Source organism: Lysobacter sp. MMG2, from assembly GCF_016735495.2.
Classification (GTDB): Bacteria; Pseudomonadota; Gammaproteobacteria; order Xanthomonadales; family Xanthomonadaceae; genus Lysobacter_J.
In genome coordinates, this window is sequence record NZ_JAERQY020000001.1 from 690,520 (window position 1) to 803,730 (window position 113,211).

Consider the following 113,211-nt stretch of genomic DNA (forward strand, 5'->3'; position numbering starts at 1 on the left):
CGTGCGCGTGTCATAGCGCAGCGGGCGCACCAACGCCATCGCCGACTGCACGTCCTCGCGCGTGAACAGCGGCAGCGCCTGCGGTTCGCCGTCGTGGCGGTAGCGGTTGTGACGCTCCGCCTCGCCCTCCGAAATGGACGCGGCGTCCATCAGCATCACCGGCATGAGGTCGGCGGTCGCCTCCTGCGCGAAGATCGGTCCGCGAAAACCGCGCGCGACCAGCAGCGGCACGCGGCCGATGTGGTCGATATGCGCGTGGCTGATGACCAGCGCATCGATGGCCGCCGGTTCGAACGGAAACGGCTCGGTATTGCGGCGCTCGGCCTCGGGACTTCCCTGGATCATCCCGCAGTCGAGCAGCACGCGCCGTCCGGCCGCCTCGACTTCATGCAGCGAGCCGGTGACTTCACCGGCTGCCCCGTGAAAATGCACACGCATGTTTCGCCTCGTCGCGTTGTAACCGCGACCAAGCTACCACGGCGTACGGCATGCCTCAGGACGCAGGCGGCACGATGCGTTCTTCGCGCACGACCGTCCCGTCGGCGCGGACATCGCGATAGACCACGCTCTCCGCGGGCCAACCATAGTCGCGCGGATCACGCGGGTATTCCCTCCAGGCCGCAAGCAGATCGACGTTCTGCTTCTCGATCGCCTCCAGGCTGCGCGCGATGCGGCGCAACAAGCCCTTGATGCCGAACACCGCGAACGGCACCAGGATCCACAGGATCGACAGGATCAGGCCGAAGGCGAAGATGCAGAACCACAGGAAGGTGTTGGCGTTGTAGGCCGCGTTGGCGACGGTGCTGTCCATCGTGCGCTCCGTGGTGTGGGACGTGACGGTGGAAGTCTTGGTGAGCGCGCGTGATTCCAACGTGCAATCCGGCGTGAGATGTGCGTGACGAAGGATGGCGCGATGGCGACGGTTCAGCCTCCGCATCAACGAAGGCATGCACGCGCGCGGCGCGCCTCATTCGATGGCGTCGAGCGCCTGGCGGATTTCGTCCGCGTGCGAAGGACGCACGATGCGCGCGACCTCTTCGCCATCGCGGAGCACGATCAGCGTCGGCCACAACTTCACCCGGTACGAACGCCCGAGCGGACGACCGGGACCGTCTTCGACCTTGACGTGGCGAACGTCGTCGCGCGGCGCGAGCACCGCCTCGATGAACGGCTGCGCGCCGGTGCAGTAGCCGCACCAGTTCGTGCCGAATTCCAGCACCGACACGCCGGCCCAGGCATCGACCTGCGCGCGTGCGGGTTCGTCGTCGGTGTAGGTGCGCACGTAGCTCATCGGGCGCAAGCAGACGCGATGGTGCGTTACTTCGCCGTGACGCTCGCGCCGTCCTGCGCGAGCGGGCGCGCGTAGTGCACCAGGCTCAACAGCAGCTTGCCGGGCTCCTCCCACGGGATCATGTGCGAGGCGTTCTCGAACCACACGCCCTGCTTGTATGGCGCCCTGACCTGCTTCAGCCATGCATCGGTGGGCTCGGAAGGCGTGGTGTAGTCGTGGCGTCCCATGAACATCAGCACGGGAATCGGAAAGTCGCGCACGCCGGACATGTCGACCTTCAGGAATTCCGGCAGGATGCGCCCCAGCGTGAACACGTTCCCGCCGTCCACCGCGCAGCGTTCGGCGTCGGTGTACTCCGGCGAGAGCAACGGCGCGCGATAGAAGTAAGTGGATTCGTCACGGTACGCGGTGAGGCCGCCGTAGTACTGCGCCCACTTGCGTGCGGCGATGATGCGCTCGCGCGTGATCGGCTGGTCGCCCGGATACGGCGCGATGGCCTCCATCTCGCGCACCGCCTCGGCGTTGCCCTTGGCCTTCGCGGTGGCCATGGCGTAGTCGAAGCTGATGCGTTCGTTCTCGCGCACGTTGATGACCTGGCCCACGCCGATGTAGGCATGGAACAGATCCGGCCGCTTCAGCGCCGCCTGCATGGAGATGATCGTGCCCCAGCTGTGCCCCATCAGGATGAGCTTGCGCTTGCCGTAACGCTTGCGTACGTCCTGCGCCATCGCGATCACGTCGTCGACGAAGTTGGGAATGTGGATGGTGTCGGCGACCCGGGCCTCGTCGTTGGCAACGAAGGTCCTGCCCGCGCCGCGCTGGTCGTACGTCACCATCGTGAAGTACTCCTCCAGCGGGCGCTGGAACTGCCACAGCGTCGGCGTCAGTGGCGAGGCCGGGCCGCCGTGCACGAACAGGATGATCGGGTTGGCGCGGTCCTGGCCGCGCACGTTCACCCATTGCTCCACGCCGTTGAGGGCGACCTTGTACGACTCCTGCACGCCGTTGGGCGCGACGATGCGGCCCAGGTCGGCCACGATCTTGCGCGCCGGCTCGTAGGCGGCGGTGTCGCGGCAGGTCTGTGCGTGCACGCTCGTGGCGGCGCTCGCAGCAATCAGCACGGCAATCAGGAATCCCTTCACGTTCCAACCCCGGTGTCCGAAGAACGCCGGAGCTTAGGCAGCCGTCCTCACGGCGACAAGTGACGGTCGTCCCGCGACGCGAAGTTCACCGGGCCGGAATGCGGAATCGCGACAGCGTCCAGCGCGTCACGTCCTCTTCCCATTCGTCGCCCTTCATCGGCGTGATCGGCAGCGCGAGATTGGCCACGATCATCCACTCGCCCTGCACCGCCGTGGCGGCCGGGAACAGCAACCCGCGCGGCGCGCCGTCGTGCAGCCCCTGGAACGAGCCGGCGCGCACGCGCACGCGGCCGTTTTCGTCCAGCGCCACCACGGTGTCGGTCTGGTTGGAAGCCACCCACAGCAGGCCATCGTGGAAGATCAGGCCGTCGGCGCCGTAGACGCTCTCGGCCAGGACGCTGACGGGGCCCGACGGCATGTCCATGCGCAGCACGCGACCATCGCCGGCATTGTTGATGTACATGCGCGACTCGTCCGTATTGAACGCCAGGCCGTTGGCGCCGAACGGCAGCGCGCCGGTCGTGCCCAGCAGCGGATCGCGCGAGATCGCCACGACCGTGCACGGCGCGCAGGTCGTGGCCTTCTCGATGCGATAGATCGCACCCTGGAAGGAATCGGAGACGTACAGGTTGCCCGCGCGATCGAACACCATGCCGTTGATCGCCGGAAAGCCCTTGGCGCCGAAGGTGATGGCGTCGCGACTGCCGTCGGGGTTGTCGATCTGGCGCGCGCTCGGTTCCGGCGGCGTGAGCGCCTTGAACGACAACACGTCCTGGATCGGCGTATCCGCATCGAAGCGCACGGGAAGTCGCTGGAGTTTCGAAGCGCCGAAGTTCAGTACGTAGACGTGGCCGTCGCGGACCTCCACGCCGGTGAGAGGCGTGGCGCCGAACGCGCGGCTCGCCAGCAGCCGGCCTTGCGCGGAGTAACGCAGCAGACGGTTGTTGCGCGCGCTTTCGGGCTCGCGCGCATCGAAGGTGCTGACGAAGATCTCGCCGGTGGCCGGATCGACGGCGAGGCCTTCGGGCTGGCGCACGCCGTCGGGCAGATCGATGAAGTGCTCCACCGGCACGAGGACGGGCCCGGTGTCGGCCGCGCCGGCCAGGCCTGCCCACGCAAGCAGCCAGGGCAGCATCCACAGACCGTGGCGGCGGATCGGGTTCGAAGCGTGCATGCGGAGCCTCCGGCGGAACCTGCGATTGGGCCGATGGTGGGCCGGTCGAGGGTGGCGGGATTGGACGGCCGTGCGGGCCACGGGCTTTGCAGGATCGGCCGTCCCGGGCGGGAGTGTCCCGCCGCTGTACGAACAAACCCCAAGGCCCCCGTCATCGTGACCTTCGACACCCTCGGCTCGGGACAATCGGGTCTAATGTCGCCCGGTGCCCCGGTCCGGGGCCTGTCCCAACTCACCAATGCCTGCCGGCTGGAGCCCTCCGTGAGCCTCAAGAAACCGCAAGTCCTCGTTCTGTCCCTGGCTGTCGTCGCCGCGCTGACCGCGTGCGGCAAGAAGGAAGAGGCCGCCGCACCGGCCGCCGATGCCGCCAAACCTGCGCAGCCGGCCGCCTACACGCTCGACGAGGGCAAGCTCCCCGGCGTGAACCGCTTCGCCGCGTCCGACCTGGACACCACCAAGAACGCCTGCGATGACTTCGGTGGCTACGTCAACGGCAAGTGGCTCGCCGCCAACGCCATCCCGGGCGACCGCACCTCGTGGGGCGCGTTCGAGATGCTCGATGAGCGCTCCACCGCCGTGCAGCGCCAGCTGGCCGAGCAGGCCGGCGCCGACACCAACGCCAAGGGCGTGGAAAAGATCGTCGGCGACTTCTGGGCCACCGGCATGGACGCGGCCAAGATCAACCAGCAGGGCATCGCTCCGCTGAAGCCGCAGCTCGACGCCATCGCCGCGCTCGACAGCCAGGAAAAGATCGCCGACTACCTGCGCACCAGCGCGGCGAAGGGCGAGAACGTGCTGTTCGGCTTCGGTCCGGAAGCGGATTTCAAGGATTCCCGGAACAACATCGCCTACGCCTCGCAGGGCGGCCTGGGCCTGCCGGACAAGCCGTACTACTTCGACGCCGACAAGAAGGACAAGCTGGCCGCCTACGAGCAGCACGTCGCCAAGGTGCTCGAACTCAGCGGCATTCCCACCGCCGACGCCGCCAAGCAGGCCAAGGACGTGATCGCGTTCGAGACGCGCCTGGCGCGCGCCTCGCTCGACAAGAAGACGCTGCAGCGCGACGTCTCGCTGTACTACAACCCGATCAGCCCGGCCGACGCCGACAAGCTGGCGCCGAACTTCCCGTGGACGAAGTTCTTCGAATCGCAGGGCGTCGCCACGCCGGCGATGTTCTCCCTCGCCATGCCGGCCTTCCACCAGGAGGTCAGCAAGATGCTCGCCGACGTACCGGCCGAGCAGTGGCAGTCGTACCTGCGCTTCCACACCGTCGACTCGGCTTCGCCGTACCTGTCGGATGCGTTCGTCGAAGAGAACTTCAACTTCTACAACAAGACCCTGCGCGGTCAGAAGGAACTGAAGGAACGCGGCAAGCGCGTGCTCGACGTGATCGAGAGCGAGGCCGGCGAAGCGCTGGGCCAGATGTACGTGAAGGTGGCCTTCCCGCCGGAGTCGAAGGCGCGCATGGAGGAGCTGGTGAAGAACCTCTCCGAGTCGCTGAAGACGCGCATCGAGCACCTGGCGTGGATGGGCGACGACACCAAGAAGAAGGCGATGGAGAAGTGGGCCGCCTTCACCCCCAAGATCGGCTACCCGGACAAGTGGCGCGACTGGACGGGCCTGGACACCACCCGCGACAGCTACATCGGCAACGTGCTGGCCGCCAACGAGTTCAACTACAAGTGGGAACTGGGCAAGATCGGCAAGCCGGTCGATCGCACCGAATGGGGCATGCCGCCGCAGATGGTGAACGCCTACTACAACCCGCTGCAGAACGAGATCGTCTTCCCGGCCGCGATCCTGCAGCCGCCGTTCTTCGATCCGAACGCGGATGACGCGGCCAACTACGGCGGCATCGGCGCGGTGATCGGCCACGAGATGACGCACGGCTACGACGACCAGGGCAGCCGTTTCGGTGCCAGCGGCAACTTCGAGAACTGGTGGACCGACGCCGATTCCAAGGGCTTCTCCGGCCGCACCGAAAAGCTCGTGCAGCAGTTCGACACCTACCGCACCGACGCGGGCGGCAAGGTCGACGGCAAGCTGACGCTGGGCGAGAACATCGCCGACCTCGGTGGCCTGGCCACGGCCTACGACGCCATGAAGAAGGCGACCGAAGGCAAGCCGGACCCGATGACCGACGGCCTGACGCGCGACCAGCGCTTCTTCCTCAACTGGGGCACCGTGTGGCGCCGCAACTTCACCCCGGAAGAGCTGAAGCTGCGCCTGGCCACCGACGAGCACGCTCCCGCCACGTTCCGCGCGATCGGCGCGCCGTCGAACCTGCCGGCGTTCGCCGCGGCGTTCTCGTGCAAGCCGGGTCAGCCGATGGTGCGCGAGGCCGACAAGCAGGTCGTGATCTGGTAATCGTGTAAGCCAAAGCGCAAGACACGGCCGCACTCGTCGTCGGCCGCGCGAAGGCCCGGGCTCCCCGGGCCTTCTTTTTTCCGAAGCTGCGATGGCCGCCGCGCGCGCTTCCTTCGCCCCTTCGGCGACCGCAGGGAGAAGGGAAAGGCCGGTGAATGCGGCGATGTCGCGTGAACGGCCCGCCTCACACGTCCATTGCTAGACTCCGGCCACCTTGCCCTCCCCCGGTACGGAGCCGCCATGAACCTTCGTCCGCTCGTCTGCGCTCTGGCCGTCTGCCTGATCGCCATCCCCCACGCCGAGGCCCAGAAGAAGCGCGCCACCAAGCCCAAGGCGCCGGCCGCGGCGACCGCCTGCAGCGACTTCTACGCCAACGCCAATGCCGACTGGCTGCGCAGCAACACGACGCCGCCCGCGTCGGGCTCGGTGTCGGCGCTGGAGCAACTCGCCGCGCGAGCACGCCAGCAGCAGCTGGACCTGCTCGACGCCGCATCGAAATCGCCGCAGAACAACGTGCAGAAGCTGCTGGGCGATTTCTGGGCGAGCGGCCTGGACGAAGCAGCGGTGGAACGCGATGGTGCACAGCCGATCGCGCCGCTGCTCGCGCGCATCGACGCGATCAAGAGCGCCAAGGACATTCCGCCCGCGATCGCCGCGCTGCACCAGGTGGGCATCCCGGTGGTGTTCAACTTCGGCGCCGATGTCGACCTGGACGATCTGAACCGCCACATCGGTTACTTCGCACAGGGCGGGCTCGGCCTTCCCGATCCGGCGTACTACACGCGCAACGACGCCGACACGCAGGCGCTGATGGGGCGCTATCGCAATTACGTCGAACAGATCCTCGCACTCACCGGCACGCCGCAGGCGCAGATCAAGACCGATGCGCAGGCGGTGCTGGATCTGGAGACGCGCATCGCGAGCGCATCGAAGTCCTTGGTCGACCTGCGCGACCCGCGGCGGAACTTCGCGCCGGTCGACACCAAGTCGCTGGCAAAGCAATACAAGCGCCTGCAACTGGGCGATTTCCTCAAGGTCCAGGGCGTGACCGACGACCGCGTGTCGATGGCGAACCCGCAACTGTTCTCGCAACTGGACAACCTCGTCGGCAGTCTCAAGCCGGCGCAATGGAAGGCGTACCTGCGCTGGCGCGTCGGCGATGCGATGGCGCCGTACCTGGCCAAGCCGTTCCGCGATGCGGACTTCGAATTCCGCGGCCGTGTGCTGCGCGGACTCGCTGCCCCGCCGACACGACCGCAGCAGGTGCTCGACGCGATCACGCTCGCCGCCGGCCCGATGGTGGGCCGCGAGTACGCCGCGCGTTACTACTCTCCGGCCACCGACAAGCGCGCCGAAGACATCGCCGCGCAGATCCGTAACGCGCTCGGCCAGGCACTGGATCGCGACACGCGCTTCAGCCCCGCCACGAAGGCCGAAGCCAAGGCGAAACTCGACAAGCTGAAGATCGAAGTCGGTACGCCCAATCGCGATCTGGACTACACCGTGCAGCCGATGGGTCGCGGCAGTTTCGGCAGCAACATGCTGATCGCCTCGACCTGGCGCCATCGCGAGGAAATGAAGCGCATCGGTCGCGGCAACGCCGACCGTCGCTGGGACGTGTTGCCGCAGGATCCTTCGCTGGCCTACGACATCACGCAGAACCGCTTGATCGTGACCGCCGCGATGCTGCAACCGCCGGTGTTCGACACCTCCAAGGACGCGGCGTGGCTGTATGGCTCCTACGGCGCGCTGGTCGGGCACGAGCTCAGCCACGGTTTCGACAACCGCGGACGTTACGTCGATGCGAAGCAGGAACTGCGCGACTGGTGGACGCCGACCGAAACCTCGGCGTGGGACGCGTTGAGCAAGCGCGTCGCCGCGCAGTACTCGGGCTTCGACTATCCGGACCTGAAGGGCACGCGCGTCAACGGCACGCAGACGGCGGACGAGAACATCGCCGATCTGATCGGCGTGGAACTCGCATCCTCGGCCCACCGCGCGGCCGAGCCTTCGGCAGCGAAGACCGCGCAACAGTCGCTCTACAAGGGCTGGGCCTCGTTGTGGCCGCAGCGGATGACGGCGGAGGTCGCGCAGCAGCGCGCCGCCACGAGCGTGCATGCCCCCGGGCAATGGCGCACGAATGGACCATTGCGCAACGAAGCGCCGTTCGGAGAGGCGTTCGCGTGCAAGGCCGGCACGCCGATGCAGCTGGCTGCGGACCAGCAGATAAGAGTGTTTCCGTAATCCGCCTTCGCTTCAGTCCAGTACTCGAAGCGACGGCGCGCGTTCTTGGACCTCAGCGCACCACGCGCATGCGCGGCGGTCCACCCTTGCGCCGGAACGGCGGCTGCCCGCGCCAGTAGCGGATCAGCAGCCAGCCGAACAGCATGCCGCCCAGGTGGGCGAAATGCGCCACGCCCGGCATCGCGTTGGTGATGCCCAGCAGCAGCTCGATCGCGCCGTAGACGATGACCAGCGTGCGCGCCTTCATCGGGATCGGCGGAATCAGCAGCATCACGCGCTGGTTCGGGAAGAGCATGCCGTACGCCAGCAGCAGTCCAAAGATGCCGCCGGAGGCGCCGACGGTCGGATACGCGGCGCCGCCCTGCGACACCATCCAGACACCGACTCCAAGCTGGCACAGCGCCGCGCCGACGATGCAGACCAGGTAATACGTCAGGTAGCGGCGATCGCCCCACACGTGCTCCAGCGGCGCGCCGAACATCGCCAGCGCCAGCATGTTGAACAGCAGGTGGGCGAAACCGCCGTGCATGAAGCCGTAGGTGATCAGCTGCCACGGCATGAACTCGACGCCGTACAGCTCGGCATCGTTGTGCGGCGGCCACAGCATGAACTGCGCGAGCGCGACGTCGCCGATGGCGAGCTGCAGCACGAACACCAGTCCGTTGGCGATCAGCAGGGCCTTGGTGACGGGGGGAAGGTTGGAAAACATCACGACTCCTCGGGTGCGCTACATGGTAGCCGGCGCGAAGCCGCGCGGGTGCGTGTGGACGATCGTGCGCTGCCGGACGCTCCGGCCTTCGGCCAGCGGGTCAGCGCCCGGCCTGGCGACGCCTGGGAGCGGCCTTCGCGGCCGGCCTGGCGGGCTTTTCCGCCGCGCTGCGCCGCGCAGCCGCACGGGGCGCGGGCGTGGGCATGCCCCACATTTGTTCGTCGAGCGTCGCCGCGGCGCGTTGGCCCTTCACGCGGCCGCCCTCGATGCGCACGCCTTCGGCGCGCAGGCGCTGGCTCTGCTCGCGGAATCCGCGCGAACCTTCGGGAAACGCGATGCGCCCGTCCGAACGCAGCACCCGATGCCACGGCAGGCCCGGATCCTCGTTCTGCCCAAGCAGCCTCGCCACGAGCCGCGCTCGGCCCGGCAATCCGGCGCGCCGCGCGACCTCGCCGTAGCCGGCAACCTCGCCTGCGGGGATCGCGCGGATCGCGGCGAGAATACGTCGATGCGATTCGTCGGCAGGCGACTTGCTCATCGCGGTAGCATAACGGCTTCCCCCGGAAGGAGCCGCCCGTGCGCAACTTCGACTCGATCCGCCGCCACCTCCAGGCCGCGAAATTCCGCCTGACCGATCATGACGTGGACGTCGTGTGCATCGAGCTCTCACTCGAGCACGGCACGCGCCACCAGGCGATCTTCCTCTCCGAACTGGACGACGATGACGGTCGTCCCTACCTGCGCGTCAGCACCGCGGTCGCGCCGATCACCGGCCTGGACGCGAAGAAGGCGCTGATCTTCAACTGGCAGAGCCGCGTGGGCTACCTCGCCATCGGCGACCTCGATGGCGTGCCGCATCTGCAACTGTGCGAGAACCGCCCCTACGACGGCCTGGATGCGTCGGAGATCGATCGGCTGGTGCTGGAGATCGGCGGCCTGGGTGATCGCATGGAGCGGATGCTGTCGGCGGGTGGCGATCTGTTCTGATTCTTCGGGATTCGGGATTCGGGATTCGGGATTCGGGATTCGGGATTCGGGATTCGGGATTCGGGATTCGGGATTCGCAGGATCATGCAAACAAGAAGCCCGCCGATGGCGGGCTTTTGCTTTTACGAATCTCCAATCTCGAATCCCGGCGTCTCACGCCCAGCCGAACATCCGGAACATCTCAAAGCACAGATACGCGATGCCGCCGGCGGCGGGAATCGTCAGGATCCACGCCCAGATCATCTTCTCCACCACGGTCCACTTGATGGCGTTGAAGCGCTTGGCCGTGCCCACGCCCATGATCGCGGACGAAATATTGTGCGTGGTCGAGACCGGAATACCCAACGTGGACGCCGCCATGATCACCGAGGCCGCGCTGGTTTCCGCGGCGAAGCCGTTGATCGGATGCAGCTTCACCAGCTTGTGGCCGAGCGTCTTGATGATGCGCCAGCCGCCCGCGGCGGTGCCGGCGGCCATCACGATGGCGCACGTCAGCTTGATCCACAGGTCGATGTCGTTGTGTTCCAGCGCGTTCTTCGAGGGATGCAGGAATGCCAGCCACGACGGCAGGTTGTCCAGCGTGCCCGCCGACTGCGCCCCCACCAGCGCCAGCGCGATGATGCCCATGGTCTTCTGCGCATCGTTCATGCCGTGCGCGAAGCCCATGCCGGCGGCGGAGGCGAGCTGCGCTTTGCCGAAGAACGCGTTTACCCAACGCGGACGCGCCATGCGCGCGAGGAAGCCGCCGCTACGCGCCATGAACGAAATGATCGCGAACAGCAGTCCCATCACCAGGAAGCCGGCGGCGAAGCCCAGCAGCGGCGAGGACACCATCGGCACGATGACCTTCCACAGCACGCCGGCGCTCTTGTACCAGGGGTCGGCCGGATGCGACCAGATCACCGAGTGCCAGTTGTTGCTCGCCGCGGCCACCGCCGCGCCGCACAGACCGCCGATCAGCGCGTGCGAGGACGAGGACGGCAGGCCCTTCCACCACGTGATCAGGTTCCACACGATCGCGCCCAGCAGCGCGCACAGGATCAGCTGCGAAGTGACTTCGACCACGCCCGTGTCGAGCAGGCCGGAGGCGATCGTCTTGGCGACGGCCGTGCCCCACAGCGCACCGAGCAGGTTGGTGATCGCCGCCAGTGCCACCGCCTGCATCGGCGAGAGCACCTTGGTCGCGACGACGGTCGCGATGGAGTTGGCGGTGTCGTGGAAGCCGTTGATGTACTCGAACGCGAGCGCCGCGAACACCACGACCAGGACCAGGGTCAGCATCGGCCCGGCCCCTTACGAGTTCTTCAACACGATTTCGTAGGCGACCACGCCGGCTTCGCGGCAGCGGTCGATGGCCTTCTCCAGGATCTCGAAGAACTCCTTGAGCAGGAACATCTGCAGGTTGTCCAGGCGGCCGGAATAGATGTCGCGGTACAGCTCGAGCATCAGGCGGTCGGCTTCGTTCTCCAGGGAGCGCAGCTGGTCGTTGAGCGCCTTCATCGGCTCCAGCTTGAGGTGGCGCAGCTGCTGCACCATCTGCACGACCACGGCCGAGGCCTGCTCGAGCATCGCCGCGCGCGGCGCGAAGTCGATGTGCTCCAGGTGGCGCGTGGCGAGCGAATAGCGGTCGGCGAACTTCTCGACCTGCTTGGGAATCTTGTACAGCGCCGAGGCCAGGGCTTCGATGTCCTCGCGCTCGATCGGGGTGATGAAGCTGTTGACCAGCTCCTGGCTGATCTTGTCGGAGGCGTCGCGTTCGCGCTGGCGGGCCAGCTTGAAGGCGTCCAGCGCGGGCTGGCGATCGGCGGCCTTGAGCATCGCGTGGAGGGCCTTGGTGCTGTCGTGGGCGGCGACGGCGGCCTCCTCCAGCAGCGTATAGAACTGGTTGCCTTGGCCGAAGATCGTTTGCAGGGAGAACATGCTGAGGGGGCCTCGTGATGCCGGAACGCCCGGCTCGGTGGGGACTGCGGGGCGAATTATGACGGTTTGGCGTCAAAGGCGCGCGCCCATGCGGCGGTTGAAATTGGCGGGCCTGCTACCATCCCTTGGCTTTCCCCCTCCTTGCCCCCTTCAGATCTGATGGACGACGACCCAGAACGGCCGCCCAGCGCCGCCACGCCCCCTCACGGCGCGTGCACTCCAGCCTGCCATCCTGAGGTACGGACCGCATGCTGGAACTCCTGATCGTCATTGCCCTGATCGTCCTCAACGCCTTCTTCGCGATGTCGGAGATGGCGCTGATGACCTCGCGCAAGATCAAGCTCAAGCAGATGTCCGAGACGAGCCGCGGCGCCCAGGTGGCGCTGGAGCTGGCTGAGCACCCCGACAATCTGCTGTCCACCGTGCAGGTGGGCATCACCTCCATCGGCATCCTCACCGGCACCTTCGGCGGCGAGTCCATCGGCCTGGCCATCGCCGGCTGGGTGCAGGGCGTGTGGCCCAATGCCGCCCAGTACGCCCGCCCGATCGGCCTGGGCACGGCGGTCACGCTGATCACGGCCGCCTCGGTGATCTTCGGCGAGCTGATCCCCAAGCGCCTGGCCCTCACCGCGTCCGAGCGCATCGCCTGCGCGGTCGCGATCCCGTTGTACTGGCTGTCGCGCATCGCGCGCCCCGCCGTCGCGGGCCTGGGCGCGATCAACCGTTTTTTCCTGCGCATGTTCGGCGTGAAGGACGACGCACGCAGCGAGATCAGCGAAGAGGAAATCCGCCTGCTGGTGAGCGAAAGCCACGAGCAGGGCGTGATCGACAACGACGAGCGCAAGATGATGAACCGCGTGCTCGGCCTGGGCGACCGCACCGCCGAAAGCCTGATGACGCCGCGCACGCGCATCGCCTGGCTGGACGCGTCCGTCGACTTCGCGCAGAACCTGGAGTCGATGCGGCAGACGCCGTTCTCGCGCTATCCGGTGTACCGCCACAACGACAGTGAAGTGCTGGGCATCCTGGAAGTGAAGTCGCTGCTGGACCGCCTCGACGAGAAGGCGCCGGACCTGTTCAAGGAGCTGCGCGAGCCGTTGTTCGTCTCCGAGTCCACGCACGCGATGAAGCTGCTGGAGATCTTCCGCGAGGAACAGCAATCGCTCGCGCTCGTGGTGGACGAATACGGCGACATCAGCGGCGTGGTCACCATCGCCGACCTGATGGACGCCGTGGTCGGCCGCGTGCATTCCGTCGGCGTGCCCGGCGGCGAGGCCGAGGACGATAACAACGCGCCGGTGGTGGAACGTCCGGATGGCTCGTTCCTGCTCGACGGCTCGCTGCCGGTGGAAGACCTGCGCGAGCTGATCGGCGGCGGTCGCCTGCCCGACGAGGACGAGCACGACTTCCACACCGCGGCGGGCATGGTGATCGCGCATTTCGGCCGAATTCCCTATGTCGGCGAGCATTTCGACTGGGCGCAGTGGCGTATCGAAGTCGTGGACCTGGACGGCCCGCGCATCGACAAGCTGCTGCTTTCCCGACGCCCCGAACCGGAGCCGGTGACGGATGACACCTCCGGCTGACCGCGATCGCCACGAATACCGCGAGGCGGGTACGCGGGCGTTGCTGGACGTGTTCGCCGCGGGTGATCCCAACGAGCAGCTGCGCATGGGCGACGTGCTGCACGGCCTGGGCGACCGTTCGTTCGGCATGCTGCTGTTCGTCTCGACGATCCCGGCGTTCATTCCGATTCCCGGCGTCGGCGGCGCGGTCAGCGGGCCGCTGGTGATCCTGATCGGACTGCAGTTGCTGATCGGCCTGCGCCAGCCGTGGTTGCCGAAGTTCCTCGCGCGACGCGGCCCGCACCGTCATGCGATGGCGCGATTCCGCGATCTGCTGGCGCCGTGGCTGACGCGGCTGGAGAAGGTCGTGAAGCCGCGCCTGCCGGTGCTGCTCGACCACCGCCTCGCCGATTTCTTCACCGGCCTGCTGCTGTTGCTGCTGGGCCTGCTGCTGTCGCTGCCGATTCCCTTCACGAACTATCTGTTCGGTGCATTGCTGCTGCTGTTCGCACTCGCATTGCTGGAGCGCGACGGCTGGCTGCTGTGCGCGGCGTGGGGTGCGGGCGTCGTGGCGATCACGGTGTTCGGCGTGCTGTCAGGAAGCCTGGCCGCGGTCGCCGCGCGTTGGATCGACATGCTGTTCTGACTTCAGTGCCCTCTCCGCCCACCGGAGAGGGGTTGGAGTGAAAGCAAGCCAGCCACGCTGACAGCCAACCCTCATCCGCCTGCCGGCACCTTCTCCCGCAAGCGGGAGAGGGGCTTCATCTGGGTGGTTGTCGTAGCGGCCTCGAACTTCTCATCCAACAAAAAGGCCCCGCAATGCGGGGGCCTTTCGTTCTTTCGATCGACGCTTCGCTTACGCGAACGGATCCTGCAGCACCATGGTCGCGTCGCGGTCGGGGCCGGTGCTGACGATGGCGATCGGGCAGCCGGCCAGTTCCTCCAGCGCGCGCAGGTAGGCGCGGGCGGCGGGCGGCAGCTTGTCCCACTCGGTGACGCCGTGCGTGTTCTCTTCCCAGCCCGGGAACTCCAGGTACACCGGCGTGCACTCTTCCCAGCCGGCGGCGTCGAGCGGCGCGTATTCGGTGCGCTTGCCGCGGTATTCGTACGCGATGCAGATCTTCAGCTTCTCCATGCCGTCGAGCACGTCGAGCTTGGTGATGCACAGGCCGGTGATGCCGTTGACGGCCACGGCACGACGCAGCGCGACGATGTCCATCCAGCCGCAGCGACGCGGACGGCCGGTGGTGGCGCCGTACTCGGCGCCGCGGTCGCGCAGGCCCTGGCCGACTTCGTCGTCCAGTTCGGTCGGGAACGGACCGCCGCCGACGCGCGTGGCGTAGGCCTTGGCGATGCCCAGCACGTAATCGACCGCGTCCGCGCCCACGCCGGTGCCGGCGTACGCGCCGCCGACGGTGGTGTTGCTTGATGTGACGTACGGGTAAGTGCCGTGGTCGATGTCGAGCAGCGAGCCCTGCGCGCCTTCGAACAGCACCTTCTTGCCCTGCTTGCGCAGGTCATGAAGGATGCCGGCGACGTCGGACTTCATCGGCTCGACGTATTCACCGAAGGCCAGCGCTTCGTCCAGCGTCTGCTGGAAGTCGACCGCGTCCACGCCCAGGTACTTGGTCAGGACGAAGTTGTGATAGTCCATCGTTGCGCGCAGCTTCTCGGCGAGCTGCTGCGGGTAATGCAGGTCGGCCACGCGGATGCCGCGACGCGCGACCTTGTCTTCGTACGCCGGGCCGATGCCGCGACCGGTGGTGCCGATGGCCTTGCCGCCGGCGGCCTTCTCGCGGGCCTGATCCAGCGCGATGTGGTACGGCATGATCAGCGGCGTGGCCGGGCTGATCTTCAGGCGCGAACGCACTTCCACGCCGTTGGATTCGAGTTCGGCGATTTCCTTCTGCAGCGCCGCCGGCGACAGCACGACACCGTTGCCGATCAGGCACAGCGCGCCTTCGCGCAGGATGCCGGAGGGAATCAGGTGAAGGACGGTCTTCTTGCCGCCGATGACGAGGGTGTGGCCGGCGTTGTGGCCGCCCTGGAAACGCACCACCGCCCCGATGTCCTGCGTGAGCAGATCGACGATCTTGCCCTTGCCTTCATCGCCCCACTGGGCACCGAGAACGACGACTGACTGACCCATTTCGAAGCTCCTGACTCGAGATCGCTGACTAGCTGCATTGATGGCCGCGGGGGCGGGGCTGCCGCGGGGCTCGCACATGAAGCCCCCGCAAACAGCAAGAAAGCCGGCGGGGCGCTGGGCCCCGTCCGGCTTTTGTGCATTATCCGGGTTTTGGGTAGGCGGGACCACCCCGGCGGGCGGTCTCCCGTTCAACTTCGTGCGATTCCGACCGATCCGGTCAGGCCGTGGCGCGTGAAGGCCTCAGGAACGGATCCACCACAGCGACAGCAGGCCCAGCCCGACCACGATCGCGCCCACCACCCGCAGGTGGCGGTCCGGCATGGCGTGGAGCTGTTCGGCGGCCCGTTTCCAGCCGCGCGGGGCGACGAACAGGAACAGCCCTTCCAGCACCGCCACCAGGCACAGGGCCGAGACCAGTTCGAGCATGTGGGCCGGTCAGCGGTCCGAACGCAGGTACTGCAGGAACGGGTCGTCGCGGTCGAGCACGACCACGCCGTCGCCATCCGCGAACGCCTTGCGGTACGCCTCCAGGCTGCGCTGGAACGCGTAGAAACTCGGGTCCTTGTTCGCGGCCTGCGCATACAGGCGGGTCGCCTCGGCATCGCCCTCGCCGCGCAGCTTCTGCGCGTCGCGCTCGGCCTCGGCCACGATCACCTGCTTGTCGCGATCGGCCTGGGCACGGATGGCCTGTGCCTGCTCCACACCCTCGGCGCGCAGCTGGCTGGCCACCTGCAGGCGCTGGCTGCGCATCTGGTTGTAAACCGAGCCGACCACGTTGCTGTCCTGCGGCAGCTCGATGCGCTTGATGCGGATATCGACGATCTTCACGCCCAGCGTCTGGGCGCCTTGGTTGATGGCGTCGAGCTGGCGACCGATCACCGAAGTGCGGTCGCCCGACACCACCTGCTGCAGCGTGCGCGAGTTGATCTCGTTGCGCAGCGAGTCGCGGATGATCGGCGCCAGGCGCTCGACTGCGGTGGTCTCATCGCCGCCGGTGGCGCGGTAGAAAGCGCGCAGGTCATGGATGCGGCCCAACGCGAAGAAGTCGACGCTGACGTTCTGCTTGTCGGCGGTGAGGTAACGCTCCGGTTCGGCATCGAGCACTTGCAGTCGACGGTCGAACACGCGCGAGGTTTCCACCAGCGGCCACTTGAAGTGCAGGCCCGGACCGATGTCGGTACGCACCACGCGACCGAGGTTCAGCACGATCGCGCTGTGGCCTTCGCCGACCACGAACACCGAGCCGAGCAATGCGAACAGGGCCGCGACGACGGCGGCGATCCACAGGGAGAATTTCATCGCGTCACCTCCTCGCGTCCGGTCGGCCGGGGCGAGCGTGCGGGGCGTCCCGTGTCAGCGGGCTCGGGGGTGATGGTCGGCGTCAGCAGGTCCGGCGTGAGCAGCGGCGAGCTCGGTGTCGCGGGCGCGGCACGCTTGTCGCCCATCGGCACGTAGATCAGCTGGCGCGAATCGCCGCCGATGATCGTGCGGCTGCCGGCGAGCACGTCCTGCACGGTGTCCAGCCACAGGCGCTTGCGCGTGACCTCGGGGGCGTTCTTGTACTGGTCCACCAGCAACGAGAAGCGCGTCGCGTCGCCCTCGGCGCGGGCCACCGAAGCCGCCTTGTAGCCCTCGGCGGCGGCGCGTACGCGCGAGGCCTCACCGCGCGCTTCCGGCACGATCTGCTTGGCGTACGCCTGGGCCTGGTTGATCGCCGTGGTCTTCTCGGAGGCGGCGCGCTGCACTTCGTCGAACGCGTCCTTCACCTCGTCCGGCGGACGGGCGTTGGGCAGGTTGAGTTCGGTCACGACCAAGCCGGTGCGGTAATCCTGCAACGAAGCCTGCAGGCGCTGGCGCACCGTGGTGGTGAGCTCGGAGCGCGCATTGAGCACGGTGTCCAGGTCGGAGCGGCCGACCTGTTCGCGCACGGCGCTCTGCGCGGCTTCCTTCAGGACACGGTCGGCGTCGCGCGAACCGAACAGGTACATCTGCGGATCGCCGATGCGGTACTGAACGTTGATCTCGACGTTCACCATGTTCGCATCGCGGGTGAACACCGGGACGGTGTCGCTGTAGGCGTTGCTCTGCGTGGCGTTGACCTTGGTCACGCGCTCGATCGGCCACGGCGCCTTGAAGTGCGGTCCGGGCTGCAGCACGCGCGAGAACTGGCCGAAGCGCAGGACCACGCCGCGCTCCTGCTCGGTCACCAGGACGAAGCAGTTGAACACCAGCCAGAGGCCGAAGACGATGCCGACCCAGCGCAGGATGCTGCCGCCGCCACCGCCACCACCGCCGCCTCCGAAGAGGCCGCGCAGCGGATCGAGCAAGGCGTCGAGGCCGCGCCCACCGGGCCTGCGGCGCGGGGTTCGTCCGTTCGAACCGCCGGAATTGTCACTGCCAGGGGTGTTCCAGGCCATGCCTGCTCCAAGAAGGGGGTGCGCGTCCGCATTCAGGCGCGCTGACGTGCGTCGATTCTAGGTGGGGGTGCGGTGTGCCTCAAGCAAGGCGCGTCGGAACGCGCCCAAGCCGCTCAGGCCGCATCTTCGTCGTCCTGCTCGGGCAAAAGCGGCCGCAAGGCTTCGCCATGCGCCTGCACGAACAGCCGCTGCGCATCGGCCAACGGCAGGTCCACGCGGATCCGCCAGCCGTGCTCGTCGTGATCCTCGCCGCGCACCGCGCCCAGATCGTGCAGGCGAGCGCGCAGTTTCGCGGCCTGCGGCGGCAGGCGCACCTCACCGACGACGTGGCGCAGCTCCAGGGCTTCGGCCAGGGCCTGCCGCAGCAGATCCAGGCCGGTGCCGTCGCGCGCGGACAGCCATACGCGCACCCGGCCTTCGGCCGGGCGGTCGATGCGCGGCTGCACCGGCTCGCTGCCGTCGCCGTTGCCGAGGCGGTCGATCTTGTTGAACACCAGCAGTTGCGGCAGATCGCCGGCGCCGATGTCCTTGAGCACTTCATCGACCTGGGCGATGCGCTCGTCGCGCAGCGGATCGGCCGCGTCGACGACGTGCAGCAGCAGGTCGGCCTCGCGCGATTCGGAAAGGGTCGAACGGAACGCCGCGACCAGCTCGTGCGGCAGATCGCGCACGAAACCGACCGTATCGGCCAGCACCACGCCGCCGCCGGAGAGCTCGATGCGGCGCACCGTCGGGTCCAGCGTCGCGAACAACTGGTCGGCGGCGTAGGCATCCGCGCCGGTCAATGCGTTGAACAGGGTCGACTTGCCGGCGTTGGTGTAGCCGACCAGCGCCACGCGCGGCAGCTCGCTGCGCACGCGCGCGCGACGCATCTGCGTGCGCTGCACTTCCACTTTTTCCAGGCGCTTCTGCAGCTGTTCCAGGCGCTTCTGCAGAAGGCGGCGGTCGGTCTCCAGCTGGGTTTCGCCGGGGCCGCGCAGGCCGATCGAACCACCGCGCTGACGCTCCAGGTGGGTCCAGCCGCGCACCAGGCGTGTGGACATGTGCTTGAGCTGTGCGAGCTCGACCTGCAGCTTGCCGTCATGGCTGTGGGCGCGCTGGGCGAAGATGTCCAGGATCAATCCGGTGCGGTCGACCACACGGCGCTGCAGCGCCTTCTCGAGGTTGCGCTCCTGGCCGGGCGACAGCGGGTGGTTGATGAGGATAAGGTCCGCGCCGGTGGCGTCCGCGGCGGCCTTCACCTCTTCCAGCTTGCCGCTGCCGATCAGCATGGCGGCGTTGGGGCGGTCGATGCGCGCGGTCAGCACCGCGGCGACCGTGGCGCCGGCGGAGCGTGCGAGGTCGGCGAACTCCTCCAGCAATCCCTCGTCCGGCGGACCGCCGGCGTGGGGTTGGATCAGGAGGGCGTGCTCGCCTTTGCGGGATCGTTCGAACAAACGGGTCAACCTGTGCGGGGGCAGGATGACAAGATGGGCGCCGACCCGCGGCCGCACAAGGGCCGCAGGTCATCGGCAAGCCGGCGTACGCCGCCGGCCCGCCCGGGCGACGCCTTATTCGGCCTCGTCGGAGCCCTCGCCGCCGCCTTCGGCGGACTGGACGTAGCCGCCACCCGGCCCCACGCGCACGTTGCGCGCCGGCACGACGGTGGAAATGGCGTGCTTGTAGACCATCTGGCTCACGGTGTTGCGCAGCAGGACCACGAACTGGTCGAAGGATTCGATCGTGCCCTGCAGCTTGATGCCGTTGACCAGATAGACCGAAACCGGCACTCGTTCGCGTCGTAGCGCGTTCAGGAAAGGATCCTGCAAAGACTGTCCCTTGGACATACGTAGTTCCCCAACTCGTTCTAGTTATAAGGGTCGGCGCGCGGGACGCCGTATCGCCGGCTGTCCCCGCAGCGGCGACCGCCCGATGGTAGCGCAAACCCGGTTCGGTGCACGCGCACCGGATTCAACCCCTGGTCGAAGCGGCGGCGTCGTGCATGAAAGCCGCCCGCGCCGCCTCCAGCGACTCGCGCTGGCGCAGCGGATCGAACCAGCGCGCGTCGAGTTCGCCGCGCAACCAGGTGAACTGCCGCTTGGCGAGCTGGCGGGTGGCATAGACGCCGCGGTCGCGGAATTCCGCCGGATCGGTCGCGCCGTCCAGATGCTCCCAGGCCTGGCGATAACCCACGGCGCGCAGGGCCGGCAGGTCCAGCGGCGCCGAGTGGTCGCGCAGCTGCGGGATCGCGCGCAGCGCCCTCGCCTCGTCGAGGAAACCGTCGGCCAGCATCAGGTCGAACCGCCGCGCGATCCGCTCGTGCAGCTCCGCACGATCCTCAGGTGCCAGCACCAGCTTGAGCACGCGGACCGGCAGGCGCGGAAGCTGCGAGACCTCCCGCCGCCAGTCGCTGATGGTGCGGCCGGACAGGCGGAACACTTCCAGCGCTCGCTGGATACGCTGGGCGTCGGTGGCGTGGATCCGCGCCGCGGCGTCGGGATCGATCTGCGCCAGTTCCGCATGCATCGCCGCCCAGCCACGCGACTGCGCCTCGGCCTCGAGCCGGGCGCGCATGTCCGCGTCGGCCTCGGGCATGGGCGACAGGCCCTGCAGCAGCGCGTGGAAGTACAGGCCCGTGCCGCCGGCGAGGATCGGCAATCGTCCCCGGGCCAGGATGTCCGTCACGGCGCGGCGCCCGTCCTGGGCGAACTCCGCCGCCGAGTACGGCTGCCACGGCTCGCGCAAGTCGATCAGGTGGTGCGGCACGCGCGCGCGCTCGGCCGGTGTCGGCTTGGCCGATCCGATGTCCAGCCGCCGATACACCAGGGCCGAGTCCACGCTGACGATCTCGCCGCCGAAACGCTCCGCCCAGTCGAGCGCGAGCGCGGTCTTGCCCGAGGCGGTCGGGCCCATCAGGGCAATCGCGAGGGGGCGCGTGTCGGCGGGCATGTCGGGCGCGGCGTGTCGGGGGCGTAGCCTCGCACAGCCGCCGTCGTCGGGGAACCTCGCCGCGCTTTCCACACAAGGTGTGGAGAACCGCTGGGGCAAGGCTGTTGATAACGTGCTGCAGCCCTGATGCCGCAAGGGCTCCCGGGAGTCTGGCGAAATTTTGGCCAACCCCCGCCCGCTATCCACATTGCCTGTGGACAAGCCTGCGGACAGCGGTGTGGAGAGCGGCCGCATAGCTCGGCGTGGCGCGGCCTCGTGCAGGTCTGGCTAAAAAATCACCAGCGATGAGGCTTGACGAACGCCGCACTTTCGGCCGTGTCGTCGACATCGACCCCGCCCGGTTTCGGATGCAACCAACGCGACTATCCACACAGCCTGTGGACAAACCTGCGGACAGTCGTGTGGAGACACGCCTGCATCCCTTGCGACACAAGCATTGCAAGAGGGTTGGCGAAAAATTGATCGCAGAAATCGTTTGACTCGCGTGTCGATTTCGGCATCACCGCATGCGCTATCCACACGCCCTGTGGACAAGCATGCGGACAGCCGTGTGCGTATCACGCTGCATCCCTTGCGCACCAAGGCAGGCAGCGTGTTTGCTCAAAAAATCGCCAGGCGGCGGATCATTCGTCGTCGGGCCACTTCGGCATCGACGACGCCGGCTTCGCCCGCGGCATCGCCTGCGAAGCGACGGCGTTCCACACCTTCAACGCATCCACGGTCGCGGCGACGTCGTGCACGCGCAGCAGTTTCGCGCCGCGCTGCGCGGCGATGAGGTGCGCGGCGACCGAGCCGATGGCGCGATCGCGTGGATCGCTGCGCCCCACCAGTTCGCCGATGGTGCGCTTGCGCGACAGGCCCGCGAGCACGGGCACGCCCAGTTCGACGAAACGCTCCAACTGCGCGAGCAGGACCAGGTTGTGCTGTGTGTCCTTACCGAAACCGAAGCCGGGATCGACGACGATCTTCTTCTTCGCGATGCCCGCCATCTCGGCGGCGAAAATGCGCTCGGCGAGGAAGCGGTGCACCTGCGCGACGACATCGTCATAGTGCGGCGCCTCCTGCATCGAACGCGGCTCGCCCTGCATGTGCATCAGCACGACCGGCACGCCGAGCGCGGCGGCCGCGTCGAGCGCGCCGTCGCGGCGCAGTGCATAGACGTCGTTGATCATGCCCGCGCCGGCTTGCACTGCGGCACGCATCACCTCCGGCTTGGAGGTGTCGATACTGAGCGGCAGTTGCGTTTCCTTCGCCAGGCGCTCGATGACGGGAATCGTGCGGCGGAGTTCTTCCTCGACGGACACTTCGGCTGCGCCCGGACGCGTGGATTCGCCGCCGACATCGAGCAGGTCCGCGCCCTCCTCCGCCAGCTTCAGGCCGTGCGCGACCGCGGCTTCGAGCGTGTCGTGCGCACCGCCGTCGGAGAACGAATCCGGTGTGACATTGACGATGCCCATGACGCGCGGGCGGTCGAGGACCAGCGGGCGGCCGTTGCAGTCGAGAGTGAGCGTGGTGTCGAACATGGGCGGGATTCGGGATCGGGATTCGGGGGAATCGTATCGCTTCCTTCGGGCTGCGATCCGCACAAAGAAAAACGGCACCGTTGCCGGTGCCGTTTCGAATCCCGAATCAGGAATCCCTGCTGTCAGGTCTGCGCCGCAGGTCCGCCAATGGCGCCCGGACGCTCGCTGTCGTCCTTGGACGTCTTGCCCGACTTCGACCAGTCGGCCGGCGGGCCCGGCGTACGCCCGGCCATGATGTCGTCGATCTGGTGCGCGTCGATGGTCTCGTACTGCAGCAGCGCATCGGCCATCACGTGCAGCTTGTCGAGGTTGTCCTGCAGGATCTGCTTGGTGCGCCCGTAAGCCCTGTCGAGGATGTTGCGCACGACTTCGTCGATGCGGCGCGCGGTCTCGTTGGACACGTTCTTGTGCTGCGTGACCGAGCGACCCAGGAACACCTCGTCCTCTTCCTCACCGTAGGCGATCGGACCCATCTCGTCGCTCAGGCCCCACTTGGTGACCATGTTGCGGGCCATCTTGGTGGCGCGCTCGATGTCGTTGGACGCACCGGTGGTGACCTTGTCGACGCCGAAGATCAGTTCCTCGGCAACGCGACCGCCGTAGAGCGAGCACAGCTGCGATTCGATGGCGACCTTGTTCATCGAGTACTTGTCGCCTTCCGGCAGGTACATCGTCACGCCCAGCGCGCGACCGCGCGGGATGATGGTGACCTTGTAGACCGGGTCGTGCTCGGGAACGACGCGACCGACGATGGCGTGGCCCGCTTCGTGGTACGCGGTGAGCTTCTTCTCGTCCTCGCTCATCGCCATCGAGCGACGCTCGGCGCCCATCAGGATCTTGTCGCGCGCCTTGTCGAAGTGCTCCATGCGCACGTCCTTGGCGTTCTCACGCGCCGCGAACAGCGCCGCCTCGTTGCAGAGGTTGGCCAGGTCGGCACCGGAGAAGCCCGGCGTGCCGCGCGCGATGGTCATCGGCTCGACGTCGTCGTGGAGCGGCAGCTTGCGCATGTGCACGCGCAGGATCTGCTCACGGCCCTTCACGTCCGGCAGGCCCACCACGACCTGGCGGTCGAAGCGGCCCGGACGCAGCAGCGCCGGGTCGAGCACGTCCGGACGGTTGGTCGCGGCGATGACGATCACGCCCTCGCCACCCTCGAAGCCGTCCATCTCGACCAGCAGCTGGTTGAGGGTCTGCTCGCGCTCGTCGTGACCGCCGCCCAGGCCGGCGCCGCGATGGCGACCGACGGCGTCGATTTCGTCGATGAAGATGATGCAAGGCGCGTGCTTCTTGGCCTGATCGAACATGTCGCGCACGCGGCTTGCGCCGACGCCGACGAACATCTCGACGAAGTCCGAGCCGGAGATGCTGAAGAACGGCACCTTCGCCTCACCGGCGATGGCGCGCGCGAGCAGCGTCTTGCCGGTGCCCGGCGGGCCGACCATCAGGACGCCGCGCGGAATCTTGCCGCCCAGCTTCTGGAACTTGGAGGGATCGCGCAGGAACTCGACGAGCTCGCCGACTTCTTCCTTCGCCTCGTCGCAACCGGCGACGTCGGCAAGCGTGACCTTGACCTGGTCCTCGCCCTGCAACTTGGCGCGCGAACGGCCGAAGCTCATCGCGCCCTTGCTGCCGCCCTGCTGCATCTGGCGCATGAAATACACCCAGATGCCGATGAAGAGCAGCCAGGGCAGTACGTTGATGATGATGTACAGGATCGACGGGCCGCTCTGCGGCGGCGCCTGCTCGATCGCGACCTTGTGGTTGATCAGGTCGTTGATGAGGTCCTTGTCTTCCTTGGGCTTGTAGGTCGTGAACTTCGAGCCGTCGGTGCGCAGACCGGTGATCGTCGCGCCATCGTCGGCGATCTTCACTTCCTTGACCTTGTCCTGCTGAACCTGGTGCACGAACTGGTCGTAGGCGAGCGGGTCGCTGCTCGCGGCACGCGGCCCGAACGCCTGGAAGACCACCATCAGCACGACGGCGACGATCACCCAGAGCAGCAGATTCTTGGCCAAATCGTTCATTCAGTTCCTACCTGGCGCCGGTGGCGCGTTGCAGCGGGGGCGGCGCCCTGCCGTGGATCGGCGGTCGCCGTACAACAATGGGGTCCGTTCCAACCTTACTTCATTACCGCACGCTTGCCCTGTGCCAGCGCATAGACCTCGGGCGACCGCTTGCGCGAGGCCTCCGGTTTGCGGATCACGACCTTGTCATAGCGCCGGCGCAGCTCCTTGACGTATTCGTCGAAGCCCACGCCCTGGAACAGCTTGATCAGGAAGTTGCCCCCGGTGCGAAGGTGCCGGTCGGCGAAGTCCATCGCCAGTTCCGAGAGGTACATCGCCCGGGGCATGTCGACAGCATCCACGCCACTCTTATTGGGGGCCATGTCGGACAGGACAAGGTCCACGGTCTGGCCGTTCAGCGCGGCCACCAACTGGGATAGGACCGCATCCTCCCTGAAATCCCCATGAAGGAATTCGACCCCGGCCAGAGAGGGCATTTCCAGGATGTCCAGGGCGATGACCCGCCCGGGGCGGGCAGCATCGAGACGGTCGAGCTCCTGGCGGACCCACTGCGACCAGCCGCCGGGAGCCGCGCCGAGGTCGACCACGACCATGCCCGGCTTGAGCAGGCGGTCGCGCTCGACCAGTTCCTCCAGCTTGTAGGCCGCGCGCGAGCGCAGGCCTTCGGCCTTGGCCTTCTTAACGAAGGGGTCGGAAAAGTGTTCCTTGAGCCAGCGCTGGCTGGATTTGCTGCGGCTCGCCATCGGCCGGCGTCGGGGGTGAGCGTGGGGGCCGTCATGATACCCTGCGCGGCCCCCCTGAGTTTTCAGTATCCCGATGCAAACCGTCCTGACCGCCACCCAGACCCGCTTCCTGCGGGGCCAGGCCCACGACCTGAAGGCGATGCTCCAGGTGGGCGGCAAGGGAATCACCGATGCGCTGGTGGCCGAAATCGACCTGGCGCTGGAGCATCACGAGCTGATCAAGGTGAAGGTGGGCGCCGAGGACCGGGACGCCCGCGACGCAATGATCGATGAGATCGCCCAGCGTACGGGGGCCGCCCTGGTCCAGCGTATCGGTCACACGGCCGTGCTGTACCGGCCGAGCAAGGACAAGCGCCAGATCGTCCTGCCGCGGGCCTGACGGCCGGCGCGGCGGCCCCGGGTTGGCGCCCTGCGCTCCCGTCCCCATCTCGCCCCCATGCAGCTCAATCTCGAACACCCCGATCACGAGTTCTACCTGCGCGGCGCCGACGGCGTCTCCGCGCGGGTGAACGAACGCACCCTCGCGTCCAGCTTCGTCCTCTCGCCCAACCGCCTGCTCGAAGACTGGCCGGTGCGCGACGTGAAGGCGCTGACGCCGTCGGACATGGACGCCGTGCTCGCGCTGGACCCGGAAGTGATCCTGCTCGGCAGCGGCGCGACACAGGCTTTTCCCCCTGCCTCGGTGCTGGCCGCATGCCTGAAGCGTGGCGTGGGGCTGGAGACCATGACCAATGCCGCCGCCGCGCGCACTTATAACGTGCTGGCGAGCGAGGGCCGGCGCGTCGTCGCCGCGTTCGTCCTGGCCGGCTAGTCGCCCAAGCGCGGGGCGAATGGCAACCGCGCCCAGATTCCGAAATGGTCCGACGCCCACCGCCCGTCCGCATCGGGCGTGTCGAGGATGCGTCGCGCCTGCGCTGTTCCGAATGCACCTTGCTGCGCGTGGATCCGATCGATCCGCGCGGGCGGATTGAAACGCGCGTTGAGCGTGGCGTGTGCGTCGCCTTCGACCGCGACTCCCGCATGCGCGGCCGCGTAGGCATCGACGAAGCGAGCGCGCAATGGCGCCATCTCCGCCGTTCCCACCGTCGTGTTGAAGTCGCCGCCTATCACCACCGGGGCGTCGCCGCGCGTGACCTCGACGAACGCCATCAGATCCGCGATCTGACGCGCCCGCGTGGCGCCGCTGCGATCTTCGAAGTCCAGGTGCACGACGTACAGATTGACGGGATGTCCTTGCACGTTCGTGCGCACCCAGCCTGCGATGCGATAGGCGCCGTCGGGTTGCAGGCGGCGGAAGCCGCGCAGCGTCGCCGGCTCGCGGGTCAGGATCGCATTGCCGTAACGGCGCGCGGGGTCGGTCGCATCCACCGACACGAAGAACGCGTGGTAGCCCAGCGCATCGGCCAGGGCCTGCGCCTGGTTCGGCAGCCTTTCGTCCTGCAGGACCTCCTGCAACAAGATGGCGTCGGGCGAAAGCCGGCGCAGTTCGGCCTCGATCATCGCTTGGCGATGCGGCCAGTCCTCGCGGTCATGCCAGAGGTTGAGGGTGACGACATCGAGGGCCGGCGCTTCATCGCGCGGCGATGTCGTCGCCGCACACGCGGCGAGCATCCACGCCATCGCCACCGTACACGCGCACTTCCACGCCTGCCGCACGAAGCCCGAGCGGTGAACTGTGTGTCCGCATTGCGCGGACGTCGCACTCATCGCTTGGGCAGGTACTGCAGCGGATCGACCGGCTTGCCGTTGTAGCGCACTTCGAAATGCAGCATCTCGCGCGGCGCGCCGCTGCGGCCCATCTCGGCGATCTGCTGGCCCGAGCGCACCAGCTGGCCTTCGTTGACCAGGCGATTGCGGTTGTGCCCGTAGGCCGACAGCCACTGCTCGTTGTGCTTGATGATGATCAACTCGCCATAGCCGACCAGGCCCGAGCCCGAATACACCACCACGCCGTCGGCGGCCGCGCGCACCGGCGCGCCGCTGGCGCCGCCGATGTCGATGCCCTGCTTGGTCGGCTCGCCGGTGACGTAGCGGCCGATCAGTTCGCCGTCGGCCGGCCAGCGCCATTTGATGTCGCTCACCACCGGCGCGGCGGGCTTGGGTGCGGCCGGCGTGGTGGCGGGCGGCGCGGTTCCGGTTGCAGGCTTCGTCGGCGTGCTGGCCGGCGGACGCGTCGTGGCGGTGCTGCCGCCCTTGCCCGCCGGATACAGGCGCAGTCGCTGTCCGGGATAGATGGTGTACGGCGGATCGATGCCGTTCCACGCCGCCAGGTCCTGCGCGCGAATGCCATTGCGCGAGGCGATGGCGAACAGCGTCTCGCCCCGCTTCACCGTGACGGCGACGCCCGGTCGCGGACGCGACGGCGCCTGCGAGGATGCGCCTGGCTCGCGGTAGACCTTCGCGGTCCCGCAGCCGCCCATGACGAGGGCGATCAACGTGGCGGCAACGATTCGCGATGTTCCGGTCATGCGTCCTCTCATCCGAACTGCGCCTTCCACACCAGCCATCCGATCACGGCCACCAGCAGCACCAATGCGATCCAGCCGATCGGCTCGATGTAACGCCGCAGCGCCGCCTCGGCGCGCACGCCGCCGATGCGGATCACCAGCGCGATCAGATACACACGCTTGCCTCGACCGATCAGCATGCTCAGCACGTACTGCGGCATCGGCACGCCGACGATACCCGAGGCCCATGTGAAGACCTTCATCGGAATCGGCGCGAACCCGCCCACCACCAGCAGCCAGAACACCGCCCAGGGCGACTCGGCCATCTTGGCCTGCACCGTGGCGATGCCCGATTCGATGCCGCCCAGCATGCCCATCGCGGCAAACAGCGGCTTGACCGCCTCGAACGCGAAGTGGCCCAGCGCGTAGCCGACCAGCGCCCCCACCATCGAGCCGGCCAGGCTGATCGTCGCGAACCAGAACCCGCGCCGCGGCTGCGCCACGCACATCGGCGCCAGCATGACCTCGGGCATCACCGGGAAGATGATCGCCTCGATGAAACTCAGCCCGACCAGATAAGCCGGTGCGTGGCGATGGCGGGCCCAGACGAGCGCCCGTTCGTACAACGGTCCGAAGATCTTCAAACGGCGGCCCCTGCTGGTGTCGTCGGTATGCGGTGGTCAGTGTCTTGCGTCGATGCGGAACACGGCCTGTCGGTGCGTCAGTCGACCATGCCCGACAGCAGCGGCACGAACACCACCGGCGCCAGTGATTCCTGCGTGACGTTGCCGTCGGCGTCCTTGCGCAGCTTGAGCAGCGACTGCGAACCGGCCCCGCCGACGGGCGCGACCAGCGTGCCGCCCGCGGCGAGCTGGCTGGTCAGGGCTTCCACCAGCGCGGGCGCGGCGGCGGTGACGATGATCGCGTCGAACGGACCGTTCTCCGGCCAGCCGATGCGGCCGTCGTCGTGCTTGCTGCGCACGTTCATGCCGAGCTGACGGAAACGCTTGCGCGCGGTGCGCAGCAGCTCGCCGATGCGTTCGACCGTGTGCACTTCCAGCCCCAGCGCGGCGAGCACGGCGGCCTGGTAGCCCGAGCCGGTGCCTATCTCCAGCACCTTCTTCGGTTCGGTTTCCAGCAGTGCCTCGGTCATCTTCGCCACCACCCACGGTTGCGAGATGGTCTGGCCGTGGCCGATGGGCAGCGCCGTGTCTTCGTAGGCACGCGTGGCGAGCGCTTCGTCGACGAACAGATGGCGCGGCACCGTGCGTATCGCGTTGAGCACGCGCTCGTCGCGGATGCCGTTTTCGCGCAGGCGGTCGACCAGCCGGTCGCGCACGCGCTGCGAAGTCATTCCGGAGCCGATCGCCTCCGGCTGCAACCGCATGCGCAGCGTCATGCGGTGCGCTCCGGGTTGCGACTGGCGGGATGGCCGAGCGAAGTCGCCAGGCCGTCGACCCAGCTCGCCACCTGGTCCAGCGCGTGATAGCGCGTCAGGTCGACCTGGATCGGCGTGATCGAAATGTGGCCGGTGCGCACGGCGTGGAAATCGGTGCCGGGGCCGGCATCCTGCTCGGCGCCGGCCGGGCCGATCCACCACCACTGGCGTCCGCGCGGGTCCTGCTGCGGGATGCAGGCCTCGGCGCGATGGCGGTTGCCCAGGCGCGTGACTTCGAAGCCGCGCACCTCCGACCAGGGCACGTCGGGCACGTTCACGTTGAGGATGGTGTCGGCCGGCAGCGGGTCCACGCGCAGGCGGGCGATGATTTCCGCCGCCGCACGCGCCGCGGTTTCGTAATGCTTGCCGGTGTGGTCCACGGTCTGCAGCGACATCGCCACCGCCGGCAGGCCGAGGAAGCGCCCTTCCATCGCCGCGGCGACGGTGCCGGAATAGATCACGTCGTCGCCCAGGTTGGCGGTGTTGTTGATCCCGGAGACGACGATGTCCGGTTCCGCCTCGAGCATCCCCGTGATGGCCACATGCACGCAGTCGGTGGGCGTGCCGAACACGCGCCAGGTCGAACCGTCGAGCTGCTGCACGCGCACGGGCGCGTCCAGGGTGAGTGAGTTGCTGGCGCCTGAACGGTCGCGATCGGGCGCCACCACCAGGACTTCGTGGCCCGCCGCACGCAGCCCTTCGGCCAGGACGCGGATGCCCGGCGCGTCGACGCCGTCGTCGTTGCTCACCAGAACTCGCATGGACTCCCTTGTTGCGCTTGCCGGATCGTGAAGCCGGCGCGAGCCTGGCCCGCGCCGCGCGAGGGCCCATCATAGCCGATGCCGCCCACCGCTCCGGAGGCCGCCGGCACGGTCTGAAGCACGGTCTGCGAATGGCTTGCGGTATGGGCCGACGACGCTAGGCTTGTCGCATGTCCGAACGACGAGACGATGACGAAGACGACGCCGCGCTGTTCCGCTCGGCGATCGGGCCGGTGCGGCCGATGCGCGACACCGCACCGCCGCCGTCTGCGCCCCGGCCACGTCCTCGCGCCCGCATGGCCGAGCGCGACGAGGCGCGTGCGCGCGAGGAGTTCCGCCATGCGCTGGAGGACACCCTGCTGGAAGCCGGCGATGCCCTCAGCTACCGTCGCGACGAGGCGACGCCGCGCCTGCTGCAGAAGCTCAAGCGCGGCGAGATCGCAGTGCAGGAGGAACTGGACCTGCACGGCGCCGATTCGCGCGAGGCCGAGCAACTGGTGCGCGCCTTCCTGCACGACGCCCGCCAGCACGGCGTGGGGTGCGTGCGGATCGTGCACGGGAAGGGATTGCACGGCGCCGCCTCGATCGCATCCGGCGGCATGCCGGTACTCAAGAACCTGGTGGACCGCATGCTGCGGCATCGCGCCGACGTGCTCGCGTTCCACTCCGCGCCGCCGGCGCAGGGCGGCACCGGTGCGGTGTTGGTGCTGCTCGCGCCCCGCCGCCTGCGCTCGCCCTGAACCGCCTTGTCCGGATCAGGCGGCGGCTATCGCCGTCGGTGCGAGGCCGAAGGGCGCCGAGCAGGGTTTACTTCGGCTGTCCGGATTCCTGGGCAATCTGCGCAGCCGACTTGCGCGGCAAGTTCACCCAGACCACTTCGAGGCCGCGGCGACGGGCGACGCGCTCGACATAGGCCATGTACTCCTCGTCGGCGTCCATGATCGACGGCGAACGGGGTTCGGGAACGTAGGTGCTCTTGGCTTCCATGCCCGCGCAGGCGGACAGGCCTACCGCGGACAGCAACACGGCCATGCGTAGCGATGCGTTCATGACGACATCTCCATGACGTGGTCGCCGCATCCCTCGGATGCAGCGGCAGCGCGCGCGAGCACGCTGCAATTCCGGCTTATACGCCCGCCCTCGAATGGGACCAGTGCCGCCAGGTGCTTTCCGACGAACGGTTGGAAAGCCGGCGTGAAGCGTGCTTCAGCCCGCGCGCCCGACGGCCTGGACGTCGCCGAGTTCGGCCAGCACTACCGTGGCGTAAGCGCCCGGCGGGAGCGCGAATACCAACTCCAGAACGCTTTCCTCACGCCATGCCCACGTCAGGTCGGCGGGCTTCAGGCGCAACGCGCGCCGCTCCTGGCGCAGCCCTTCGGCTTCCAGGCCGGTTCGCAGCGCCAGCGCTTCCTCATCGGCGAGCGCCGCCTGCTCCAGTTGCGCCGCCGTTCCGGTCGTGCGCGATTCGCCGCGGCCCCACAGCGGGCCGGTCGGATGGATGTCGAACGCGGCCAAACGCTGCGCCAAGGCGTCGTCGAACGGCTCGGGGCCGAACACGCTGCGGCTGCCGTCGAGCATCCACACCTCGCCGTCCAGCGGCGTGTCCCAGCATGCTTCGCGCACGCGCTGCGCGAGCACGCGGTTGAACAATTCCGAACGCGCCGCCGACACCAGCAACGTGCGCTGCTCACGACGCACGCGACGACCGGCGAACATCGCCCGCGCGTTGGCGACGTTGTCGCCGTCGCGGCCGAAGCGCTGCTCGCCGAAGTAATTGGGAACGCCGCGCGCGGCGATCGCATGCAGGCGTTGCTCGATCGCGCCGCGTTCGCCCACCACGTCGCGCAGCGCCAGCACGAAGCGATTGCCCGCCAGCGCACCGCGCGGCAGCTTCTTCGCATGCCAGGCGTGCTCCACCACCGTCAGCCGCTCCTCGCCTTCGGCGAAGTCCAGCGTTGCCAGGTCCGGCGCGACTTTCTTGGGCAGGTGCACGGTGAAGCGCTGGCGCGTGACCGCATGGCGGTCCTTCAGGCCCGCATAGCCGATGCCGACCTCGCCCACGCCGGCCCATTGCGCGATGCGCTTGGCGGCGAAAGCAGTGTTCATGCCGCGCTTTTCGATGGTGAGCAGCAAGTGCTCGCCGCTGCCGCTGGGCTCGAAGCCGGGCAGCTCCTCAACGAAGAAATCCTCCGGCGCCACGCGCATGCGCGCGGTCAGCACCGCATCGCCGTGCGCGCGCGCGAGTTCGTTGCCGCGATCGTTCACGGCTTCACCAGCAGGCACACGGCCATCGCCGCGATGCCCTCGCCGCGCCCGGTGAATCCCAGCTTTTCGCTGGTGGTCGCCTTGATGCTGATGGCCTCGATGTCCACGCCCAGGTCCTGCGCGAGCAGCTCGCGCATCGCCGCCGCATGCGGGCCGACCTTCGGCCGCTCGCACACCACGGTCACATCGCAATTGCCGAGGCGCCAGCCACGCTCGCGCGCGAGCGCGTCGCAGTGGCGCAGGAAGGCGCGGCTGTCGGCGCCCTTCCATTGCGGGTCACTGGGCGGGAAATGCTTGCCGATGTCGCCCAGCGCCAGCGCACCGAGGATCGCATCGCACAGTGCGTGGATGACCACGTCGCCGTCGGAATGCGCGACGACGCCGCGATCGTGCGGCACGCGCACCCCGCCGAGCACGACGTGGTCGCCTTCACCGAAGGCGTGGACGTCGTAGCCCTGGCCGATGCGGATGTTCATTTCGACAACAGCGCCTTGAGCATGCGCTCGTGGTTGATCATGCCACCCAGTCGCGACATGCCCACCTGCACGTCCGGATTCTCCACCACTCCGCCCATCGCCAGCTCGCCCAGCGTCTTGAAGGCGTTGCCGAAGCCTTCGGAACCTTCGCTCACGATGGTCTGGCGCGCCAGCGCGGTGCAGTCCACGGCGATCAGGCGCTCGAAGATGGCGGCTGCATCCTTCTCCAGCTTGGCGCGATCGTCGGCGTCGATCCGCGTCATCGCCTGCAGATCAGGATGCACGGAGATCGCCGCGTAGATCCATTGGACCAGCACGCGCCGGTCGTCCTGCGTGGCCGAGGTCTTCAGGCAGGCCGACAAGGCCTCGCCGGACTGCCCGGCCTGCGCGGTCGCGCCGCACGTTCCCACCAGCAATAACAGCGTCGCAATGATTCGCTTCATACGGACTCCCCCTGTTCCGTCGTGTGGTGTTTCCGGATTTCGAACAGCAATTCCATCAGGCGCAGATCGGTAGGCGTGGTGACCTTGAGGTTGTCCTCGCGGCCTTCGACCAGAAGCGGGCGCACGCCGGCACGCTCCATCGCCATCGCTTCGTCGGTGACGACGACACCGTCGGCTCGCGCACGTTCCAGCGCGGCCGTGAGCGCGCCACGGCGGAACGCCTGCGGCGTGAATGCACGCCACAACCGCTCGCGCGGTTCGGTGGACTGGATGCGGCCGCTCTCGTCGGCACGCTTGAGCGTGTCGCGCACCGGCGCGCCGAGGATCGCGCCATCGCCCTGTTCGGCGATGGCGATCAGTCTGTCCAGATCGACCGCGTGCAGGTTGGGGCGCGCGGCGTCGTGCACGAGGATCAGCGTGTCGTCGCCGACGCCCGCCGGCAATGCCTGCAGCGCGGCCAACACCGAATCGGCGCGTTCTCCGCCGCCCACACAGCGCAGCACCGGCTTGCCTTGCAACGAAGTCCAGCCCGGCCAGTGCGCGTCATGCGCCGACAAGGCGGCCATCGCGCCGGCCACGCGCGGGTGCGCGAGCAACGCGTGCAGTGCGTGTGCGATCAACGGCTGGCCGGCGACTTCGAGATACTGCTTGGGAATCTCACCGCCGAAACGCGTGCCGCGGCCGGCGGCGGGGAGCACCGCCCAGATCACGGTGCCGGCGCCTGCGCGTCGTCGCCGGAAGGCGGTGCGTCGGCGGGCTCAGTCGAGCCCTCGGGCTCGACCACGCGATAGAACGTCTCGCCGGGCTTGATCATGCCCAGCTCGTTGCGGGCGCGCTCCTCGACGGCGGCTTCACCGGACTTGAGGTCCTCCACTTCCGCCGCGAGCGCGTCGTTGCGCTGCTGCAATCCCGCGTTCTCGCGCGTCTGCTGCTGCACCTGCGTCTCCAGGCGGGCGACCGAGCGGCTGCCGCCCTCGCCCACCCAGAGCCGGTACTGGAGGAACGCCAGCAACCCGGCTAGCACCACCAGCAGCAGTCGCAACCAGCGCATGCGCGCGAGCCCGGGCCTTAGCGCTTGATCGAGACGAAGGCGTCGCGGCCGGCGTACTTCGCGGCCGAACCGAGCGCTTCCTCGATGCGCAGCAGCTGGTTGTACTTGGCGACGCGGTCGCTGCGGCACAGCGAGCCGGTCTTGATCTGCGTGGCCGTGGTGGCCACGGCGATGTCGGAGATCGTCGTGTCCTCGGTCTCGCCCGAACGGTGCGAGACGATCGCCGCATAGCGGTTCGCGTCGGCCATCGCGATGGCTTCCAGCGTCTCGGTCAGCGTGCCGATCTGGTTGACCTTGATGAGGATGGCGTTGGCGACGTGCTGGTCGATGCCTTCCTTGAAGATCTTCGGGTTGGTCACGAACAGGTCGTCGCCGACCAGCTGCACCTTCTTGCCGAGCTTGTCGGTGAGCTGCTTCCAGCCGGCCCAGTCGTCCTCGGCCATGCCGTCTTCGATGGTGATGATCGGGTACTGCGCGGCCCAGTTGGCGAGGAAGTCGACGAACTGCTCGCTGGTCAGGCGCTTGCCTTCGCCGGTGAGGTTGTACTTGCCGTTCTCGTAGAACTCGCTGGAGGCGACGTCCAGGCCGAGCAGGATGTCCTCGCCCGCCTTGTAGCCGGCCTTGCCGATGGCTTCCAGGATGGTTTCCAGCGCTTCCTCGTTGGAGCGCAGGTCCGGCGCGAAGCCGCCTTCGTCGCCGACGGCGGTGCTCAGGCCGCGGCCCTTGAGCACGGACTTCAGCGCATGGAACACCTCGGTGCCGGCGCGCAGCGCTTCGGCGAAGTTGTCCACGCCGACGGGCAGGATCATGAATTCCTGCAGGTCGACGTTGTTATCGGCATGCGCGCCGCCGTTGATGATGTTCATCATCGGCACCGGCAGCACGGCCTCGCGGTTGCCTGCCAGGTACTTCCACAGCGGAAGCTTCTTCGATGCGGCGACCGCGTGCGCGTTGGCGAGCGACACGCCCAGCAGCGCGTTCGCGCCCAGGCGGCCCTTATTTTCCGTGCCGTCCAGGTCGATCATGCGGCGGTCCAGGCCGGCCTGGTCGTCGGCATCGAAGCCGTCCAGCGCCTTGGCGATCGTCACGTTGACGTTCTCCACCGCCTTGCGCACGCCCTTGCCCAGGTAGCGGGTCTTGTCGCCGTCGCGCAGTTCCACGGCTTCCTTGGTGCCGGTGGACGCGCCGGACGGCACGGCCGCGCGGCCGACGCTGCCGTCGCTCAGGGTGACTTCGGCTTCGAGAGTCGGGTTGCCGCGGCTGTCGAGGATCTCGCGGGCGTGGATCTTGGCGATGGTCGTCATGGGTTCGTCGTAAGGGCGAAAGGCGGTTTGGACACGGATTAAAGCAGAACCGGACCGGGGCGGCATCGCGCCGCGCGTGCGCGACGCCTGCTGGCCGGTGCGGATGTCAGACGGTGGATTCGAGGAACCCGTTCTTCTTGGTGACGCGGTCGATCTCCATCAGTGTCTCCAGCAGCGCGCGCATCTTCGGCAGCGGCCAGGCGTTGGGGCCGTCGGACAGGGCTTCGTCCGGCACCGGATGGGTTTCCATGAAGATGCCGTCGATGCCGACCGCCATCGCCGCACGCGACAGCACCGGCACGAATTCGCGCTGGCCGCCGCTCTTGCCGCCGGCGCCGCCGGGCAGCTGCACCGAGTGCGTGGCGTCGAAGACGACCGGGCAGCCGGTGTCGCGCATCACGCTCAGCGAGCGCATGTCGCTGACCAGGTTGTTGTAGCCGAAGGACACGCCGCGCTCGCAGGCCATGATCTGCGTGTTGCCGGTGGCCTTGGCCTTGTCGGTCACGTGCTTCATTTCCCAAGGCGAGAGGAACTGGCCCTTCTTGATGTTCACCGGCTTGCCGGCGCGGGCCACGTTCTGGATGAAGTTCGTCTGGCGGCACAGGAACGCCGGCGTCTGCAGCACGTCGACGACGGAAGCGACCTCGTCCATCGGCGTGTACTCGTGCACGTCGGTGAGCACGGGCACGCCGATCTGCTTCTTCACCTCGGCCAGCACCTTCAGGCCTTCTTCCAGGCCGGGGCCGCGGAAGCTCGTGCCCGAGGTGCGGTTGGCCTTGTCGAAACTCGACTTGAAGATGAAGTTGATGCCGAGCTCGGAGGTAATTTCCTTGAGCTTGCCGGCGGTGTCGAGCTGCAGCTGCATCGACTCGATCACGCAGGGGCCGGCGATCAGGAAGAAAGGTTGGTCCAGGCCGACTTCGAAACCACACAGGTTCATGCGTTGCTCCCGTTGATCGTCATCCCGGTGGAGACGCGGACCCGACCGGCGGATCCAGACTCCAGAGAATGATCGTCGCTGCAAAGATCAAAATGGATCCCGGCTTTCGCCGGGACGACGGGCGGGAGCGCGGCTCCCGCCCGATGCTGCGTCAAGCCGTCGCTTCCTTCAGCAACCGCCCGCCGGCCTGCGCCCGGCGCTCGCGCGCGGCGCGGATGAAGCCGACGAACAGCGGATGGCCGTCGCGCGGGGTCGACAGGAATTCCGGGTGCGCCTGGCAGGCCAGGAACCACGGATGCTGCGACCGCGGCAGTTCGACCATCTCCACCAGCAGGTCGTCCATCGACTTGGCGCTGATCACCAGGCCGGCGTCTTCCAGTTGCGTGCGGTAGCGGTTGTTGAATTCGTAGCGATGGCGATGGCGTTCGGCGACGACGTCCTTGCCGTACATCTCGCGCGAGAGCGTGCCGGGCTTCAGGCGCTGCTCCTGCAGGCCCAGGCGCATCGTGCCGCCCAGGTCGCTCTCCTCGCTGCGGCGTTCGATCTCGCCGCTGGAGGTGCGCCATTCGGTGATCAGGCCGATCACCGGATGCGGGCTGGCCTTGTCGTTCTCCGTGCTGTTGGCGCCGCCCAGGCCGGCGACGTGGCGGGCGTAGTCCACCACCGCCGCCTGCATGCCGTAACAGATGCCAAAATACGGCAGGCCGGTCTCGCGGGCGAACTTCGCGGTGAGCACCTTGCCTTCGAAGCCGCGATCGCCGAAGCCGCCCGGCACCAGGATGCCGTCGACATCCGCCAGCGCATCAACGCCCTGCTGCTCCAGGTCGGTCGATTCCAGCCACTTGAGCTTCACGCGCGTGCGCTGGCGCAGGCCGCCGTGCTTGAGCGCCTCGGCCACGGACTTGTAGGCATCCTGGTGGTCGACGTACTTGCCGACCACAGCAATCGTGACGGTATCGACCGGATGCTCGCTGGCATCGACCACTTCGTCCCACTGCGACAGGTCGGCTGGGCCGGCGTTGATGCGCAGGCGGTCGAGCACGATGGCGTCGAGCCCTTCCTCATGGAAGCGGCGCGGCATCTTGTAGATGTTGTCCAGATCGACGGCCGAGATGACGGCGCGCTCCGGCACGTTGGTGAACAGCGCGATCTTGCGGCGCTCGCTGTCGGGCAGCGGCTGCTCGCTGCGGCACAGCAGGATGTCGGGCTGGATGCCGATGGAGCGCAGTTCCTTCACCGAATGCTGCGTCGGCTTGGTCTTCAGCTCGCCGGCGGCGGCGATCCACGGCACCAGGGTCAGGTGCATGAAGATCGCGCCCTCGGGGCCGCGCTCGCTGCGGATCTGGCGAATCGCTTCCAGGAACGGCAGCGACTCGATGTCGCCGACCGTGCCGCCGATCTCGACCAGGCCCACGTCGAAGCCGTCGGTGGCCTCCACGATGCAGCGCTTGATCTCGTCGGTGATGTGCGGGATCACCTGCACGGTGCCGCCGAGGTAGTCGCCGCGGCGTTCCTTGCGGATCACGTTGTCGTAGATCCGGCCGGTGGTGATGGAGTTCTTGCGGGACAGGCGCGTGCGCAGGTAGCGCTCGTAGTGGCCCAGGTCGAGGTCGGTCTCGGCGCCGTCGTCGGTGACGTACACCTCGCCGTGCTGGAACGGGCTCATCGTGCCCGGGTCGACGTTGATGTACGGATCGAGCTTCATCATCGTCACGCGCAGGCCGCGCGCTTCGAGGACGGCCGCCAGCGAGGCTGCCGCGATGCCCTTGCCAAGAGAGGACACCACGCCGCCGGTGACGAAAATCAGGGGAGTCATGGTTTTGCTGCCGCTGGAAAGCCGTAGTTTACCGACTCGGCCGGTTCTCGGCGAGCCACGCGGCGGTCGCGGCGACGGCCGGATCGACACAAATGCCGATGGCGCAAGGGTTGCGGCGGATCGAAGGGCGATCGACGGAAGGCTTCGTTCCGGCCATGTCGCCAACGGCGATGCGCCGGAACGAAAAACGCCCCGCGATGGCGGGGCGTTCGGGGTGACGCGAAGGGACGCTCAGCGCTCGTCCTCTTCCTCCGGCTCACGGGTCGGATCGGCCTTGGCCTTGTCCTTCTTGCCGGCCTTGGATTGATCGGCCTTGGGCGCGTCGGCCTTCTGCTCGGCCTTGCCGCGCGAGTCCTGTGCCTGCGCGCGCTTGGCGGCGTCGGCCTGCGGATCGGACTGCTGCTGGGCGAGCGCCGGCACGGCCAGGGCCATGGCGATCAGGGCGGGAAGCACGAGTTTGCGGATCTTCATCGGGGAACGACCTCCAGGAACGGGAGAACGGCGGGGACCGGCGGGGCCGGGAGCGCCAGGCGGCACCCTACCCCATGGCGCCCAGCCTGCACTGAACGGGGCGCTCACCGCCCTCAATGGGGGCGCGGGGCTCCAGCGCAAGGCGGTGATCGCGACGGCGAGCCCGGTCCTGCGAGGCCGGTTGCGTCCGCGGTTGTATTTCCGGCGCCGGCCGCCGACCATCCCCGCTCCCGCCTCGTCGTCGCAGAAAAATGAGTTCCCGTTACAACGCCGCAGACATCGAAGTCCTTTCCGGCCTTGACCCCGTCAAGCGCCGCCCCGGCATGTACACCGACACCTCGCGCCCGAACCATCTGGCGCAGGAGGTCATCGACAACGCGGTCGACGAGGCCCTGGCCGGCCACGCCCGCACCATCGAAGTGACGCTGCACAACGACGGCAGTTGCTCCGTATCCGACGACGGCCGCGGCATGCCGGTGGACATCCACCCGGAGGAGAAGATCCCCGGCGTCGAACTGATCCTCACGCGCCTGCACGCGGGCGGCAAGTTCAGCAACAAGAACTACACCTTCTCCGGCGGCCTGCACGGCGTCGGGGTCAGCGTGGTGAACGCGCTGTCCAGGCACGTCGAGGTGAAGATCAAGCGCGACGGCAACGAATACCGCATGACTTTCAAGGACGGCGACCGCGCCACGCCGCTGGAGGTCGTCGGCACCGTCGGCAAGAAGAACACCGGCACGCGCGTGCATTTCTGGCCGGACGCGAAGTATTTCGACACGCCCAAGTTCAACCTGCGCGCCCTGCGTCACCTGCTGCGCGCCAAGGCCGTGCTGTGCCCGGGCCTCACCGTCAAGCTGTTCGATGAAGCCAGCGAAGAGCGCAACGAGTGGTATTACGAGGACGGCCTGCGCGATTACCTGCGCGGCGAATTGGCCGAACGCGAGCTGCTGCCGCCGGAGCTGTTCGTCGGCAAGTTGACCAAGGACACCGAGACCGCCGACTGGGCCGTGGCCTGGGTCGTCGAAGGCGAGCTGGTGCAGGAAAGCTACGTCAACCTGATTCCGACCGCGCAGCACGGCACGCACGTCAACGGCCTGCGCACCGGCTTCACCGATGCGCTGCGCGAGTTCTGCGACTTCCGCAACCTGCTGCCGCGCGGCGTGAAGCTGGCACCGGAAGACGTGTGGGACCGCGTCGCCTTCGTGCTCAGCATCAAGATGACCGACCCGCAGTTCAGCGGGCAGACCAAGGAACGCCTGTCCTCGCGCCAGGCCGCGGGCTTCGTCGAAGGCGCGGCGCACGATGCGTTCTCGCTGTGGCTGAACCAGCACGTCGAGATGGGCGAGAAGATCGCGCAGCTCGCCATCGAACGCGCCGCCGCGCGTTTGAAGACCGAGAAGCAGGTCGTCCGCAAGAAGGTCACGCAGGGCCCGGCCCTGCCGGGCAAGCTGGCCGACTGCGCCAGCCAGGACCTGTCGCGCACCGAACTGTTTCTGGTGGAAGGTGACTCGGCCGGCGGCAGCGCGCGCCAGGCGCGCGACAAGGATTTCCAGGCGATCCTCCCGCTGCGCGGCAAGATCCTCAACACCTGGGAAGTCGCCTCCGGCAGCGTGCTCGCTTCGCAGGAAGTGCATGACCTGGCCGTCGCCATCGGCTGCGATCCGGGCAAGGACGATCTGTCGGGCCTGCGCTACGGCAAGGTGATCATCCTGGCCGACGCCGACTCCGACGGCCTGCACATCGCCACGCTGCTGAGCGCGCTGTTCCTCAAGCATTTCCCGTCGCTGGTCGCGGCCGGGCACGTGTTCGTCGCGATGCCGCCGCTGTTCCGCGTGGACATCGGCAAGCACGTGTTCTACGCGCTGGACGAAGAAGAGAAGCGCATCCTGCTGGAGAAGATCGAGCGCGAGAAGGGCGACCGCAAGAAGGGTTACAGCGGCCAGATCAACACCACCCGCTTCAAGGGTCTGGGCGAGATGAACCCCTCGCAGTTGCGCGAATCGACCATCCATCCGGACACGCGCCGCCTCGTGCAGCTCACCGTGGACGACGACACGCAGACGCATTCGCTGATGGACATGTTGCTGGCGAAGAAGCGCGCCGGCGACCGCAAGCAGTGGCTGGAGACCAAGGGCGACCTGGCGACGCTGGAAGTGTGATTCGATAGCGCCGGGGCGGGGAGCCCCATCGCGATAACCGCCTGCGCATGAGGCCGGGCGGACAATCTCATGGAACACAAGGGGGAGCTTGTGCATAAGAGAAATGGACGAATCCTGGCGACGCTGGCCGTCGCCTTCTCGGTGGCCGCCTGTGGTGGCGGTGGTGGCGGGGGCGGCGGCAATCAGAGCGTCCCGCCGCCCGCACCGACGCCGACCCCTTCCACGGCGACGGTGACGATCACGCCCAAGGGGCCGATCGTGCACAACGACTACACCGGCGTCTCGTTCACCACGATGGCCGAGGGCACGGTGGCGGCCACCAACCTCGCCCCGGGCGAGAGCATCTACCTGCGTCTGCGCGACACGAACAACACCCTCGCCATGCCGGCGACGCAACCGGTGACGCCGAACCAACCGTTCAAGTTCGCGCTCGGGCCGAAGGGCGAGCTGATGCCCAGCGACTACTCCGGCCAGATCGAGTTCACCGCCTGCCGCGACGCCCAGTGCACCAGCATGTACGGCCCGCCGGTCAGCGTGGCCTACAGCCTCGACATCTGGACGCTGGGCGAATGGGAGACGATCCAGCGCGATGCCACGCATGCCGGCTTCGTGCCCACGACCATCGACACCACCCGCCTGAACCTGATCTGGGATTGGCGTCCGCCGCCCCCCACGGGCGCCGTGCTCGACACCTTCATCACGCGTCCGGCCACCGACGGCGACGGCGTGGCCGTGCTCGCCGGCTATAACCGTCCCAGCGGCCCGCAGGAGGCCGCGCTGTACTCGATCCATGAGCACAGCGGCAAGACGCGCTGGTCCTATGCGATTCCGTCGGGGACGTATGCGCAGGCACCCGCCACCGGGGTCGGGCAGGTCTTCCTGCAGACGCTCAACAGCCCCACCCTGCTGACGTCCTTCGACCCGCACACCGGCGCCGTGAAGTACTCCATCGGATCGGGCGCAGGCACGGGCACGCAGACGCTGGCGCCTACCAGCTACGCCAACCTCAGCTTTTACAACGCCGGCCCGAACGGATCGGAACTCCACTCGATCGATAACGTCAGCGGCACACTGCGCTGGTCGCGCCCGCGCACCACCAACCTGCAGGCGGGCACGCCGACGGTGCGCACGGGCGAGGTGATCTACCAGAGCGGAAACAAGATCGAAATCGTGGACATCCTGACCGGCGCGCCGCGCGGCACGATCAACGATCCCAGTTCCGACGGCGCCAGCAGCGCGTTTGCGCGTTCCATCGTCGCCCTGGGTTCGCGCGGCAATGCGATCGCCGTTTCGTACAACAGCGCGACCGGTGCGCATCCGCTGTCGAGCTTCAACCTCGACGGCCGGCGCTGGGAGTGGTCGACCTCCGCCTCGTACCGCAGCTTCGCGGTGTCCGACGGCATGGTCTACGCGTACCGCGAAGGTGCGCCGGTGCCTACGCTCGATGCGATCGACGAAGCCACCGGCACGGTGAGCTGGTCGTGGAGCCCGCAGGCCATCGACGCCCAGGTGCGTACGACGGGCAACATCATGCTGACGCGGAACCTGGTGTTCATCAGCACCGAGGGCAATGGCGGCGACAGCTACGTCTGGGCGATCGATCGCGCCACCCGCCTGCCGGCCTGGCGCTATCCGGGCGGTGGCTACGTGATCATGTCCGGCGGCCGCACGATCTTCGTGCTGACGGGTCCGGGCAATGGCCGTCCGCCCGAACTGCTGCGTGCATTCCGGGTGCAATGAACGCCCTACCCGCCCCGGGCGCCGCGCGCATGATCCGTGCCGCCCGTGGTGCATCGTGCGGTCTGCGCGAATCGGTAAAGGCCGCATCGCCTGCGGCCGCAATGCAGGCTGCATCGATGAAGTTGGACGAGCGGTAACGCGGTATCGGGGCCGGGGGCCCCTCGTCGAACCGTCCGAGCATGAAGCCGGCTGTGCATCACTTATGGACACAAGGGGGAACGGGTGAAGTTGAGGCATGCATTGGGTGCGACGTGCGTCATCGTGTCGCTGGTCGGTTGCGGCGGCGGTGGTGGCGGCGGCGGAAATGACGGCGGCGCCAACAACGGCCAGCCCAGCCCGGGCGGCACGCCGCCCACGGGAACGCTAGCCAGCGTCGATATCGCGCTGACGACGCCACCGATCCTGGAAACCTTGCCCCTCGGGTACATCAACACGGTGACGGTGGAAGGCACCTGGACCGGGCGCAACCTGGGCAACGGCGCCGTCTACGTGAAAGTCACCGACGACGCCGGCGCCACCACATACAAGATGCCGGCACCGCAGGCCGCACCTGGCGGCACGTTCCAGATCCTGCTGGAAGTCCCGGCGTCCCACTCGGTCGTGGAGCGATCCGGCACACTCTCGTTCACCGCCTGCGGCGACGCGAACTGCGCCACGCCGTACACGGGCGTGGCGGGCAAGCTGGACTACCGCGTGCTGTTCTCCGACATCGGCGAATGGGAGACGATGGGGCGCGACGGCACGCACCGCAGCTATGTTCCGATCACGATCGACCCGACGCGCATCGAGGAGGCCTGGGAATGGACGTTCCCGAAGGACGCCGCGGCACGCCAGGCCATGCTCACCCGACCGGCCACCATCGTCGGCACGGTATTCGTCACCGGCTTCAACTTGACCAACGACCGCAGCCAGTACGGCCACACCCTGTTTGCGCTGGACGAGGCGACCGGGAAGGTGAAGTGGTCCTTTCCGGTGGAGGGACATGCACTTGCGCCCGGCGCGGCTCGCGGCCGCGTCGTGCAACCCGCACTCGACAGCAGCGCCATGCTCACCGTGCTTGATGCGGCGCTCGGAAAGAAGCGCTTCACGCACGGACAGTCCACGGCGAACGCGTCCACGCTGGTGCCATCGTTTTACGACCGCAAGGCGTTCTTCATGGGCGGTGACACGGGCAACGAAATACGCAGCATCGACCTCCACACCGGCGCGCTCGACTGGTCGCGCCCGCGTATCGGGATGCAGACCACCACGCTGGCCGTGGACGGCGCCCATGTCTACTACCACACGGGCTCCGAGTTGGAGATCCTCGACCGTGGCTTCGGCTCCCGGTATGCCCTGATCACGGACCCCGCCTCGGATGGGGCGTTCGTTCCCGGCCCCACCGCTCCGATGCTGGGCTCGCAGGGCAATGTGATCGTCCGCTCCTGGCACGGCGCGACCCACACCGCCAAACTCACCAGCTTCGACATTGCAAGCCGGCAATGGGCGTGGTCGACGGTGGACTCGTACACGACCCCACTCGCCGTCGGCAAAGACATGGTGTACGCCTACCGCGAAGCGATCTCGATGCCCCTGGTGCATGCCATCGACGAGAGTACGGGCAACGTGATGTGGAATTGGATACCGCCCGCCCCGAGCCAGACCAATGTCGCCGGCAACCTCGTCGCGACCGACAACCTGCTGTTCGCGAGCACCTCTGGCGCCTACTCAGCCTGGACATGGGCCATCGACCTCAGCACGCGCCAGGTCGTGTGGCAGTATCCGGCCAGTGGCTATGTCGTCATCTCTGCCAACCGCATGATGTACCTGCTGGCAGACAAGCCAAACCTGCGAACGCCGGAAAAGATCGTGGCATTCCGCCTGCGCTGATATGCGTGGGGCGCTGCCCTTACGGGACAGCGCCCGTTGTTCAGGCCAGCGTCGCCGCCAGCAAGCGACGCAATAGGGCCTGCAGCACCGTCGCCTTGCCGGACTCGTAGGCGAACGTGTCCTCGTCCATGTAGTTGCGCTGGCTGATCTCCAACTGCACGGCCTCCACGCCACGCGCGGGCTGGCCGTAGTGGCGCGTGATGTAGCCGCCCTTGAAACGGCCGTTGACGACGTGGTCGTAGTCGATCTGACCCGACAGCACGGCTTCGAGCCGCTGCTGCAGCGCCGGCGAGCAACTCGCGCCGCTCGACGTGCCCAGGTTGAGGTCCGGCAGCCGTCCTTCGAACAGGAACGGCAGGTCGCTGCCGCGGATCGAATGGCCTTCCCACAACACGACACGGCCGTGCTGCGCGCGGATGCGTTCGATCTCGCCGGCCAGCGCATCGTGGTACGGGCGCCAGTAGCGCTCCACGCGCTGTGCGACCTCGGCTTCGTCCGGCGCCTGGCCGTCGAGATAAACCGCTTCGCCCGTGAACTGCACCGCCGGGCACAGGCCGGTCGTGTTCTGGCCGGGGTACAGCGAGGTGTCGTCCGGCGGGCGGTTCAGATCGACCACGTAGCGCGAATGGCGCGGCACGATGACCGACGCGCCCAGCTCGCGCGCGAAATCGTACAGCACCGATACGTGCCAGTCCGTGTCCGGCGCGCGACGCGCCGAGGGCACCATGCGCGCTGCCAGTTCGTCGGGAATGTGGCTGCCGTCGTGCGGCAGGCTCACCAGCAGCGGCGCGGTGCCGCGATGCAGGGTGAAGATGTCGGAGTCGTGTGGAACGTTCATCGTGTCGTGCTCGATTGCTGGCGTTGCGCGGCATGCTCAACGCATCAGCACCACTTCCTCGGCGCTGGTCGGGTGGATCGCGACGGTGTCGCGCAGATCGTCCAGGGTGATGCCGCGCCGCAGCGCGACGGCAAAGCCCTGCAGTATTTCGTCCGCCGCCTCGCCCAGCAGGTGGATGCCAACCACCCGGCGTTCGGCGTCCACGCACACCAGTTTGAACAGGCTGCGCTGCGGGATGTCGGCCAGCGCGGCGAGCATCGGCCGGAAGCCGGCGCGGAAGACCTGCACCGCGTCGCCGTGCAGCGCGCGCGCCTCCATTTCGGTCAAGCCCACCTGCGCCAGCGGCGGATGCGAGAACACCACGGTCGGGATGTTTCGTGCGTCGAGCAGCGCGGTGGCACCGCCGTACAGGCGATCCATCAACCGGCGCGCGGCGGCGATGGCGACCGGCGTCAGCTGCGCATTCGAGGTGATGTCGCCGACGGCGTAGATGCCGTCGACATTGGTCGCGTGGCGCTCGTCCACCGCGACCTGGCCGCCCGCCTCGGTGACCACGCCGGCGCGTTCCAGCTGCAGCCGCTCGCTGTTGGGGCGGCGGCCGATGGCGAACAGCACGGCGTCGAACGCCTCGCTGAGCGAGCCGTCTTCGCAGCGCACGCGCGTGCGCGCACCGTCCTTCTCCAGCGCGGAGACCGAATGGCCGAAATGCAGGCGCAGGCCGGATTGCCGGTAATCCTCGGCGAGCTGCTCGGCCAGTTCCTGATCGAAGCCGGCCAGCAACCGTTGTCCGCGCCCGAACAGTTCGACGCGACTGCCCAGCCCCTGCAGCAGACCGGCGAGCTCCACCGCGATGTAGCCCGCGCCGACCACCGCCACGCGCTCCGGCGCGGCGCGCCACTGGAAGAAATCGTCGGACACCGCGGCCAGGTCGGCGCCGGGGATCTCCGGTCGCTGCGGCCTTCCGCCGGTGGCGATGAGGATGCGCTGGCCGCGCAGCAGCGTGCCGTTCTCGCATTCCACCGTGCGCGCGTCGACGAAGCGCCCGAAACTGGGGACCACCATGATCCCGGCCGCATCGAGACGGCGTCGGTAACTGGCATGGATGCCGGCGATGTAACGCTCGCGGTGGACGATGAACTCCGGCCAGTCCAGCGTGCAGGCATCCGCCGGCCCGACGTCGAAGCCGAGCGTGTGCGCCAGGCGCAGGCGACCGGCGACTTCGGCCGCCAGCCACATCGCCTTCTTCGGCACGCAGCCGACATTGACGCAGGTGCCGCCGAGCAGGTGCGGCTCCAGCAGCGCGACACGCGCGCCGTGCTCGGCCGCGCGAAACGCGCCGGCCAGGCCACCGGAACCACCGCCGATGACGATCAGGTCGAAGCCGCTGGCGTGCGCGTTCATTCCAGGCGCTCGAGTGCGTAGGGCGAAGGATCGATCGCCGGCGTGCGTCCGGCGATGAGGTCGGCGACCAGCTGGCCCGTCGCCGCGCTCATGCTCACGCCCATCATGCCGTGCCCGGTGGCAGCGATCACGCGCGGGTTGCCCGGCACGCGGCCGATGATGGGGACGTCGTCGCAGCTCATCGGCCTCCAGCCGAACCATTGTTCGTGCTTCTGCGCCCCATAGGGTTCGTGCAGGTATTCGGCGGCGCCGCGTTCGAGCGCGGCGAGCCGTCGCGGATTGAGCGAATCGTCATAACCGCTGAATTCCATGGTGCTGCCCAGGCGGAACCCGCTGTCCCAGGCGGTCACGCAGACCTGGCGTTCGCGCAGCACCAGCGGCCGGCGCGGCACGCGTGAGGGGCTGGAGTACGTGATCGAGTAACCCTTGCCCGGCTGGATCGCGCCCTTCAGTGCCGGCGCGCCGATCGCATCGGCCAGCTTGGGCGACCATGCGCCCAGCGCCATGACCATCTCGCGCGCCATCACGTCGCCCTGCGCGGTCGATACGCGCACGCCCTCGCCTTCCTCGCGCACGCCGGTGAAGGCGCAATGCTCCACGACGGTACCGCCGCGTTCGCGCACCACGCGTGCGAGTTCGCCGACGTAGCGATCCGGACGCAGGACGGCGTCGCCGTCGAAGCGGATCGCGCCTGCGACACCGGGCTTGAGCGCGGGTTCCATGCGCTCGTAGGTGCCGCCATCGACCACGTCCACGCGCACGCCCAGTTCGCGCAGGAAATCGATCTCTTCCTGGGCGTGCTGGAATTCGTGCTCATCGCGGAAGACGTAATCCTCGCCCGAGGGGGCGAACTCGCAGGCGAGGCGGTAGTCGCGAACCCAGTCGGCCAGGCGCTCGCGCGAATCGTTGAGGATGGCCGACTTCGCGCGTGCGCTGCTGCGCCAGTCGCGATCGTTGCACCGTCCCGCGAAGCGCAGCAACCACGACCACAGCCGCGGATCGAACCGGGGGGCGACGTAAAGCGGTGCGTCAGGCGTGAGCATCCAGCGCAGCGCGCGCAGCACCACGCCCGGCGCGGCCAGCGGTGGCGCGTGGCTGGGCGTGATGGTGCCGCAGTTGCCGTGCGAACTTCCGCCGCCGACGCGGCCGGCGTCGATCACGCGGACACTGCGTCCGCTCTCCAGCAGAGCCAGGGCGCTGGCCAGACCGATCACGCCTGCGCCGACGATCACTACATCTTCGCGCTGTTCCATGAGGCGAGTTTAGAGGCTGAGGGCGGCCGCGGGCCGCATCGGTGGAAATCGCCCATAGGTGCAAGCCCGCCACAGCCATTCCACGGGCCCGAAGCGGAAGCGCGCCAGCCACCAGCGACTGGCCAGTACCTGCAATGCGAACACGACCACCACCCCGAGCAACTGCCAGCGGCGCGGCACCTGTTCCCACAGGCCCAGACCGTAGCCGTAGAACACCAGCGTGCCGATCACGGACTGCAACAGATAGTTCGTCAGCGCCATGCGGCCGGCCGGTGCCACCACGCCGAGGAGGCGAGCGCCGGTGGCGGTGGCCAGCGCGCGGATCGTCCATGCCAGGTAGCCCAGGCTCATCAGCGGCGAGGCGAGCAGCATCAGCGACGCCGCGATCATCGAGCGGGCGCCATCGCCTTCCCAGTCGAACGTCACGGTGATCGACGCGCTCACCAGCGCCATCGCCACGCCCGCGGGGAACGCGACCCAGCGCAGGCCGCGATGCAGCCGCGCATGCGCAGCGGGGCTGGCGATCGCGCCGCTGCGCAGCAGCCATGCGCCAAGCAGGAACATGCCGACCGCGAAGGCCTGGAACACCAGCGTCTCGTCCAGGTTGTGAAGCAAGTACCGCGCGCGCATCTGGGTCGCGTCCCACCACGAGCCGGCCGAGTACGCGGCGATCTCGGCGGCGCGCCATGCCTGTTCGTTGGCCAGACGCGCGGCCTGGCCCGGCTCGTCGCCCGGCGACGCAGCCGGCCCCAGCCCATGCATCAGTCCGCCCATCAGCAGCAGCGACAGCGCCGGCAGTCCGTACAACGCCGCCCCCCAGCGCCCCTGGCGTTCGGGTTCGGCGTCGCGGAACCAGAGCAGGGCGAACGCGCCGATGGCGTAGCTCACCAGGATGTCGCCGGCCCAGATCAGCAGCGCGTGCACCAGTCCGATCACCATCAGTCCGATCGACCTGCGCAGGTACAGCGGGCGGAAATTGCGACCGGCCGTGCGCGCACGTTCGTCCATCAGCGCGAAGCCCATGCCGAACAGCAGCGCGAACAGCACCCAGAACTTGCCCTGCACGAACACATAGACCAGCCACGACAGCGCGTGGTCGAGCGGCGCCTGCGCGGGATCGATGCCCGCGCCCATGTCGGGCAGCGGGCGGCTGAAGTACTCCACGTTCATCAGGCCGATGCCGAGCAGCGCCAGCCCGCGCAGCACGTCCAGCGACCGCAACCGATCCGGCGCCGGCGTCGGCGCGACCGCTGCATCCCGCGAATGCGTCATTCCCATCCCGCTCTCACCCGCATGCCGTCCCCCGTCGCTTTGCGATTAGAGCATGCGGCTTTCGCTGGATCCTGCGTCGAATCTCCGCTGGGCATTGGGAACTGCACGCGGCGTCGTGTCGGAATCCACCGCGTCGCAGAGCGCCGCCACGGATCATGCCGCCGCAAACGCAGACGGCCCGCTTGCGCGGGCCGTCGGGTGTCGCGGTGAGCGAAGGCTCAGTGCTGGTGGCCGCCTTCGCCGTGCACGTGGCCGTGCTCGATCTCTTCCGCCGAGGCTTCGCGCACGTCGGTGATCTCGATGGCGAAGTGCAGGTCCTTGCCGGCCATCGGGTGGTTGAGGTCGACGTCGACCACGCTCATGCCGACCTTCTGGATGGTGACGGCGCGCGGACCGAAATTGGTCGGCAGCACGGCCTGCATGCCCGGCTCCAGGCGGGCGCCCTTGAAGTGCTTCTTCGGCACGCGCTGGGTCAGGCCCTCGCGGCGCTCGCCGTAGGCTTCGGCGGCGACCACGTCGACTTCGAACTTCTCACCGGCCTCGCGACCTTCCATCGCCTTCTCCAGGCCCGGAATGATGTTGCCGTGGCCGATCAGGATCGCCAGCGGCTCGCGGCCCTCGGAGGTTTCCAGCGGCTCCTGGCCGACTTCGGAAACGGTGTAGTGGAAGAGGACGACGCGGTCTTTCTCGATCTTCATGGAATGGAACTCGGCTGTTGGCCGCGACGGCGGCGGCACGGGTGCGGCGGCAGGCTTGCCGTCGACGACATGAACGGCCAAAGTACCGGCCGTGACGAAAGCTCGGCATTATCCCGGCAAGCTCTTTCCCGCGCCAGCACGCGGCGTCTCCTTCTTTCTATTGGCCCTGGTCGTGGCCGCTCTGGCCGGATGCGGCGGCGGGCGCGAGACCGTGCGCCGCGCCCCACCGCCGGCGCAGCGCGCCTGGCCGGTCGTGGCGCCGGAAAATCCGGCCGCGGCCAATGCGGTCCTGATGCGGGCGATCAGCCTGGTCGGCACGCCCTACCGGTACGGCGGCAACACGCCCGAGAGCGGCTTCGACTGCAGCGGGCTGGTCAACTACGTCTACCGCGACACGCTGGCGCTGAGCCTGCCGCGGACCTCGCGCGACCTGGCGGCCTTCCAGGGCCCCAAAATCGTGCCCGACCGCCTCGCCGCGGGTGACCTGGTCTTCTTCGGCCAGAGCGGCAACGTCAGCCATGTGGGCATCTACGTCGGCGAAGGTCGCTTCGTCCACGCCCCCAGCACCGGCGGTACGGTCCGCCTGGACCACCTGGACGGCAGCTACTGGCGCGACCACTACACGGGCGCCAAACGGGTCCTGCGCTGAGGCTTCCCGGTGATCGGCCAGTGAAGCCGCTGGCACGATTTGTGACCTGGCGCGAATTCACGTAACGAAAAATTTACGAAATACGAACGACATTCGTCGCTTAGACAGGCATCATCCCCGGCGACTCGATGTGTGATGACTGCGTGATGCCCCATTCGACCCCAGGCGCCAACCTCGCCCCGACCAGCCGCAACCGGCATTCCGCCCGGTTCGCGCTCGCTGCGGCACTGGCCCTGCTGGCCGCTCCGGCTATCGCGCAACAGATGCCGTCCTCGTCCCTGGCCGGCGATTCCGCCGACGGCCCGGCACCCGTCGCTCATACCGCGCTGCCGGAATCGATGAACCTGTCCGATCGCGCCCTGCTCCTGGCGACGGACCTGAACCGCCTGCTGGCGCCCACCGCCTCGGCGAACGATCCGGTGGCGCAGCTGCCGGCCGAGAAGCAGAGCAAGATCAAGACCGTCCTGACGCGCGCCATGGCGCTGCTGGGCACGCCCTACCGCTGGGGCGGCAGCGACCCCGACAAGGGTTTCGACTGCAGCGGCCTGGTCGGCTACGTGTTCCGCAACGCCCTGGGCATCGAACTGCCGCGCGTTTCGCGCGAGATGGCCAAGAGCGGCGAGCTGATCGCCGATCGCGCCAAGCTCAACGAGGGCGACCTGGTGTTCTTCGGCCGCCGCGGCCGGGTGGACCACGTCGGCATCTACGTCGGCGAAGGCCGCTTCGTCCATGCCCCCAGCCGTGGCAAGGACGTCCAGGTCTCCAGCCTGGAAACCGGCTACTGGAGCCAGAAGTTCATGGAAGCGCGCCGGATCGAAGGCATCTGACGCTTCCCGCTACCGAATTCACGAAGGCCGCCCCTGGGGCGGCCTTTTTCTTGGGCCGTATCAGGCGGCGTCGTTCACCGCGGCCAGCCGTTCGACGGTCTGCTCGATGCCCTTGCTCAGCTCCATCACCTTGAGCGCGTACTCGGCCAGGCGCTTGTCGTCGTCGTTGACCGGCGTCCAGGCCGGCACGGGCGTGGGCTTGCCCTCCACCGCGTCCAGCGCGACGAAGACGATGATGCAGTGGGTGCACAGGCGCTCCTGCTCCGGCCCTTCCATCGGGTCGCGCGCCTTCACGTCGATGGCGAAGTGCATGCTCGATGTGCCGGTGTGGACCAGCTTGGTGTGCACGGTCACCAGATCGGAGATGCGGATCGGGGCGACGAAGCGGATGCCGCCCACCGCGACCGTCACGCTGTAGCGGCCGCTCCAGCCGACCGCTGCGGCGTAGCCGGCCTGGTCGATCCATTTCATCACCATGCCGCCGTGGACCTTGCCGCCGTAGTTAACGTCGGTCGGCTCGGCGAGGAACCGCAGGTTGAGTTCACGCTGACGTCCGCTCATGCCACTGCTCCCGTCGGGTTGTTCACGTTCGCGCCTGCATGGCGCACCACTGCCGCACCGACGTTGTGCACGCCGGCACGCAGCCGGTCGTCGGTGAGGACGCCGTAATCGGGCAGCTTGTCCGCCGCCTGCCCCACCGCCACCTGCTGCGGCACCACCAGCAGGCCGAGCTTGGCCAGCGCATCGCGCAGCACCAGCAATGAACGCAATCCGCCCAGCGGACCGGGCGAGGCGGAGACGATTCCCGCCACCTTGTCCTGGAACAACGACACGCCCGTGCGACCCGATTCGGTCGGCCGCGAGATCCAGTCCAGCGTGTTCTTCACCAGCGCGGGCATCGAGCCGTTGTACTCCGGCGTGCTGATCAGCAGGCCGTCGTGACGCCCCATCAGCGATTGCAGCGCGCGCACGGCATCGGGGACGCCGCTGGCCTCGATGTCGCCGTCGTAGATCGGCAGCGGGTAGTCGCGCAGTTCGATCAGCGTGACCTGCGCGCCGGCCCGGCGCGCGCCTTCGGCCAGCACGTGCACCAGGCGCCGGTTGTACGAGCCCTGGCGCAGGCTGCCGGCGAAGGCGAGCAGGCGGGGCGGGTGGTCGGACATCGCGGGCTCCATCGCATGGGGGCGTTCGATTATGCGCGGCGACCCGTGCTTGCGGCGGGCACGTTGCGGCGGGCGCGCTTGCTCCCGGCCCGCTTGCGCGCGATCCTCGCCGCCAACGAAGCGACGGACGGGAGACGCCGCGATGGGACGCACGATCCTGGGGATGCTGGTCGGCGTGGTGCTGGCGATCGCGGTCATCGCGGCAGTCGAAATGCTCGGTCACCGTTTCTGGCCGCCGCCGGCGGGGCTGGATCCCACCGATCCGGCCAACGAGGCGGCCTTCGCCGCCTTCATCGCGGGCATGCCGTTCGCGGCCAAGCTGACGGTGCTGGTGGCCTGGCTGCTGGGCACGTTCATCGGCGCGCTCGCGGCGGCGAAGATCGCCCGCCACCAGACCGCCGCCGCGCTGCTGGTCGCGCTGGTGGTGCTCTCCGGCGTGGTGGGGATGATCATGAAAGTGCCGCATCCGACCTGGTTGTCGGTCGCGGGCCTGCTCCTGCCGATCCCGGTCGCGCTGCTCGCCACGCGCCTGGTGTACCGGCGCTCGACGTTGCCGCGCGTGCCGTGATGCGAAGCGACGCCTGAGAACGCGTGCGGCCTCGCGGGAGCGGCTTACACTGTGCGCTCCCCCTTCGCGACACCTCGACGCATCCATGCGCCCCGCTTCCATGAGCCCGTTCGCTGCGCCTCTCGTCCTGCTGACTGCCCTCGCCTTCCCTTCCCTGACGTACGCCGCAGAACCGCTGCTGCCGGAAGCCAAAGCCTATAAATCACGCGATTCCTGGCGCCGTCCGATCGCGCCATTCGCGTTGGCCGATCGCACGTCCTACATCGGCACCGAAGGATTGGGCGCGGTGCTGATCAAAACCGACGCCGGCGCCGTCCTCATCGACGGCGGACTGCCGCAGGCGGCGGACATGCTGCTGGCGAACATGCGCGCACTCGGCGTCGCACCAAAGGATCTCAAGCTGATCCTGCTCAGCCACGCGCACATCGACCACGCCGGCCCCACCGCCGCGATCCAGCGCGCGACCGGCGCGCGCCTGGTCGCCAATGCCGAATCGGCCGTGCTGCTGCAACGCGGCGGCTTCGACGACCTGCACTTCGGCGACGACGTGCTGTTTCCGCCGGCGAATGCCGACCGCATCGTGATGGACGGCGAAGTCGTGGAACTGGGCGGCGTCGCGTTCACCGCACACTTCACGCCCGGCCACACGCCGGGCAGCACGAGCTGGACCTGGACCGACACGAAGAACGGCAAGCCGCTGCGCATCGCCTATGTCGACAGCCTCAGCGCGCCGGGCTACCAACTGGTCGGCAACGCCCGCCAGCCGCGCATTGTCGACGACTACCGCCGCGCGTTTGCCGAAGTCCGCACGCTGCCCTGCGACCTTCTGATGACACCGCATCCGGACGCCTCGGGCTGGAAGCTGGGCGAGTCCACCGCGCCGACCACGCTCACCTGTCGCGCATACGCGGACCGCGCCGAAAACGCGTTCGACAAGACGCTGCGCGAGCAGCGCGCCGCCGCGAAGGACGCACGCTGATGCCGTACATGCCCATCGTGGCCACGCTCGGCTACGTGCTCTCGCCCGACGGCCGCGAAGTGCTGATGGTCCATCGCAACGCACGACCGGACGACCACCAGCTCGGCAAGTACAACGGCCTGGGTGGCAAGATCGAACGCGACGAGGACGTCGTGGCCGGCATGCGCCGCGAGATCCTCGAGGAAGCCGGCATCGAGTGCGAAGCGATGCAGCTGCGCGGCACGATCAGCTGGCCCGGCTTCGGCAAGCACGGCGAGGACTGGCTGGGCTTCGTGTTCGTCATCACGCGCTTCAGCGGCACGCCGCACGCGAGCAACCCGGAAGGCACGCTGGAATGGGTGCCGATCGAGCGCCTGGACGAGCTGCCGATGTGGGAAGGCGACCGCAACTTCCTGCCGCTGGTGTTCGACGACGACCCGCGCGCGTTCCACGGCGTGATGCCGTATCGCGATGGGCGCATGAAGTCGTGGGCGTATTCGCGGATCTAGCGCCCTGCCCTCATCCGCCTGCCGGCACCTTCTCAGCTCTGCAGAGAGGGGGTGGGGTGAGGGTGTCGGAGCGGCAATCGCTCAGGTCGCTGCGTTCCCGTTCTCGACCTGATATTCCATGTTGATCGAATACGGCGTCTCGACGAAGCCGTACTTCGCATACAGGAATTTCGCATCCCCATCGGCCACCAGCGACACCACCGCAGACACCGGCGCGTTCGCACGCAGCCAGTCGTTGAGCGCGGCCATGATGCGCCGACCCAGCCCGTGCCCCTGATACTCGGGCACGACGGCGATATCGACCACGATGAAGAAGCAACCGCCGTCGCCGATGACGCGACCCATGCCGACCACCAGGCCTTCGTCGAGCAGGCTCACGCCGTAGAGCGTGTGCGGCAGGCCAAGCCTTGCGGCCTCGATGGTCCGTGTCGCCATGCCCGCCTGCGCGCGCAGGCGGCAGTAATCCTCCGCGCCGGGGAACCGTTCGACCAGTTCCACCTGCGCCGCGTCCATCAGCCGGCGTCCCGCGCGCCGCGCACTTCGGCCTTCTCGCCTTCGGCGATGCCGAGGTTGCTCGAGGCGGCTTCGTACACGTCGCGGTCGAGCAGGCCCGATTCCTTCGCCACCAGCACCGGCACCACCATCTGGCCGGTCACGTTGGTCATCGTGCGCATCATGTCGAGTACGCGATCGATGGCGACCAGATAACCGATGCCTTCCAGCGGCAGACCCGCCGCCGACAGCACCAGCGTGACCATCACGATCGCCGTGCCCGGCACGCCGGCGGTGCCGAAACTGCCGAGCACCGAGGCGATGAGGATGGTGATGTACTGGCTCGGCTCCAGGTGCAGGCCGAAGTACTGCGCGACGAACATCGAGGTCAGCGCGGGATAGATCGCGCCGCAGCCGTCCATCTTGATGCTCGCGCCCAGCGGCACGGCGAAGGCGGCGTAGTCCTTGTCCACGCCCAGGTTGTGCGTGACCGAGCGGATCGCCGCCGGCATCGCCGCGAAACTCGACGAGGCCACGAAGGCCACCTGCATGCCCGGCGCCGCGCCGCGGAAGAACTTCAGCGGATTGAGCCCGTGCACCGCCAGCAGGCTGCCGTAGACGAACACGATGTGGATCGCGCACGCCAGGTACAGCGCGAACACGAACGTGCCCAGCGGCAGCAGCTTCTCGAAACCGTATGCGCCGACCAGCGAGGCGATCAGGCCGAACGTGCCCAGCGGGGTCATCTCCAGCACGAATCGCGTGACCTGCACCATCGTGTCGCTCGCCTCGCCCACCAGCTTGCGCAGGCCGGCGACGCGTTCGCCCAGTTTCACCAGCGCGAAACCGACCAGCCCGGCGAACACGATCACCTGCAGGATCTTGCCCTCGCTCAGCGCCTTGAACGGATTGGCCGGCACCACGTCAAGCAGCACCTGGAGCGGCGAAGGCAGCTCGCGCACGCTGTAGTCGGGCGCGACGGTGAGCCCGGTCAGACCGCGGCCGGGCTGCAGCAGCCAGCCGATCGCCAGCCCCACGCCGACCGCGAGCGCGGCGGTGATCGCGAACCAGAGGAAGGTGCGCCCGCCCAGCGCGGCCACCGACTTCTGCCCGTGCAGGCTGCCGATGGCGTTCATCACCGCGAAGAACACCAGCGGCACGGCGACCATCTTGATCAGGGTGACGTAGATGGTGCCGAGCGGACCGAACCAGACCTCGGCCGAATGCCCGAACGCCCAGCCCGCCAGCGCGCCCAATACGAAGCCCGCCAGCACGCGCTGCCAGAACGGAATTCGCAACCAGGCGGACACCACCTTCATCAGGACCTCTTTACACAAACGGGCGACTTTGCACGATAGCCCACGACATTTGGGGTGGCGACCCCGTGAATGCAACGCCGGTGTCCCAGAGCTGCAATAACGCGCCTCATAATCGCGCATTGCCTTCCGACGACGCCTCCCGAATGTCCCGAACGCCCTGCACCGTCCTCGCCTTCGCCACCACCCTGCTGGCCTGCGCCTGCGCCAGCACCGGCGGCGCATCGCCCGATCCGGCAAAGCCGACCGCGCTGGAGGTCGAGGTCCCGTCGATCCGCCACCCCGCCGGCGAAACGCCGCAGTGGTGGTTCCGCGACGGCGCCGCGCAGGCGGCCGCGCGTGGCGCGATGTCGGGCCGCGCGAAGAACGTGATCCTGTTCGTCGGCGATGGCATGAGCCTGACCACCGTCGCCGCCGCGCGCATCCTCGACGGCCAGCGCAAGGGCGGCCCGGGCGAAGAGAACCGGCTGAGTTGGGAGAACTTCCCGTCCACCGCGCTGAGCCGCACCTACAACACCGATTCGCAGACGCCCGATTCGGCCGGCACGATGAGCGCCATGGCGACCGGCGTGAAGACGCGCGCAGGCGTGCTCAGCATCGGCCAGCAGGCGCCGCGCAAGGATTGCGCGCAGGCGTTGAAGGCGCCGGTGCTCACGCTGTGGGAACTGGCCGCCAGCCGCGGCTTCGCCACCGGCGTGGTCACCACCACGCGCGTCACGCACGCCACGCCGGGCGCGACCTTCACCCACACGCCCGAGCGCAACTGGGAGAACGACACCGAACTCAGCGACGAGGCGCGCGCCGACGGCTGCGTCGACATCGCCCGCCAGCTGGTCGAAACCCCTTACGGCCACGGTCCCGACGTGTTGATGGGCGGCGGTCGGAAGAACTTCATGCCCGTGTCCGAGCGCGACCCGGAGTACGACGACAAGGTTGGCGAGCGACTGGACGGCCGCGACCTCATCGCCCAGTGGAAGCAGCGCCATCCCGAAGGCACCTACGTCTGGAACGCGCAGCAGCTCGCCGACGCGCCGGCGCACGGCCCGCTGCTGGGTCTGTTCGAACCCGACCACATGCAGTTCTCGCAGGACCGTCCGCGCGACGGCGCGGGCGAGCCCACGCTGGCGGAGATGACGCGCGCGGCGATCGCGCGTCTGAAGCAGAATGACAAGGGCTTCGTGCTGCTGGTCGAAGGCGGCCGCATCGACCACGCGCACCATTACGGCAACGCGTACCGCGCACTCACCGACACCATCGCGCTGAGCGAAGCGGTGCAGGCGGCGGTGGATGCGACGTCGGCGCAGGACACGCTGATCCTGGTCACGGCCGACCACTCGCACACGCTGAGCTTCGTCGGCTATCCCAAGCGCGGCAATCCGATCCTGGACAAGGTGCGCGGCAGCAGCGGCGAGGACGACGGCAACGGCAGCTACGCGCTGGACCAGCTCGGCCTGCCCTACACCACGCTGAGCTACAGCAACGGTCCCGGCTACATCGGCGCCAGCGCACAGCAGCCGGAAGGCCCGAAGCGTTTCCTGCACACCGTGAGCGGCGTGCAGATCCCGAAGAACGGCCGCCCCGACCTGCGCAACGTCGACACGCAGGACCCCGACTACCTGCAGGAAGCGCTGGTGCCCACCGCGGCCGAATCGCATGGCGGTGACGACGTCGGCATCTGGGCGCACGGCCCGGGCAGCGACGCGGTGCGCGGCAATGTCGAGCAGAACACGATCTTCCACTTCCTCCTGCAGTCCATGCCCGCATTGCGTGGCGAGCTGTGCAAGGCCGGCGACTGCGACGACAACGGCGTGCCGGTGACGTTGCCGGATCCGGATAAGTTCCGCGCGGCTCGGGGGTAAGGCGGCGCGGGGGTAAGTGGGCATGGGCGTGAGTGCAAGCGTGGGGCGACGGCGGCGAATCCTCGCGGTCGTTCGCGCCTGATCTGACGGGCGGCTCGACGGTCGCCGCAACAGCAAGGACTCACTGTCATCCCGGCGAAGGCCGGGACCCAGGCTGTCACGCCGTCCGCTGCGTCACGTCATTCCAGCGAACGCATCAGCACATAAGCGCATTGCCAATGCCGTCATCCCGGCGAAGGCCGGGATCCAGGCCGTCATGCGGCCCGACATCTCTCGTCATTCCAGCGAAAGCTGGAATCCATTTTTTGCTGTCGCGGTTCAAGCGCAGCAGGGAAGGCGTGAAACGTCCCTGGAGAGTGCCGCCATGCGGCGGCCCAGAAGCCTCCGCCTTCGCGGGAATGACGGTGACGAGGTTTACCGCTGAGAGAGTGCCCGCATGCCGAGGGCCTGAATCCCGGCCTTCGCCGGGATGACGGTCATGTGGTTCATCGCAGACGGAGTGCCCACGCACGCAGTGCCCACGCACCGAGAGCCCGTGCTGGATTGCCAGGTCCGCCGTGACTCGCCGCTCGTTCGCCGCGCTGCGGACGATGGTCCGCAAGCAGTGCCGCTTACCCCTCCGGCGGCAGCTTCGCCGTCGTCGACGGCACCGCGTCGGACGTGGGGTTGGCGAACTCCACCGGCAATTGCGCGGTCCGCGCGGACGCCAGCGGCGCCGGCGGGAGCGATGACACCGCGCCGGCTTCGGCGAGCGGCACGCGCGGGCCGAAACCGAACGCACCGTCGCTGCGCGCCGACACGATCATGCGCACCATGTTCGACGGAATCATCAGCTCGATTTCCACCGACTGGTCGTCGGCCGTGCGTCCCTGCAAGGTCATCTCGATCAGCGCGCCACCGGTGTCGATCGCGCTGCACAGCACGTGCGGGCCGTGCGGGCCGTCGTGCAGGTACGGCCGGATCGCTTCGCCGAGGATTTCCAGCGCCTGCGGATACAGGAACACCGCGTAGCCCTGGAACCGTTCGTGCTTGGCATCTTCGTGCATGGGGGCCTCAGCGCAGTTCGATGGAAAGGGCAGCGGCGGCATTGCGCGCCGATTCGCGCGCGGTGTCGACATCGTCCGCGAGCGCCAGCGTCACCGCCACGCGGCGATGGCCTTCCACGCGCGGCTTGCCGAACAGGCGCAGCTGCGTGTCGGCCTGCGCCAAGGCGGCATCGACGCCGGAGAACACCGGCACGCCATGGCCCTGCGCCAGCACCGCGCACGACGCCGCCGGGGCGAACTGCCGGATCGCCGGAATCGGCAGGCCCAGGATCGCGCGCGCATGCAGCGCGAACTCGCTCAGGTCCTGCGAGATCAACGTGACCAGCCCGGTGTCGTGCGGGCGCGGCGACACTTCGCTGAACCACACCTCGTCACCCTTCACGAACAATTCCACGCCGAACACGCCCCAGCCGCCGAGGTCGTCGGTGATCGCGCGCGCGATGTCCTGCGCACGTTCCAGCGCGCGCGGCGACATCGCCTGCGGCTGCCAGCTTTCGCGGTAATCGCCGTCGCGCTGCAGGTGGCCGATCGGCGCGCAGAACGTGGTGCCGCCGGCGTGACGCACGGTCAGCAGGGTGATTTCGTATTCGAAGTCGATGAAGCCCTCGACGATGACGCGGCCGGCACCGGCGCGACCGCCGGTCTGCGCGTATTCCCACGCCTTGTCGATGTCCGCCTCGGTACGCACCAGGCTCTGGCCCTTGCCGGAGGACGACATCACCGGCTTCACCACGCAGGGCAGGCCGATGTCGGCGACCGCGGCGCGATAGTCCTCCAGCGTGTCGACGAAACGGTAGGGCGACGTCGGCAGGCCCAGCGTTTCGGCGGCGAGCCGGCGGATGCCCTCGCGGTCCATCGTCAGTCGCGCGGCGCGGGCGGTCGGGATCACGCGCACGTCGCTGCCGCGCGCGGCGAACTCGCGTTCCAACTCGACCAGCGTCTGGGTGTGGATCGCTTCGATCTCCGGCACGATCAGATGCGGACGTTCCAGCGCGATCAGCGCGCGCACCGCTCCGCCGTCGAGCATGTCCAGCACGTGGCTGCGATGGGCCACCTGCATCGCCGGCGCATCGGCGTAGCGGTCGGCGGCGATGACTTCGGCACCGAAGCGCTGCAACTCGATCGCCACTTCCTTGCCGAGTTCGCCCGAACCGAGCAGGAGCACGCGGAATGCATGCGGGGACAAGGGCGTGCCGAGCGTGACCATGCGCGATCCGGATGTCTTGGGGAGGCCCGCCAGTTTACCGGTTGCCGTCGGGCGGCGTGGTCGCGCGGGCGAACGGGCACGCGCGGACTATGGACGCGCCGCATCGGCATGCGATCCTTGCCGACGATGCCCGGCCCCCACCCGCGCAACCTGCCCGCCCTGATGCTCCTCGCGTTCGCGATGGTGCTGTCCGGCTGCGCGCGCGAAAGCGATGCGCCGAAGGCGAGCGAGCACGGCACGCGCCTGGCGGGCGTGCTGCTGGATCCGCAGATGGACGAGATCAGCGGCCTGGCCGCCTCGCGTCGCCATCGCGACGTGCTGTGGATGCACGACGACGGCGGCAACCCCGAGCGCCTGTTCGCGGTGAGCACCAACGGCACGCGGCTGGCGACGTTCCGCGTGGAAGGCGTGACCAAGACCGATTGGGAAGACATCGCCGCCTTCGAACTCGACGGCAAGTCCTACCTGCTCCTGGCCGACACCGGCGACAACGGCGGGCTGCGCCGCAGCCTGCAACTGCACGTGATCGAGGAGCCGGAGAAGATCGAGAACGCGCGGCTGCGCCCGGCCTGGTCGATCGCATTCCGCTGGCCGGACGGCGCGCGCGACTGCGAGGCCGTCGCAGTGGACGCCGCGCGCGAGGAAGTCCTGCTGATCTCGAAAAAGCGCCAGCCACCGGAGCTGTTCGGGCTGCCGTTGCGTCCTGCGGGTACCGCGCTGCAGACCGCCCAACGCATGGGAATGCTGGCCGGCGTGCCGCAGCCGTCGGCGGAGATGCTGCGCCGCAGCCCGCAGCGCGCACGTCTGGACAGCCAGGTCACGGCGGCCGACCTCTCACCCGACGGCCGCACGCTGGCGGTGATGACCTACCGCTGGCTTTTGTTCTATCCGCGTCGCGGCGACGAAACCTGGGGCGAGGCCGTCGCCCGCGTGCCCCGCTTCGAACCCCTGCCCTGGCTGCCGCAGGCCGAGGCGCTGGGCTGGAGCGCCGACGGCCGCTCCCTCTTCGCCACCGGCGAGTTCGTGCCGGCCCCGTTGTACCGCATCACGCCCTGACGCCGTCCGTCGGCGGCCTGCCCGGCGCGATTGCGCCGATTGATATCTTTCTGATATCAAACCTCCAACGAAGAATGGAGGCGAAGGCGATGAAAGAGAACCCGATCCGCTCCCTGCCGGGCATCCCGGTCCTGCTGGTCCTGATCGCAATCGACGTCATCGCCCTGTGGCAGCTGATGCAGGCCGTCGACTCCGGCACGCCCCTGCGGGTTGGCATCGCGATCCTGGTGCTGGTCGTGGCCACCTTCTGCCTGCTCGGCCTGTACATGGTCGAGCCGAACAAGTCGGTCGTGCTGAGTCTGTTCGGCAAGTACGTGGGCACCGAGAAGGAGAACGGCCTGCGCTGGAACAACCCCTTCTACGGCACCCGGAAGGTCAGCCAGCGCGTGCGCAACTTCGAGAGCGGCAAGCTCAAGGTCAATGAGCTGGACGGCAGCCCGATCGAGATCGCCGCCGTCATCGTCTGGCAGGTCGTGGACAGCGCCGAGGCGGTCTACAACGTGGACGATTACGAGAGCTTCGTGCACATCCAGTCCGAATCCGCACTGCGCGCGATGGCGACGAGTTACCCCTACGACCAGCACGAGGAAGGCCAGCTCGCGTTGCGCAGCCACGCCGCGGAAATCAGTCAGCACCTGCAGGACGAACTGGCCGAACGCCTGGCCGACGCGGGCGTGCGCGTGGTCGATGCGCGCATCAGCCACCTGGCCTACGCGCCGGAAATCGCCCAGGCGATGCTGCAGCGCCAGCAGGCCAATGCGATCATCGCCGCACGCACGCGCATCGTCGCCGGTGCGGTGGGCATGGTCGAAATGGCGCTGGCCGAACTGCAGAAGAACGGCGTGGTGCACCTGGACGAGGAGCGCAAGGCGCAGATGGTCAGCAACCTGCTGGTGGTGTTGTGCGGCGAGCGTTCCACGCAGCCGATCGTCAACGCCGGCACGCTCTACTGAGATGGCGATGGGCGACTACGTACTGCCGCTGATCCTGGCGTTGAGCAGTCTGCCGGCGTTCGTCGCGGCGAAGATGATGGGTCGCGGCCGCCCGCGCGGCGCGCCCGTGCCGCCGCTGGCGCGGCTGATGCGGCTGGTGGGCGTGGCGATCGTGGCCGGCGCGCTCGGCCTGCTGTGGGCCGGTGGGGACGAGACGCGGCGGCTGGTGGTGATCGTGGCGATGGTCGTGGCGGTGAACGGCCTGGGCCTGTTGCTGCTGTTCAAGCTCGGCCGCAAGCGGCCCGGACCGCGCTGACGTGACCGAGAAGAAGGCCTACCCGCTGCGCATCAACGCCGACGTACTGACGGCCGCACAACGCTGGGCGGACGATGAACTGCGCAGCCTCAACGCGCAGATCGAGTACGTTTTGCGCGACGCTTTGCGACGCGCGGGCCGCCTGCCCGGCCCGCCCGCGAATCCCCATCCCGCATCCGACGAGGAATCGACGTGAATCAGTGGACGTACCAGGTGATCGAAATCGTGCCGCGCATGCTCGGCCCGGCCGTCAGCGAACGGCTGCAGGAAGAGCTCAACCGCCTCGGCGAGGAAGGCTGGGAGCTGGTCAGCGTGATTCCGGTGACGCCGTTCGACCATCTGCGCGCGGTGCTCAAGCGCCCGGCCTGACGCGGCGGGTGCATCGCCGGCCGCGCCCCGCTACCCTCTCCCGATGCGCGGCCCGATCCCCAACAAGACCGTCCTGATCAACACACCCCGGATCGAGGTCTGGCCCGGCGGTCTGCTGCGCGCGCGCAGCAATTTCGATGCGCGGGCCCTGTCGCGGGCTCGCCACGTGCTGCGGCGCAAGCGCGACGGCCAGTACCTGGCCGCCGACCTCCCCGAAGGACTGCTCGCGCTGGTGCCGCACCTGCGCCGCGAACCCGGGCTGGACGCGGCGCTGGACCTGGTCGAAGCCGCCCCCGGCCACCTTCGTGCCGGTCTGGAACACGTGCACGAACTGCCGCTGGACCGGCTCGAGGAGCGCCTGGAGGCGCTGGGCCTGGACGACGCCTACGCCGAGCGCACGGGCCTTGCGCTGGTGGCCGAACCGGACTGGCTGGCCTTCGCCGGCTTCGATCGCTACCGCCGCCCGCTGTGGCTGCGCGTGGAAGCCGCGCGCGCCTGGGCGCTGATGCACGACGCCGCGCTGCGCGATGACGTCGTGCTGGAAGCGATCTCCGGCTACCGCAGCCACGACTACCAGCTGGGCATTTTCGAACGCAAGCTGGCCCGCGGGTTGAGCGTGGAGGAGATCCTCACGGTCAACGCCGCGCCGGGCTACAGCGAACACCATTCCGGCCTCGCGCTGGACATCGGCACGCCGGACGAACCGCCGGCCGAGGAATCTTTCGAAGGCACCCGCGCCTTTGCCTGGCTGCGCGACAACGCCGACGCCTACGGCTTCGCGATGACCTACCCCCGCGACAATCCGCACGGCATCGTCTACGAGCCGTGGCACTGGGCCTACCGCATCGCGTGACGCGGCGCCGCTTTCTGCCCGCGACCTCCGGGCATCACTCCTTGTCCAGCGTGATGCGCGTGCCGGCGACGGTCTTCTGGGTGATGGTCAGGTCGAAGCTCGCGTTGCCGAGGTGTTTCTTCAGCAGCACGTCCTCGCCGTCGTCGACCTCGACCTTGTAACGGTCGCCGAGTTTGGCGCGAAGGGTGTCGCGGATGATCCGCGCGATGTGGTTTTCGTTGGCGTCCTTGGGCACCTGCACGGTGACGTCCACGGGCGCGGAATCGGCGGGCGCAATGCGGAAGACCACGACGCCGTCGCTGTCGGCGTCGCTGCTGACCTGGATGCGCCACTTGTTGGACGGGCTCGCCAGTGCCAGCGCGGGCAACAGGGCCAGCAGCACGGCGGCGAGGGAAACGCGGGTCAGGCCAAGGGGATGGAGCGATCGCATGACGAACCTCCTCGGGCAGGGTTGGATCGGGCAGGGTCGATACGGCCTACGGCAGCGCGAGTCTAGGCACGCGGGGCGTCACGCCGGCGTCGCGGTCTCGGTGCACACGGATCGGCCGCGCGGACTCAGTCCTGCGAACGCTTGGTGGCTTCCTTCGCCGCCACCGCCAGGTCGGCGATGCGCCACAGGTAAAGGCTGGCGTAGGTCCGGTACGGGCCCCAGCGTTCACCCAGTTCGGCCAGCGCCTTCGGCGTCGGCATGGATTCCAGGCCGTCCACGCGCTGCGCGCCCTTGCGGATGCCCAGGTCGTCGGTGGGCAGCACGTCGGGGCGGCCCAGGCGAAACATCAACATCATCTCCACCGTCCAGCGGCCGATGCCGCGCACCGGCACCAGCGCCTGCACGATGGCGTCGTTGTCCATGACGCTCATGCGCCGCAGGTCGGGAATCTCGCCGCCCGCCTCGCGCGCGGCGAGATCGCGCAGCGCAAGCGTCTTGTTGCCGGACACCCCGCATGCGCGCAGCCCCGCATCGTCGATGCGCGCGAGCGTGTCGGCATGGAAGCGCGTGGCACCGATGGCGACCTCGACGCGGCCGACGATCGTCGCCGCCGCCTTGCCGCTGAGCTGCTGGTAGAGGATCGCGCGCGCCAGCGCATCAACCGGATCGAACGGCTTGCGCCAGCGCGGATCGGCTTCGATCGGGCCGATCTTCTTCATCCACTTGGCGAGCCGGCGGTCGCGCTTGAGCAGATGCGCATGCGCCGCTTCGGTGTCGAATCCGCGCGCGTGCCGGGGCATGTCAGCGCCTCAGCGCATCGATCGCGTAGAGCACCCACGCGAGGATCATCAGGCTGCCGCCGATCGGCGCGAACCGCGTCGGCAGCCCCGCGAACACCGCACCGGCCAGGCTGCCGGAAAACACCAGCGTGCCCAGCAGGAGCAGGAACAAGGCGATCGTGCGGAAACCGCGCGGCCGTCGCGGCACCAGTGCCGCCAGGGCGATGCCGTGGCCGAAGGCGAACAATGCCGCGCTGTGCAGGCGTTGCTGGTCCACGCCCTGCACGGCGTGCGCGGCATAGGCCGACAGCGCGACGGCTCCGGCCGCAAGCAGCGCACCGCATGCGACGAGGATGCGCGCGGATACAGGCAGGTGATGGGTGCTCGGGTAAAGGCCCATGCGATTCGTCCGGAACGCGAGTGGCGCCACCATAGCGCCTCGCCGCACGCGCGTGAAAGCCCGGCGGCGCAACACGCCATCGCGCGCAACCGGTTTGGCCGGACAAAAACAAACGCGCCGCGGAATCCGCGGCGCGTTCGGTGAAGCTTCGGCGTTTGCCGGGCGTCTTACTTGACGGCCCAGAACACGTCGTAGGTGCCTTCCTCGGTGAAGCCCGCCGTGATGCCGCCGGTCCAGGCCTCGTACGGACGTTCGACCGTCTCGTAGCCGTGGGTCATCGCCCAGCCACGCAGTGCATCGCGCACCTTCGACAGGTTGGCCATGTGGCCCTTGAAGCCCGGCACGACCGCAACGCGGGCCGGCTCGTTGAACACGGCGGTGACCGGGCCTTCGAGCTTGATGTCCAGCTTCTGGGCGCCGTCGGCGGCACCGATCTTCTTGACCGGCTGGGCGACGTCGAAGGAATACATTTCCGAACCGAACTCGTTGGTCACGATGCGGACCGGACCGGCCGGCTCCAGGCCGTTGGCGGCCATGACCTTCTTGATCCACTCCATGTTGGAGTTGATCTGGCCCATGACCTTGTCGTTGGTGCGCTCCACGGCAGCGGTGACGACCAGCAGGTTCTCGGCCGGACGCTCCACGATCTTCGGCGCCTTGGCCGGATCGTCCTTGCTCAGCTCGGCGTAGTCGTAGTTCGGCACGGCAGCGAGCATGTTGGTCAGGCGCGACAGGCCCATCTTCATGTCTTCGCCGACGTTGCTGCTGACGTACAGGCCGGCGTAACGGCCGATCAGGTTCCAGCCGTAGTCGACGTCGTAGGTCTGGGTGATCTCGACGTTACGACCACCGCGGCCGGTCGGCTTCAGGGTGAACTCGGTGCGCTTGTTGCGGCCCGGCTCGATGTCGGTCAGCGCATAGGCGACGCGCTTGCCCGGGTCGGAAGCGGTGATCTCCCAGCTGCCCTGACGCAGACCCTTTTCCTTGGAGTCGTAGTCAAGACGGGCACCGACGCCCGAATCCGGACCCGACAGCTTCAGCTGGATGTTCGGATCGCGCAGGACGAGCGGGTTCCAGTCCTTGAAGCGGCGCAGGCTGTTGATGGTGTCGTAAACGATGGTGAGCTTGCGGTTGGTTTCAACCGAGTGCTGCAGATGGCGGCTCGACGGCAGCGCAACACCCACGATGAGGAACAGCGCGGCAACGATTGCCAAGGAAATCAAAATCTCGATCAGACGGGTCATTCAGGTTTCTCCGAGGGCACCGGACCCGGTCTAGCCGGGACACAGACCGGCAATCGTATCAAGGAAGCTGCGGCCGGGGCAGCCGTCCGGGGCAACAAAAGTGAGCCCCGGGGCGCCTTGGCGCGGGCCGGCAGGATTGGCAACGTGCGGTTGCGGCCGATGGCCGGCTTGCCGGGGTGGCGGCCCGGGAGATGGGCGCTCCGGCCACCCTCGTCCCGGCCCTCTCCCGCAGGCGGGAGAGGGGGGCGTTCACCTGCGATTTCAGACCAGCTGCAGCTCGAAGGCCTTCAGCACCGCGCGCGTGCGATCGCGCACGCCAAGCTTGGAGAGAATGTTCGAGACGTGGTTCTTGATGGTGCCTTCGGCGACGCCGAGCGAATTGGCGATCTCCTTGTTGGAGAAGCCACCGGCCATCAGGCGCAGGATCTCGGTTTCGCGTTCGGTCAGCGGGTCCGGACGGTCCAGGCTGACGAAATCGTTGCGCATGTGCTCCAGGCCCGAAAGCAGGCGCTGGGTCACGGCCGGCTGCACCAGCGAACCGCCGTCGGCCACGGCCTGGATCGCGCTCACCAGTTGCTCCAGCGAGACGTCCTTGAGCAGGTAGCCCTTGGCACCTGCCTTCAGGCCGGCCAGCACGAGCTGGTCGTCATCGAACGTGGTGAGGATGATCGTCGGTGGCAGCGTGTTGTTGCGCGCCATGTACTGCAGCGCCTCCAGGCCCGACATCGCCGGCATGCGCATGTCCATCAGGACCACGTCGGGCTTGAGCTGCGGAATCAGTTCCACCGCCTGGCGGCCGTCGCCGGCCTCCCCTATCACTTCGATGCCCTCCGCCAGCGCCAGCAGGGAGCGGACGCCCTGCCGGACCAGCGTCTGGTCGTCGACTATCAACACACGGATCATGCGATGGCTCCTTCGCAGGCGGCGGCCGCAGCCGCCGAGGCCGGCAGGGTCAGATGCAGGCAAAAGCCCGCACCCAGCCGGGTTTCGATCTTGAGGTCACCACCATGCGCCTGCAAACGCTCGCGCATGCCGCGCAGGCCGTTGCCTGCGACCAGATTGTCGGCGCCATGCCCGTCGTCGCGCGCGCTCATGACGATGCAGTCCGCACGCCGGCCGGCGTTGATCCACAGGTTGCGCGCGCCGGCGTGACGCACGGCGTTGGTGATGATTTCCTGGGTGCAGCGCAGCAGCACGTGGGCGCGCTCCGGATCGTCCATGGTGAGCGGCGCCTCGATGTCCATGTGGATCTCCAGCGCCGGCACGTTCTCGGCCAGCGGCAGCAGCGCGGCGGACAGGTCGATCGCCCCGCCCTCACGCAGCTGGCTCACGGCCTCGCGCACATCGGTCAGGAGCAGGCGCGCCAGCGTGTGGGCCTGCTGGACGTGCTCCTTGACCCGGCCGTCGGACAGGTGCCCGGCGACTTCCAGGTTGAGGCTCAGCGCGGTGAGGTGGTGGCCAAGCAGGTCGTGCAGCTCGCGCGAGATGCGGGTGCGCTCGTTGACGCGCACGCTCTCGCCCAGCAGGGCGCGGGTGGCGCGCAGCTCGGCATTGAGGCGGCGCTGCTCCTCGCGGGCTTCGGCCTGCTGGCGGGCCACCAGGGCGGTGACGAAGACCAGGCTGGAGAAGCCCATGTAGGTCATCGACTGGAGCACCGCGACGACCGGCGGGAAATCCAGCGCCTCCACGAACACCGGGATGATCGCGATGTTGCCGCCGATCAGAAGGATCAGCCCCCATCGCACCGACATCAGCCAGGGCAGCAGGCCGGCCACCACCATCAGCAGGATGCTGCCCAGGCCGGTGCCCGAGAAGTAGCCGACGCCGATCGCGCAGGCGGTCAGTATCAGCAGCAGGAGGTGGTCGAAGATCCCCGGGTGGCGCTGGCCGAGCTGGCGGGTGATCCACCAGTAGACCGCGCCGAAGGCCAGGTACACGGCGAGCCAGCGCAGGATCTGCAGGGTCGGCGGGCCTTCGGTTTCCGGGCTCAGGATCGCCGGATCCAGCCAGACGTTCAGCAGCCACAGGCCCACAGCGCCCCAGGTGAACAGGCCCGCGTAGCGCAACAGTCGAGTGTGGTTTAGGCGGGCCAACATCCACGCATGCTAAACGCATCAAGGGCCTGGGGAGCCGTCCGAAAGTCATGTCTCAGCGATCGGCGGGCCTTTGCGCCGGATGGCAGGCATCCGTAGCGACGGGTCGCCCGGGGGGTGAGGCCATGCGATAATCGCCCCGCCGGCCGCTTCGCGCCTGGTCTGAAATGCTTTAGCTGGAGCCTGGAATGTCGATCGTCGTCCGCGACGTGCGAGAGCACGAGCTGGATTCCGTCCTTGCCCTCAACAACGCCGCCGGCCCCGCGATCCTGCCGTTGGATGCGGCGAGACTGCGTCACTTCTTCGATACCGCCGAATACTTCCGCGTCGCCGAGCGCGACGGGGCCATCGCCGGTTTCCTGATCGGCATGGGCAGCCACACGGACCACGACAGCAGCAACTTCCGCTGGTTCCGCGAGCGCTATCCGGATTTCTTCTATATCGACCGCATCGTCGTGGCCAGCCGCCGCCGCGGTGGCGGCGTGGGCCGCGCGTTCTATGCCGATGCCCAGAGCTACGCGGAGCTGCGCTACCCGCAGATGGCCTGCGAGGTCTTCCTGGAAGGCAGCAACGACCCCGCCCTGCTCTTCCACGGCAGCTTCGGCTTCCACGAAGTGGGCCAGCACATGATGGACGAGGCCGACGTGCGCGCCGCCATGCTGATGAAGCCGCTGTGCAGCTACACCTGGGTGCGCGACACCTACGGCGATGCCCTGCCGCAGGCGCCGTGGATCACCCGTCCGCGCACCGCCTTCGCCGCCCGCCGCGCCACGGGTACCGCCCTGTGAGCGCCGCCATGGATTTCGAACTGGCCGGTGAGCTCAAGATCGGCCAGGTCGGCATCGCGAACCTGCGCATCCGCACGCTCGACGTCGCCAAGCTGGTCGAGGAGATGCGCGGCCGCGTGCAGCGCGCGCCCAAGCTGTTCGCCCGCGCCGCCGTGGTGATCGACTTCGGCGGCCTCACCCGCACGCCCGACGAAGCCACCGCGCGCGCGCTCATCGAAGGCCTGCGCGACGCCGGCGTGCTGCCGGTCGCGCTGGCTTACGGAACGACCGAGATCGAGCGTCTGTCCGAGGCGCTGGGCCTGCCGCTGCTGGCGAAATTCCGCGCGTCCTACGAGCGCGACGAGGCCGCCGCCGCGGCCGAAGCGCCGGCACCGGCGCGTCGCGAACCCGAACCCGCGCCCAAGGCCGCCGCCAAGAGCGCGCCCGCAGCGCCCGCCCCCGCGACGTCGAACGCCGCGCCGGGCATGATGCAGTCGGTGCCCGTGCGTTCCGGCCAGCAGATCTACGCCGAGAACCGCGACCTGACCGTTCTCACAACGGTGGGGGCTGGCGCGGAGGTCATCGCCGACGGCTCGGTGCATATTTACGGTCCGTTGCGTGGACGCGCGCTTGCAGGCGCGAAGGGCAACGAACAGGCCCGCATCTTCTGCCGCGAGTTCCATGCCGAACTCGTCGCGATTGCGGGCCATTACAAAGTGCTGGAAGACATTCCCAAGGAACTGCGCGGCAAGGCCGTGCAGATCTGGCTCGAAGACCAACAAATCAAAATCGCGGCTCTGGATTGAGACCGCATTAACGGAGGATTTTTAGTGGCCGAAATTATCGTAGTGACCTCGGGCAAGGGCGGCGTCGGCAAGACCACGACCAGCGCCAGCCTCGCCTGCGGCCTCGCGCGTCGTGGCCACAAGGTCGCCGTCATCGACTTCGACGTCGGCCTGCGCAACCTCGACCTGATCATGGGCTGCGAGCGCCGCGTGGTGTACGACTTCGTCAACGTCGTCAACGGCGAAGCGAACCTGAAGCAGGCGCTCATCAAGGACAAGCGCTTCGAGAACCTGTACGTGCTCGCCGCCTCGCAGACGCGCGACAAGGACGCGCTGACGAAGGAAGGCGTGCAGACGGTGCTCGATGCGATGGTCGCCGACGGCTTCGACTACATCGTGTGCGACTCGCCGGCCGGCATCGAGAAGGGCGCCTACCTGGCGATGTACTTCGCCGACCAGGCGCTGGTCGTGGTGAACCCGGAAGTGTCCTCGGTGCGTGACTCCGACCGCATCCTCGGCCTGCTCGCCTCCAAGACGCGCCGCGCCGAAAACGGCGAGCGCATCAAGGAACACCTGCTGCTCACCCGCTACAGCCCCAATCGCGTGGAAACGGGCGAAATGCTGTCGGTCGGCGACGTCGAGGAAATCCTCGGCCTGAAGACCATCGGCGTGATCCCCGAATCCCCCGACGTGCTCAACGCGTCGAACAAGGGTGAGCCGGTCATCCTGGAAACCGAATCCAACGCGGCCCAGGCCTATGACGACGCCGTGGCGCGCCTGCTGGGCGACACCCGGCCGATGCGTTTCATCACCGCAGAGAAGAAGGGTTTCTTCAGCAAGATCTTCGGAGGTTGAGGAATGGGACTGTTCGATTTCCTGCTCGCCAAGAAGCAGACCGCCTCGATCGCCAAGGATCGCCTGCGCATCATCGTCGCGCACGAACGCGCGGGCCGCGGCGGCACGAGTCCCGACTATTTGCCGATGCTCCAGCGTGAACTGCTGGAAGTGATCCGCAAGTACATCAACGTCGACGCCGAAGCGGTGAAAGTGGACTTGATCGGCGAAGGCGACAACAAGGTGCTCGACATCTCGGTCGCGCTGCCGGAGAACCCGGCGCAGGCGTGACAAGCCTGACCTCCCCTTCTCCCGCGTGCGGGAGAAGGTGGCCGAAGGCCGGATGAGGGAAGCGAAGGGAAGCGACTCATCCGGCGTCGCTCCGCGCCACGCCCTCACCCTGGCCCTCTCCCGCAAGCGGGAGAGGGGATCACATAACGCACCATGCTCACCCTTTCCGACATCGACCACGACACCGTCGCCGCGCTGCTCGCGCGTTACGCCCTCGTCCTGCACCGCGTCGCGGACGGCGAAACGATCCCCGGCAGCTACTGGGGCGAGTGCGAAGCCGGCCTGATCGGCAGCGACGTCTACGCACGCGGCGACACGCCCGTGCATTCGCTGCTGCACGAAGCCGCCCACCTGATCGTGCTCCCGCCCGAGCGACGCGCGCAGGTCCACACCGACGCCACCGATTCCATCGAGGAAGAAGACGCCGTGTGCGTGCTGCAGGCGCTGCTCGGCGATGCGATTCCCGGCGTCGGCCGCGAGCGCGTGCTCGCCGACATGGACGGCTGGGGCTACACGTTCCGGCTGGGCTCGGCGAAGGCGTACTTCGAACAGGATGCGGACTCGGCCTGGGCCTGGCTGGCAGAACGCGGCCTGGCGGATTCCCGTACGCGCAGGTTGACGCTGCCCGTTTGAAGCCGTCATTCCCGCGAAGGCGGGGTCTTCTGGGACGCCGAACGGCGGCACTATCCACCTGAACGCACCACTCGCTCTCCGGAAAGCCTGATGCGCCGGAGACATGGATCCCCGCCTTCGCGGGGATGACAGCTTCGGTATCGGCGCTGGCGGTGCTCGCTGCACCGCACCACAACCTTCTTCCCTTGCGCCGGTCCCGCCCCGCCTCTAGCCTTCCGGGGCCTGCCGCCCTTGGCGCGCAGTTCTTACCGGAGAGAGCCATGACGAAACCCATCCGCGCCCTGCTCGCGCTCAGCATTACCGCGGCCGTGATCGGCCTGGGCGGTTGCAAGAAGGAACCGACCCCGACCACGACCACCGGAGCGCCCGCCACCGCGCCGGCCGGCGAGACCGCCGACCAGTTCGTCGCCCGGGTCAACGACGAGTATCGAAAGATGTATCCGGAGATGACCGCCGCGCAGTGGCTGTCGTCGACCTACATCAACGACGACAGCCAGCTGCTGTCGGCCAAGGCGAACGAGCGCTACCTCGCCCAGCTCAACAGCTGGATCGATCAGGCCAAGCGTTTCGAAGGCCAGCAGATGTCGCCGGAAACGGCGCGCGCGATCCAGCTGCTCAAGCTCGGCACCGCGATGCCGCCGCCGAAGAATCCCGAGCATCTGGCCGAGCTCACCCAGATCGCCACCAAGATGGAAGGCACCTACGGCGCCGGCACCTACTGCAAGGGCGAAGGCGACGACATGCAGTGCCGCCAGCTCGGCGACCTGGAAGACGTGCTGCGCAGCAACCGCGACTACGACGCGCAGCTCGACGCGTGGCAGGGCTGGCACACGGTTTCGCAGCCGATGCGCAAGGACTACGTGCGCTTCGTCGAACTGGTCAACGAAGGCGCGCGCGACATGGGCTTCGCCGACACCGGCGAGATGTGGCGCTCGGGTTACGACATGACGCCGGCGGAAATCGCCGCCGAAACCGACCGCCTGTGGAGCCAGGTCAAGCCGCTGTACGAACAGCTGCACTGCTTCGCGCGCACGCGCCTGGATGCGAAGTACGGCACCGATCGCGGCCACGTCGCCGGCAACATGCTGCCCGCGCACCTGTTGGGCAACATGTGGCAGCAGGACTGGGGCAACCGGTGGGACATCCTGGCGCCGTACCCGGACGCGAGCATTCCGGAAATCACCGGCGCGCTGGAATCGCAGTACAAGGCGTCGTTCGACGCGCAGCTGACCAAGAACCCGGGCAAGCGCTCGCCGGACGACCTGGCGCAGATCGAGCAAGACGCCAAGCTCGCCACCGCCAAGCTGATGACCGAACGCGCGCAGGACTTCTACACCTCGCTCGGCATGGCCAAGCTGCCGGAGAGCTACTGGTCCAAGACGCAGTTCATCAAGCCGCGTGACCGCGACGTGGTCTGCCACGCCAGCGCGTGGGACATGAACATGGCCGGCGACGTGCGCACCAAGATGTGCATCAAGCCCAACGAAGAAGACTTCACCACGATCTACCACGAGCTCGGCCACGTGTATTACTACATGGCCTACAACAAGCTGCCGCCGCTGTTCCAGCAAGGCGCGCACGACGGCTTCCACGAGGCCATCGGCGACACGATCGTGCTGGCGATGACGCCGCAGTACCTGCAGTCGATCGGCCTGGCCGGCGACCAGCAGGTGAGCAACGAGGCGCTGATCAACGCGCAGATGCGCATGGCGCTGGCGAAGGTGTCGTTCCTGCCGTTCGGCCTGATGATCGACCGCTGGCGCTGGGGCGTGTTCGACGGCTCGATCAAGCCGGCCGACTACAACAAGGCGTGGTGGGAACTGAAGGCCAAGTACCAGGGCGTCGCCCCGGTATCGGCGCGCGGCGAAGAGTTCTTCGACGCCGGCGCGAAGTACCACGTGCCGGGCAACACGCCGTACACGCGCTACTTCCTCTCGCACGTGCTGCAGTTCCAGTTCTACAAGGCGCTGTGCGATGCGGCCGGCCACAAGGGCCCGCTGTACGAGTGCAGCTTCTACGGCAACAAGGAAGCCGGTGCGAAGTTCCAGGCGATGCTGAGCAAGGGCGCGAGCCAGCCGTGGCAGAAGACGCTGAAGGAGCTCACCGGCGGCGAGCAGATGGACGCCTCGGCGGTGCTGGAGTACTTCGCCCCGCTGCAGACGTGGCTGAAGCAGCAGAACGAAGGCAAGACCTGCGGCTGGCAGGCCGATGCCAGCGTCGCCGCACCGGCGCCGACGGACAAGCCGGCGGCTCCGGCGAAGAGCTGATCGCGCTTCGTTCGCGGTACCACGAAAGGCCGGCGCAAGCCGGCCTTTCGCTTTGATGCGGCTCAGTCCGGCGCGGTGAGCTGCTCGCAGCGCCGCGCGAGCTTGTCCACCAGCGCCAGCACGGTGGCCGACGCTTCCGTGCGATGGTGCAGCGCCAGGCGAAGTGGACGCATCACGGGCAGGCCATCGCGCGGTTCAAGAACGCGATGCCCCGCGCGCACCGCCCGCAGCGGCAACAGGCTGATGCCGAGCCCGTCGGCGACCGCCGCCTGCAGGCTCGCCAGGCTGCCGCTGGAATACGCGATGCGCCACCGCCGCTGTTTCGCGTCCAGCGCCTGGAACATCTCTTCGCGATACAGCCCGCCGACCGGAAACACCGCCAGTGGCAGCGGATCGAGCGAGAGGCACGGATGGTCGCGACTGTCGATCCACGCCAGCCGTTCCGGCCACGAACGCACACCGCCCGCGCCACGCTGCTTGACCAGCACGACGTCGAACTCGCCCCGTTCATAACCGGCCGACAGCGCGCCGCTGAGCCCGCTCGTCACTTCCAGTCGCAGTCCACCACGATGACGCGCGAAAGCCGACAGCACCGGCGTGAGCGCCGCGCCCGCCAGATCCTCCGGCACGCCCAGGCGCACGACCTCCTCGCGATCGCCGCCGCTCATCGCCGCGCGCGCCTCATCGCCCAACTGGAGCAGGCGCCGCGCATAGCCGAGCAGGCGCTCGCCGGCCTGAGTGGGACGCACGCCGCCGGGTTCACGTTCGAGCAGTCGCTGCCCGACTTCCTCCTCCAGCCGCCGCAGCTGCTGGCTCACGGTGGACTGGGTCAGGTGCAGCGCCTGGGCCGCGCGGGTGAAGCCGCCGGATTCAACCACGGCGACGAAGCTGCGCAGAAGCAGGGGGTCGTACATGGGGCCGCCATTCGATTTCCCACTGGAGTGGATGGGATTATTTAATTGGGCGATGCCACGCGCAAACCGTATGGTTTCCCCGATCCCCGAATCCCGCCGCCGTCCATGAACAAGCCCCTGGCCCTCTCGCTCGCCCTGCTGGTCGCCGGCCACGCGTCCGCCGCCGAGCGCGTCGATCTGCTCGTGCGCGACGCCACCGTCGTCGACATCGCCACCGGCAAGCTGCACCCCCACCGCAGCATCGCCGTGCGCGACGGCCGCATCGTCGCCGTGGTGGATGCCAAGCGTGCGAAAGCGTACGAGCCCGCGCAGGTGATCGATGCAAGCGGCAAGTTCGCCATCCCCGGCCTGTGGGACATGCACGTGCACTTCGGCGGCGGCGAAGCGTTGATCGGAGAGAACCGCAACCTGCTCCCGCTGTACGTCGCCCATGGCATCACTGCCGTGCGCGACGCCGCCGGCGACCTGAGCCCGAGCGTCTTCCAATGGCGCGACGCCGTCGCCGACGGCAAGCTCCCGGGTCCGCGCATCTTCACGTCCGGGCCGAAGATCGAAGGCTACAAGTCGATCTGGCCGGGCGATCTGGAAATCGGCAACGTCGCCGAACTCGATGCCGCGCTCGACCAGCTCCAGGGCTGGAAGGTCGACTTCGTCAAGATCACCGACAACACGCTTTCGCCGGAGCTGTTCATCGAAGCGGTGAAAAACGCCGACCGTCGCGGCCTGAAGACCTCCGCGCACGTGCCCTACGCGCTGACGCTGGAGGAAGTCAGCGCCGCCGGCCTGGATTCGATCGAACACCTGGACTACGCCTACAAAGCGGGATCGCCGCTGGAGAAATCGCTGGGCGAGAAGATCGCCAGGGGCGAGACCACCAGCCGCGACGCATGGACGCAGTGGAACGCCACCTTCGATCCCGCCCGTGCGATGGCCGCCTACCGCAACCTCGCTCGGCACGGCACCGCGATCACGCCGACGATCAACGGCAGCCGCGTGGTGACCTACCTCGACCAGGACGATCACCGCGACGACGACTACCTGAAGTACATCGGCCCGGGCCTGCAGGCGACCTACACCTGGCGTGTGGAGCGCGCGGCGAAGGACGATGCCGCCGCCGTCGCGCGTCGCCACGAACGTTTCGAGACCAGCGCCAGCGTGCTGCCGATGTTGCAACGCGCCGGCGTCACGATCCTCGCCGGCACCGATGCGGGCTTCCTCAACTCATACAACTATCCGGGCATCGGCCTGCACGACGAGCTGGGCTGGCTGGTGCATTACGGCCTGACGCCGCAGCAGGCATTGCAGGCGGCGACGATCAACGGCGCGCGCTTCCTCGGCCACGATGACGAATACGGCACGCTGGCGCCGGGCAAGATCGCCGACGTCGTGCTGCTGGACGCCGACCCGCTGCGCGACATCTCGGCGACGCGCAGGATCCACGCCGTCGTCCTGCGCGGTCAGGTGCACGATCGGGCCGATCTGGACGCGATGCTGGCCGACGTGGCGCGTCGTGTTGCGGCGCAGCGGGCGCAGGCGCCAGCGAGCCCCTGAGCGGCGGCGCTTCCCCAAATAGCGGAGGCGGTCGTACCCTGCGCGCATGAACCGCGCCGACCGCCTTCCCGACCTCGCCCCGCAGCCCCTCGACCACGCCACCGCCCTGCCCGCCCGCTACTACGCGGACCCGGCGATGGTGGCGCTGGACCGCCGCGCCATCTTCGACGCCGGCTGGCAACTGCTCGCCCACGTCTGCCAGCTGCAGAACGCGGGCGACCACGTCGTCGGCGACTTCGCCGGGTTGCCGGTCATCGCGGTGCGCGGCGCGGACGACGAGATCCGCGTGTTCCACAACGTCTGCCGCCATCGCGCCGGCCCCATCGCGACCTGCGACGGCCTGGCCGCGAAGGCGTTGCGTTGCCGCTACCACGGCTGGACCTACACGCTCGACGGCACGTTGCGCTCGGCACCGGAGATGGGCGGCGCGCCCGACTTCAACGTAAGCGACGTGCACCTGCCGCAGCTGGCGGTGCGGGTGTGGCAGGGCATGGTGTTCGCCGCCGTGGACGAAGCGCGCGCGCCGGACTTCGACGCCTTCGTGGCCGGCATCGACGCGCGCATCGGCCCCACGCGTCATCTCGAACGCTACGGCCACCACCGTCGCGTCGGCTACGACGTCGCCTGCAACTGGAAGGTCTACGTCGACAACTACCTCGAGGGCTACCACGTCCCGCACATTCATCCGGGACTGAACAAGCTGCTCGACTACCGCAGCTACATCACCGACACGGCGCACTGGTACTCCTACCAGTGGAGCCCGCTGGAAAGCGGCGACGGCCTCTACGGCGACGGCGACGCCCTGTACTACTGGATGTGGCCGAACACGATGCTCAACATCCTGCCCGGCCGCCTGCAGACCAACCGCGTGATTCCCAAGGGCGTGGATCGCTGCCGCGTGGAGTTCGACTTCTACTACGCCGTCGACGAATCCGACACGGGCCGCGAACGCCGCCAGGCCGACCTGGACTTCAGCGATGAAGTGCAGCTGGAAGACCTCACCATCTGCGAAGACGTGCAACGCGGGCTGTCGTCGGGTTCGTACGAGCCCGGGCGCCTGAATCCGCTGCGCGAGAACGCGGTGCACCATTTCCACGAGCTGCTGCGTTCGGTGTATCGCGCGGATGGCGCGTGAGCGCGCTCGCTTCGCGTCCGTCCCGCAGATCGCATCGGAAGCGCCTCTTGTCCGTTCGCCCTGAGCGTAGGCGCGAAGCGCCGAAGTCGAAGGGCGCTGCCGGCATCAAGGCCCGCCCGTCCTTCGACTTCGCTTCGCTACGCTCAGGACGAACGGTGTATGCGCACCGCGCGTCGAGTCCGCCGAACCCTTCCCATCTGACGCCTCCATGACCACTTCCCGCCCTCTCGGCTTCTGGTCCGCCACCGCGCTCGTGGTCGGCAGCATGATCGGCTCCGGCGCCTTCCTGCTGCCGGCGGCGCTGGCGCCGTTCGGCGCGGCCAGCCTGCTCGGCTGGGGCATCACGCTGGCCGGCGCGATGCTGCTGGCGATCACCTTCGCCCGCCTGTCCATGCGCTGGCCGCAGACCGGCGGGCCCTACGTGTTCGCGCGCAATGCCTTCGGCGAGTTGCCGGGATTCGTCATCGCGTGGAGCTACTGGATCTCGATCTGGTGCGCCACGGCCGCAATCGCCGTCGCCTTCGCCGGCAGCATGGGGTCGATCTTCCCCGCGCTCACCGCGACTCCGCTGCGCGCGGCCGCGTGCGCGCTGGGCGCGCTGTGGGTGTGCAGCGGCGTGAACCTCATCGGCCTGCGCGAAGCCGGGCGCGTGCAGCTCGTCACCACTGCACTGAAGCTGCTGCCGCTGCTGCTGTTCGGCCTGGTCGCGCTGTGGTTCGTCGATGCGAAGCACTACACGCCGTTCAATCCCACCGGCGACAGCCTGCCCCATGTCGCCAATGCCGCCGTGGCATTGACGCTCTGGGCGATGCTCGGCCTGGAGGCCGCGACCGTGCCCGCAGGCTCGACGGAAAACGCGCAGGTCAACGTGCCGCGCGCGACGGTGCTGGGCACCCTCCTGGCCGGTGTGGCGACGATCCTCGCCTGCACCGCCGTGCTCGGCCTGTTGCCGGCCGAAGTGTTGAAGGATTCGCAGGCCCCGATGGCCGATGCCGCGCGTTCGCTGTGGGGTCCGGCGGCGGGCGTGACGCTCGCCGTGGTGATGGCGATCTCCTGCTTCGGCGCGCTCAACGGCTGGATCCTGCTGTCGGCGCAACTGCCGCTGGCCGCCGCGCGCGACGGCGTGTTTCCGAAGGTCTTCACCAAGCTCGATGCCGGCGGCACGCCCGTGTTCGGCGTGATCGTGAGCAGCCTGCTGGCCAGTGCGCTGGTCGCGGCGAACTACAGCCGCTCGCTCGTGCAGGTGTTCACCTTCTCGATCCTGCTCTCCACCGCCGCGACACTGCTGCCTTACGTGGTCAGCAGCATGGCATGGCTGGTGCGCGGCCACGGCGCGGGCAGTCGCATCGTCGCTGCGCTCGCGCTGGCCTACAGCCTGTATGCGATGTTCGGCATCGGCGCGGAAGCATTGGCGTGGGGCGCGGTGCTGATCGTCGCCGGACTGCCGCTGCACTGGGCCATGCGACGTCGCGCGGCGCTGGCGAACTAGAGCGTTTCGCCCGGCACGCCGGGCGCCGCCTCGCTGCGGCTGCGCAGGCGCGAAACGCGCGCTTCCCAGCGCCAGAATGCATAGCCCACCGCCAGGAACACAGTAGCCGCCGCCACCAGCCACAGCGCATGGCCGCTGATCCACGGCGACAGCACGCCGGCGATCAGCGCGTTCAGCACCAGGCTGGTGAAGGCCTGCAACGACGAAGACGAACCGCGCTGGCGCGGGTACATGTCCAGGATCGACAGCGTCACGATCGGAAACACCAGCGCGATGCCGAATGCGTTGAGCATCATCGGCAACACCGCCCACGGCACGCGCGGCACGTCGGTCCACAGGTTGTAGCCCAGGTTGAGCAGCATCGCGACCGCCGAGCAGGCGAAGCCGATCGACACCAACCGCGCGCCGCTGACCTTGCCCGCGCTGCGCCCGGACACGAACGCGCCCAGCACCATGCCGCTGATCATCGGCACGAAGAACCAGCCGAACTCGCGCTCGCTGAGCTTGAGGATGTCCATCACGAACGCCGGCGCCGAGGCGATGTACACCCACAGCGCGGCGAAGTTGAACGCGCTCGCTGCGGCCAGGCGCTGGAAGCGCGGATTGAACAGGATGGCGACGTAATCGCGCAGCAGGCGACGCGGCACCATCGGCAATCGCGCATCGACCGGATGCGTTTCCGGCAGCATGCGCCAGGTCGCAAGGATCAGCACCACGGCGAACACGACCAGGAACCAGAAGATCGCCGGCCAGTGCGCCCAGCCGAGAATCCAGCCGCCGACCACCGGCGCCACCGCCGGCGCCACGCCGAAGATCATCGACACCTGGCTCATCAGCCGTTGCGCGTCGTCGCCGTGCAGCACGTCGCGGATGACCGCGCGGCCCACGATCAACCCCACGCCGGACGACAGTCCCTGCAGCGCGCGGAAGGTCAGCAGCGTCGGCAGGTCCTTCGCCAGCGCGCAGCCGGCCGAGGCGATGGCGAAGATCACCAGGCCGCCGAGGATGACGCGCCGCCGCCCGATCGCATCCGACAACGGGCCGTGCACGATGCTGGTGAGCGCATAGGCGACCAGGTAAACGCTGATGGTCTGCTGCATCGCCAGCTTGTCCGCGCCGAACTGCGCGCCGATGGCGGGGAACGCGGGGAAAATCGTGTCGATCGAGAACGGCCCGAACATCGCCAGCCCGCCGAGCAGGAGCGCGAGTGTTCGGATGGGAATGGAGAGCGTGGCGGGTTGGCTGGGCATGGAGTGGGAGCGGGCTGGATACTGCGGATGATCATCAGGGTCGTCATTCCCGCGAAAGCGGGAATCCAGTGACTTCATCGCGCGTCAGGTCGCGGCCGGAGCAAGTCGCTGGATTCCCGCTTTCGCGGGAATGACGGAAGAACGGAAGACGCTCAGGTTTCGTCCGGCGCTCCTTTCAGCTCGACGAGATTGCCTTCCGGATCGTAGAGATACTGAGACGGCCCTTTGCCTTCTGCGCCGTAGCGCGAACCGAACTCGGCCACGTGCGCGCCGTATGCGTGCAGGTGGGCGAGGATCGCGTGGAGGTCGAACGGTTCGGCACGCAGGCACAGATGGTCCATGTTGCGGCCTTCGTGCCCGGGCGCGGCACCGCCCTGGCGGCCGATCGTGCCCTGCACATCGATCAGGTCGATCAGCGAGCGGCCGGCGCGCAGCTGGGTCAGGCCGATGGTTTCTTGTCGACGCTCGACGGTGCAGCCGAGCACGTCGCAGTAGAAGGCGACCATGGCCGGCACGTCGCGAACGCGCAGCACGACGTGGTCGATCTGCTGCAAGCGGAACGGCGGTGTGGGCATGGTCGGCATCCTGCGCGGGTGCACAGGATACCGCGAGCCCTACCCCTCTCCCTGGCCGCCTGTGGCGGCCTGTCCCTCTCAGCCCTGCACTCTCTTCGGTCGCCGCAAGGGGAGAGGGCAACGCAGGTGCTTCTCGCGGAGTTGCTGGAGCTGTTGCAGGTGCCCCGAAGGGGCGGAAGAGGGGGCGCGCAGCGCGAAGCAAAAAGAACGGGGCGGTTTCCCGCCCCGTCCTCCCACCACTACAAACGTGTCGCGCTACCCGTTACAGCTTGTGCGCAAAACCCACGCCCACCGAGCGCTCGTCGCCGCTGAACGCCGCACCGAAGCTGACCTGGCTCTTCTTGCCGACCGGCTTGGCGTAGCCGGCGGAGATCGCGCCATACCCCTGCTCCATGCCCAGGCCCACCGACCACGCACCGTTCGGGTTGCCCACGGCAGCCGCCGCGGCACCGGACGCCATCTGCGCCTGCGCCATCGACATCGCACCGTGCTGGCTGATGCTGCGGTCCTGCTTCATCACCTGGGTCGCGAGCTTGTCCATGCCATTCCACACGTCGTCGATCTTCTGGTCGGTGTAGCTGTTGGCCTGGACCAGCACTTCGGTGGTGTTCTGCTGCAGACGCGTGTTGAGCTGGGACACGTTGACCGCGTCGTGGTCGGCCACGCCGTCGGCGACGTTATGGATCGTCACGGCCGTGGTCGCGCCTTCGCCGCCCATCGTCATGCTGGTCTTGCCAGCGTCGTCGTAGGTCATCACCGACTTGGACTCGCCGTTGGCCCCGATCACGCCCGCCGACTTCAACTGGCCGAGGTTCACCGCATCGTTGTCGGCCTTGGCCGCGGCCACGCCCGTCACCACGCGGTCGCCCGCCGTGCCGGCCACGCTCACCGACGTACCGTCGCTGTCCTTGGCGACCGTGATCTGACGCGTCGCCGCATCCTGCTTCACCAGGCCCACTTCACCGTTATTGATCTGCGTGGTGAGGTTGTTGATGGCCGAGGTGTTGCCGGCGATGGCGGTGGTGCCCACCGTCAGCTTCGCGCCGGCCGAGGCCTGCTGCACCATGCCGATCGTGCCGCTGCTGATCTGCTGGTTGATCGTGCTGATGGACGTGGTGTTGTTGTACACGCGGCTGTCGATGTTGCTCATCGCATCGCCCATGTTGGTCACGGACGACTTCGAACCGTCGGCGTTGGTGACGTTGATGGCGGGATGACGTTGATGCCGGGGATGACGTTCATGCCGGGGACGACGTCGATGCCGGGATGACGTCGGCGCGCAGATGACCTGACTCAAACCGCCAGGCTGCGCTCCCGGGACCCGGCCTGCGCCGGGGTGACCACCAGGGAGCGCCAGGCCCGCCCATACATGCCCTGGCCCGGGCATGCAGCCAGCCCACCCGGGTATAATTCCCACGCAAGCAGACGGTGGGAGAAGCGGTCCCGGCCTGAATGGCCCGGATCGCTGCCGAAGGCGCAAACGCCCGGAATCGCTCAGGCCCCATTACCGCCGTCCGCTCACACTCTGGAGAGACCGACCGCCCCCATGGGGCCGGAACCGGCGCCGAAGGGGCAAGAAGCCAGCGGGGTCATCCTCCCCCGCCGAGCGCTTTGAAACTCTCAGGCAAAAGGACAGAGGGGCACTCCATGTGCGCGACCGCGCACCGCCGGCTTTCGAGCCAACTACGGATGCCCCCGTCAAATGAGCCAGAAGACCCCTTCCCTGCGCGCCCTTGAGCACCACGACGCCTTTCTCGAACGCCACATCGGCCCCAACGACGCGGAAGTCGCGCAGATGTTGGGCGTGGTCGGCTTCGATTCGCTGGAGGCGATGACCGACGCGATCGTCCCGGCGTCGATCAAGTCCGCCGCCCCACTGGCGCTGCCGGCACCGATCACCGAGGTCGAGGCCATCGCCAAGATCCGCGCCATCGCCGACAAGAACCAGGTCTTCCGCAGCTTCATCGGCCAGGGTTACTACGGCACGCACACGCCCAACGTCATCCTGCGCAACATCCTGGAGAACCCGGCGTGGTACACGGCCTACACGCCGTACCAGGCGGAGATCTCGCAGGGCCGCATGGAAGCGCTGATCAACTTCCAGACGATGTGCGCCGAGCTCACCGGCATGGAGATCGCCAACGCCTCGCTGCTCGATGAAGCCACCGCCGCCGCCGAAGCGATGACGCTGGCCAAGCGTTCGGCCAAGTCGAAGTCCAACACCTTCTTCGTGTCCTCCGGCGTGCACCCGCAGACGCTGGAAGTGCTGCGCACGCGCGCCGAGCCGCTCGAGATCGAGCTGGTGATCGCCGACGATGCTGAAGCGGCCAGCATCGACAGCTTCGGCGTGCTGCTGCAGTACCCCAACACCTTCGGCCAGATCCACGACTACAAGGCGCTTGCCGACGCCGTGCACGCACGCGGCGGCGTGGTCGCGGTCGCCACCGACCTGCTCGCGCTGACGCTGATCGCCGCACCCGGCGAATGGGGCGCGGACATCGTGGTGGGCAACACGCAGCGCTTCGGCGTGCCGTTCGGTTTCGGCGGCCCGCACGCGGCGTTCATGGCGTGCCGTGACGCCTACAAGCGTTCGATGCCGGGCCGCCTGATCGGCGTGTCCATCGACGCCGAAGGCAAGGCCGCGTATCGCCTGACGCTGCAGACGCGCGAGCAGCACATCCGCCGCGAGAAGGCCACGTCCAACATCTGCACCGCGCAGGTGCTGCTGGCGGTGATGGCGTCGATGTACGCCGTCTACCACGGTCCGGACGGCCTGCAGCGCATCGCGCGTCGCACGCACCGCCTGGCGACGCTCCTCGCCGTCGCCCTGCGCGATGCCGGCGTCACCGTCGGCCCGGACTTCTTCGACACGCTGCACATCGTCGATGTCGATGCGAACGCGATCCACGCCAAGGCCACGGCCGCGCGCATCAACCTGCGTCGCATCGACGATCGCAGCGTCGGCATCTCGCTGGACGAAACGACCACGCGCGAGGACATCGTCGCCATCGCCGCGCTGTTCGGCGCCAAGCTCGACGTCGATGCGCTGGATGCGAAGGCCTCCGACGCGTTGCCGTCGGGCCTGCTGCGCACCAGCGCGTTCCTCACGCACCCGGTGTTCAACACGCACCACAGCGAACACGAACTGCTGCGCTACATGCGCTCGCTGGCCGACAAGGACCTGGCGATGGACCGCACGATGATCCCGCTGGGCTCTTGCACCATGAAGCTCAACGCCACCGCCGAGATGATCCCGGTGACGTGGCCGGAGTTCGGCAACCTGCACCCGCTCGCTCCGGCGTCGCAGGCCAGCGGCTACAAGCAGCTGATCGACGAACTCGAAGCGATGATGGTCGAATGCACCGGCTACGACGCCGTCAGCCTGCAGCCCAACTCCGGCGCGCAGGGCGAATACGCCGGCCTGCTGGCGATCCGCGCCTACCACCGCTCGCGTGGCGAAGCGCATCGCGACATCTGCCTGATTCCGGATTCCGCGCACGGCACCAACCCGGCCTCGGCGCAGATGTGCGGCATGACCGTCGTGGTGACCAAGACCGACAGCAACGGCAACGTCGATGTCGAGGACATCCGCCGCGCTGCCGAAAAGTACAGCGACCGCCTCGCCGCGATCATGATGACCTACCCGTCCACGCACGGCGTGTTCGAGGAGGAAGTCGTCGAGATCTGCGAGATCATCCACAAGCACGGCGGTCAGGTGTACACCGACGGCGCCAACATGAACGCCCTCGTCGGCCTGGCGAAGCCGGGCAAGTGGGGTTCGGACGTTTCGCACCTCAACCTGCACAAGACCTTCTGCATTCCGCATGGCGGCGGCGGTCCGGGCGTCGGCCCGTGCGCGGTGAAGTCGCACCTGGCGCCGTTCCTGCCGGGCGCGCTGAACGGCGACGGCGTGAAGACGCAGGGCGTTGGCAACGGCGAGGTGGGCATGGTGTCGGCGGCGAGCTTCGGCTCGGCCTCGATCCTGCCGATCAGCTGGATGTACGTGACGATGATGGGCGCCGCCGGCCTGCGCCGCGCGACGCAGGTCGCGCTGCTCAACGCCAACTACATCGCCAAGCGCCTGGCGCCGCACTACGAGACGCTCTACACCGGCCGCAACGACCTGGTCGCACACGAGTGCATCCTCGACCTGCGTCCGCTGAAGGATGCCACCGGCGTGTCGGCCGAAGACGTCGCCAAGCGCCTGATCGACTTCGGCTTCCACGCACCGACGCTGAGCTTCCCGGTCGCCGGCACGTTGATGGTAGAGCCGACGGAGTCCGAGTCGCTGCACGAGCTGGATCGCTTCATCGACGCGATGATCCAGATCCGCGACGAGATCCGCGCAGTGGAAGAAGGCAAACTGGATCGCGAGGACAACCCGCTCAAGAACGCACCGCACACCGCGACCGCCGTGTCGGCGAGCGAGTGGACGCACGCGTACCCGCGCGAACTGGCCGCCTTCCCGCTGCCGAGCCTGCGCCTGCAGAAGTACTGGCCGCCGGTCGCGCGCGTGGACAACGTCTACGGCGACAAGAACGTCATGTGCGCGTGCATCCCGGTGGATGCGTACAAGGACGACGAGCCGGTGGAGGCGTAAGGCGCTTCTGCGTCATCGGATTGTTCGGCATCATCAGGTTGTAAGGCAGACGCCCCGCTTTTGCGGGGCGTTTGTTTTTTGGGGGATTCCGCTGCGGCGCTTCTCGCGATCGCGCCCGCCCTCACCCCAACCCCTTTCCCGCACGCGGGAGAGGGGCTAGGAATGAGCCATCCTGGCGAAGGTCTGCCAGAAACCGTCATCCCGGCGAAGGCCGGGATCCAGGCTGTCACGCCTTCCGCCACTTCTCGTCATTCCTGCGGAAGCTGGAATCCATTTTGCTGTTGCTGTTCATAGGCAGCCGGCAAGCGTGGAACGGCCCTGGAGAGTGCCGCCATGCGGCGGCCCAAAAGCCCCCGCCTTCGCGGGAATGACGGTGAGGTGGGTTGCCGCAGAGGGAGTGCCCGTGCGCTACGGGCCTGGATCCCGGCCTTCGCCGGGATGACGGTGAATTTGCTGTGGCTACGGTGGACTTGCTGTTGCTGCTGATATTGCTGTTGCTGTTGCTGCTGATATTGCTGTTGCTGTTGCTGTTGCTGTTGCTGCTGCTGCTGCTGTCGAACAGCCTTTCAGGTCCCTAGCCCCGAAGGGCGCCGCACATGGATGTGCGGCGGTGAGCGCTGAGCCATGGATGGCGAATCGCGAACGCGCCCTTACTTCCTCCGGTCGTGGGATTGATCTGGGCCCACTGCCCTTTCTTTTGGTTACTTTTCTTTGGGCAAGCAAAGAAAAGTGACCCGAGCGGCGCAGCCGATCGGAAGCTTTGTTGTTGCTTTGGTCTTTGCTTCGAAAAGAGCGCTAGAGCCAAATCAAAATGGATTCCAGCTTTCGCTGGAATGACGGTGAGGTGGGTTGCCGCAGAGGGAGTGCCCGCGCGTTACGGGCCTGGGTCCCGGCCTTCGCCGGGATGACGGTGAACGGGATGACGGTGAAGTCGTTTGCCGTAGAGGAAGTGCCCGTGCGCTACGGCCCGCCTCCCTCCCCTGCCCCGCCACAATCGCAACCACCAAACGAAAAGGCCCCGCAAAGCGGGGGCCCTTCCGAATGCCGCGCGAACCCCGCAGCACCTCATCGTCGTCGCTCGACCAGCGACACCGGCATCATCGTGCCGGCGCGCGAGGCCGCGCCCATCCGCGCACCGTCGCCGCCGCAATGCGCCATCGGCCACACCCGCGCCAGGCGCAACCGCACCACGCAACCCAGCGCCATCCAACGGTCCATGCGTTGCTCCGCGTGCGACGGCGCACCGCGCTGCGGCGTGAGCCCCCGCCGCAACGAACCACGCGGGATGGCCAGCGAGGCACGACGCGCGGTCGTCGTGCGCATCGCAATCGCCTCCCTGCGCTCGACGGCAACATCGCGCGCGTCACGCACCGCATGCACACGCACCGGGGGGAGGTCGTGGATGCGCGGCGCCTGCATCGCGAGCGGGGCGGGCTCGCGCTCGACCGTCGCGTACACGCGCACGGTCGGCAGGTCGAAGGTGCGGATCGCAGGCGCGGGCATGTTCGCCGCGTCGCTGGCGGAGGCAGTGCGGGTGGCGATGGAGTGGGTTGCCGCGACCATCGCCAGCGCGGCCATCAGGGTCATCGTTTTCATCTTGGCAATTCCGGTCTGTCGACGTCCGCCGTGAGCGGCCGCCGTGGGGTGCGTGATACGCAATCGGGGGTTTGTTTCTTGAATCAGACGTCCGGGACGATCGATTCCAGCGCGACATCCAGTCGCCTTCGCTGCTGCGGCGTGGCCAGCTCGTCCAGCACGCGGACGAAACGCGGGTGGCGCACGCCCGAGCCGATGTACTGCCAGCGGTACGCCCGACGCAGCACGTCCACGACGTGCAGTTGCTGGCGCATCCCGAACGGCCGTCCGCAGGCGACGACGAAATACGCCGCATCCGCATCGGCCTGCGCGCGCAGGATGTCGTCCATCGCGCCCAGCAGCGCGATCAGGTCGTCGATCGCCACGTCGCGCTCGCCTTCGTCGATGCGCGCGTCTTCGGCACGCAGTTCCAGTTCATCGACGACGGAGTGCTGGCACTCTTCGCGGAAATGGAACAGGAACACGTCCTTCCACAGCGGGCACAGCTCCTGGCTCGGCGCGATGCTTTCCTCGTAATGGCGCTGCACGAACAGCTCGATCATGAAGATCAGCGCCAGCACCGCCCAGTTGCTGCGCGCCATGACGAACATCGCCACGGTGTTGGCTTCGGCCATCTTGGCGTGGCCGGGCGGCATGCGCGCTTCCAGCAGCACTTCCAGGCGACGAAACAGCTCCTGGTGCTTGATCTCCTCGTCGGAAAAGCGGACCAGCGCTTCCAGTGCGCTCTGATCGCCCAGCCAGTGCTGGCCCGACGTCTGCAGCATCTTCGCGCCGATGAACCGCTCGCACAGGCCGAACATCCAGGCATAGGTGCGACCCTGCACCTGGCTGAAGAAACGGCGCTCGTTCCCGTCGAGGAAATCGATCCGGTCGACGAGCGAGAGCCCGGCGGGGAGGAAGGTACGGTCGTGATCGAAATCGCGGCCGCGGATCACGTCGGCGTCGATGTCCCAGCGCACGCGCCTGGACACTTCGATGCAGCGCGCGTAACGGGCGCTGTCGCCGGCCGCCACTTCGGCGTTCCATCGCGGGGCGGTTGTATGGGCAGTTGCAACGTTCATTCGTGACTCCGGTCTTGCTCGTGGCGACGGCTCACGCCGGCGCCATGGTGGGGTCCAGCATCGACTTCACTTCCACGATGGCATCGGCGGGAAAGCCGGAACGCTTGGCGTGTTCGCGGATCAGCGCTTCATCGCGCGCCAGATAGATGCAGTACGTCTTGTTGCCGGTGACATACGAATGCACCCACTGGATACCCGTGCCGAGTTCGTCCAGAACCCGGTTGGATTGCAGCGCGACGCCGCACATCGCTTCCACCGGCTGCGAGCCGATGCCTTCGATGTTTCGTTCTATGACGTATTTCCTGAGCATGACGATTCCCTCCGTTGTTGCGTCCCTCATGGGGCGCGGGGTGCCGGCGAGGGCCGGCGGATTCTGGTCAGCGCTTGATGGCGAGCACGTTGGCGCCGTAGGCGTGCAGATGGCCATGGAACTTGCGATCGACATCCGTGCCTGCGAAGCATTCGAAGCGCTCGGTGACCTGCGCTTCGCTCAGTCCGCATTCCTCCAGCAGTTGCAGCAACATCGCTTCGGTCAGCGCGCCGCCGATGCACGAAGCCCACAGATCGGCGTTCGCACGCGCGGCCTGCGCCAGTTCGCGATCGAGCACCACATCGGCGAGGAAGAGCGTTCCGCCCGGCCGCAGCACGCGCACGATCTCGCCGATCACGCGCGGCTTGTCCGGCGCCAGGTTCAACACGCCGTTGGAAATCACCACGTCCACGCTGGCGTCGTCCGCCGGCAGATCCTCGAACGTGCCTTCGTGCAGCTGCACGCGGTCCAGCAACCTCGCCTGCGCCGCGGCGCGCAGCGCGCTGGCGCGCATGCCGGGCGTGAGATCCACGCCGATCGCGCGGCCCTCCGGGCCGGCGGCCCGCGCTGCAAGCAGCAGGTCCATGCCGGCGCCGCAGGCGTGGTCGAGCACGACCGCCCCGGCAGGAATCGTGCCGATCCGCAGCGGATTGCCCACGCCGGAGAACCGCTCCGTGCACGCGTCGGGCAACGCCGCCAGTTCGGCCGCGTCGTAGCCCAACTGGCGCACCGCGTAGGCCGCGCCGGTGTGGAAGTGGAAGCCGCTGGTCGGCGCGCGGGCGACGCGCTCATAGGTCGCTCGCACCTGCCGATTCAGGTAGATCGTGTCCAGCACGAGCGGGCAACGGCTCATCTTGGCCTCTCTTCACCGGCGCACCGCCGGCATGGGGGCCAATCTAATGACGGCCGGTAACGGCCCGATGTCCCGTGTGACTGGATTTGTATCGGTTGGTAACAGCGGCGGATACTCACCGGCGCATGCGGCAGGATGCCCAACCGGCTTCCCCGTTCGCGAAGACATTGGCAGGTACGCGATGGCCCATACGCCCTGTGTCCTGGTGGTCGACGACGACCGCCCCACCCGCGAGATGCTGCTCGAGGCGCTCTCCACGCACGGCTTCCGCGCACGCGAAGCCGGCGACGGCGCGGCGATGCGGCGCGAGCTGGAAGTCGAAGCGCCGGACCTGGTGCTGCTCGACATCCGCCTGCCCGGCGAGGACGGTTTGTCGCTGGCGCGCTACCTGCGCGAGCGTTACGACGTGGGCATCATCATGGTCACCGGCTCCGGCGATGTGATCGACCGCATCGTCGGGCTGGAAATCGGCGCCGACGATTACGTCGCCAAGCCCTTCGATCCGCGCGAGTTGCTGGCGCGCGTGAAGAGCGTGCTGCGGCGCATCCAGGCGCGGCCCGAAGCGCCGGCGGCGCTCACGCAGAATCCGCGGCAGGTGCCGTTCGGGCGTTGCACGCTCGACCTGGACGCGCACCAGCTGTTCGACGCCGACGGCAGCGAAGTGATGGTCACGCACATGGAGTTCGACCTGCTGCGCGTGCTGCACGAGCATGCGGGCAAGGCGCTGTCGCGCGACCAGATCCTCACATTGACGAAGAACCGCGAGTGGGAGCCGTTCGACCGCTCCATCGACATCCGCATCGCGCGGCTGCGGCGCAAGGTAGAAGCCGATCCCGACAATCCGCGGGCGATACGCACGGTGCGGGGCGTGGGGTATATGTTCGTGCCGTGACGCGTTCCCACCGTCCGTCCTGAGCGTAGCGAAGCGAAGTCGAAGGATGAATGGACCCGCCACGCGCCCGTCCGCCCTTCGACTTCGCTTCGCTACGCTCAGGACGAACGGTGATGCGGTGTCGATTCGTCCCGGCAGCGGCGAAGCTCCGCCTTTTTGTTTCAACCCTGTAACACCACGACCGCGCCCGAATCCACGCTCCTATACTCGCCCCACCCCGCCCCACGGGACATGCGATGAACGCCGGCATTCCCCCGCCGAACGCACAGGTCGACGACCGCGAACGCGCCCTGCGCGAAAGCGAGCTGCGCCTGCAGCAAGTGCTCGACAACACCTCCGCCGCCGTGTTTGCCAAGGACCGCGCGGGCCGCTACCTGTTCGTCAACCGCGAGTTCGAACGCCTGACCGGCCGCGATGCCGACGCGCTCATCGGCCGCAACGACCGCGACATCTTTCCGCCGGACATGGCCGCCGCGCTGCGCCGCAACGACATGCGCGTGCTGCTGGAGGCGCGCGCGATGGAGTTCGAGGAAAGCGGCGTGTTCGCCGGCGAGCAGCGCACGTTCCTGTCGGCCAAGTTCCCGCTGCTGGACATGGACCAGATGCCCTACGCCGTGTGCGGCATCGCCACCGACATCACCCTGCGCAAACAGGTCGAGACCGCGCTGAGCAGTTCCGCGCTCGCCGTCTCGCGCGCTTACGGCCGCGATCTGTTCGTCGAGTTGTCGCGTTACCTGGCGGCGATCCTCGACGTGGACGTGGCCTTCATCGCCCAGATGCGTCCGGACGATCCGGCGACGATGCATGTGCTGGCGTTCGTCGCCGATGGCGTGCCGCGCGAGCACTACGACTACGGGCTGGCCGGTACGGCGTGCGAGACCGTCGTGGGCCACGGCTTCCGCCTGTATCCGGCGGCGCTGGGTTCACTGTTCCCGCTCGACACCGACTTCATCGACATGGAGGCCGAAGGCTACGCCGGCTTCCCGCTCAACGATTCGCAGGGCCGGCCCATCGGCATCGTCTCGATCATGTCGCGGCGACCGCTGGAGCAGCCCGAGTTCATCGAATCGGTGATGAAGATCTTCGCCGTGCGCGCGGTCGCGGAGATCGAACGGCTGCGCGCCGACCAGGCGCTGGCGACGTCACAGAGCAGCTACCGACAGATCTTCGAAGCCAGCGAGGATGCGATCTTCGTCCACGACGTCGACACCTTCCGCATCGTCGACGTGAACCCGAAGGCCTGTGCGCAGTTCGGCTACACGCACGACGAGATGCTGGAGATGGACATGGACCGCCTGGGCACCGGCGAGCCGCCCTACAGCGGTGCCGATGCGGCCGCGCACCTGGCGCGTGCGCGCAGCGAAGGCTCGGCGGGTTTCGAGTGGCACCGCCGCAACAAGGACGGCAGCCTCCACTGGGACGAGGTGTTCCTCAAGGTCGCCAACATCGGCGGCGCGCCGCGCATCCTCGCCTTCACGCGCGACATCACCGAGCGAAAACTGGCCGAAGCCTCCGCATGCCGGAACGCCGAGCACCTGCGCGCCACGGTCAATGCCGCGCTGGACTGCATCATCGCGATGGACGAGCGCGGCACCATCATCAAGTTCAATCCCGCCGCGGAAGCGTGCTTCGGCATCCCCGAGCGCGATGCGCTGGGACGCTCGCTGGCCGAGACGATCATCCCCGAGCGCTTCCGCGAACGGCACCAGTTCGGCCTGCGCCGCTATCTGGAAGGCGGCCCGGGACCCGTGCTCAAGAAGCGGCTGGAGGTCGTGGCCCAGCGCGCGGACGGCAGCGAGTTTCCGGCCGAACTCGCCATCGGCGTGGACGACAGTCCCGCGGGCAAGACCTTCATCGGCTACCTGCGCGACATCACCGAACGCACCGAAGCCGAGGAGCGCCGTCGCCGCCTGGAAGCCCAGCTGCTGCAGGCCAAGAAGATGGAAGCGCTGGGCCATCTCACCGGCGGTATCGCGCACGACTTCAACAACCTTCTCGCCAGCATCATGGGCTACGTCGCGCTCGCGCACGAACGCAGCGACGACGGCGAGGACACGCGCCTGTCGGGTTACCTCGACCAGGCCTTGCAATCCTGCGAACGCGCGCGCGATCTGATCCAGCAGATGCTCATGTTCAGTCGCGGCCAGAAGGGCCAGGCGCAGGCGATGGACGTGGCCGGCTGCATCGAGCAGAACCTCGCGGTGCTCCAGCCGACGCTGACCGAAGGCATCGAAGTCGAACAGGACGTGCAGCCCGGCGTGAGCGCGGTGGAGTTCGATCCGGTGCAGCTGGGCCAGGTGCTGCTCAACCTGTGCGTGAACGCGTGCGACGCAATGCAGGGCGAAGGACGCCTGCGGCTCGGGCTGTCCGATGTGCGCATCGAAGCCACGCAATGCGCCGCATGTCGGCAACCGGTGGAAGGCGAATTCGTCGAGCTGCGCGTCGCCGACACCGGCCCGGGCATCGCACCGGCGGTGCTGGAGCGCATGTTCGATCCGTTCTTTTCCACCAAACCGCCCGGCAAGGGCGCGGGCATGGGGCTGGCGACGGTGCACGGCATCGTCCATGAGCACGGCGGGCATTTGCTGGTGGATACGTCGCCGGGGCAAGGCACCGCGTTCCGCGTGCTGCTGCCGGCCTGCTCGGGCGCGGCGAGGCCGCGCATGTCGCGACGCCGCTCCGACCGCTCCGGCGTGCCGCGCCGCGAGGGACGCGTGCTGGTGGTGGACGACGAACACAGCGTCGGCGAGTTCATGTGCGAACTGCTGTCGAGCTGGGGACTGGAGGCGGACTTCGTCTCCACGCCGGAGCTTGCGCTGTCGCGCGTGGGCGAATCGCCGGCGCATTACCGCCTGCTCATCACCGACCATTCGATGCCGTCGATGACCGGCGTGCAGCTTGCGCAGGCGCTGGAGGCCATCGCGCCGCAGCTGCCCGTGCTGCTGTACACCGGGCTGGCGGACCGGATTCGCGAGCCGTCGCTGCCGGCGAACATGCTGCGCACGGTGCTGCGCAAGCCGATCGACCACGCGCGGCTGTCGCGCATCGTGGGTGATGTGCTCGGTGAACAGGGCATCGGTGGCGAAGCCGCGTAACCGCGTCCACCGCTCATACGCGGCGACGCGCTCCGTGAATCCGCAAGGTTGACCCTGTCGTCACGACCGCGTGCGGCACCATGCAGGCCGTGTTCGGCGATGTGGCGGAAACGAGGTGATGAAAGCCAACGTCCTGATGGTCGAGGACGAAGCGTATCTGGCGATGGCCCTGGAAGACCTGCTGACCGACGCGGGCTATCACGTGCTCGGCGCGGCGCGCCTGTCGGATGCGCTGGAGATCGCCGATCACGAGCACCTCGACGTCGCCCTGCTCGACATCAACGTGCAGGGCGAGGCGGTGTATCCGCTCGCCAGCCGCCTGCGCGAGCAGGGCGTTCCGTTCGTATTCGCCTCCGCCTACTCCGAACGCAACATCCCGCAGGATTTCCGCGATTGTCAGATCGTGCAGAAGCCGTACACGTCGGAGCGGATCATCGAGGCGGTGGAGTCGATGCTGGAGGGTGGGAAGGCGCAGGCGCATTGAGGCGGTGCGCGCAGCGCCGCAAGTTCCTCCATGCCCCTTCTCCCCTTGCGGGAGAAGGTGCCCTCGAAGGGGCGGAAGAGGGGCGCGCGTAGCGCGTGCTCTAACGCGGCCCTACCCCTCTCCCTGGCCGCCTTCGGCGGCCTGTCCCTCTCCCGCAAGGGGAGAGGGGAAGCGCTCGGGTGTCGGCGCTCGTTGCTGCGTGGTCGCCCTACTTGCCCTGCTTCCCCAACCAAGCATCCACCGCCGGCAACCGCTCCTGCTTCACCTTCACGCGATAGGCGATGTTCGCCATCGCCGTTTCCGAAGCGCGGCGCGAGCTCTCGGCCACGTGCGCCTGCGCATACGCACGCACCTTCCCGATCATCGCCGGATCCAGCGAGTTGTTCGCCAGGCGCGGGTAATAGCGTGCGCGCGAAGTGGAATCGACCTTCGCATCCACCTGCGCCAGGTGCGCGACGGCGAAATCGAATGCGAGGTCAGGATGCAGCGAAGCCACCGTGCGGATCATGCTGGCGCTGTTGGTGGCGCCGGGTTCGTCGGTGAGCGCCAGTTCCAGCGCGCGCTTCGCCAACGCCGGATCCTGCGCGGAGGACAGCAGCGAATAGAGCTCGTCCTTCACCAGCGGCGTCTTTTCCGCCTGCGCCGCCGCATGCAGTCGATCCCACGTCGCCGCGTCGGCATGGCGCGCGACCACGCCCAGCACGCTGCGGCGCAGTTCGCCCGGCAGCGCCTTGGGATCGCGATCCTGCGCGGCGTAACGGCGGCGGGATTCTTCGACGACCGTGCGGTCGCCCAGCGCGCCGAGTGCTTCGATGAGGTCGGTGCGCAGGATCTTCACGGGGTCGGATTCGCCCGTCGCCGCGTCCCAGCCCACGCGCGCGAACACCGGCGCCAGCTGCGCGATCGCGAACGCGCGGAACGTCGCCTGGCGCGCGGCGTCGCCGTCGTAATAGGCGTCCAGGCTGCGCAGCGTGCCCGCGATGTCGCCCCAGATCTGCGGATCGGCGTCGCGCGGCGTGGCCTTCACCAGGTCCAGGTAATCCGACGGCGACTGCAGCCCCGCCATGCCCAGAGCCCACACGTCGTTCATCACGCCGAGCTGGTCGATCGGATCCAGCCGCGTGAAGCCCTTGCGGATCGCGGCGAACTGCGACGCGTCGTAGAGCGTGCGGTAATAACCGCTCTGCCCGGCGTTCACGATCACCGGCCCGCAGCCGGGCACGTCGATGCGGCCCTGCCCGCCTTCCACGATCGTGCGCACGGCATCGGCGCCGGGCACCTGCACGATCACGGGCACGCGCCAGCGCAGCGGCTGCTTGCCGGGGCGATCGCGCGTGAATTCGTCCTGCGTGAGCGTGAGCGAGGTCTTGCCGCCCTCGCATTTGTCCGCGGCCACGCGCAGCAGCGGAATGCCCGGCTGCAGCGTGAAGTCGTGCGCGAGGTCCAGCACCGGCTTGCCCGCGGCAGCCTGGATCTCACGCCACAGGTCGTCGGACACCGTGTTGCCGTACGCGTGCGCCTTCATGTAGTTGCGCACGCCTTCGCGCCAGGCATCGGCGCCGACGTACCCTTCGAGCATGCGGATCACCGCGCTGCCCTTCTGGTAGGTGATCGCATCGAACGCCTGGCTCGCCTGTTCGACCGTTTCCACGTGCTGCACGACCGGGTGCGTGGTCGCCACCGCGTCCAGCGCCATCGCCGATTCGCGCGAACCGATGCTTTCCAGCCGCGTGTTCCATTCCGGATGCAGCTTGTCGGTGGTGCGCGAGGCCATCCACGTGGCGAAGCCTTCGTTGAGCCACAAATCGTCCCACCAGCTCATCGTGACCAGATCGCCGAACCACTGGTGGGCGATCTCGTGCGCGGCCACGGCGAACACGCGCTGCTTGTCGGACTGCGTGGAAATGCTCGGGTCCAGCAGCAACGTGTGCTCGAAGGTGAAGATGGCGCCCCAGTTCTCCATCGCGCTGAAGAACTGGCTGCCGCCCGGCGAGGCGACGTTGTCGAGCTTGGGCAACGGGTACGGCGTGCCGAAGTATTGGTTGTACTCGCGCAGCACGTCCACCGAGGAATCCAGCGCGAAGCGCGCCTGGTCGATGGCGCCGCGCTGCGTGACCACACCCACTTCGACGCCATCGGCCCGCGCGGTGGCGCGTTCGAAATCGCCCACCGAGAGGAACAGCAGGTAGGTGGACATCTTCGGCGACGGCGCGAACACCACGCGCGTGGTGCCGTCGTGCAGGTCGGTGCTGGACGTGGCGGGCATGTTGCTCACCGCCATCTGCCCGGTCGGCACGGTCGCCTCCAGAGTGAAGGTGGCCTTGTGCGCGGGCTCGTCCCACGAGGGGATCATGCGGCGCGCGTCGGAGTTCTCGAACTGCGTGAACAGCGCGCGCTTGCGGCCGGCCTGGGTCTCGTAATCGATGGCGAACAGGCCGTTGGCCTGCGTGCCGATGCGGCCTGTGTATTGCAGCGCGAGTTTGTACGCACCCGGCGCCAGCGGCTGGTCGAAGCTGAAGGTGGCGGTCTGTGCGGCGGCATCGACGGCGATCTTCGGCGTGAGCGCGCGGCCCTTGCCGCTGGCGGGCACGAGCGAGGCGGAGGAGAACGCCATGTCCAGCGCGTTGAGGGTGATGGCCGGCGTGGGCTCCAGAACCTCCAGCGTGATTGTCGCCTTGCCTGCGAGCGTGAGCGCGTCGGCGTTCGGCGTGATCGCCACGTCGTAATGCGTGGGTCGCACGTTGCGCGGCAGCTGCGTCGTCGTGTCGGCTCGGGTCATGGTCGCAGCGGGGGCGGAGGGCGCCGCCGGCGAAGCGGCACAGGCGGTGGCCAGGGCCAACGCGACGGCGGAAACCAGAATACGGCGCATCGTTCGACAGCCTCGTGATCGGAAGGTGGACAGCACAGTGCCAGAGCGCGAGTGTGCCCGTCCTGCCCGGTCGCTGCTGCACCGCGGATGAGGCGTGAGTCACTTTCTTGCAAGGTGGCGGGATGCTTGCGCTGCTGGCCGCCTGCCCTCACCCCAACCCCTCTCCCGCGGGCGGGAGAGGGCTGGAGGACCCGTCATCCCGGCGAAGGCCGGGACCCAGGCTGTCACCCTGTCCGCTGCCTCACGTCGTTCCAGCGAACGCTGGGTCTTTTGGGCCGCCGCACGGCGGCACTATCCATTTTTGCCGTGGCTGTTCACAGGCATAGGGGAAGCGTGAAAAGTCCCTGGAGAGTGCCGCCGTGCGGCGGCCCAAAAGCCCCGCCTTCGCGGGAATGACGGTGAACGGGCCCGATTCATCTACCCCACCCGCCGCCCCTCCCCTTCGCGCAAAGTTGACGCGCAGGCAACGAAACGCCGCGCACCCTCGCGCTACCTGAGACACACAACCCTGGGAGGGCGCGATGAAATCAGGACTCACGATGACGGTGCTGCTGGGCTCGCTGCTGCTGGTTCCGGCCGCCGCGATGGCCGGCGACAAGGCCAAAATGGATACCAACGGCGACGGCTCCGTCAGCGCGGCCGAACATGCCGCAGGCGCGAAGGCGATGTTCACTTCGATGGACGCCAACAGCGACGGCAACGTCACCGCCGCCGAGATGGATGTGCGTCACGCCGCCAAAGCCGCCGGCAAGCCGGACCGGATGAAGATGACCTCCGCCGAGAAGATCAAGACGATCGACACCAACGGCGACGGCCAGCTGTCGGCCGCCGAACACGCCGCCGGTTCGCAGGCGATGTTCACCAAGATGGACGCCAACGGCGACGGCAATCTCACCGCGGCCGAAATGAAGGCCGGGCACGAGGCCGCGATGGCTGGCACTCGCTGACGCACCACGCAACTCGCTCTTCCTTCTCCCCTGTATGGAGAAGGTGCCCGCACATTAGGGAGGAGGTAGTGCGCGGCTTGCGGCGCTGCGCGTTCGAACGCGCAGCGCCTGACATGGCTTCGCATCGGAACAGCACCCTACGGCGGTGAGGGCCGGGATATTGCAGTGAATGTACGTTGGTTCGGGCACAAATCGGGCGATTTGATCCCGGATACCGGCGTTAGAAGGTATCGCGTCAATGTCACTCCGTCTTGCGTTCGAATGGCTGCATGAGTGGCTTCGACCGTTTCAAAGAGGCTTGAGGCTGTCCCAGAGGTCGCCTCCGACCGCCTTGCCCGCTCGATCAAGAGGCCGGGGGCGGTGCACAACTCGGTAGGGAAAGCGCCACGGAAGCCGTAGCGCTGCAGTTGAGCCACGGACCAGACGCGCTCTTGCGGAAAACGAAGCGCGAGCGATCCGGTTCGAGCGTAGTCGGTCGTGGCGATCCATGTTGCGCCCGTTTCCTCGAGCAGTTCAGCGATGGCATCTTGGGTCGCTGCCCATCCGCGCGCTTGGTTGGGTGGATTGTCGGCCGTGCCGATCGGGGTGACCGGGTTGAAGGCGGTCGCGACCAAACCGACGCTCATCAACAGTGCGATGACGAGGGTGGCCGTGGTCCAAAGCCGCGGCGACTGCGCTTGAGCTAGGCCAAAGGCCGCAGGAATGGCGAAGAGCGCCTGCAGCGGCACAATCCAATTGGCTTGAACTGGCGCATGTGTCGCGTGATAGGCGAAGTAGAGCAGGAGCGGAACAGAGCTCCAGACCAGCAGCATGCTGTCTTTTGGCGGGGCCTTGAGAGCTCGGAAGGCGAACCAGGAGACCCATGGTGTCGGCGCCAGGAGCAGGAGCGCGGCATATTCCCCGAGATATCGGGGCGAGAAGCCGGAGGCGACGAGGCGCGCGCCTTGGCGTTCCAAGCCGAGCCAATCGTTTTGCAGGTTCCAGAAAAGATAGGGCAGAAGCGGCAGAATCGCCGCCGCCATGGCCATATAAGGCAGACGTGTGAGCAGGTACGCGCGGCCCTTTGGCGTAGCAATCAGGTACGCCAACAACCCGAAGGCCACAAAGGCATTGGTGAACTTCGACAGGCCGCCGAACCCGATGATCAGACCTGTGCAGACCCACCATAGTGTCGCCGAACGTGTGTCTGGGGGCGTGTTGGTCGAACGGAGCGCGGCCCAAAGTGCCGCGACCCAGAATAGGGTTGAGGGTGCGTCGGGCGTGGCGAAACTGCCCAGAGCGAAGACAAGCAGGCTGAGGTTGTAGAGCGCTGTCGCCAGCACTGGCAGGCCCGCAGCACCACCGGACATGCGCCGAGCCATATCGCCCACGAGGTATCCCGAGGCGACAAAACCCATCACCGAAAACAGGCGGATGCCGAGCGCGGTTTCACCGAAGAGGTGGGTTCCCATGCGGATCATGTAGGCGATCATGGGCGGATGATCGTAATACCCAAGCGCCAGATCGCGGGCCCACAGCGCGTAGTAGGCTTCATCATCAAAGAGGGGCACCCATGCGGCGATGGCGAGGTGAACGGCAAGAAACGACAGCGACATGGTGAAAACGGAAAGCCGCATCAGAAAAGTTGCCTTTACCGAAGAACGCCGTGTTGCTGAGCCCCCGAAAGCCGCAATGCTCCGAACTTAGCCTTCCGCTCTTGGCTGTTTGTTATGAGATTGATTAGTCGCCAAAGCGATATGCCACCCGCGTTCGTCCACGAGTGCGCCATGTAACCAGTGAAGAAGCAACAAAATTCCAAAGTGCGCCGGCAATCGCGCCGGCGATACTCGCCAGGGCCCAGAACGGCAGGGCCGCAAAGGAAAGATTGGCCACACCCACATTCATGACCGCACCCAGCGCACAGACTGCGTAGAAACTCAGCAATCCTCGCCAGATTGCGCGCCCGCGCAGAGCGCGGTCCCGATAGGTGATCAAGTTGTTCCACAGGAAATTCGAATTGATGGCTACGAACACCCCAAAGGCCTGCGCCAACGCAAACTGATCTACCAGAAAGGCCAGCGCAATCTTGACAGCAAGAAGCTGCACGAAGATGCCCGTGAAGCCGACGGTGCAGAACAGTACGAACCGCGTCGATACGAGTCCGCCAGTCTTGCGGACCACCAGCAGCGACAAGAATTCGAGAGCGACAGCGGAATCCATCTTGGATTCTCCGGCGTGACGCGACCGAAACGTGTAGGGGATTTCATGCGTCTTCCATCGCCCTGCAGACGCGGCCAGCATGTCGGCGAGGATCTTGAACCCTTCGCCTTGTAGGGATGTGATCACCTCATTGAAAGACAGGCGGCGCACCATGAAAAACCCGCTGATCGGATCAGAGGCCGCGATGTTCAGCATACGCCGTGTCAGGGCTGTCGCACGATCGCTGCCCCATCGCCGGATACGGGACAGACCACGCCCATTCGACCCTCCGTCAATGTTGCGACTGCCGATCACGATGTCCAATTCGTCATCCCCCCGCAACGCATCAAGCATGGGTGCAAGCCGGGTTTCGTCATGCTGCAAGTCCGCATCGATCACGGCGCAAAACGGGGACGTGGAGGACAGGATGCCTTCGATACAGGCCCCGGCGAGGCCCCGCCGCCCGATCCGTTGGATTACGCGGACATTGTCGAATTCCAGGGCCAGGGAACGCACTTCCTCAGCCGTGCCATCGGGGCTGTCATCGTCCACATAGATCGCCTCCCATGACTGCCCGTCAAGCGCGACACGCAACAGATCGAACAGCCGCCGAACATTGTCCTTTTCGTTGAATGTGGGGATTACGACGCTCAGGTCATGCATGCGTCGGCCCTGATGTTCTTGAACCGCTGTGAGATCCTGTAGGCAAGGAAGCCCATCAAAGCTCCGATGACCATGCCTGTCAGCGTGTCCAACGGATAATGCACACCCACGTAAATACGGCTGAAGCCCACGATCGACGCCCAGGAAAGCAAAAGAAACACCAGGCACCTGTAGTTTCTTCTGAACAGCAAACCCAGGAAAACCGCCAGCGCCATCGAACTCGCAGCGTGTGCTGAGAAGAATCCATAGCGCCCACAACGCGGCGCGATGTAACGGATGATTTCCTGCAAATGCGCTTCCCGGCAGGGCCTGGAGCGTTCGAAGCCGTGCTTGAAGAGATTGGCCAACTGATCTGTTACGGCGATCATCACCACGATCAGCGCCATACAAATCAGCGTATTCTTCAATCCATAGTGGCGATACATCAGATACATCAAAGCCACATAAAGCGGAATCCATGAAAGTTTGTCGGTGACAAACAGCCACAAACCGTCCCAGCGTTCTGAACCCAGCGAATTCAGAAACACAAACAGTTGCTCATCCAGCAGTTGCACCCCACCGAAGAAGCTGCTGACCGCAACCCGCGACGGATACCACTGCACCGCTTCGCCCATAAGCAGCGCGTTGGTCGCGATCCACAGTCCGAGCAGTCCGCCGCCGGCAGCGGTCGCAACGCCGACCCAGCGCAAAGGCTTGATCGAGAGGGAGGTAACGCCTTCGATCGCCAGTCGCAACGGACCCACGGCGCTCCACTTCGAGCGGCCGCCCGTACGCGGGTCGCGGTCGTACTCGATCACCCGGGTCACCATGCCGACCCAGGCAACAGCCCCTTCATGTAAGCCCTGGCGCCAGGCCCAGCCCGGCCGTCATCGTGGCTTCCTTGCCGAAATTGCTGCTGATGCGCAGCAGCCGGATCGGCGGCCTCGTCGTAGAACGAAACGATGATCGAAACTTCAATGCGTTCGCGACACGGGCGCGTGCCTGGGGCGTACCCGAGCGGAATGATCCCTGCGTGCGGATGCATGCGATGCCTCGTGCTATAACGAGGCGCGACTGTCAGGCGATGCGTCTTTCCGGATACTTACCGGCCAGGAAGTGCCCACCGGCCAGGCAAAAGTTCGGCCAGGTAAGTATCCAGTAAGGAAGGCGCTCGACAATATCGCTCCCTTGCCGCTCGTGCTGTCGAAAGCATGCAGGTGCAGGTGCAGGTGCAGGTGCTTTCAGCGCGAGTGCGTTACGCCCCATCACTCACCAAGGAACGAAACGACACGATGAGCCGCATTCTCCTGGTCGAGGACCACGAGCGGCTTGCGCGACTGGTTTGCAAGGGACTCGTGGCAGCCGGAATCGCCGTCGATGTCGTCGATCGCATCGACGCGGCATGGGCCACGATCCGGCGGCTGCCTTACCAGGCGGTGGTGATTCGATCGCGGGTTGCCAGATGGCGATGGGCTCGTCCTGCTGCAGCGCATGCGCCGCGCCGGAATCGGCGTGCCCTGCCTGGTGCTGACAGCGCGGGATGCGTTGCGCGACCGTGTGGAAGGTCTGGATGCCGGCGCCGATGACTACCTTCCAAAACCATTCGCCATGGATGAGATGGTGGCGCGCGTGCGGGCATTGCTGCGCCGCCCGGTGGATGTTCGCCCGCTCGATCCCAGCCACGGCGATCTGACGCTGCGGCCTGCCTCCGGCATCATGTGTTGCGGCGAGCAGAGCGTGGCGCTGGCCGCGGCGGAGATGCAGATCATGCTGTTGCTGCTGCGCAAGCACGAGGAAGTCGTGCGCCGCGGCACACTGGAATCGGCCGGGTGGGGATTGGGAGAGGCCGTCACCCCGAGCGCGCTGGATGTCGCCCTGCATCGCATCCGCCGCAAGCTGCTCGCCATCGGTTCGCGCCAACGGATCATCAATGCCCGAGGTCTCGGCTATGTCCTTCGTGGAGCCGGCAATGCCGAACAGCCTTAGCCTGCGTGTCCTGCTCGCGTATGTGGTTGGGGTGACCCTGAGCATCCTGCTCATGATCCTGGTGCCCCTCATGCTGACGACTTACCGCAGCGACCTGTTGCTGGAGGCAGACCTGACCGAGTACACGCGGGACCTGGTCGAGGCGGTCCGGTTCGACGACATGGGTGTCCCAGACCGACTCGCTGCCAGCGAGGATGGCGATAGGTGGATCTACGAGAGTCTCAAGGAGGAAACCGCTTACCGCGTGCTCGACGAATCCGGGCGTACGGTGCTTGTCTCCCCGGCCGGAGAAGAATTCTGGTCTACCGTCGAACCGCCGCGACTTGCGCCTGGAAACTTCAACCTCGAGCGAGGGGGCGTCCAGATGCACAGCGTCATCGAGCCCTTCGAGCATGGCGGAAGAACCTGGTACTTCCAGTTCGCTGCCAGCACAAGAATGCTGGGCTTCATCTATCAGGAATTCACCTTGCCATTCATGGGTGCGGGCGTCGCCATATTCAGCGTGGTGCTGCTCGTCGTCTTCGGCATCTGCGCCTATATCACGCTCGGATACACGCTTCGGCCCTTGCGCAAGCTGTCGGAGTCGGCAACCTCAATCTCGCCGCGCACACTCCACGCGCGATTGCGCACCGAGGCGGTACCTTCCGAGATCGCGCCCTTGGTGCACAGCTTCAACCGCGCACTCGACAGACTGGAACACGGGTACCGCGTGCAGCAGGAGTTCCTCGCGACGGCTGCGCACGAGCTGAAGACGCCGCTGGCATTGATCCGCGCGCAGGTCGAGTTGAGGGAGGAGGGCGAGGACCGCGACTCGCTGCTCGGTGACGTCGAGCACATGGCGCGCCAGGTGCAGCAACTCTTGCTGCTGGCGGAAGCCAGCGAGGTGCAGAACTACGACTTCGCCACGACCGATGTGCAGAAGGTTGCGCAGGACGTCGCTGCCCACCTGCAGCGCATGGCCGAGGCGGCGCACGTGCATGTGACCCTTTCCGCAAGCGCGTCCGTTACGCAATGGCGAGCCGATCGCGGTGCGCTGTTCACGCTGCTGAAGAACCTGCTCGAGAACGCGATCCAGCACGCGCCGCGCGGCACTGAGGTGCGGGTGGAGGTGGACGCTGCAACGGTGACGGTGCGCGATTCGGGCCCCGGCGTGGATCCGCAACAACTGTCGCAAATGTTCTCCCGCTTCTGGCGCGGCGCCCATCGGCGCGACCAAGGCGCTGGCCTCGGCCTGGCCATCTGCCGGGAAATCGCGCTGGCGCATGGATGGGCGCTGTCCGCGCACAGGGCAGACCCGGGATTGCTGCTCCGGTTGTCCGTGCCGGACCAGCCGCGTCCGGCTTCATCTTCTGCTGGCCCAGGCCCCGGCAACATCGGATCCCCATGATGGAAAGAACCATGTGCCGTACGGACCGATCGTCGGCCGCCGGCACGATGGCGGGAACGTAGAGGCACCGCCGACCGGCTCGCGTCGGAAGCCGCGGGGCTCAGCAAGAATTGGGCATCGGGTTGCAGACGCTGCGCGGGGCCGAACAGTTCGATTACGGCGCCGCCCAGAAGCAGGAAGTCTGGCGCGACTGCCGCGGAAAATCCGCGGCCATTCGGGCTTGAGCGCCGATCAAACGCGGCCGAGCACCGGCACTTCGTCTGCGACCGCCACGCGGTCCCGGCCCTCGTGCTTGGCGCGGTACAGCGCACGATCGCCGGCGCGCATGAGCTCCAGGCCCACCTCCCCGTGCTGCGGCATCAGCGCCACGCCGATGGAGACGGTGATGCGCAACGCCGCCCCACCCGCCTCGCCGATGCGCAGCAGTGCGGCGCTGGTGCGGATGTCCTCGGCGCGTTCCAGCGCGGTGGGCAGGTCGCTTTCCGGCAGGATCAGCGTGAACTCCTCGCCTCCGTAACGGCAGGCGATGTCCTCCGGGCGGCACTTGTCCTTGAGCATCCGCGCGAACGCCGCCAGCGCCGCGTCGCCCATCGCATGGCCGTGGCGGTCGTTGAAGGCCTTGAAGTGGTCCACGTCGAGCATCAGCACCGCCAGCGGCTGCTGGCGGCGCTGGCAACGCGCGATCTCGCGCGTGAGCGACTCCTCCAGATAGCGGCGGTTGAAGAGCCCGGTGAGCGCGTCGCGCACGGCCTGGTGGCGCAGGCTCTCGCGCAGGCGCACGTTGGCCAGCGCCAGCGAGAGCTGCTCGCACAGCCGCACTGCCAGCGATTCCTCCGCGATGCGTCCCTGGCCTTCGCCCTGCAACGAAAGCCAGCCCACCACTTCGCCGTGTGCGCTCAGCGGCACGCACAGCCCGTGCACGTCGTGCGCGCCGGAAGGCCGGCCGATGTGCGCACAGCGCAGGCCGTGGCGCAGGTCTTCCATCGCATACGGCGCATGACGACGCACCGACCAGCACGACTGCAACGCCGGCGCCGGATCGTTCGGCGCGACCGATGCGCCCCACTGCGCGACGAGTTCGGCGTGGTCGCGCGACGCGCGGATCACATAGAGGTAACCGCCCAGACCCGGCAGCAGGCGGCGGAAGGTGGCCGCGGTGATCTCGTACAGCTCCTGCGCATCGGAGGCGCCCTGCAGCATGCTCGAGTACTGGCTCAGCGAGGCCATGCTGTCGGACAGGCGCGCGAGCTGCTGTACGGTCGCGTTGAGCTCGCTGTTGGAAGCCGACGCCGAAGCTTCGGCCTGCTGGCGCACGCGGTTCTCGCGCGCAAGCAGACGCTGCGCATGACCGATGAGGAGCAGGCTCAACGGAATGCCGATGCCGGCGGCGAGCAGCGTCAGCCACGCCGAACGCTCGGCACGCTGCGAGCGCATCGACAGCAGCACGTTCTCCGCGTTGCGCAACTGCTCCAGGCGCAGCGCCACGTCGCGGTCGCCGGCGCGGATCGCCGACAGCGGCGGCACGCCCTTCTGCGGGCCCGTGACGCCGGCGCGCCAGGTCTGCATGGCCTGCACGCTCAAGCGCAGGCGGGCGTCCAGCGTGCGGCGCATCTGGATCACGCGATCGTGCTGGGCGGTGTTGTCGATGACCAGTTCGGTGAGCAGGTCCGATTCGCGCTGCAACTCACCGGCGATACGCCAGAAGTTGTCGCGGTTCTCCGCGCGCCCGGCCAGCAGGTAGCCGCGCGATTCGGCCACGGCCTGGTGCTTGAGCGACTCGATCCGGTCCAGGTGGCGCAGCACGGTGTAGGTGTGCGTGACGGAGCGGTAGTCGGCGGCGAACTGGATGGCGTTGGCCACCACGTACAGGCCCAGGGCCACCAGGATGACCGTGGCCGCCAGGAACACGCGCAATGGCGAGAAATGGCGTTTGCGCATGGGACGAACGTGGGGCTCCGGGCGCGATGGCGACGCGCTGCTGGGCCTCCATGCCGTAAAGATTGAGGTGCGTGACGGCCGGGCGGGCCGCTGCGTACCGGGATTGTCGGGCATTCTATCGGCCGATTGCGCTGTTTCTTGAGACGCAGGGCGCAGCTTCCGGAGCCGACGCATGATCGCCATCGACGTCCTGCTCGAACCCGATGCCCTCACCCGGGCCCGCGCCGGCGAGGTCAACGCCGCGCTGCGCATCGGCCATCCCGCCGGCTTCGCTTTCGACGCCACCCACCTGCCGCACGTCACCCTCGTGCAGCGCTACCTCTACGCGCACGACCTCGACGCCTTGTACGCCGCCATCGGCGCCATCGCCGCCCGGCACGGCCCGCTCGCGCTCTCGCTGGAGGTGAGCGGCATATCGGTGCGCGTGGAGGACGGAACCGGCAACGCGTCGTGGCGGATCGGCGACTCACCTGCGTTGCAGGCGCTCGCCGATGACTGCCTCGCGGCGGCGCAACGCCTGGCGGTGGCCGGCGGCGGCGCGGAGGCCTTCGTCGCCAACGACGACGGCACGCCGATCCGCGATTCCACGATCCGCTACGTCGAGCACTTCGTGCCCGAACACAGCGGTGCGCACTACCGCCCGCACCTCACGCTCGGCGTGGGGACGGCGGCGGCATTGCGCGAGCTGGAAGGCGCACCGTTCGCGCCGTTCGCGTTCTCGCCGGTGGCGATCGCGGTGTACCAGCTCGGCAACCACGGCACCGCGCGGCGGTGCCTGTGGCGCTGGCCGGCCGACTGAGGGCTCAGTTCTCCGGCACCCACACGAACGCGTCGCCCTGCGCCTTCACGTGCCCCAGCCCGGGGAACGGGAAGTGCACCGCATACACGCGCAGGTTCCCGTCGGCGACGCGTTGCAGCAGCGCACGTCGCGCGGCCTCGGCCTTGGGCGCGTCCTGGTCGTATTCGATCTTCCACTGCGGACGCTGCACCGAGACGACGTAGTGATGCGCGGCATCGCCGAGGTAGAGCAGTCGCTCGCCGCCCGATGCGATCTCGTACGCGCTGTGGCCGGGCGTGTGCCCCGGCAGGGCGACGGCGGTGATACCCGGCAGCACCTGCGCGCCCGGTTCGAACGTGGTGACCTTCGGCGTGATCGCGGCCACGAGCGCCGCGGCGTTCGGGTTCTTCTTCATCGCCTCCCATTCGGGCGCGGACAGACGCACGGTGGCCTGCGGGAAGGCCAACTTGCCTTCGCGCGTGAGCAGCCCGCCGACGTGGTCGGGATGACCGTGCGAAATCAGCACGTCGGTGATCTGGTCCGGCGCCACGCCCGCCGCCTGCAACGATGCCTGCAACCGGCCGGCACGCGCCCAGGTCGCATCCGCGGCGCCCGTGTCGAACAGCACGGTGTGTCCGCCGTCGCGCAGCAGCAGCGGCTGGATGCTCAGGTGCAGCGCATCGGTCGGCAGACCTGCCGCGGACAACAGCGCGGCCACGTCGGCGGTGGGCTGGCCGACGCCGAAGGTCTTGCCGTCGTTGGCGACGTCGATCTCGCCGTCCTTCAACGCGACTGCGTCGAGCGTGCCGATCTTGAAGCGGAAGACATCGGCGTTGGCGGCCGGTTGCGATGTCGACGGTGCGGGCTGCGGCGTCGTGGCGGCGGGCGTTGCGGTTGGGGTTGCGGCGGTTTCAACGGGCTGCGGCTTCGAACAGGCGGCGAGCGTGGAGGCCGTCGCGACGGCGGCGATCAAAACGGAGAGGCGGGTGCGGTTCATGCGATGTCCTTGACGTGGGAAGGCGGTCGCCTGCGATGTCGCTCCGTTGCGGGAGAGGACTCTGAGCAGGTGCCGATGTGCGTAGCGTAGCGCGGGCGGTGGCGTGGCTTTGCGGGCGTCGGTGCAGGGGCTGCTCGGCGCGCGCCGTTTGCCCTCACCCCAACCCCTCTCCCGCAAGCGGGAGAGGGGTTAGGCATCGTCGTCCCTACGAAGGCCTATAAGAATCCGTCATCCCGGCGCGCCTTCGCGGGAATGACGGTGAGGTAGTTACCGGAAAGGGAGTCCCCGGATGCCACCACTTCACCTCATCTCACCCCCTGAGACGCCCCTCCCCTACAACGCACTGCCATCCGCGAAGAGCCACACGCATGACCCAGCCGGCGCGCAGTCCATCCGACCTGTCCGTCTTCCCGGAGGTCGCGCGGCCACGCCCTGCCACCGACGGGCGTGCGCTCGCGCAGCGGCTGGAGAACAAATACCTCTCGCGCATCACCGGCGTGCACACCGTCCCCGGACGGCCCGAGCGCAGCGTGCCGATGCCCGACGACGTGCCCGCCGGAATCGTGCAGGCGCTGCGTGCGCGCGGCATCGACCGCCTCTACTCGCACCAGGCCGAAAGCTGGGACGCCGTGCGGCGCGGCGAAGACGTGGTGATCGCCACCGCCACCGCGTCGGGCAAGAGCCTGTGCTACCTGCTGCCGGTGCTGGCGGCGGCCTCCACGCAGCGCGCCAAGGCGTTGTTCCTGTTTCCGACCAAGGCGCTGGCGCAGGACCAGGTGGCCGAGTTGCTGGAACTCAACAACGCCGGCAACCTCGGCGTGCGCACCTTCACCTTCGACGGCGACACGCCCGGCGATGCGCGACAGGCGATCCGCCTGCACGGCGACATCGTGGTGAGCAATCCCGACATGCTGCACCAGGGCATCCTCCCGCATCACACCAAATGGGCGCAGTTCTTCGAGAACCTGCGCTACGTGGTCATCGACGAAGTGCACAGCTACCGCGGCGTGTTCGGCTCGCACGTCGCCAACGTGATCCGCCGCCTGCAACGCGTGGCCGCGTTCTACGGATCCAGGCCGCAGTTCATCCTGTGCTCGGCGACCATCGGCAATCCGAAGGCGCACGCCGAAGCGCTCACCGAACGCGACGTCACCGCCATCACCGAATCCGGCGCCCCCAGCGGCGATCGCCACGTACTGCTGTGGAACCCGCCGGTAGTGAATCCCGACCTGGGCCTGCGCGCCTCGGCGCGCTCGCAGAGCAACCTGATCGCGCGGCTTTCCATCAAGGCCGGGCTGAAAACGCTCGTGTTCGCGCAGTCGCGGCTGATGGTCGAAGTACTGACCAAGTACCTCAAGGACGTCTTCGACCACGACCCGCGCAAGCCCGCGCGCATCCGCGGTTACCGCGGCGGCTACCTGCCCACCGAACGCCGCGAGACCGAACGCGCGATGCGCGCCGGCACCATCGACGGCATCGTCTCGACCTCCGCGCTGGAACTGGGCGTGGACATCGGCGCGCTCGATGCCGTGGTGCTCAACGGCTATCCCGGCTCGATCGCCGCGACGTGGCAACGCTTCGGCCGCGCCGGCCGTCGCAAGCAACCGTCGCTGGGCGTGCTGGTCGCCAGTTCCGATCCGCTGGACCAGTACGTGATCCGCCATCCGGAGTTCTTCGCGAGCGCATCGCCCGAACACGCGCGCATCCACGCCGACCAGCCGGTGATCCTGCTCGACCATATCCGCTGCGCCGCGTTCGAACTCCCATTCCAGGCGCGCGAACTCTTCGGCCCGGTCGATCCGCAGGTGTACCTGCAACTGCTCTGCGAAGACGGCGTCGTCCACAACGAGAACGACCGCTGGGAATGGATCGCCGACAGTTACCCCGCCAACGCGGTGAGCCTGCGTTCGGTGGCCGATGGAAACTTCGTCGTGGTCGATCGCACCGACGGCCGGCAGACGATCATCGCCGAGGTCGACTATTCCTCAGCGCCGCTGACGCTGTACGAAGGCGCGATCTACATGGTGCAGGCCGCTCCTTACCAGGTGGAGAAACTCGACTGGGACGGGCGCAAGGCATTCGTCACGCGCACGCCCGTGGATTACTACACCGATGCCATCGACTACACGAAGCTGAAAGTGCTCGAACGCTTCGACGGTTCACCCGCCGGCCGCGGCACCTGTCATCACGGCGAGGTGCACGTCGTGCGACGCGTGGCCGGCTACAAGAAGATCCGTTATTACACGCACGAGAACATCGGCTACGGCCCGGTCACCCTGCCCGACCAGGAGCTGCACACCACCAGTGTGTGGTGGCAGTTGCCGCAGGACGTGCTGGAAGCGACCTTCGCCTCCAGGCAGGAGGCGCTCGACGGCTTTCTCGGCGCCGGCTACGCGCTGCACGTCGTCGCCAAGCTCGCGGTGATGGCCGAAGGCGTGGACCTGCAGAAGGCCGTGGGCGACGGCAACGGCGCGTGGTTCGCCAGCGCGGACGGGCGCGGCCGCGGACAGCTGCGCGGCGGCGACGACGGCAACGCGTCGATCGAGGAAGGCGAACGCTTCGTCCCCACCGTCTACCTCTACGACAACTACCCCGGCGGTGTCGGCCTGAGCGAGCCGCTGCACTTCCGCCAGCGCGAACTGGTGCAGCGCGCGGTGGAACTGGTGGAACGCTGCGACTGCAAGGCCGGCTGCCCGGCGTGCGTGGGGCCGGTGCTCGCCGCCGACGAGGACGCGACCCTCGCCCCGCGCGCACTCGCGTTGCGCGTGCTCAAGGCGTTGTCGCCGGCATGAGCCTGACCCTCGCGCGCCTGCAGCAACTCAAGCGCCAGGCCGGTGCGGCGACGCCGTCGCAGGACGTTCCCACGCGCGTCGCTGCGCCGAGTGTGGACGATCTGCGCCGCCACCTGCGTCGCCGAGCGCCCTCGCTGGAGCCGACGCCGTCGATCGCCTCGCACGACCGCCACGTTCCCGGCATCGAGATTGCGCCGGGCCTGCGCCAGCTCGAAACGCACCTGCCCTTCGCCCCCGGCGCGGACCGGATCGACGGCCGTTTCGATCGTCGCGATCCGCTGGACGCCTCCAGCCTCATGTTCTTCGATACCGAAACCACCGGGCTGGCCGGCGGCAGCGGCACGCGCGCGTTCATGATCGGCGCCGCCGACTGGCACGCCGGCGCGCTGCGCGTGCGCCAGTTGCTGATCACGACGATGGCCGGCGAGGCGGCGATGCTCGATGCATTCCGCCAATGGCTGCGGCCCGACACGGTGCTCGTGAGCTACAACGGCAAGTGCTACGACGCGCCGCTGCTCGCGACGCGTTTCCGCCTGCACCGCATGGGCGCGCCGCTGGCGTCGCTCGGGCATGTCGACCTGCTGTATCCCACGCGCCGCCGCTACCGCGGCCGCTGGGAGAACTGCCGGCTGGCGACCATCGAACGCCGCGCCCTGAACGTCGTGCGCGAGGACGACCTGCCCGGCTCGGAAGCGCCCGAAGCCTGGCGCTCCTACCTGCGCGGCGGCTCCGCCCACAACCTGCGCCGCGTGCTGTCGCACAACGATCGCGACGTGGTGACGCTGGCGGAGCTGTTGCAGCACCTGTCGTCGTTGAGCGCGCAGGAAGCCGAGAGCTCGACGTAAGCCCCTCTCCCGCGCGCGGGAGAGGGGTTGGGGTGAGGGCAAGGACGGGTTCGCAAAGACTGGTCGCGATGCGCGCCCCACGCATCACACGTTCTTGAAGAAACTTGCCCTAAGGTCAATGCCTTGCCATTACCGGCACGGCTGAACGGAGCGCGCATTCATGCACCCGCCTCGGCCGTACCGTGGCGTCCCGAAGAAATGCGCGTATGAAGATCGCCCAGGTTTCGCCGCTGTACGAAGCGGTCCCGCCGAAGCTGTACGGGGGCACGGAGCGCGTCGTCGCGCACCTGTGCGATGCGCTGGTGCAGGCCGGCCATGACGTGACGCTGTTCGCCACCGCGGACGCGCAGACCGACGCCACGCTCGCGCCGATGCGCGACCAGGCGATCCGCCTGGATCCAGCGCCGCTCAAGAGCGATCTGGCCGCGCACCTGGCGATGCTCGACGAAGTGCGACAGCGCGCGGACGAGTTCGACATCGTCCATTTCCACATCGACCTGCTGCACTTCCCGTTCTTCCAGGACGCACCGTGGCGCACGCTGACCACGCTGCATGGCCGACTGGATCTGAAGGATCTTCCGCAGGCGTATGCGTGCTGGCCGCAGTTCCCGCTCGCCTCGATCTCCGACCACCAGCGCCGCCCGCTGCCCACCGCGAACTGGGCCGGCACCGTGCACCACGGCGTGCCGACCGAGCTGTACGAGTTCAGCCCGACGCCGCGCGGCGGTTACCTCGCCTTTCTCGGGCGCATCTCGCCGGAGAAACGGCTTGATCGCGCCATCGAGATCGCACGTCGCGCCGGGCTGCCGCTCAAGGTCGCGGCCAAGGTGGACGCGGTGGATCGCGCGTACTTCCATGACGAAATCGAACCGCTGCTCGACGACCCGCAGGTGGAGTACATCGGCGAGATCAGCGACGCGCAGAAGAGCGACTTCCTCGGCGGCGCGGTCGCGCTGCTGTTCCCGATCGACTGGCCGGAGCCGTTCGGCCTGGTGATGATCGAAGCGATGGCCTGCGGCACGCCGGTGGTTGCATGGAACTGCGGATCGGTGCCAGAGGTGCTCGATCCCGGGCTCACCGGCCTCATCATCGGCGACCTGGACGAGGCCGCGCGCGCGGTGCACAGCGCGGCCCGCTTCGATCGCAGCCGTATCCGGGCGCGTTTCGAACAGCGCTTCTCGGCAACGGCCATGGCGCGCCGCTACGTCGAACTGTACTGGCGCGTGCTGGAGCAGGGAGGCACGCGCATCCGCCTCACCGCCTGAGCGGCCCGCCCCCCACATGGATCCCGCCGCCGCCGCGACCTTGTTCTCCAGCTACGTCCTCAAGGACGGCGACACGTTTCTCATCGCCAATCCCAACGGCGACGTGATCGGCGAGAGCGACGGGCAGTTCCACAACGACACGCGCATTCTTTCGCGCTTCCGCATGACGCTGGGCGATTCAGCGCCTGCGCTGTTGAGCTCGATGGTCTCGCGCGACAACGTGTTCTTCGTCGCGCACCTGACCAACCGCACGCTGCCGCCACTGGGCGGCGACGAGACGCCGCACGGTCTGGTGCACATCAAGCGCACGCGCT

The 113,211-nt window shown here is 67.7% G+C and carries 108 protein-coding genes, 2 pseudogenes and 1 riboswitch (2 of these 111 cut by a window edge); of the genes and pseudogenes, 45 read left to right on the forward strand and 65 right to left on the reverse strand.

Annotation, left to right across the window (positions count from 1 at the left end):
• The 5 genes from JI752_RS02955 to JI752_RS02975 all read right to left on the reverse strand — a co-directional run.
• Positions 1-438: the beginning of an MBL fold metallo-hydrolase gene (locus tag JI752_RS02955; RefSeq protein ID WP_216958939.1), read on the reverse strand. Its footprint begins 951 nt before the window's first position; only the first 438 of its 1,389 coding nucleotides appear in the window; it begins with the start codon at positions 436-438; its stop codon lies beyond the left edge, outside the window.
• 55 nt (positions 439-493) lie between these two features.
• Complete coding sequence (locus JI752_RS02960) at positions 494-811, reverse strand: hypothetical protein (RefSeq protein ID WP_216958942.1); 318 nt, start codon at positions 809-811, stop codon at positions 494-496.
• 156 nt (positions 812-967) lie between these two features.
• Entirely contained in the window at positions 968-1,291 is a 324-nt protein-coding gene (locus JI752_RS02965; protein ID WP_216958945.1) for a thioredoxin family protein, read from the reverse strand.
• A gap of 26 nt (positions 1,292-1,317) precedes the next feature.
• Complete coding sequence (locus tag JI752_RS02970; protein ID WP_216958947.1) at positions 1,318-2,433, reverse strand: alpha/beta hydrolase; 1,116 nt, start codon at positions 2,431-2,433, stop codon at positions 1,318-1,320.
• Positions 2,434-2,518: 85 nt separating this feature from the next.
• Positions 2,519-3,607, reverse strand: coding sequence for a hypothetical protein (locus JI752_RS02975; protein ID WP_216958950.1), 1,089 nt, complete (start codon positions 3,605-3,607; stop codon positions 2,519-2,521).
• A 195-nt stretch (positions 3,608-3,802) separates the two neighbouring features.
• Between JI752_RS02975 and JI752_RS02980 the strand changes: the two genes are divergently transcribed.
• Together JI752_RS02980 and JI752_RS02985 are read left to right on the forward strand one after the other, a co-directional pair.
• On the forward strand, positions 3,803-5,974 hold the full coding sequence (locus JI752_RS02980) for a M13-type metalloendopeptidase (protein WP_216958953.1): 2,172 nt from the start codon (positions 3,803-3,805) through the stop codon (positions 5,972-5,974).
• Between the two features lie 240 nt (positions 5,975-6,214).
• The gene (locus JI752_RS02985; protein WP_216958956.1) at positions 6,215-8,218 is read left to right on the forward strand and encodes a M13 family metallopeptidase; all 2,004 of its coding nucleotides are present in this window, start codon (positions 6,215-6,217) and stop codon (positions 8,216-8,218) included.
• A 52-nt stretch (positions 8,219-8,270) separates the two neighbouring features.
• Here JI752_RS02985 and JI752_RS02990 read toward each other — a convergent pair whose 3' ends face one another.
• Together JI752_RS02990 and JI752_RS02995 are read right to left on the reverse strand one after the other, a co-directional pair.
• On the reverse strand, positions 8,271-8,927 hold the full coding sequence (locus JI752_RS02990; protein WP_216958959.1) for a rhomboid family intramembrane serine protease: 657 nt from the start codon (positions 8,925-8,927) through the stop codon (positions 8,271-8,273).
• Between the two features lie 196 nt (positions 8,928-9,123).
• A pseudogene (locus tag JI752_RS02995) lies at positions 9,124-9,465 on the reverse strand (MGMT family protein); the annotation flags it as partial.
• A gap of 38 nt (positions 9,466-9,503) precedes the next feature.
• Between JI752_RS02995 and JI752_RS03000 the strand changes: the two are divergent.
• A complete protein-coding gene (locus JI752_RS03000; RefSeq protein ID WP_216958965.1) occupies positions 9,504-9,914 on the forward strand; it encodes a hypothetical protein in 411 nt (136 codons plus the stop codon).
• Between the two features lie 153 nt (positions 9,915-10,067).
• Here the strand turns inward: JI752_RS03000 and JI752_RS03005 are convergent, their stop codons facing one another.
• Both JI752_RS03005 and JI752_RS03010 read right to left on the reverse strand, forming a co-directional pair.
• On the reverse strand, positions 10,068-11,195 hold the full coding sequence (locus tag JI752_RS03005; RefSeq protein WP_216958968.1) for an inorganic phosphate transporter: 1,128 nt from the start codon (positions 11,193-11,195) through the stop codon (positions 10,068-10,070).
• 12 nt (positions 11,196-11,207) lie between these two features.
• Positions 11,208-11,834, reverse strand: a complete 627-nt coding sequence (locus JI752_RS03010; RefSeq protein ID WP_216958972.1) for a DUF47 family protein — start codon at positions 11,832-11,834, stop codon at positions 11,208-11,210.
• Between the two features lie 248 nt (positions 11,835-12,082).
• Between JI752_RS03010 and JI752_RS03015 the strand changes: the two genes are divergently transcribed.
• Positions 12,083-13,420 carry a hemolysin family protein gene (locus JI752_RS03015; protein ID WP_216958975.1) on the forward strand — a complete coding sequence of 446 codons (1,338 nt, stop codon included), beginning with the start codon at positions 12,083-12,085 and terminating at the stop codon, positions 13,418-13,420.
• Entirely contained in the window at positions 13,404-14,045 is a 642-nt protein-coding gene (locus JI752_RS03020) for an exopolysaccharide biosynthesis protein (RefSeq protein ID WP_216958978.1), read from the forward strand. The genes JI752_RS03015 and JI752_RS03020 overlap by 17 nt, the downstream gene beginning before the upstream one ends.
• A 210-nt stretch (positions 14,046-14,255) precedes the next feature.
• On the opposite strand, the gene JI752_RS03025 is transcribed toward JI752_RS03020, so the two are convergent.
• The 10 genes from JI752_RS03025 to rlmE all read right to left on the reverse strand — a co-directional run bounded on the left by JI752_RS03025 (position 14,256) and on the right by rlmE (position 25,183).
• On the reverse strand, positions 14,256-15,548 hold the full coding sequence (locus JI752_RS03025; protein WP_216958981.1) for an adenylosuccinate synthase: 1,293 nt from the start codon (positions 15,546-15,548) through the stop codon (positions 14,256-14,258).
• 240 nt (positions 15,549-15,788) lie between these two features.
• Positions 15,789-15,974, reverse strand: coding sequence for a DUF2065 family protein (locus JI752_RS03030; RefSeq protein ID WP_216958984.1), 186 nt, complete (start codon positions 15,972-15,974; stop codon positions 15,789-15,791).
• A gap of 9 nt (positions 15,975-15,983) precedes the next feature.
• Positions 15,984-16,847, reverse strand: a complete 864-nt coding sequence (locus tag JI752_RS03035) for a protease modulator HflC (RefSeq protein WP_216958987.1) — start codon at positions 16,845-16,847, stop codon at positions 15,984-15,986.
• Positions 16,844-17,965, reverse strand: coding sequence for an FtsH protease activity modulator HflK (hflK, locus tag JI752_RS03040; protein WP_216958989.1), 1,122 nt, complete (start codon positions 17,963-17,965; stop codon positions 16,844-16,846). The genes JI752_RS03035 and hflK overlap by 4 nt, the downstream gene beginning before the upstream one ends.
• Before the next feature lie 113 nt (positions 17,966-18,078).
• Positions 18,079-19,401: a ribosome rescue GTPase HflX gene (hflX, locus tag JI752_RS03045; RefSeq protein WP_216958993.1), complete on the reverse strand. Its 1,323-nt coding sequence runs from the start codon at positions 19,399-19,401 to the stop codon at positions 18,079-18,081.
• 114 nt (positions 19,402-19,515) lie between these two features.
• A complete protein-coding gene (hfq, locus tag JI752_RS03050) occupies positions 19,516-19,791 on the reverse strand; it encodes an RNA chaperone Hfq (protein WP_216958996.1) in 276 nt (91 codons plus the stop codon).
• A gap of 124 nt (positions 19,792-19,915) precedes the next feature.
• Positions 19,916-20,893, reverse strand: a complete 978-nt coding sequence (gene miaA, locus JI752_RS03055; protein ID WP_216958999.1) for a tRNA (adenosine(37)-N6)-dimethylallyltransferase MiaA — start codon at positions 20,891-20,893, stop codon at positions 19,916-19,918.
• Between the two features lie 623 nt (positions 20,894-21,516).
• Positions 21,517-22,416 (reverse strand): dihydropteroate synthase, encoded by a 900-nt coding sequence (gene folP / locus JI752_RS03060; protein WP_216959002.1) that lies wholly within the window; start codon positions 22,414-22,416, stop codon positions 21,517-21,519.
• Between the two features lie 122 nt (positions 22,417-22,538).
• Positions 22,539-24,440, reverse strand: a complete 1,902-nt coding sequence (gene ftsH / locus JI752_RS03065) for an ATP-dependent zinc metalloprotease FtsH (RefSeq protein WP_216959005.1) — start codon at positions 24,438-24,440, stop codon at positions 22,539-22,541.
• Positions 24,441-24,535: 95 nt separating this feature from the next.
• On the reverse strand, positions 24,536-25,183 hold the full coding sequence (gene rlmE, locus JI752_RS03070) for a 23S rRNA (uridine(2552)-2'-O)-methyltransferase RlmE (protein ID WP_216959008.1): 648 nt from the start codon (positions 25,181-25,183) through the stop codon (positions 24,536-24,538).
• A gap of 73 nt (positions 25,184-25,256) precedes the next feature.
• Between rlmE and yhbY the strand changes: the two genes are divergently transcribed.
• Both yhbY and JI752_RS03080 read left to right on the forward strand, forming a co-directional pair.
• A complete protein-coding gene (yhbY, locus tag JI752_RS03075) occupies positions 25,257-25,562 on the forward strand; it encodes a ribosome assembly RNA-binding protein YhbY (protein WP_216959011.1) in 306 nt (101 codons plus the stop codon).
• Positions 25,563-25,619: 57 nt separating this feature from the next.
• Positions 25,620-25,994 (forward strand): Mth938-like domain-containing protein, encoded by a 375-nt coding sequence (locus JI752_RS03080; protein WP_216959016.1) that lies wholly within the window; start codon positions 25,620-25,622, stop codon positions 25,992-25,994.
• Here JI752_RS03080 and JI752_RS03085 read toward each other — a convergent pair.
• The 5 genes from JI752_RS03085 to surE form a co-directional block, all read right to left on the reverse strand.
• Positions 25,991-26,890, reverse strand: a complete 900-nt coding sequence (locus JI752_RS03085; protein WP_216959019.1) for an endonuclease/exonuclease/phosphatase family protein — start codon at positions 26,888-26,890, stop codon at positions 25,991-25,993. The genes JI752_RS03080 and JI752_RS03085 overlap by 4 nt on opposite strands.
• Positions 26,887-27,651, reverse strand: a complete 765-nt coding sequence (locus JI752_RS03090; protein ID WP_254200170.1) for a peptidoglycan DD-metalloendopeptidase family protein — start codon at positions 27,649-27,651, stop codon at positions 26,887-26,889. Before JI752_RS03090 ends, JI752_RS03085 begins: the two co-directional genes overlap by 4 nt.
• Before the next feature lie 8 nt (positions 27,652-27,659).
• A complete protein-coding gene (locus JI752_RS03095) occupies positions 27,660-28,274 on the reverse strand; it encodes a YqaA family protein (RefSeq protein ID WP_216959025.1) in 615 nt (204 codons plus the stop codon).
• 77 nt (positions 28,275-28,351) lie between these two features.
• The gene (locus JI752_RS03100; protein ID WP_216959028.1) at positions 28,352-29,029 is read right to left on the reverse strand and encodes a protein-L-isoaspartate(D-aspartate) O-methyltransferase; all 678 of its coding nucleotides are present in this window, start codon (positions 29,027-29,029) and stop codon (positions 28,352-28,354) included.
• The gene (gene surE, locus JI752_RS03105; RefSeq protein ID WP_216959031.1) at positions 29,026-29,829 is read right to left on the reverse strand and encodes a 5'/3'-nucleotidase SurE; all 804 of its coding nucleotides are present in this window, start codon (positions 29,827-29,829) and stop codon (positions 29,026-29,028) included. Before surE ends, JI752_RS03100 begins: the two co-directional genes overlap by 4 nt.
• A gap of 170 nt (positions 29,830-29,999) precedes the next feature.
• On the opposite strand from surE, the gene JI752_RS03110 reads away from it, so the two are divergent.
• Positions 30,000-30,569 (forward strand): Smr/MutS family protein, encoded by a 570-nt coding sequence (locus JI752_RS03110; protein WP_216959034.1) that lies wholly within the window; start codon positions 30,000-30,002, stop codon positions 30,567-30,569.
• Between the two features lie 67 nt (positions 30,570-30,636).
• Here the strand turns inward: JI752_RS03110 and JI752_RS03115 are convergent, their stop codons facing one another.
• The 10 genes from JI752_RS03115 to JI752_RS03160 form a co-directional block, all read right to left on the reverse strand.
• Entirely contained in the window at positions 30,637-30,879 is a 243-nt protein-coding gene (locus JI752_RS03115) for a hypothetical protein (RefSeq protein WP_216959037.1), read from the reverse strand.
• Positions 30,880-31,035: 156 nt separating this feature from the next.
• Positions 31,036-32,094 (reverse strand): tRNA pseudouridine(13) synthase TruD, encoded by a 1,059-nt coding sequence (gene truD, locus JI752_RS03120; protein ID WP_216959040.1) that lies wholly within the window; start codon positions 32,092-32,094, stop codon positions 31,036-31,038.
• Positions 32,091-32,570, reverse strand: a complete 480-nt coding sequence (gene ispF / locus JI752_RS03125) for a 2-C-methyl-D-erythritol 2,4-cyclodiphosphate synthase (protein WP_216959043.1) — start codon at positions 32,568-32,570, stop codon at positions 32,091-32,093. The genes truD and ispF overlap by 4 nt, the downstream gene beginning before the upstream one ends.
• Positions 32,567-33,013, reverse strand: a complete 447-nt coding sequence (locus tag JI752_RS03130; protein WP_216959046.1) for a hypothetical protein — start codon at positions 33,011-33,013, stop codon at positions 32,567-32,569. Before JI752_RS03130 ends, ispF begins: the two co-directional genes overlap by 4 nt.
• A complete protein-coding gene (ispD, locus tag JI752_RS03135; RefSeq protein WP_216959048.1) occupies positions 33,010-33,723 on the reverse strand; it encodes a 2-C-methyl-D-erythritol 4-phosphate cytidylyltransferase in 714 nt (237 codons plus the stop codon). The genes JI752_RS03130 and ispD overlap by 4 nt, the downstream gene beginning before the upstream one ends.
• Positions 33,720-34,064 (reverse strand): cell division protein FtsB, encoded by a 345-nt coding sequence (gene ftsB, locus JI752_RS03140; RefSeq protein WP_216959051.1) that lies wholly within the window; start codon positions 34,062-34,064, stop codon positions 33,720-33,722. The genes ispD and ftsB overlap by 4 nt, the downstream gene beginning before the upstream one ends.
• A 17-nt stretch (positions 34,065-34,081) precedes the next feature.
• The gene (gene eno, locus JI752_RS03145) at positions 34,082-35,368 is read right to left on the reverse strand and encodes a phosphopyruvate hydratase (protein WP_216959054.1); all 1,287 of its coding nucleotides are present in this window, start codon (positions 35,366-35,368) and stop codon (positions 34,082-34,084) included.
• A 106-nt stretch (positions 35,369-35,474) separates the two neighbouring features.
• The gene (gene kdsA, locus JI752_RS03150; RefSeq protein ID WP_216959058.1) at positions 35,475-36,308 is read right to left on the reverse strand and encodes a 3-deoxy-8-phosphooctulonate synthase; all 834 of its coding nucleotides are present in this window, start codon (positions 36,306-36,308) and stop codon (positions 35,475-35,477) included.
• 151 nt (positions 36,309-36,459) lie between these two features.
• Positions 36,460-38,124 carry a CTP synthase gene (locus tag JI752_RS03155; RefSeq protein WP_216959060.1) on the reverse strand — a complete coding sequence of 555 codons (1,665 nt, stop codon included), beginning with the start codon at positions 38,122-38,124 and terminating at the stop codon, positions 36,460-36,462.
• A gap of 231 nt (positions 38,125-38,355) precedes the next feature.
• The gene (locus tag JI752_RS03160) at positions 38,356-38,595 is read right to left on the reverse strand and encodes a hypothetical protein (protein WP_216959063.1); all 240 of its coding nucleotides are present in this window, start codon (positions 38,593-38,595) and stop codon (positions 38,356-38,358) included.
• Between the two features lie 251 nt (positions 38,596-38,846).
• Between JI752_RS03160 and parE the strand changes: the two genes are divergently transcribed.
• The 3 genes from parE (at position 38,847) to JI752_RS03175 (ending at position 44,363) form a co-directional block, all read left to right on the forward strand.
• Positions 38,847-40,754, forward strand: coding sequence for a DNA topoisomerase IV subunit B (gene parE, locus JI752_RS03165; RefSeq protein WP_216959066.1), 1,908 nt, complete (start codon positions 38,847-38,849; stop codon positions 40,752-40,754).
• A 69-nt stretch (positions 40,755-40,823) separates the two neighbouring features.
• A complete protein-coding gene (locus JI752_RS03170) occupies positions 40,824-42,494 on the forward strand; it encodes a PQQ-binding-like beta-propeller repeat protein (RefSeq protein ID WP_216959068.1) in 1,671 nt (556 codons plus the stop codon).
• A gap of 261 nt (positions 42,495-42,755) precedes the next feature.
• Positions 42,756-44,363 (forward strand): PQQ-binding-like beta-propeller repeat protein, encoded by a 1,608-nt coding sequence (locus JI752_RS03175; RefSeq protein ID WP_216959071.1) that lies wholly within the window; start codon positions 42,756-42,758, stop codon positions 44,361-44,363.
• 40 nt (positions 44,364-44,403) lie between these two features.
• On the opposite strand, the gene hutG is transcribed toward JI752_RS03175, so the two are convergent.
• The 5 genes from hutG to JI752_RS03200 form a co-directional block, all read right to left on the reverse strand.
• Positions 44,404-45,201: an N-formylglutamate deformylase gene (gene hutG, locus JI752_RS03180; protein WP_216959074.1), complete on the reverse strand. Its 798-nt coding sequence runs from the start codon at positions 45,199-45,201 to the stop codon at positions 44,404-44,406.
• Between the two features lie 36 nt (positions 45,202-45,237).
• Positions 45,238-46,602: a glutathione-disulfide reductase gene (gene gorA / locus JI752_RS03185; protein WP_216959077.1), complete on the reverse strand. Its 1,365-nt coding sequence runs from the start codon at positions 46,600-46,602 to the stop codon at positions 45,238-45,240.
• Positions 46,599-47,855 (reverse strand): FAD-dependent oxidoreductase, encoded by a 1,257-nt coding sequence (locus JI752_RS03190; RefSeq protein WP_216959080.1) that lies wholly within the window; start codon positions 47,853-47,855, stop codon positions 46,599-46,601. The genes gorA and JI752_RS03190 overlap by 4 nt, the downstream gene beginning before the upstream one ends.
• A 9-nt stretch (positions 47,856-47,864) precedes the next feature.
• Entirely contained in the window at positions 47,865-49,127 is a 1,263-nt protein-coding gene (locus JI752_RS03195; RefSeq protein ID WP_216959084.1) for a DUF418 domain-containing protein, read from the reverse strand.
• Between the two features lie 218 nt (positions 49,128-49,345).
• A complete protein-coding gene (locus JI752_RS03200; protein ID WP_216959086.1) occupies positions 49,346-49,825 on the reverse strand; it encodes a peptidylprolyl isomerase in 480 nt (159 codons plus the stop codon).
• A 166-nt stretch (positions 49,826-49,991) separates the two neighbouring features.
• Here JI752_RS03200 and JI752_RS03205 point away from each other — a divergent pair, with 166 nt between their 5' ends.
• Complete coding sequence (locus JI752_RS03205; protein ID WP_254200330.1) at positions 49,992-50,474, forward strand: C40 family peptidase; 483 nt, start codon at positions 49,992-49,994, stop codon at positions 50,472-50,474.
• A 146-nt stretch (positions 50,475-50,620) separates the two neighbouring features.
• A complete protein-coding gene (locus JI752_RS03210) occupies positions 50,621-51,301 on the forward strand; it encodes a C40 family peptidase (RefSeq protein WP_216959089.1) in 681 nt (226 codons plus the stop codon).
• A 60-nt stretch (positions 51,302-51,361) separates the two neighbouring features.
• Here the strand turns inward: JI752_RS03210 and JI752_RS03215 are convergent, their stop codons facing one another.
• Both JI752_RS03215 and JI752_RS03220 read right to left on the reverse strand, forming a co-directional pair.
• The gene (locus JI752_RS03215; protein WP_216959092.1) at positions 51,362-51,862 is read right to left on the reverse strand and encodes an acyl-CoA thioesterase; all 501 of its coding nucleotides are present in this window, start codon (positions 51,860-51,862) and stop codon (positions 51,362-51,364) included.
• The gene (locus JI752_RS03220) at positions 51,859-52,464 is read right to left on the reverse strand and encodes an NAD(P)H-dependent oxidoreductase (protein ID WP_216959095.1); all 606 of its coding nucleotides are present in this window, start codon (positions 52,462-52,464) and stop codon (positions 51,859-51,861) included. The genes JI752_RS03215 and JI752_RS03220 overlap by 4 nt, the downstream gene beginning before the upstream one ends.
• Before the next feature lie 142 nt (positions 52,465-52,606).
• On the opposite strand from JI752_RS03220, the gene JI752_RS03225 reads away from it, so the two are divergent.
• From JI752_RS03225 to JI752_RS03235, 3 genes are all read left to right on the forward strand, one after another.
• A complete protein-coding gene (locus JI752_RS03225; protein ID WP_216959098.1) occupies positions 52,607-53,032 on the forward strand; it encodes a hypothetical protein in 426 nt (141 codons plus the stop codon).
• A gap of 100 nt (positions 53,033-53,132) precedes the next feature.
• The gene (bla, locus tag JI752_RS03230) at positions 53,133-54,011 is read left to right on the forward strand and encodes a subclass B3 metallo-beta-lactamase (protein WP_216959101.1); all 879 of its coding nucleotides are present in this window, start codon (positions 53,133-53,135) and stop codon (positions 54,009-54,011) included.
• On the forward strand, positions 54,011-54,499 hold the full coding sequence (locus tag JI752_RS03235; RefSeq protein WP_216959103.1) for an 8-oxo-dGTP diphosphatase: 489 nt from the start codon (positions 54,011-54,013) through the stop codon (positions 54,497-54,499). The genes bla and JI752_RS03235 overlap by 1 nt, the downstream gene beginning before the upstream one ends.
• 81 nt (positions 54,500-54,580) lie before the next feature.
• Here the strand turns inward: JI752_RS03235 and JI752_RS03240 are convergent, their stop codons facing one another.
• Positions 54,581-55,012, reverse strand: a complete 432-nt coding sequence (locus JI752_RS03240) for a GNAT family N-acetyltransferase (RefSeq protein WP_216959106.1) — start codon at positions 55,010-55,012, stop codon at positions 54,581-54,583.
• The gene (locus tag JI752_RS03245) at positions 55,012-56,310 is read right to left on the reverse strand and encodes a dicarboxylate/amino acid:cation symporter (RefSeq protein ID WP_216959109.1); all 1,299 of its coding nucleotides are present in this window, start codon (positions 56,308-56,310) and stop codon (positions 55,012-55,014) included. The genes JI752_RS03240 and JI752_RS03245 overlap by 1 nt, the downstream gene beginning before the upstream one ends.
• 143 nt (positions 56,311-56,453) lie before the next feature.
• Between JI752_RS03245 and JI752_RS03250 the strand changes: the two genes are divergently transcribed.
• Positions 56,454-58,166 carry an alkaline phosphatase gene (locus JI752_RS03250; protein ID WP_216959112.1) on the forward strand — a complete coding sequence of 571 codons (1,713 nt, stop codon included), beginning with the start codon at positions 56,454-56,456 and terminating at the stop codon, positions 58,164-58,166.
• Positions 58,167-58,777: 611 nt separating this feature from the next.
• Here JI752_RS03250 and JI752_RS03255 read toward each other — a convergent pair.
• Positions 58,778-59,212 carry a hypothetical protein gene (locus JI752_RS03255; RefSeq protein ID WP_216959115.1) on the reverse strand — a complete coding sequence of 145 codons (435 nt, stop codon included), beginning with the start codon at positions 59,210-59,212 and terminating at the stop codon, positions 58,778-58,780.
• Positions 59,213-59,219: 7 nt separating this feature from the next.
• The gene (gene purT, locus JI752_RS03260; RefSeq protein WP_216959117.1) at positions 59,220-60,419 is read right to left on the reverse strand and encodes a formate-dependent phosphoribosylglycinamide formyltransferase; all 1,200 of its coding nucleotides are present in this window, start codon (positions 60,417-60,419) and stop codon (positions 59,220-59,222) included.
• A 126-nt stretch (positions 60,420-60,545) separates the two neighbouring features.
• Between purT and JI752_RS03265 the strand changes: the two genes are divergently transcribed.
• From JI752_RS03265 to JI752_RS03290, 6 genes are all read left to right on the forward strand, one after another.
• A complete protein-coding gene (locus JI752_RS03265; RefSeq protein WP_216959120.1) occupies positions 60,546-61,475 on the forward strand; it encodes a hypothetical protein in 930 nt (309 codons plus the stop codon).
• Between the two features lie 89 nt (positions 61,476-61,564).
• Entirely contained in the window at positions 61,565-62,428 is an 864-nt protein-coding gene (locus JI752_RS03270) for an SPFH domain-containing protein (RefSeq protein WP_216959123.1), read from the forward strand.
• Positions 62,429-62,435: 7 nt separating this feature from the next.
• Complete coding sequence (locus JI752_RS03275; RefSeq protein ID WP_216959127.1) at positions 62,436-62,723, forward strand: hypothetical protein; 288 nt, start codon at positions 62,436-62,438, stop codon at positions 62,721-62,723.
• Position 62,724: 1 nt separating this feature from the next.
• Complete coding sequence (locus JI752_RS03280) at positions 62,725-62,919, forward strand: Arc family DNA binding domain-containing protein (RefSeq protein ID WP_216959130.1); 195 nt, start codon at positions 62,725-62,727, stop codon at positions 62,917-62,919.
• The gene (locus tag JI752_RS03285) at positions 62,916-63,092 is read left to right on the forward strand and encodes a DUF4177 domain-containing protein (protein ID WP_342317182.1); all 177 of its coding nucleotides are present in this window, start codon (positions 62,916-62,918) and stop codon (positions 63,090-63,092) included. The genes JI752_RS03280 and JI752_RS03285 overlap by 4 nt, the downstream gene beginning before the upstream one ends.
• A 43-nt stretch (positions 63,093-63,135) precedes the next feature.
• Positions 63,136-63,945 carry a M15 family metallopeptidase gene (locus tag JI752_RS03290; RefSeq protein ID WP_216959133.1) on the forward strand — a complete coding sequence of 270 codons (810 nt, stop codon included), beginning with the start codon at positions 63,136-63,138 and terminating at the stop codon, positions 63,943-63,945.
• Between the two features lie 34 nt (positions 63,946-63,979).
• Here JI752_RS03290 and JI752_RS03295 read toward each other — a convergent pair whose 3' ends face one another.
• From JI752_RS03295 to JI752_RS03320, 6 genes are all read right to left on the reverse strand, one after another.
• Entirely contained in the window at positions 63,980-64,375 is a 396-nt protein-coding gene (locus tag JI752_RS03295) for a hypothetical protein (RefSeq protein ID WP_216959136.1), read from the reverse strand.
• A gap of 125 nt (positions 64,376-64,500) precedes the next feature.
• On the reverse strand, positions 64,501-65,175 hold the full coding sequence (locus JI752_RS03300; protein WP_216959140.1) for a DNA-3-methyladenine glycosylase: 675 nt from the start codon (positions 65,173-65,175) through the stop codon (positions 64,501-64,503).
• A gap of 1 nt (position 65,176) precedes the next feature.
• Positions 65,177-65,554, reverse strand: a complete 378-nt coding sequence (locus tag JI752_RS03305) for a DUF423 domain-containing protein (RefSeq protein WP_216959142.1) — start codon at positions 65,552-65,554, stop codon at positions 65,177-65,179.
• A gap of 167 nt (positions 65,555-65,721) precedes the next feature.
• On the reverse strand, positions 65,722-66,798 hold the full coding sequence (locus JI752_RS03310) for an SRPBCC family protein (RefSeq protein ID WP_216959146.1): 1,077 nt from the start codon (positions 66,796-66,798) through the stop codon (positions 65,722-65,724).
• Positions 66,799-67,059: 261 nt separating this feature from the next.
• Positions 67,060-67,701, reverse strand: a complete 642-nt coding sequence (locus tag JI752_RS03315; RefSeq protein WP_216959149.1) for a response regulator transcription factor — start codon at positions 67,699-67,701, stop codon at positions 67,060-67,062.
• A complete protein-coding gene (locus tag JI752_RS03320; RefSeq protein ID WP_216959151.1) occupies positions 67,698-68,894 on the reverse strand; it encodes a sensor histidine kinase in 1,197 nt (398 codons plus the stop codon). Before JI752_RS03320 ends, JI752_RS03315 begins: the two co-directional genes overlap by 4 nt.
• Positions 68,895-69,079: 185 nt before the next feature.
• On the opposite strand from JI752_RS03320, the gene JI752_RS03325 reads away from it, so the two are divergent.
• From JI752_RS03325 to JI752_RS03350, 6 genes are all read left to right on the forward strand, one after another.
• Positions 69,080-69,679, forward strand: coding sequence for a GNAT family N-acetyltransferase (locus JI752_RS03325; protein ID WP_216959154.1), 600 nt, complete (start codon positions 69,080-69,082; stop codon positions 69,677-69,679).
• Positions 69,680-69,687: 8 nt separating this feature from the next.
• Positions 69,688-70,464, forward strand: coding sequence for a septum site-determining protein MinC (gene minC, locus JI752_RS03330; protein ID WP_216959156.1), 777 nt, complete (start codon positions 69,688-69,690; stop codon positions 70,462-70,464).
• Between the two features lie 24 nt (positions 70,465-70,488).
• Positions 70,489-71,298, forward strand: a complete 810-nt coding sequence (gene minD / locus JI752_RS03335) for a septum site-determining protein MinD (RefSeq protein ID WP_216959159.1) — start codon at positions 70,489-70,491, stop codon at positions 71,296-71,298.
• Between the two features lie 3 nt (positions 71,299-71,301).
• Positions 71,302-71,568, forward strand: coding sequence for a cell division topological specificity factor MinE (gene minE / locus JI752_RS03340; protein ID WP_137834801.1), 267 nt, complete (start codon positions 71,302-71,304; stop codon positions 71,566-71,568).
• Between the two features lie 153 nt (positions 71,569-71,721).
• The gene (locus tag JI752_RS03345; RefSeq protein WP_216959162.1) at positions 71,722-72,201 is read left to right on the forward strand and encodes a hypothetical protein; all 480 of its coding nucleotides are present in this window, start codon (positions 71,722-71,724) and stop codon (positions 72,199-72,201) included.
• A 260-nt stretch (positions 72,202-72,461) separates the two neighbouring features.
• Positions 72,462-74,468 (forward strand): M2 family metallopeptidase, encoded by a 2,007-nt coding sequence (locus JI752_RS03350; RefSeq protein ID WP_216959164.1) that lies wholly within the window; start codon positions 72,462-72,464, stop codon positions 74,466-74,468.
• Between the two features lie 62 nt (positions 74,469-74,530).
• On the opposite strand, the gene JI752_RS03355 is transcribed toward JI752_RS03350, so the two are convergent.
• On the reverse strand, positions 74,531-75,382 hold the full coding sequence (locus JI752_RS03355; RefSeq protein ID WP_216959169.1) for a LysR family transcriptional regulator: 852 nt from the start codon (positions 75,380-75,382) through the stop codon (positions 74,531-74,533).
• A 105-nt stretch (positions 75,383-75,487) separates the two neighbouring features.
• On the opposite strand from JI752_RS03355, the gene JI752_RS03360 reads away from it, so the two are divergent.
• The 3 genes from JI752_RS03360 (at position 75,488) to JI752_RS03370 (ending at position 79,557) form a co-directional block, all read left to right on the forward strand.
• The gene (locus tag JI752_RS03360) at positions 75,488-76,933 is read left to right on the forward strand and encodes an amidohydrolase family protein (protein ID WP_216959172.1); all 1,446 of its coding nucleotides are present in this window, start codon (positions 75,488-75,490) and stop codon (positions 76,931-76,933) included.
• 46 nt (positions 76,934-76,979) lie between these two features.
• Entirely contained in the window at positions 76,980-78,068 is a 1,089-nt protein-coding gene (locus JI752_RS03365; RefSeq protein WP_216959176.1) for an aromatic ring-hydroxylating dioxygenase subunit alpha, read from the forward strand.
• 208 nt (positions 78,069-78,276) lie between these two features.
• Complete coding sequence (locus tag JI752_RS03370; RefSeq protein WP_216959179.1) at positions 78,277-79,557, forward strand: amino acid permease; 1,281 nt, start codon at positions 78,277-78,279, stop codon at positions 79,555-79,557.
• Here the strand turns inward: JI752_RS03370 and JI752_RS03375 are convergent.
• The 3 genes from JI752_RS03375 to JI752_RS03385 all read right to left on the reverse strand — a co-directional run bounded on the left by JI752_RS03375 (position 79,554) and on the right by JI752_RS03385 (position 82,544).
• Positions 79,554-80,807: a multidrug effflux MFS transporter gene (locus tag JI752_RS03375; RefSeq protein ID WP_216959182.1), complete on the reverse strand. Its 1,254-nt coding sequence runs from the start codon at positions 80,805-80,807 to the stop codon at positions 79,554-79,556. The two genes, JI752_RS03370 and JI752_RS03375, sit on opposite strands and share 4 nt — an antisense overlap.
• A gap of 152 nt (positions 80,808-80,959) precedes the next feature.
• Entirely contained in the window at positions 80,960-81,382 is a 423-nt protein-coding gene (locus JI752_RS03380) for a VOC family protein (RefSeq protein WP_216959185.1), read from the reverse strand.
• 262 nt (positions 81,383-81,644) lie between these two features.
• Complete coding sequence (locus tag JI752_RS03385; RefSeq protein WP_254200336.1) at positions 81,645-82,544, reverse strand: hypothetical protein; 900 nt, start codon at positions 82,542-82,544, stop codon at positions 81,645-81,647.
• A 353-nt stretch (positions 82,545-82,897) separates the two neighbouring features.
• Positions 82,898-83,028: riboswitch (glycine riboswitch) on the forward strand.
• A 56-nt stretch (positions 83,029-83,084) separates the two neighbouring features.
• Between JI752_RS03385 and gcvP the strand changes: the two genes are divergently transcribed.
• The gene (gene gcvP / locus JI752_RS03390) at positions 83,085-85,982 is read left to right on the forward strand and encodes an aminomethyl-transferring glycine dehydrogenase (protein WP_216959191.1); all 2,898 of its coding nucleotides are present in this window, start codon (positions 83,085-83,087) and stop codon (positions 85,980-85,982) included.
• A 455-nt stretch (positions 85,983-86,437) separates the two neighbouring features.
• On the forward strand, positions 86,438-86,560 hold the full coding sequence (locus tag JI752_RS19410; protein ID WP_256448097.1) for a hypothetical protein: 123 nt from the start codon (positions 86,438-86,440) through the stop codon (positions 86,558-86,560).
• 487 nt (positions 86,561-87,047) lie between these two features.
• Here the strand turns inward: JI752_RS19410 and JI752_RS03395 are convergent, their stop codons facing one another.
• The 4 genes from JI752_RS03395 to JI752_RS03410 form a co-directional block, all read right to left on the reverse strand.
• Entirely contained in the window at positions 87,048-87,578 is a 531-nt protein-coding gene (locus JI752_RS03395; RefSeq protein WP_216959194.1) for a hypothetical protein, read from the reverse strand.
• An 83-nt stretch (positions 87,579-87,661) separates the two neighbouring features.
• Positions 87,662-88,639, reverse strand: a complete 978-nt coding sequence (locus tag JI752_RS03400; RefSeq protein ID WP_216959197.1) for a hypothetical protein — start codon at positions 88,637-88,639, stop codon at positions 87,662-87,664.
• Positions 88,640-88,670: 31 nt separating this feature from the next.
• The gene (locus tag JI752_RS03405) at positions 88,671-88,949 is read right to left on the reverse strand and encodes a DUF4242 domain-containing protein (RefSeq protein ID WP_216959201.1); all 279 of its coding nucleotides are present in this window, start codon (positions 88,947-88,949) and stop codon (positions 88,671-88,673) included.
• 67 nt (positions 88,950-89,016) lie between these two features.
• Positions 89,017-89,802 carry a methyltransferase domain-containing protein gene (locus JI752_RS03410; RefSeq protein WP_216959204.1) on the reverse strand — a complete coding sequence of 262 codons (786 nt, stop codon included), beginning with the start codon at positions 89,800-89,802 and terminating at the stop codon, positions 89,017-89,019.
• A 181-nt stretch (positions 89,803-89,983) separates the two neighbouring features.
• On the opposite strand from JI752_RS03410, the gene JI752_RS03415 reads away from it, so the two are divergent.
• From JI752_RS03415 to JI752_RS03425, 3 genes are all read left to right on the forward strand, one after another.
• Positions 89,984-90,694, forward strand: coding sequence for a response regulator (locus JI752_RS03415; protein ID WP_216959206.1), 711 nt, complete (start codon positions 89,984-89,986; stop codon positions 90,692-90,694).
• 236 nt (positions 90,695-90,930) lie between these two features.
• Positions 90,931-93,789, forward strand: a complete 2,859-nt coding sequence (locus JI752_RS03420; RefSeq protein ID WP_216959209.1) for a PAS domain S-box protein — start codon at positions 90,931-90,933, stop codon at positions 93,787-93,789.
• Between the two features lie 118 nt (positions 93,790-93,907).
• A complete protein-coding gene (locus JI752_RS03425; protein ID WP_216959212.1) occupies positions 93,908-94,273 on the forward strand; it encodes a response regulator in 366 nt (121 codons plus the stop codon).
• A gap of 208 nt (positions 94,274-94,481) precedes the next feature.
• Here the strand turns inward: JI752_RS03425 and JI752_RS03430 are convergent, their stop codons facing one another.
• The gene (locus JI752_RS03430; protein WP_216959215.1) at positions 94,482-97,142 is read right to left on the reverse strand and encodes a M1 family metallopeptidase; all 2,661 of its coding nucleotides are present in this window, start codon (positions 97,140-97,142) and stop codon (positions 94,482-94,484) included.
• A 521-nt stretch (positions 97,143-97,663) separates the two neighbouring features.
• Between JI752_RS03430 and JI752_RS03435 the strand changes: the two genes are divergently transcribed.
• Positions 97,664-98,089, forward strand: a complete 426-nt coding sequence (locus JI752_RS03435; RefSeq protein WP_216959217.1) for a hypothetical protein — start codon at positions 97,664-97,666, stop codon at positions 98,087-98,089.
• A 137-nt stretch (positions 98,090-98,226) separates the two neighbouring features.
• On the opposite strand, the gene JI752_RS03440 is transcribed toward JI752_RS03435, so the two are convergent.
• The 3 genes from JI752_RS03440 to JI752_RS19490 form a co-directional block, all read right to left on the reverse strand.
• Entirely contained in the window at positions 98,227-99,684 is a 1,458-nt protein-coding gene (locus JI752_RS03440; protein ID WP_216959220.1) for a glycosyltransferase family 39 protein, read from the reverse strand.
• Positions 99,685-99,808: 124 nt separating this feature from the next.
• Positions 99,809-100,930, reverse strand: a complete 1,122-nt coding sequence (locus tag JI752_RS03445; RefSeq protein WP_216959223.1) for a glycosyltransferase family 2 protein — start codon at positions 100,928-100,930, stop codon at positions 99,809-99,811.
• Positions 100,918-101,727: a phosphatase PAP2 family protein gene (locus JI752_RS19490; protein ID WP_216959226.1), complete on the reverse strand. Its 810-nt coding sequence runs from the start codon at positions 101,725-101,727 to the stop codon at positions 100,918-100,920. Before JI752_RS19490 ends, JI752_RS03445 begins: the two co-directional genes overlap by 13 nt.
• Before the next feature lie 637 nt (positions 101,728-102,364).
• Between JI752_RS19490 and JI752_RS03455 the strand changes: the two genes are divergently transcribed.
• Together JI752_RS03455 and JI752_RS03460 are read left to right on the forward strand one after the other, a co-directional pair.
• Complete coding sequence (locus JI752_RS03455) at positions 102,365-102,895, forward strand: response regulator transcription factor (RefSeq protein ID WP_216959229.1); 531 nt, start codon at positions 102,365-102,367, stop codon at positions 102,893-102,895.
• Positions 102,879-104,282 (forward strand): ATP-binding protein, encoded by a 1,404-nt coding sequence (locus JI752_RS03460; protein WP_216959232.1) that lies wholly within the window; start codon positions 102,879-102,881, stop codon positions 104,280-104,282. Before JI752_RS03455 ends, JI752_RS03460 begins: the two co-directional genes overlap by 17 nt.
• A gap of 231 nt (positions 104,283-104,513) precedes the next feature.
• On the opposite strand, the gene JI752_RS03465 is transcribed toward JI752_RS03460, so the two are convergent.
• The gene (locus JI752_RS03465; RefSeq protein WP_216959234.1) at positions 104,514-106,220 is read right to left on the reverse strand and encodes a diguanylate cyclase; all 1,707 of its coding nucleotides are present in this window, start codon (positions 106,218-106,220) and stop codon (positions 104,514-104,516) included.
• 172 nt (positions 106,221-106,392) lie between these two features.
• On the opposite strand from JI752_RS03465, the gene JI752_RS03470 reads away from it, so the two are divergent.
• On the forward strand, positions 106,393-107,019 hold the full coding sequence (locus JI752_RS03470; protein WP_216959236.1) for a hypothetical protein: 627 nt from the start codon (positions 106,393-106,395) through the stop codon (positions 107,017-107,019).
• A gap of 4 nt (positions 107,020-107,023) precedes the next feature.
• On the opposite strand, the gene JI752_RS03475 is transcribed toward JI752_RS03470, so the two are convergent.
• A complete protein-coding gene (locus JI752_RS03475) occupies positions 107,024-107,995 on the reverse strand; it encodes an MBL fold metallo-hydrolase (RefSeq protein WP_216959237.1) in 972 nt (323 codons plus the stop codon).
• A 368-nt stretch (positions 107,996-108,363) separates the two neighbouring features.
• On the opposite strand from JI752_RS03475, the gene JI752_RS03480 reads away from it, so the two are divergent.
• From JI752_RS03480 to JI752_RS03495, 4 genes and pseudogenes are all read left to right on the forward strand, one after another.
• Positions 108,364-110,787, forward strand: a complete 2,424-nt coding sequence (locus JI752_RS03480) for a DEAD/DEAH box helicase (RefSeq protein ID WP_216959239.1) — start codon at positions 108,364-108,366, stop codon at positions 110,785-110,787.
• A gap of 158 nt (positions 110,788-110,945) precedes the next feature.
• Positions 110,946-111,632: pseudogene (locus JI752_RS03485) on the forward strand (ribonuclease H-like domain-containing protein); the annotation flags it as partial.
• Positions 111,633-111,838: 206 nt separating this feature from the next.
• Complete coding sequence (locus tag JI752_RS03490; protein ID WP_216959243.1) at positions 111,839-112,897, forward strand: glycosyltransferase family 4 protein; 1,059 nt, start codon at positions 111,839-111,841, stop codon at positions 112,895-112,897.
• A 16-nt stretch (positions 112,898-112,913) separates the two neighbouring features.
• Positions 112,914-113,211, forward strand: the 5' portion of a protein-coding gene (locus tag JI752_RS03495) for an amylo-alpha-1,6-glucosidase (RefSeq protein WP_216959246.1). It continues 1,820 nt past the right edge of the window; only the first 298 of its 2,118 coding nucleotides appear in the window; its start codon is at positions 112,914-112,916; its stop codon lies off the right edge, out of view.

Bases quoted from the DNA above. Each gene is read 5' to 3' on its own strand.
- JI752_RS02960 (WP_216958942.1), bottom strand. From the start codon at position 811: ATGGACAGCACCGTCGCCAACGCGGCCTACAACGCCAACACCTTCCTG.
- JI752_RS02965 (WP_216958945.1), bottom strand. From the start codon at position 1,291: ATGAGCTACGTGCGCACCTACACCGACGACGAACCCGCACGCGCGCAG.
- JI752_RS02975 (WP_216958950.1), bottom strand. From the start codon at position 3,607: ATGCACGCTTCGAACCCGATCCGCCGCCACGGTCTGTGGATGCTGCCC.
- JI752_RS02980 (WP_216958953.1), top strand. From the start codon at position 3,803: ATGTCGCCCGGTGCCCCGGTCCGGGGCCTGTCCCAACTCACCAATGCC.
- JI752_RS02985 (WP_216958956.1), top strand. From the start codon at position 6,215: ATGAACCTTCGTCCGCTCGTCTGCGCTCTGGCCGTCTGCCTGATCGCC.
- JI752_RS02990 (WP_216958959.1), bottom strand. From the start codon at position 8,927: ATGTTTTCCAACCTTCCCCCCGTCACCAAGGCCCTGCTGATCGCCAAC.
- JI752_RS03005 (WP_216958968.1), bottom strand. From the start codon at position 11,195: ATGCTGACCCTGGTCCTGGTCGTGGTGTTCGCGGCGCTCGCGTTCGAG.
- JI752_RS03010 (WP_216958972.1), bottom strand. From the start codon at position 11,834: ATGTTCTCCCTGCAAACGATCTTCGGCCAAGGCAACCAGTTCTATACG.
- JI752_RS03015 (WP_216958975.1), top strand. From the start codon at position 12,083: ATGCTGGAACTCCTGATCGTCATTGCCCTGATCGTCCTCAACGCCTTC.
- JI752_RS03020 (WP_216958978.1), top strand. From the start codon at position 13,404: ATGACACCTCCGGCTGACCGCGATCGCCACGAATACCGCGAGGCGGGT.
- JI752_RS03025 (WP_216958981.1), bottom strand. From the start codon at position 15,548: ATGGGTCAGTCAGTCGTCGTTCTCGGTGCCCAGTGGGGCGATGAAGGC.
- JI752_RS03030 (WP_216958984.1), bottom strand. From the start codon at position 15,974: ATGCTCGAACTGGTCTCGGCCCTGTGCCTGGTGGCGGTGCTGGAAGGG.
- JI752_RS03035 (WP_216958987.1), bottom strand. From the start codon at position 16,847: ATGAAATTCTCCCTGTGGATCGCCGCCGTCGTCGCGGCCCTGTTCGCA.
- hflK (WP_216958989.1), bottom strand. From the start codon at position 17,965: ATGGCCTGGAACACCCCTGGCAGTGACAATTCCGGCGGTTCGAACGGA.
- hfq (WP_216958996.1), bottom strand. From the start codon at position 19,791: ATGTCCAAGGGACAGTCTTTGCAGGATCCTTTCCTGAACGCGCTACGA.
- miaA (WP_216958999.1), bottom strand. From the start codon at position 20,893: ATGCCCGCCGACACGCGCCCCCTCGCGATTGCCCTGATGGGCCCGACC.
- folP (WP_216959002.1), bottom strand. From the start codon at position 22,416: ATGTTCGACACCACGCTCACTCTCGACTGCAACGGCCGCCCGCTGGTC.
- ftsH (WP_216959005.1), bottom strand. From the start codon at position 24,440: ATGAACGATTTGGCCAAGAATCTGCTGCTCTGGGTGATCGTCGCCGTC.
- rlmE (WP_216959008.1), bottom strand. From the start codon at position 25,183: ATGGCGAGCCGCAGCAAATCCAGCCAGCGCTGGCTCAAGGAACACTTT.
- yhbY (WP_216959011.1), top strand. From the start codon at position 25,257: ATGCAAACCGTCCTGACCGCCACCCAGACCCGCTTCCTGCGGGGCCAG.
- JI752_RS03080 (WP_216959016.1), top strand. From the start codon at position 25,620: ATGCAGCTCAATCTCGAACACCCCGATCACGAGTTCTACCTGCGCGGC.
- JI752_RS03085 (WP_216959019.1), bottom strand. From the start codon at position 26,890: ATGAGTGCGACGTCCGCGCAATGCGGACACACAGTTCACCGCTCGGGC.
- JI752_RS03090 (WP_254200170.1), bottom strand. From the start codon at position 27,651: ATGACCGGAACATCGCGAATCGTTGCCGCCACGTTGATCGCCCTCGTC.
- JI752_RS03100 (WP_216959028.1), bottom strand. From the start codon at position 29,029: ATGACGCTGCGCATGCGGTTGCAGCCGGAGGCGATCGGCTCCGGAATG.
- surE (WP_216959031.1), bottom strand. From the start codon at position 29,829: ATGCGAGTTCTGGTGAGCAACGACGACGGCGTCGACGCGCCGGGCATC.
- JI752_RS03110 (WP_216959034.1), top strand. From the start codon at position 30,000: ATGTCCGAACGACGAGACGATGACGAAGACGACGCCGCGCTGTTCCGC.
- JI752_RS03115 (WP_216959037.1), bottom strand. From the start codon at position 30,879: ATGAACGCATCGCTACGCATGGCCGTGTTGCTGTCCGCGGTAGGCCTG.
- ispF (WP_216959043.1), bottom strand. From the start codon at position 32,570: ATGAACATCCGCATCGGCCAGGGCTACGACGTCCACGCCTTCGGTGAA.
- JI752_RS03130 (WP_216959046.1), bottom strand. From the start codon at position 33,013: ATGAAGCGAATCATTGCGACGCTGTTATTGCTGGTGGGAACGTGCGGC.
- ftsB (WP_216959051.1), bottom strand. From the start codon at position 34,064: ATGCGCTGGTTGCGACTGCTGCTGGTGGTGCTAGCCGGGTTGCTGGCG.
- eno (WP_216959054.1), bottom strand. From the start codon at position 35,368: ATGACGACCATCGCCAAGATCCACGCCCGCGAGATCCTCGACAGCCGC.
- kdsA (WP_216959058.1), bottom strand. From the start codon at position 36,308: ATGAACCTGTGTGGTTTCGAAGTCGGCCTGGACCAACCTTTCTTCCTG.
- JI752_RS03155 (WP_216959060.1), bottom strand. From the start codon at position 38,124: ATGACTCCCCTGATTTTCGTCACCGGCGGCGTGGTGTCCTCTCTTGGC.
- JI752_RS03160 (WP_216959063.1), bottom strand. From the start codon at position 38,595: ATGAAGATCCGCAAACTCGTGCTTCCCGCCCTGATCGCCATGGCCCTG.
- parE (WP_216959066.1), top strand. From the start codon at position 38,847: ATGAGTTCCCGTTACAACGCCGCAGACATCGAAGTCCTTTCCGGCCTT.
- JI752_RS03170 (WP_216959068.1), top strand. From the start codon at position 40,824: ATGGAACACAAGGGGGAGCTTGTGCATAAGAGAAATGGACGAATCCTG.
- hutG (WP_216959074.1), bottom strand. From the start codon at position 45,201: ATGAACGTTCCACACGACTCCGACATCTTCACCCTGCATCGCGGCACC.
- gorA (WP_216959077.1), bottom strand. From the start codon at position 46,602: ATGAACGCGCACGCCAGCGGCTTCGACCTGATCGTCATCGGCGGTGGT.
- JI752_RS03190 (WP_216959080.1), bottom strand. From the start codon at position 47,855: ATGGAACAGCGCGAAGATGTAGTGATCGTCGGCGCAGGCGTGATCGGT.
- JI752_RS03195 (WP_216959084.1), bottom strand. From the start codon at position 49,127: ATGACGCATTCGCGGGATGCAGCGGTCGCGCCGACGCCGGCGCCGGAT.
- JI752_RS03200 (WP_216959086.1), bottom strand. From the start codon at position 49,825: ATGAAGATCGAGAAAGACCGCGTCGTCCTCTTCCACTACACCGTTTCC.
- JI752_RS03210 (WP_216959089.1), top strand. From the start codon at position 50,621: ATGCCCCATTCGACCCCAGGCGCCAACCTCGCCCCGACCAGCCGCAAC.
- JI752_RS03215 (WP_216959092.1), bottom strand. From the start codon at position 51,862: ATGAGCGGACGTCAGCGTGAACTCAACCTGCGGTTCCTCGCCGAGCCG.
- JI752_RS03220 (WP_216959095.1), bottom strand. From the start codon at position 52,464: ATGTCCGACCACCCGCCCCGCCTGCTCGCCTTCGCCGGCAGCCTGCGC.
- JI752_RS03225 (WP_216959098.1), top strand. From the start codon at position 52,607: ATGGGACGCACGATCCTGGGGATGCTGGTCGGCGTGGTGCTGGCGATC.
- bla (WP_216959101.1), top strand. From the start codon at position 53,133: ATGAGCCCGTTCGCTGCGCCTCTCGTCCTGCTGACTGCCCTCGCCTTC.
- JI752_RS03235 (WP_216959103.1), top strand. From the start codon at position 54,011: ATGCCGTACATGCCCATCGTGGCCACGCTCGGCTACGTGCTCTCGCCC.
- JI752_RS03240 (WP_216959106.1), bottom strand. From the start codon at position 55,012: ATGGACGCGGCGCAGGTGGAACTGGTCGAACGGTTCCCCGGCGCGGAG.
- JI752_RS03245 (WP_216959109.1), bottom strand. From the start codon at position 56,310: ATGAAGGTGGTGTCCGCCTGGTTGCGAATTCCGTTCTGGCAGCGCGTG.
- JI752_RS03250 (WP_216959112.1), top strand. From the start codon at position 56,454: ATGTCCCGAACGCCCTGCACCGTCCTCGCCTTCGCCACCACCCTGCTG.
- JI752_RS03255 (WP_216959115.1), bottom strand. From the start codon at position 59,212: ATGCACGAAGATGCCAAGCACGAACGGTTCCAGGGCTACGCGGTGTTC.
- purT (WP_216959117.1), bottom strand. From the start codon at position 60,419: ATGGTCACGCTCGGCACGCCCTTGTCCCCGCATGCATTCCGCGTGCTC.
- JI752_RS03265 (WP_216959120.1), top strand. From the start codon at position 60,546: ATGCCCGGCCCCCACCCGCGCAACCTGCCCGCCCTGATGCTCCTCGCG.
- JI752_RS03270 (WP_216959123.1), top strand. From the start codon at position 61,565: ATGAAAGAGAACCCGATCCGCTCCCTGCCGGGCATCCCGGTCCTGCTG.
- JI752_RS03275 (WP_216959127.1), top strand. From the start codon at position 62,436: ATGGGCGACTACGTACTGCCGCTGATCCTGGCGTTGAGCAGTCTGCCG.
- JI752_RS03290 (WP_216959133.1), top strand. From the start codon at position 63,136: ATGCGCGGCCCGATCCCCAACAAGACCGTCCTGATCAACACACCCCGG.
- JI752_RS03295 (WP_216959136.1), bottom strand. From the start codon at position 64,375: ATGCGATCGCTCCATCCCCTTGGCCTGACCCGCGTTTCCCTCGCCGCC.
- JI752_RS03300 (WP_216959140.1), bottom strand. From the start codon at position 65,175: ATGCCCCGGCACGCGCGCGGATTCGACACCGAAGCGGCGCATGCGCAT.
- JI752_RS03305 (WP_216959142.1), bottom strand. From the start codon at position 65,554: ATGGGCCTTTACCCGAGCACCCATCACCTGCCTGTATCCGCGCGCATC.
- JI752_RS03310 (WP_216959146.1), bottom strand. From the start codon at position 66,798: ATGACCCGTCTGATCGAGATTTTGATTTCCTTGGCAATCGTTGCCGCG.
- JI752_RS03315 (WP_216959149.1), bottom strand. From the start codon at position 67,701: ATGATCCGTGTGTTGATAGTCGACGACCAGACGCTGGTCCGGCAGGGC.
- JI752_RS03320 (WP_216959151.1), bottom strand. From the start codon at position 68,894: ATGTTGGCCCGCCTAAACCACACTCGACTGTTGCGCTACGCGGGCCTG.
- JI752_RS03325 (WP_216959154.1), top strand. From the start codon at position 69,080: ATGTCGATCGTCGTCCGCGACGTGCGAGAGCACGAGCTGGATTCCGTC.
- minC (WP_216959156.1), top strand. From the start codon at position 69,688: ATGGATTTCGAACTGGCCGGTGAGCTCAAGATCGGCCAGGTCGGCATC.
- minE (WP_137834801.1), top strand. From the start codon at position 71,302: ATGGGACTGTTCGATTTCCTGCTCGCCAAGAAGCAGACCGCCTCGATC.
- JI752_RS03345 (WP_216959162.1), top strand. From the start codon at position 71,722: ATGCTCACCCTTTCCGACATCGACCACGACACCGTCGCCGCGCTGCTC.
- JI752_RS03350 (WP_216959164.1), top strand. From the start codon at position 72,462: ATGACGAAACCCATCCGCGCCCTGCTCGCGCTCAGCATTACCGCGGCC.
- JI752_RS03355 (WP_216959169.1), bottom strand. From the start codon at position 75,382: ATGTACGACCCCCTGCTTCTGCGCAGCTTCGTCGCCGTGGTTGAATCC.
- JI752_RS03360 (WP_216959172.1), top strand. From the start codon at position 75,488: ATGAACAAGCCCCTGGCCCTCTCGCTCGCCCTGCTGGTCGCCGGCCAC.
- JI752_RS03365 (WP_216959176.1), top strand. From the start codon at position 76,980: ATGAACCGCGCCGACCGCCTTCCCGACCTCGCCCCGCAGCCCCTCGAC.
- JI752_RS03370 (WP_216959179.1), top strand. From the start codon at position 78,277: ATGACCACTTCCCGCCCTCTCGGCTTCTGGTCCGCCACCGCGCTCGTG.
- JI752_RS03375 (WP_216959182.1), bottom strand. From the start codon at position 80,807: ATGCCCAGCCAACCCGCCACGCTCTCCATTCCCATCCGAACACTCGCG.
- JI752_RS03380 (WP_216959185.1), bottom strand. From the start codon at position 81,382: ATGCCCACACCGCCGTTCCGCTTGCAGCAGATCGACCACGTCGTGCTG.
- JI752_RS03385 (WP_254200336.1), bottom strand. From the start codon at position 82,544: ATGGGCGATGCGATGAGCAACATCGACAGCCGCGTGTACAACAACACC.
- gcvP (WP_216959191.1), top strand. From the start codon at position 83,085: ATGAGCCAGAAGACCCCTTCCCTGCGCGCCCTTGAGCACCACGACGCC.
- JI752_RS03395 (WP_216959194.1), bottom strand. From the start codon at position 87,578: ATGAAAACGATGACCCTGATGGCCGCGCTGGCGATGGTCGCGGCAACC.
- JI752_RS03400 (WP_216959197.1), bottom strand. From the start codon at position 88,639: ATGAACGTTGCAACTGCCCATACAACCGCCCCGCGATGGAACGCCGAA.
- JI752_RS03405 (WP_216959201.1), bottom strand. From the start codon at position 88,949: ATGCTCAGGAAATACGTCATAGAACGAAACATCGAAGGCATCGGCTCG.
- JI752_RS03410 (WP_216959204.1), bottom strand. From the start codon at position 89,802: ATGAGCCGTTGCCCGCTCGTGCTGGACACGATCTACCTGAATCGGCAG.
- JI752_RS03415 (WP_216959206.1), top strand. From the start codon at position 89,984: ATGGCCCATACGCCCTGTGTCCTGGTGGTCGACGACGACCGCCCCACC.
- JI752_RS03420 (WP_216959209.1), top strand. From the start codon at position 90,931: ATGAACGCCGGCATTCCCCCGCCGAACGCACAGGTCGACGACCGCGAA.
- JI752_RS03425 (WP_216959212.1), top strand. From the start codon at position 93,908: ATGAAAGCCAACGTCCTGATGGTCGAGGACGAAGCGTATCTGGCGATG.
- JI752_RS03430 (WP_216959215.1), bottom strand. From the start codon at position 97,142: ATGCGCCGTATTCTGGTTTCCGCCGTCGCGTTGGCCCTGGCCACCGCC.
- JI752_RS03435 (WP_216959217.1), top strand. From the start codon at position 97,664: ATGAAATCAGGACTCACGATGACGGTGCTGCTGGGCTCGCTGCTGCTG.
- JI752_RS03440 (WP_216959220.1), bottom strand. From the start codon at position 99,684: ATGTCGCTGTCGTTTCTTGCCGTTCACCTCGCCATCGCCGCATGGGTG.
- JI752_RS03445 (WP_216959223.1), bottom strand. From the start codon at position 100,930: ATGCATGACCTGAGCGTCGTAATCCCCACATTCAACGAAAAGGACAAT.
- JI752_RS03460 (WP_216959232.1), top strand. From the start codon at position 102,879: ATGCCGAACAGCCTTAGCCTGCGTGTCCTGCTCGCGTATGTGGTTGGG.
- JI752_RS03465 (WP_216959234.1), bottom strand. From the start codon at position 106,220: ATGCGCAAACGCCATTTCTCGCCATTGCGCGTGTTCCTGGCGGCCACG.
- JI752_RS03470 (WP_216959236.1), top strand. From the start codon at position 106,393: ATGATCGCCATCGACGTCCTGCTCGAACCCGATGCCCTCACCCGGGCC.
- JI752_RS03475 (WP_216959237.1), bottom strand. From the start codon at position 107,995: ATGAACCGCACCCGCCTCTCCGTTTTGATCGCCGCCGTCGCGACGGCC.
- JI752_RS03480 (WP_216959239.1), top strand. From the start codon at position 108,364: ATGACCCAGCCGGCGCGCAGTCCATCCGACCTGTCCGTCTTCCCGGAG.
- JI752_RS03490 (WP_216959243.1), top strand. From the start codon at position 111,839: ATGAAGATCGCCCAGGTTTCGCCGCTGTACGAAGCGGTCCCGCCGAAG.